Consider the following 93156-nt stretch of genomic DNA (forward strand, 5'->3'; position numbering starts at 1 on the left):
ATTCCCATACTCTCAAGGTTTTGTCATTTGAAGCAGAAACTACTTTTTGTCCGTCGGGTGTCACAGCTATAGCAAATACCCGGCCAGAATGACCAGACAAGGTATGTAGTAATTCACCGCTTTTCAATTCCCATACTCTCAAGGTTTTGTCATTTGAAGCAGAAACTACTTTTTGTCCGTCAGGTGTCACGGCTACAGCACTTACCAAGCTAGTATGACCGGACAAGGTATGTAGTAATTCACCGCTTTTCAACTCCCAAACTTTCAGGGTTTTGTCAGCTGAGGCAGAAATAATTTGTTTTCCGTCACGTGTCACAGCTACAACACCTACCCAGTCTGAATGACCAGACAAGGTGTGTAGTAATTTGCCGCTTTTCAACTCCCAGACTTTCAGGGTTTTGTCAGCTGAGGCAGAAATAATTTGTTTTCCGTCAGGTGTCACAGCTACAGCACTTACCACGTCAGTATGACCTAAGGTGTGTAGTAATTTGCCGTTTTTCAACTCCCAGACTTTCAAGGTTTCGTCAGCTGAAGCAGAAACTACTTGCTTTGCGTCGGGTGTCACAGCTAAAGCAACTACCACGTTAGAATGACTGGACAAGGTGTGTAGTAATTTGCCGTTTTTCAACTCCCAGACTTTTAGGGTATCCCTTGAAGCAGAAACTACTTGCTTTGCGTCGGGTGTTACGGCTACAGCACGTACCCAGCCAGGATGACCCAAGAAAGTGTGCAGTAATTTGCCGCTTTTCAACTCCCAGACTTTCAAGGTTTTGTCATCTGAAGCAGAAATAACCTGCTTTGCGTCGGGTGTCACAGCTACAGCCGTAACCGAGTCAGTATGACTTTGTAAAGTCCAAAGAAGGTAAAATCCACCCAACGCCACCAAAAACAGTGCCAATAACAAAACCGCTGCGGGAGCCATAAGATAAAGATTGCGGTACGCAAAAATACCCCAAGTGGAACGAATTTTACTCAGTCCTCGCAATTGATAGCATTCTGGTGCAGCTTGGTACAGATAGCAATGGAATGCTGTAGGACGAAAGAAAATCCAGTAAGCCAGCAAAAAATAATGGCGAGGATTTAGCGGGTTGAGAGTTTCGGGCAGATAACCTCTATATTTGGGAAAGTTGGGCATAGTGAGGTTTTACCTTCAGCTTTGGGTGAGATGTCGAAATAGTTCGGCTGCGGCTTCTTGCAAACGTTGGGGATGACCTTTGCTGTGTGTAAACAAGTCTTGAATCTGACTTTCCATAAAAACTACGCCAGTTCCTTGCAAGTTGTGCTGAATCAACTTACGTACTGTTTCTAAAGAAAATGGCTTGACATCCAGTTGATTGCAAATACCTGCTAAAGGAGATGTTTCATTAGAGCAATCATCAAACAAATCTTTGAGGGGAGAACGACTGGCAATTACTAATGACAAAGGAGCATCAGAATCTCCAGCCAGTCCTCGCAATTCGCTACGCAAATTCCAAGTAAAATTTTCTTTGCAAGTCATTTTCTCAATTTCATCTATGCAAAGAATGTGGTGTTTGTCTCGTAAATTACGCGCTAATTTATATCCTCGACAGTTATCAATTTTCAATTCCTCACATAACGCTTCAAAAAATTCTAGTTCGTTGTGAATAATTTGCATATCTATATAGATAAATGCCTCAGATGGAAGTTGTAACCGTTCTGTCCCCCACTGACAAATCATCGATAAAATAGAGGACTTACCAATCTGCGTTTCTCCCACCAGCGAAAGGTTAGAGCCTTTGCTTAGTTCTTCAAAAATTCGCCGGATTAACTCTTCACGGTTAAAAAATCTTGTAGGGTCGGTAATGCGTCCGCGAAGTCCAAAGGGATTCTCTTTTTTTAGCAAAGTTTGAATTATAACTTCAGTTTTAAAGGTAGTTGAAGAATCTTTCTTAATAATTGAAGTTTGATATTTCCGAGAATCTTTGTTTATCAAACAAGTTAAATTATAAGCTTCTTCTAATGTATAGCCATTAGCAAGGGAACTATAAAAATTTACAGCAAATTTTATAGCTGTTTCATCTCCAACAGCTTTATTCATACCAATTACGTAGTTAATGTGTTGGCTAATTGCCTGCGCCTGTACCTCTGAATAACAAGCATTCAAAACTACGCACTCTACACCTTTGCTGGCAAACACCTCAAACATATCGGCAAGAACATCTGCCTGCACAAGAGTCATTTGTCCATTGTCATCTTCCAGGACAATACCATCTTCTCCAACACCATGCCCGCAAAAGTGGACTATGTAGGGCTGATGATGTGATATTTCATTAGGGAAGTCCTTCAATTGCACTCCCCTTACCTGCTCTAATTTAAACTGCTCCCGCTCTTTTCCCCGTTGCAACCCTTCATTAATTCCTCGTATTTCTTTATCCAGCAGCAGACGAGCGGTATCTACGGGGTTAGCTGTCAAAATCAAAATTGTTTTGACACGAGTGTTATTACTCATGGGAGAGGCTGAAAGAAGCGGTAGTGTTTAGGTCTTGATACAATCAACAAAATTTGATTCCACAAAATTGTGATGTCAAAAGTTATATCAAGACAACACTTCTAGATTCTCACATAAATGAATATAAGCAAACTTATACCATTGTAGATTTTAAATTGTAACCAGTACCTTGGTTTATACTTATTGTCATAATTAAAACATCCAGAGTTGATTGACTATGATGTTACTAAGTGGTTTAAGTCAGCTGGAGTCAAGTCTGAATGTACTACTTGACCATCGCGGAACCAAACTATGCGCTTGGTTTGTCGAGCAACATCTGGTTCATGAGTAACCATAACTACGGTAATTCCACTGTTATTGAGTTCGCTAAAGATATCCAAGACTTCGCTAGTGGTGCGAGAATCAAGTGCGCCAGTGGGTTCATCGGCTAAGAGGACAACGGGACGGTTGACAATGGCACGAGCGATCGCTACTCTTTGTTGTTGTCCACCTGATAGTTGCGTTGGTTTGTTGTTGAGGCGATTGGCTAAACCTACTCGTTGCAGTGCTTCTGCGGCGCGATCGCGTCTTTCGCTAGGATTAATATCAGCATAGACCATTGGCAGCATCACATTTTCTAATGCTGTCAGTTGGGGTAACAAGTGAAATTGTTGGAACACAAACCCCAGTTTTTTATTACGAATGTGTGCCAACTCTTTATCGTTCATTTGTGCGACATCAACGTTATCTAGATAATAATGTCCGCCTGTGGGACGGTCTAGACAACCGATAATGTTCATGGCTGTGGATTTACCCGAACCAGAAGGCCCCATAATTGAACAATATTCGCCCTGTTCTACAATCAAGTTGACATCATTTAATGCTCGTACTTCTGTTTCGCCGCTACCGTAAATTTTATATATACTTTCTAAGCGAATAATAGTTGATTTTGGTACGGGATTAGGAACTAGAGAATCAGTAATTGAGATAGTCTTTGCCATAAGGATTTGGAGACGCGATTAATCGCGTCTTTACAAAAGTTTTATGATTTCTCTTATCTAGGATAATATTTACGCTTAGTTACTAGCCAACCTACGCCAATAAAAAAGAATGTAGCTAAAACACTCAAAAATTAAAGATGCGAAAAAGGGATGGTGTGGATTGTTAGGAGATATCGCTGTTAAAAGTTGGTTAATTGTGTCGATGTGTTGGACGATTATACTAGAGGCGATCGCACCACCGCCAAAGCCTATACCTAATATTTGGATTTTGTTTTCTAGGGAGCGAAGGGTGCGTTACGCTACGCGATAACACACCCTACTGGCGTGGCAAGAGCTAATTCTTAACTCTTCGCTGGATTATCTTCCAAAGCCCTTACCGCGATTTGTGGAAGGTAAACAAATGCAGTTTTCTAACTGAGTGAGTAAAGTTTCCTTATCCAGATTTTGACCAATTAATACTATCTGGTTTTTTTGTTGACCTTTCCATTCATCATCATCCAAAGTAAAGCGCTTGCCACACAAGTGGAAGATATGACGCTTTGGACTTTCATCAAACCACATAATCCCCTTTGCTCGGAAGATATTTGTAGATAATTGGTTATCTAAGAAATATTGAAACTTCCTAATCGACAAAGGCTTATCAGTTTGGAAAGATATTGAGGTAAAACCATCATTTTCTAAATGATCGGAATGATGGTGATGATGGTGGTCGTGGTCGTGATGATGATGGTCGTGGTCGTGATGGTCGTGACCGCATGTTGAGTGGTCGTGGTCGTGGTGGTCGTGATGGTCATGCTCGTGGTCATGCTCATCAACTGTATCAAAATACTTGTCAGACTCAAACAGCCCCACACTCAAGATTAAAGGCAGCGGTACTTGCGATCGCGTGGTGCGAATAATTCTCGCTCCTTCTTTGACTTCGCCAATTTTTCTTTCCAATTCCTTCAGTGCAGATTCTTCCACCAAATCTGTCTTATTCAGCAGAATAATATCACCATAGGAGATTTGACTGTAAGCTGCTTGTGAGTTGAATAAATCTAGGCTGTAATTTGCCGCATCTACCACGGTGATGATTGAATCTAGACGAGTTAAATCTCGTAATTCTGTACCGAGAAATGTCAACGCAACAGGTAAGGGGTCAGCCAATCCAGTTGTTTCTACTACTAAATAATCTAGATTTTCTTGGCGTTCTAAAACTTTGTAAACGGCATCTACTAAATCATTATTAATAGTGCAGCAAATACAACCGTTATTTAGTTCCACCATGTTCTCGCCAGTGGAAACAACTAACTCGTTGTCGATGCCAATTTCGCCAAATTCATTTACTAATACAGCAGTTTTCAAACCCTGCTGGTTGGTCAGAATATGATTAAGTAAAGTCGTCTTGCCACTACCGAGAAATCCAGTAATAATTGTGACTGGCATTCCTTGTTTGGGCGCATCCATTGCTTGAGATTCGGGGGTAACGGCTGATTGCATAGCGCTGTAATGAAAAAATCAAAAAATTAGGAAAGAATTCAGGAGATGCTTCTGCGCCTTTGTGCAAGGTACAAAAAATTAGCAAAGGTAGCGCAGATAGTCCAGAAAACACTAGCATAGGGATGCTGGACTGTCATCCCAGCTGCTTTACCCTATTATTACGTATCTCTCTATTTCAGCATTACTCTGTTATGACCCTAACCCTCTACAATACTCTCACTCGTCGTCAGGAACCGTTTACAACAGTCGAAGCAGGCAAGGTTAAGATGTATTACTGCGGCGTGACGGTGTACGACTATTGCCATTTGGGTCATGCTAGAGCTTGCATTGTTTGGGATGTAGTCAGGCGATACCTCCAGTTTATCGGCTATGAAGTACGCTACGTCCAAAATTTTACCGATATTGATGACAAGATTCTTAATCGCGCGCGCCAAGAACATTCAACAATGGAATCGGTTGCCGATCGCTTTATCAAAGCATATTTTGAAGATATGGCACGGCTGGGAGTCAAAGAAGCCGATGAATATCCTCGTGCAACCCACACGATGGATGGCATTCAGCGGCTAATTTATGAGTTGGAAAACAAAGGCTTTGCTTACCCCGCCGATGGCGATGTTTATTATGCAGTGCGCCAGTTTTCTGAATATGGGAAGCTTTCCGGACGCAAATTAGAAGATTTACGAGCTGGTGCAAGCGATCGCGTCAACATAGACGATCCAGAATATCAAAAGAAGAAAGACCCGTTTGATTTTGCTTTGTGGAAAGCAGCAAAACTAGGAGAACCCGCTTGGCAATCACCTTGGGGTGAAGGTCGTCCGGGATGGCATATCGAATGTTCCGCGATGGTACGCGACCGCCTTGGCGAAACCATTGACATCCACACTGGCGGTGAAGACTTAGTTTTCCCTCACCATGAAAATGAAATCGCTCAATCAGAAGCAGTCACAGAAAAACCCCTAGCGCGTTACTGGCTGCACAACGGCATGGTAAAAGTCGATGGTGAGAAGATGTCCAAATCTTTGGGCAATTTTACCACTATTCGGGATTTGCTAGATCGGGGAGTTGACCCAATGGCAGTGCGATTGTTCGTGCTGATGGCTCAATATCGCACACCGATTGACTTTACCCATGAAGCGATCGCCGCAGCCACCAACGGCTGGCACACCCTAAAAGCAGGTTTACTCTTTGGCTACCAATACGGGGAAAAACTAGGTTGGAATTTAGGTACTGGCGACTGGGGACTAGGGACTGGGAATATTCTAATACCCAATTCCCAATACCCAGTACCTAATCCCCATATTGAACGCTTTCAAGAAGTTGTGAATGACGACTTTAATTTCCCTGGTGGATTAACAGTGCTGTTTGAATTAGCTAAAAAACTACAACGCGAGGGAAATATCTTGGTGCATCAAGGGAAAACTGAAACACCACCTGATGAATTACAGCGTCAATGGCAAACTCTCGTCACTTTGGCTAGTGTTTTGGGTTTAGAAACTCAGCCAGAAGCAGAAACCCATCAAAGCAACGGTATAAGCGATGCAGAAATTGAGGCGAAAATTGAGCAAAGACAAGCAGCCCGAAAAACTAAGAATTTTGCTGAAAGCGATCGCATTCGGAACGAACTACTAGCACAGGGAATTACCTTAATTGATAGTCGGGATGGCACTCGCTGGCATCGCAATTAGGCTGGGACTGGGGACTGGGTATTGGTGGCTGGGGACTGGTGAGACAGCGCTGCGGGAGGGTTTCCCTCCGCAGCCACTTGCGTGGGCGGGTTTCCCGACTTGAGCAAAGTGGCATCAGGCGACTGCGTTAGCGCAGCGTTAGCGAGCTTGCGAGCGTCACCCGAAGGGGGACTGGGAAAGAAATTTAGTTATAAATGCTTCTAATCCCCGATCCCCAATCCCTAATCGCCAATCACCAATCCCTAGATATGAAGCGTCAAACTATTTCTCTATCTAACCTTTTGCTAATTGTTGCCACTGGTTTTACAGTTATCATCTTGTGGCAATTACGGAGTTTGTTAGTAACTTTAATGGTGGCGGTAGTGTTGGCAGCGGCGATCGCACCCATAGTTACTGCCGCCGAACGATTGCGTCTGCCTCGTTGGCTCGGTGTAATTGTAGTGTATGTTGGTCTAATAGCTGGATTGATTGGCGCGGGTTTGATTATTGGCCCATCTGTTTCTGAGCAAATTCAGCGCTTAGTCAGTAAACTTCCAGCTTATTTAGATAATCTGCGGACAGCTGCTGAAAATTTAGCGGTGCGAATCGGAATTACTCAAATCGAGTCCATAGACCAATTGTTTGATATTCAAGCTCTTACCAATTGGTTGTTTAGTTCTAGTCAACAGTTACTCATTCGTTCGTTTGGCTTTACTCGTGGCATTCTCGGCGGCGTGGTAAATCTGATTTTAGCTTTAGTCATTTCTGGCTATATGGTTGCGGGTAGCGAAAATTTAGTTATAGGACTGATACAGCTATTTCCCCAACCTTGGGAAGAACGCCTCGCCGCCCAAGTTGTACCAATTTCTCGGCGTATGGGTGGTTACGTTCAAGGTCGAGTTGTGGTTTCAGCTATTTTGGGTATTGTCATTACCCTAGGTTTGAGTATTTTAGGGCTATCAGAGTTTGCTCTAGCACTAGGCGTAATTGCTGGATTTACAAATCTAATTCCTTTTGTCGGGCCAATATTGGGAGCAATTCCAGCTTTAATCGTTGCTATACCTCAAGGAGGATTAACTTTTCTTTGGGTACTGCTGTTATTTGTGATTATCCAGAATTTAGAAAGTTACGTTCTCGATCCCTTACTAGTAGGTTCTTCAGTGCGAGTTCATCCCTTATATCAACTTTTAGCAGTCTTAGGAGGCACACAAGTTTTAGGGATTATTGGCGCTGTGATTGTCCCGCCTTGGGTAGCAGATGTAGCCGTGCTTTTAGAAAATCTTTATTTACGTCCAAAATTGTTGGCCGAACAAACCACTATTTACGACATCCCAAGAAATTCAGATAATCATCCATTATCCGATTCAGGTAAACTATCAGCCGATGGATCTAAATTACCAGAAAATTAAGTTAACTTATTTTGCTAAAACAAATATACTCAGCTAGAAGTTAGAGTTTTCAATAAAAAACTTTTTTAACTCCTGTACAGACGCGATGAATCGCGTCTCTCAGCACTTCTTTGTACAGACGCGATTCATCGCGTCTGTCAGCACTCAGCACTCAGCACTCAGCACTCAGCACTCAGCACTAATATATGTGGTCTGAACTCAAAAAAGCGATCGCTACTTTTGATATTCCCGCTGATTGGATCGGGATTAGAGCCGTCAAGGAAAATTCCACTACCCGTTTTGTTCGTGATGGCTTACCGCAAGTCAACGGCAAAACCTCTACTGTGGGAGCCATGCTAGAAGTTTTAGTTAATGGTGGTATTGGTTATGCCGCTACCAATTCTCTAGAATTAACTTCTCTTTTAGCTGCTGCCCAAACAGCATACAAACAGGCACTCTTCTCCAGTGAATGGTGGATATATCCAGTTAGTGAAAGTCAACGCCCCAAAGTTGTGGGTGAATATAACTCTCCGTTTTTGCAACCATTTAATGCTCTTAGTCCTGGAGACATCAACGATTTACTGGTTCGGATCTGCCAGAGGTTAAAAGTCAACGACAAGATTGTACAAACCAGCGCCACCGCCAGCACCAACGAGCGCGAGACTTGGTTTGTCAGCAGTAATGGTTCAGAAGTGTATCAAAAAATTCTATCTTTGGGAACTCATTACGGTGCTACTGCCCAAGATGAGGGAATTGTGCAACAACGCAGTAACAACGGTTGGCAAGCACATTGTTACCAAGGCGGACTAGAACTTTTACAAACAGATAACTTATGGGATCGGGCGCAACAAATTGGCGAACAAGCAATAGAACTATTGACAGCCGAAGAATGCCCAACCACGCGCACCAATTTAGTTTTAGCCTCAGACCAAATGATGCTGCAAATCCACGAAAGTGTGGGGCATCCCCTAGAAATTGACCGTATTTTAGGAGATGAGCGCAATTACGCCGGAGGCAGCTTTGTTAACAAAAGTGATTTTGGCAAACTAGTATATGGTTCGCCATTGATGAACATCACCTTTGACCCTACCGTACCAGGAGAATTTGCCAGCTACGGCTTTGATGATACTGGTGCTGTAGCCACACGCGAGTATTTGATTAAAGAAGGAGTGCTTCAGCGGGGTTTGGGCAGCCTGGAAAGTCAAGCTAGAGCAGGTGTACCGGGAGTAGCTTGTGCCCGTGCTTGCTCGTGGAATCGTCCTGCAATCGATCGCATGGCAAACTTGAACTTAGAGCCAGGGAACGTCAGCTTTGAACAAGCGATCACCGGGATAGAAAATGGTGTTTACATGGAGTCTAATCGGTCTTGGTCAATCGACGATCGCCGTTATAAATTTCAGTTTGGTTGCGAGTATGCCAAATTAATTGAAAACGGTAAACTCACCAAAACCCTCCGCAATCCCAATTATCGAGCCACAACCCCAGAATTTTGGCACAGCTTAATTCAAGTAGGGGATGCCTCCAACTGGCAAATGTACGGTACTGCTTACTGTGGCAAAGGCGAACCAAATCAAGCCATTTCCGTCGGACACGGTTCGCCTGCTTGCGTATTTGCTAACATCGAAGTTTTTGGCGGAGGAAGTTGAGTCAGTTGTCAGTAGTCGTAGAGACGCGATTAATCGCGTCTCTACAAGAGGCAGGTGGCAGAAGTAATTATTATTTCTTCCTCATCCCCTTCATCCCCCTCATCCCCCTCATCTCCCTCATCCCCCTCATCTCCCTCATCCCCTCATCTTTTTCTCTGTGTTAAGTATGAAAATTGACGAATTATCAGCTTTAGAAGTCAGCTTTAATCAACTGATTGAAACTTTGCTGGTTAAAAAAACAGCAAGCGAACAATTCACTGTGAAATTAAGCAGCGAACGCAGTCAATTTACTCGTTTTAATCATGCCAAGGTACGGCAAACTGGTTGTGTCACTGATGGTTGGATTGAACTGACTTTGATGGAAAATCAACGCAGTAGTTTTCGCCAGTTTCCCTTTAGCGGAAATTGGGATTTAGACTGGCAAGAAGGATACAAAGCTTTACAGGAATTGCGTGACGAACTGACTTTGTTACCTATCGATCCATATTTAGTTTTGCCATCAGAAACCAACATTAGTCGAGAAGTACATTCTGGCAAATTGTTGGCAGCAGAAGCAGTTGTACCAACAGTATTAGAGCAAGTTGCAGAATTAGATTTTACTGGCTTATATGCTGGGGGAGTAGTAATTAAAGCTTACGGCGATTCTAATGGACAAAAACACTGGTTTGCCACAGATTCTTTTACCTTAGATTATTCTCTATTTACTATCTCCGGACAAGCTGTGAAAGGTACTTTTGCAGGTAGTAACTGGGACGAAGATGCTTATATATCTAAAATTAGCCAAGCCAAAAAACAATTAGAATTACTTTCTAATTCTGCTAAAGAATTGCCGCGAGGACAATACAAAACTTATTTTGCACCTGCTGCTGTTGCCGATTTATTAATGATGCTTTCTTGGGGAGCTATAAGCGAAGCAGATATCCAACAAGGAAACAGTGCTTTAGCTTCTCTAGCACGTCAAGAAAAACAACTTTCTTCTATAGTGAGTTTGAAAGAAAATTTTAAATTGGGTAGAGTGCCGCGATTTAATGAATTAGGAGAAATGGCAGCCCCAGAGTTACCAATTGTAGAAGAAGGTATTTTAATTAACACTTTAGTGAACTCTCGCACTGCTAAAGAATATCAAAAAATTGCCAATGGTGCTAATAGTTCAGAAACCTTACGCGCGCCAGAGCTGAGTTCTGGAAATTTAGTAACCGAGCAAATTCTGACAACTTTAGATACAGGATTATATGTATCTAATTTGCATTACTTGAATTGGAGCGATCGCCACAGCGGTAGAATTACAGGTATGACCCGCTATGCCTGTTTTTGGGTAGAAAAAGGAGAAATAATTGCTCCTATAGAAAACCTACGTTTTGATGAAAGTCTTTACCGCTTTTGGGGAGAAAACTTAGTAGATTTCACCAATTTTCAAGAATTTATCCCGGAAGTTGGAACTTATGAAAGTCGCCAACTAGGAGGTAGTCTAGTTCCTGGTATGTTAGTGAATGATTTTACATATACTTTGTAATTGCTTTCTTAAGGTAAGAATAAGTTCAATCGCCCTGGAAGAGTTTAAATTGCATATTGACCAAAGTTGACTGTTGACTATCAATAGTCAACACCACTATGAGTATTTCTCAGGACTTACGCACAGGTCACGGAAAAACGAACCGCGAAGGACGCAAAGGACACGAAGGAATGAGAGTTTCAAAGAGTTCTTGCGTAAGTCCTATTTCTGAAAATTAAATGCGCTTTAGCTTATCGAAAGAATCGGGTCTAAAACCTTACCTTTTAAGGCGAAAAGTTTTTGGAGCGGGGTATAAATCCCCGTTACAAAAACGGCCTCCTGCCTTCGTTAACAACTTCTATGTAGCAAAGACCGGACGATGTTGAATCCAAGGTTTAGCGGCTTCTAGTTGGGCTGCTAGGCTGATGAGAGTGGCTTCAGCCGCAGGTTTGCCAACTAGCTGCACGCCGATCGGTAAACCCTGACTATCAAAATCTACGGGAAGTGCGATCGCTGGTAATCCGGTAGCATTAGCTGGCGGACAAGGAGCAACCCAGTTAATAATATTTTGGAATGTCTCTTCTGGACTCAAGGAAGCCCATTCTCCAACACGGATCGGTGAATGGAGATACACAGGCAAAACTAGTACATCCACGGTATTGAAAAACGCTACAATTTCCCGTGCAACTATTTGCATTTGGTAAACTGCTTGAATGTATTCAGTAATCGTACCCGTTCTTGCCAACAACCAGCGATTCAACGGTTGCAATGCCTGTGGGGGAAGTCCTGATGCAGCCACCCCAGATTGCCAGACAATTTGGAAAGGTTCGACTAAGCCGCTAAAATCTGGACATTTTTCTTCAACTATGTGACCGAGTTGTTGTAACAACTGGATTGTTTGCAGCACACCTTGCTGACAGCTAGCATCAGCTTCTCCCAAAGGAGGGATACTGGTGGCAAAGGCAATTCGCAAAGCACCGGGTTTTGTTTGGGTAGCGGCTAGAAATGATGGTTCGGGATCTGGTAGCCAATAAGGATCGCCTGTGACATAGCCAGATATTGCATCTAACAAAGCAGCAGCATCAGCGACGGTACGGGCGATGGGGCCACTGGTGGAAATTCCCGCGAGGCGATCGCCTACAGGTGCTTTACTTACCCTTCCCCGCGATGGTTTAATTCCCACCACACCACAACAAGCCGCAGGCCCGCGAATCGAACCACCACCATCAGAACCTTGAGCGATCGCACACAATCCGGCTGCTACTGATGCCGCTGCGCCACCACTGGAACCGCCAGGGGTGTATTCTAAATTCCAGGGATTTCTGGCTGGGGGTAACCCTGTAGGTTCGGTGTAAGGACACGAACCTAATTCGGAGGTTGCGGTTTTACCGAGAATAATAAACCCAGCTTGCTTGATTCGCGTTACAACTCCATCATCAAATTCAGGAATATTATTCAGTAGTAAGGGATTGCCGAAAGTACAAGGCACACCTGCTACAGCATTGAGGTCTTTAATAGAAATCGGTACGCCAAAAAACGGCGGTAGTTGGGAAGTGGTTGTGAGTAATTCTGTTTTGGCTTTGGCATCTGCGATCGCCAATTCTGCCGTGACCGTAAAATAACTTCCCAATTGGGGATTTAACTGTTGAATCCGTTCTAAATATATTTCTACCAACTCAAAGGGCGACACTTCTCGGCGACGTATTAACTGCGCTAACTGTAATGCTGGAGTAAAAGCTAAATCAATTTCATTCATAAGGTTAGTTATCGAGCAATTTTGTCTTTATCTACAAGTTTCAAACTGGACTTGTTACTTTAGCAAAATTTCCGGGAACTATAAATCTATCGCTCCTAAGATTTGTTAATTGATCGGGATGCTTAACTTCAACAGATATAGTTAAGCTTTTACTTTAGCTATAACCTGACTGCCTAGACATTTTTATTTTTTCGCATAAACTTTCGATAAATCCCCAAGGGATATTTATGGTCGAGCTAGAAACGCTTATTACTGAATTGCCAAAACTTTTTCATCGCCTAAATTTGACTATTGGCAATTCTCATGAAATCATGCAACAAATTCTTGTCATAAATAATATTCAAGAACGACTACGAAACGTTCAACAATTAATTACTCAAGAAATTAGATTTGCACAAGTTAAAAACAAGGCGGTTAATACGCTTCCTCGTCTTGGTACGGTAGCAACTTTATTAAAATCTAGTGTTTATTTATTAGATACAGCTATCAATAGCAGAGTAATATTCGTCACCGAAAAATTTGGTAACCCAGAAACAGAAATATCATTAACAGATTTACAAATTAAAATTGATTGCTGGCTGGAGTGGGGTGATTTACTTCAAGCTCTGGCCGCAGATATTTTAAGTGACTCTCAGTTAGTCCAACAACTTAATTCTGATATAAAATATCCTAGTTTACCAGCTAAGTTTCAAGAAATTGATGAAACTTTGGGAATAAAGTTAGCATTAAGTAATTCTCAAGTTCTGCAAAAGCAAGTATTACGAATTAGTAATTTGCCAGAAGAAATCTTAGAAGTACGGCAAAGAATCAATTATATTATCAATATTATCAAGAATAGCCAGAATTTATTAACAATATTGCTAGGCGTATCATCATTCTGTGGAGAATCTGGTTTTACTTTAGAATGGTTAGAAGACGATCGCGAATTAATTATATCTTGTGATGATAAATTTCAATTACTTACTGATGTTCTAAATGATTGCGAATTATTTCAAGAGAGAATTGATTCTTTATTATTACAGGCTAAATCCTTAATAGACCAAGCAGAACAATGCATAAATAATCTTGAGCAAGAACGTCAACAACAAGATAATAAACATCAAATAGAAGTATTACCTAATGTTTTAGAAAAAAAACCACCTAAGATATTTAAATTAGGACGTTTAACTTTAATTATAGTTTTTAGTTTAGGGGTCTTAGGTTTTGGTGGTTGGCTCGGTAAGGATAAAATTACAAATATTCCACAAAATAGCCTCAGCTTCAATCAAGAAGAAAATGCTGCTGCTAATTTTAAATCTGCACTCAAACTCGGTCTGGAAGCTTCTGCTTTAGTACAAAAACCACCGCATCCTTTAATAGTTTGGCAACAGGCAGAAACTAAATGGCAACAAGCCATAAAGTTATTAGCAAGTATTCCTAAAGGAACATCTGTTTTTGAACAGGCACAGCATAAATTAGTTCGCTATCGTCTGAACTATACTGCTATCAGCAAAAAAGCTTCAAATGAAAAACAAGCATTGGCGAACTGGCAATTAGCACAAAAGCTAGCAACGGAAGCTACTTTTTTTGCACAAAATTCACCTCGTTCGGTAGTAGTTTTGGAGGAAGCAAAATCCAAATGGCAGCAAGCAATCAATTTGTTAGAAACTATTCCAGAAAATACCTTTATCTCTAAACAGGCTAAAGAGATGCTTCCTCGTTATAAAACTAATTATGCAGCAATGCGTACAATCATAGAAAACTAAAAGCTGCAAAAGATTTTATAGATAGCGATCGCCTCTTAAAATACGGGAAAATAGAAATAATCAACTTCCTCAGCACAAGACAACAGGGGGATAAAAACAATGACCGCTACCCAAAACCGCTTGTGGACGGTAGAAGAATATCACCGCATGATTGAGGCTGGCATTCTGACTTCTAACGACAAGGTTGAACTTTTAGACGGTCGTATTATCCAAATGAGTCCACAAACCCCACTTAGTGCAGCAACTACCCAACGTACAGACCGCTATTTGCAAAATTTACTCAAAAATAAGGCAGATATTAGAATTCAGTTGCCTATTACTTTGTCTACCTCAGAACCCGAACCTGATATCGCTGTAGTCTGCATTGATCCGAACGGATATGCTGACCATCATCCTACACCTTCAGAAATATTACTATTAATTGAAGTGGCTTATAGTAGTTTAAATATTGACCGTGACGAAAAAGCTCCTATTTATGCTAGGGCAAATATTCTTGATTACTGGATTTTAGATGTTATTAAATGTCAAGTTTATATTTTCCGTAACCCGTCAGAGTTAGGATACCAAGAAGAAACCGTTCTCGGACAAGATGCAATAATCACACCATTAGCTTTTTCCCAAATCGAAATACCTTTCTCTGAGTTATTTATTCCCTAATTTGTCCCTAGATAAATGATAGAAGTTTACATAAAAAAGTAGAAATGCAGAGAGTAATTAAATATCATCTAACATTTTAAAAAAGAGCATACACCGTGAGTATCAGTGTAGCTTGGTTATAACTATAAGTCATAAATATTTTTTTTAACTGGATTCAAACTGATTGCTTTTATCTTCAAAATGGGAAAGCTATTAAATAACTTGTGACTAAACATACTTGTTTTTCATGTTCAATGCATAAAAGATTACAGGTTTAATAAACCTGCCTAATTATATTTAAGTATTTTTATTTAGAATTATGGTAACTGATTTACTGAAAATGGCTAAACAAGGCAATGCAGATGCGATCGCAAGCCTAATGAATCGTCAACTACAGCCAAAAGGTATAACTGCTAAGGTTACTTTTCGAGATAGTTGTGTATATGTGCTATTAGAATCAGCAACAATCCCTGACCAAAAAGCAGTAGCCCCGTTTGTTGTGCAAGGAATGACGAAGCTAGCAATAGAACTAGCAGATTCCCTTCAAGTTTATGGTAAGCAAACAGGTGAAAAACGCCCTAGTTGGAGCCAAGCTTACTCGTTAAGCAAAGCAGAAAATTTCTTAGCAGATAATTTGGCGAATAATACTCAAAATATAAAGACTGAGGACACATCAGCAGAGCAAACAAACAGTATTGAGGAACTTGCTCCTACCAGCGGTTTAGATGCTATTGCAAGTCATCTTAATCGCATTATAGGAAATGAGAAAATGAATATCAAAGTCATTTCAGAAGATAAACTGCTTAAAGTCATTGCAGAAACAGATCAATTTTTAGATGCAGCTGTTTTTGCAGAAAATATTTATAAAGAGTTAAAAAACTTAGATTTAAGCAAATTTGAAACTGTAGGTATTTATAAGCAAAAACTGAAGAGTGGGCAATGTTTCCAACTTAAATCTTTCTTATTAACTAATTCTGAATTGGAAACTTTGGAACAAAAAAATTCAAAAGTAGCAATGACTCATACACAAGGAGTAATTAGCAAATCGTCAAAAACCAATCAATTTAAACCGCAGGCTCCAAAAAGTAATAAACCACAAATTAAAATTGGTCGTGTTCTTGGTGTTGTAGTAATTTTGATAATTGCAGGATTTATAATCATCGGTCTTGTGAGGCGAATGTTGATACTTGTGTTTTTATCTCCTGCTTTAGGTAGCTTTAGTGTAATACTAGGGATTTTCTTTATATGGCGAAGTTACTCCTTTTTGATGCCTCTTTTTCAAAAGTTACTTAGTTTACTTTCCGAAGAATAGACCTCTTATAAGACAAAAAATATTTATTGCAAAAGAGGCAAGTCGTCCTCTTTGACGCTTTGCCTCTCTCATTAACAGATAATTAAGCAATTACACTTTAGAGCGATCGGTTAAAATCTCATAGCCAGTTTCTGTTACTAAAACTGTATGCTCAAACTGCGCTGACAGAGAATTATCTACAGTAACAGCTGTCCATCGGTCAGATAATGTGCGTGTGTGTCTCGAACCTGCATTCAAAATTGGTTCAATTGCTAATGTCATTCCCGCACGGAGTTTAACATTTGGCATTTCCCTAGTGCGAAAGTTAAATACTGAGGGTTCTTCATGCAGGTTACGACCAACACCGTGTCCAGTGAATTCTTCCACTACACTGAAACCATTAGCTTTCACGTGGTCTTCTATTGCTCCAGCCAAGTCAAGTAAGTATACTCCGGCTTTGACTTGTTCAATGCCTTTGTAAAGGGCTTCTTCAGCTACGCGAATTAATTTAGCAGCATCTGGGGTGACTTCACCCACAGCGATCGTAATGCAGGAATCACCATGAAAGCCTTGGTAATAAGCACCTGTATCTACTTTTAATACATCTCCAGTACGAATCACTTTCTTAGGACTGGGGATACCGTGGACAACTTCATTGTTAATACTGGAACATATAGAACCAGTAAAACCATGATATCCCTTAAAACTAGGTGTTGCGCCCATTTCTCGAATGCGTTTTTCTGCGTAAGCATCCAAGTCAGATGTAGTCATTCCGGGCTTTACCAACTCAGAAATTTCTTTGAGTACGGTTGCCACAATTTTTGCTGATTGCCGCATAATTTCAATTTCTCGCGGCGATTTGATTTCAATACCTCGGCGTTGTTTTGGTGAAGATGTAGTTTTAGGTGTTTGAGAAAGCAAGTTACTGAAAATATTCATGGGAAATTAATAATTACTGGCTTTTTGCTGCTATGGTGACAGTGTTTTTTCTAGGTTAGTTGAAAAAAATATCTATATTTAACGTTAACTTATTTTTCACCCTGCGCTCTGTTACCTAGCGATCGCGGTATCGTTCCCATTAGACATCTGGTGAAATGATATAAAGGCAAACAGCCGTACCCTGCGGGTTTCGCTTTAGCGGTACGCCCCTACTAGGGGTTTCGGGCAATGCAGATAAATCTTTAATTGCTGACTAGAATCTCTCCAGTCATACCGGCTTCTGTATGTCCTGGTATCGAACAGCGTAAACTGTAGTTTCCTGGTTTCAGCGATACAAACATCCATTCCGCCTCAGCACCTGGCTTCAGTTCTAGTTCGTGGATGGCTCCTTTAATTTCTACCTTGCTGGCTTCGACTTTTTGTGTCCAGATGCCATCTGCAAAATCTTTGGCAGTAAAGTAGTGTTTCAGTTGGCTAGGATTATTCAGCCGCAGTTGATAGCGTTTGCCAGCCACTAATTCTAAGTGATTTGGTTCAAACTTGAGTTCATTGGCAGCATTACTTAAACTAACTGTAATTTCTATGGCAGGTTGCTTGAGCAAACCACTAGAAGAATTTGCTGCCATCGCAGGAATAGCACCGATGAAACTCAGACACAGTGTCAAAGACAATATCAAAGATATACGTCTTAGTAGCTGCAACCAACTAATAGAAAATTGATATAAATAATTATAAGTAATCTGAACTAACCAGGTCATTGCTATCTGTAGTTCTACAAAAGTTAAGAGTAAGGTATGAGAGAAAATTTTTTACCTAGCCCATACACCTCTAATTATTCATTATCTAGTTGCATGTGTCTGTGTGGTTCAAAAGTTAATTTTTTGACAACTTAGAGCCGAAAATATTAATAAAAATACATGATAGTTGGAAAGGGCTAGTCCTATAAAAGTTGCCGCAGGTCTAGGCAGTTAGTTTATAGTTACCAATAGCCATCAAAAGTTAATCAGTTTTAATTTGATTGTCAATAACTTGTATTCGGACTTACATTTTATTTTAATACTGATACCTTCTTCAAGGAAGAGCAACCCATCAATTATTACCTTCGTTAGCTAGAAGAAAGAGCGATCGTATTCTTTTAGGATAGCCATACAAATCTAATAGTTTTGCTACATAAAACTTTCGCTTGCAAGACTAGAAAAGATTCTCTGAGTAACAATCAGCGACAAACACAACAGTGGAATCTCTACCAATTTGGATTTGGAGGATATGAGATGACTAACACAATTAACGGCGATCGCAACACTGGAACCAGTGACGACCTCTACGACCTAGTTAGCGTTCTTTACCACACTTTGGAAGGCGCTGCAACCTATGAAATTTACTACCAAGATGCAGAAGAAAACGGAGATACCGAACTTAGTGAGTTTTTCCGCGAAATTCAACAGCAAGAATGCCAATTTGCAGAGCGAGCAAAGGAACTGCTAGCACACCGTCTAGCTTTAACTGTCCGTAGTTAAACAGTAAAGGAAAATTTCTCTCAATATTGAGAGAAATTTATCAATTAAAGAAATTAACTTTTGATTACCTTCTCAGAGAAATAACTTCAAACTCAAAAGCAGCAATGAGACGGCCATCAATGTAAACTTGTGTTGTATAGTTACCACCCGGATCGCCAGGAGTGATTGTCCAAAAATTTTCAATCATGCCATTTGAGGTTGATTCTGTACGGTTGGTTACAGCTTCAATACCATCTTTAGATACTGAGAAGTTTTCACCATCATCTGTAGCCCAGGTTTCTGGACGTTTTGGCAATCGTAAAACTTCTCGCCATGTTACTTCACCCTTGTAATCCTTAAGTTGAATACGCCAGCCGTATTTGCCACCCTGGCTTAGTAGTATTCTGGTAGTGGGGGTAAAATTACTTGTACCATTTAAGCCAACTCTCAATACTCCGAACTCAGCTTTACTGACAGTAATCGCTTTAGTATTGCTTAACTGAGATATTGACTGAGAAGAAGCCATAGCATTGCCATTAAAAGCTAAAGTAGCATTAATTGGCTTAGAAATAGAAGCCATGACCCCAGCTAGTAGCCAAGAAGAAGTTAATACAACTGTCGCAGCCCACATTCTCATTAGCAAAATTTTTGGTCAGTTACTGGTACTTATTCAGGTATTCTGTCTTGACTTCCGGGTTGAAGAATGAGGATGAAATAAAAGACGCGGGGATGTGGCGAAACGGAGACGCGGGGACGCGGCGAAGGGGAGACGCGGAGAGAAGTCGTCAGGAGGGTTTCCTTCCAAGCGAACTTCGGGGGGTTCCCCCCGTTGAGCAAACTTCGGGGGATGCAATTTGAATGATTATTAGCTTACGGCCATAGTTGATGCTCTAGCTTTTATGCTTCATTTTTGATTTGCAAGTTGGCAGTTAAATTTTAAACACAAGGTAAACAAAGTAAAAATAAGTTTCTCGCATGAGAAATTCCATTTGAGCGCGAACACTGCGATAGCGGGTGGTAGGTGTGGGGGATGGATATGCATCCATTCCTAAATCTCGTGCCATTAATACAGCTCGTTTCAAGTGCAATGGATCGCTAACTATAAGAAACTTGGTTAATTTGTCAGTAGATGCTACTGAAAGAGCATTTTTTAGGTTTTGGTGAGTTGTGTGAGATGTAGTTTCTATGAGAATATCGGCTGGTTTTACCTGTCGGGCGATCGCATAGCGTTTACCAACAATCGCTTCGGCGGGTTCATTGGTTTCGCCAACTCCGCCAGTAAAAATAATGGTGTTAACCTGACCATTTTTATATAGATTAATGGCGTGGTTGATGCGTTCTCGGAAAACAGGAGATGGTTCTTCTCCCCAAACTGCTGCCCCTAAAACAATTGCTGCTTCTGCCTTGATATTACGATCGCTGTTGCCGTAAGCATAGATACTCAATGCTGTAGATGCGATCGCCAGCATTAAGGCAGACATTAAAGCCAGTATTGCCAGCACGAGCCATTGTTTTTTAATTTTGTCGTGGGACACGTTCTGCAATAATATGAGCGTTTGGCAACCCAATCCCCAATCCCTTTTACTCTCTTTGTTCGCTATTTAGGGCTAGTTGAATAGCAAAACAGGTACGATTTGACCCGCTTTCAACCTCTATTGTTCCTCCTAAATGTTTTGTAAGTTTTTCTACTAGTGCCAGTCCTAATCCTGTGCCGCCCTGCTTCCAGGGGTCGTTGCTGGGAATACGGTAAAATTTCTCGAAAATCCGCGATAATTCCGAACTAGGAATTTCCACACCAGAATTAATTACTTGAAACTGGATGTTGTGACCTTTTTGTTGAGCGGAAATGGTGATTTCTGCATCTGGAGGGCTAAATTTACAGGCATTGGTAAGCAATTCTATCAAGATGCGTTCTAAACTGTATGGATCGCAGGCGATAGGAGGAAGATTCGGGGCTATGCTGAGGCGTAACTTTTGTTTACAGGAATTGCTATTGCGTGCTTTAAATAACTCTACTACCCGCCACAGCCATTGCTGTACTTGAATTGTTTCCAGCACCCAAGGTTTAGCACTGCTATCTAGTCGTTGCAAATCCAGGAAGTTATTAATTAAGTTGATTTCGCGATCGCACTCTTTGTCTAAAATTTCAAAATAGCGAGCCGTTTTTGAGCGTTCTGCTGCTGGCTTTGCCATTTGGGCTAAAAAGTTCTGCTCTTGATGCAGTGAAATTCCCAGCATCTGAATCGCCATTTTCATATTAGTTAATGGCGTGCGTAGCTCGTGAGAAACCATACTGAGAAATTCTTCTTTGAGGCGATTTAGGCTTTCCATTTCCTCTAATCGCGCTTGTGCTGCTTGTTGACTTTGTTTGAGAGCAACTTCTGCTAATTTACGCTCTGTAATGTCAACACAGCAACCAATATAACCAGCGAATTTGCCACTGGGTGTAAACCTAGGGATGCCAGTATCTAAGAGCCAACGATAATCACCGTTATGTCGCTTGAGGCGATACTCTATCTCAAATTTTACTCGTGCGTGGAAAGCACAATCATAATTTTCTTGGCAGAAATTCCGCTCTTGCGGATGCACTCCTTCCAACCAGCCCCAACCTTGCTGTTCCTCCAAGCTGCGTCCTGTAAAATTTAGCCAAGACTTATTAAAAAAGGTAAATAGTCCGTCACATCCTGCCATCCACAACATTACTGGTGCGCTATTGGCTAGGGTTTGAAAGCGTTGTTCGCTTTCTTCTAAAGCATCTTCCGCCTGTTTGCGAGCCGTAATGTCTTCACATACCATGAGTATGACAGGACTTTTCTGAGAACATTGTGAAGCAGGAGTTTCCGCAGTTGTCAGCGAAACGCTTTCCCGTTCAACAACACAGTCGTTTTCGTACTGCTTTGCGATACCTGAACAATAGGATAGAGTAGCAAGTGTGCGTTGGCTTTCCTCCACTAGAAAAGACTCGTCTTTACTAGGCAAGATCCGCACCAAGACTTTTACCCATGCAATATTACTGGTAGGGCAATCTAAACGAAACTCTCCAACAGCTGCGTGAGGTGAAATTTTTAATAAACTTTTAAATAACTCGCAGAGTCTTTGTTGGTCTGAGCGAGCGAACAAGCTAAAGACAGGCTGTTGGATCAATTGTTCCGATGTGTAACCAAGAAGATTTGCACCAAACTGGTTTACAGACGCAATTATTCCTGTCTCATCTAAGCTGAAATACACAGCGGGAGTGTTTTCATACAGCCTGCGATACCATTGGAGTTCCTCTTGGGTACGACGCAGTTTCTCTGCTGTTGCCAATTCTAAATCGGAGTTTCTTTCGGGCACAAGTTCTAAGCGTGCAGGTTTTGCCAACAAGATGTCCTGTTGTTGGCGCGTTTGATGCCAGAGCGATAGTTGATTGCGGCTCATAAAACTTAAACTTGCACCCAAAGGCTAATGTTGATTGAGCGGTAATAAAAAAAGAGTATTATACTGCTTTTCATTCCCTTTTTGTTAAATAATCAAAATAAAAACTTAAAGGAGTTGGGAATGTTGAATTCTTTCTCCCTAGTCCCCAGTTACAGCAGAAGTTTGAGTTCGGATGGAGTCAGGTCGCGCCACTGACCTAGTTGGAGATTGTCTAAGTCAAGATGGGCTATGCTTGCCCTGATTAATCGTAAAGTTGGAAATCCCACAGCCGCAGTCATTCGCCGCACCTGACGATTCTTGCCTTCAGTCAAGGTCATTTCTAACCATGCTGTAGGGACATTTTTACGAAATCTAATTGGTGGATCGCGATCGCATACAGGTGGTTCTTCTGGCAATAGCCTGACTTGGGCTGGTCGAGTCCGGTAATTTTGAATTTCCACACCTGTTTGCAACTTGTTTATAGCATCTATATTAGGAATCCGCTCTACTTGTACCCAATAAGTTCGTTTATGACCAAAACGCGGATTGGCAAGGCGATGTTGCAATTGTCCATCATTCGTCAACAACAATAATCCTTCACTGTCCCAATCCAAGCGCCCTACAGGATAGACATCGGGTACATCAATATAGTCTTTGAGAGTGCGATGCTTAGGCGTTTCTTGAGTAAATTGACTGAGAACGCCGTAGGGTTTATGAAAAATAATATACCTATTCGTCATTAGTCAGTTGTCAGTGGTCAGTTGTCGTAGAGACGCGATTAATCGCGTCTCTACAAGAGTCCAAAAGCAGGAGGCATGAGTAATTATTAATTATTATTTATTGTCTCCCTCATCCCCCTCATCCCCCTCATCCCTTTTGCTTGCGCCATTTTTAGCCTAAAATACATTTATACTAATCCGTAGCTCAGTTTTTTAATTACGAACTACGAATTACGAATTACGAATTAAAGCCAAAGTTCTATGACTCTTGCTAAATCTTCTGAACTAGGCATTACTCATCTTCCAGACCATACTGAATTACCAGAGTCAGATGGAACCTTTGTCAGCCAGTCGCTTGCGGGGGTTCCCCCCGTTGTGCGAACTGGCGCGAAAAACTTTCAAGAACATCCTCAAAGTCTCCTTCTGACCGACTCTATTACAAGTGCCTTACAGCAACTACATCCCGATAATCAATACTGCATTGGGCAAGATAGCGGTATTTACTGGCGTTTGACTGAACCACCAGAAAGAGGCGCTGAAGCACCTGATTGGTTTTATGTGCCTAATGTACCACCAATGTTAAATGGCACTATTCTATTCTGCCGCTGGGCGTTGAATTAGGTATTTGGCAAGGGCAGTATAACAATCTTGAAGCCCCTTGGTTACGCTGGTGGGATGCACAAGGGAATCTTTTATTGAGTAGTGATGAAAAATCTCAACAATTAGCATCTCAGTTAGAAGAAGTATCATCACAGTTAGAACAAGAACAGCAACGAGCCGAACGCTTGGCAGAACGCTTACGTCAAATGGGAGTTGACCCCGATCGATTGTAAAAGGAGAGCGATCGCAAGACTCAGAAAAAACAGCTTAACACCCACATCCTCAGGAATTGTTAACTACCTTGCTCGCAACCATAACCAAGGTGCTACAATCACATCCATGCTAGGGGTGCCTAAAATTTCAGGCTGAGATCACACCCTTAACACCTGAGTCTGGGTAATACCAGCGGAGGGAAGCTGTTTATTGAGGAATTAAATATGCGGACAGAATGGGTTGCCAAGCGGCGTGGGCAGAGTAATGTTACTCAAATGCATTATGCACGCCAAGGTGTTATCACTGAAGAAATGCACTACGTCGCCCAGCGGGAAAATCTTCCTGCCGATCTCATTCGTGAGGAAGTGGCGCGGGGGCGAATGATTATCCCAGCAAACATTAATCACACTAATTTAGAGCCGATGTGCATTGGCATTGCCTCTAAATGTAAGGTAAATGCTAATATCGGCGCTTCGCCTAACTCCTCTCATCTCCAAGAAGAAGTCGATAAGCTGAAACTGGCGGTGAAGTACGGTGCTGATACTGTGATGGACTTGTCCACAGGTGGCGGTAACTTGGATGAAATTCGCACCGCCATCATTCAGGCTTCGCCAGTTCCCATTGGTACAGTGCCAGTTTACCAAGCTTTAGAAAGTGTCCACGGCACAATTGAGAAGCTAACTGCTGATGATTTTCTCCATGTCATTGAAAAGCACGCGCAGCAAGGGGTAGATTATCAAACTATTCACGCTGGGATTTTGATAGAGCATTTGCCCTTAGTAAGAAGCCGGATTACTGGAATTGTCTCGCGCGGTGGCGGTATCCTAGCGCGATGGATGTTGCATCACCACAAACAAAACCCGCTTTACACCCACTTCCGCGACATTATTGAGATTTTCAAGAAGTACGATGTCTCCTTCAGTTTGGGTGATTCCTTGCGTCCTGGCTGTACTCATGATGCCTCAGATGCCGCACAATTAGCTGAACTCAAAACCCTCGGACAGCTGACTCGCAAAGCTTGGGAAGATAACGTGCAGGTGATGGTAGAAGGCCCCGGACACGTGCCAATGGATCAAATTGAGTTTAACGTCCGCAAGCAGATGGAAGAGTGTTCGGAAGCTCCTTTCTATGTGCTGGGGCCATTGGTGACGGATATTGCTCCTGGTTACGATCACATTACTTCAGCTATTGGGGCTGCGATGGCTGGATGGTATGGTACTGCAATGCTGTGCTATGTAACACCTAAAGAACATTTAGGATTACCCAATGCTGAAGATGTACGCAATGGGTTGATTGCTTACAAGATTGCAGCACATGCGGCGGATATTGCAAGACATCGACCTGGGGCGAGAGACAGAGATGATGAACTCTCTCGCGCTCGTTATAACTTTGACTGGAATCGTCAGTTTGAATTAGCCCTCGACCCGGAAAGAGCTAAGGAATATCACGATGAAACTCTACCAGCAGATATTTATAAAACTGCTGAATTTTGTTCTATGTGCGGGCCAAAGTTCTGTCCGATGCAAACCAAAGTTGACGCTGATGCGCTAACAGAACTAGAGAAGTTCTTGGCGAAGGATAAGGAAGTGGTGACGCAAAGTTAATCAAATAGCCCTAATATCATGTCCAGCTAAATAGTTTGATAGGGTGCGTTACGGATGGCAGTCCTAACGCACCGTAAATCTTTGGTGGTGCGTTACGCTGGCGCGATAGCACACTAGCTAGTTAGGTCTAGGTCGGGTTGAACAAAGTGGAACCCAACCTACCACTAATGCAACATTTTAGTCTTGCTACGCCTAATCCCCAATCCCTAATCCCTTTTACAATTAAGGCTTTGGCTTATGAGTCGAAGCAACGTGCAACTCTTTCAACTGCTTGGCATCTACTCCTGAAGGTGCATCCGTCAACAAACAACGTGCTTGTTGCGTTTTCGGAAAAGCAATCACATCCCGAATAGATTCTTCTTTGGCTAGCAGCATCACCAAGCGATCTAAACCGTAGGCAATGCCACCGTGCGGTGGCGTACCGTATTCAAACGCTTCTAAAAGAAAGCCAAATTTACTCTGTGCTTCTTCGGGTGATAAACCTATAGCTTCAAACACCTGCTGTTGAATTTCCCGTTGATAAATCCGCAGACTGCCGCCGCCAACTTCCACGCCGTTGAATACTAAATCGTAAGCTTGGGCGCGTGCTGTCTTCAAGTCGTCCAAATCGTCAGGATGCGGCGCTGTAAACGGGTGGTGTAGTGCTTCTAGCCGCTTTTCGTCAGCATTCCACTCGAACATGGGGAATTCGGTAATCCACAGCAAGTTAATTTTATCTGGATCGATTAACCCAAACTCTTTGGCAATAACTTGCCGCAGTCTGTCTAAAGTTTTATTCACGGTTGCAGCATCACCAGCCCCAAACAGTAGCAAATGACCAGCTTTTGCACCCGTTCGCCGCAAAATTTCTTGTTTTTGTTCAACGCTGAGGTTGTCTTTAATTGCGCCAATGGTGTCAATTTCCCCATCATCCCGGACGCGGATATAAGCTAAACCTTTAGCGCCGGCTTCACTCGCTTCTTTGAATAAATCGCCGCCTGGTTTAATTCGCACGTTAGAAATGGCATCATTACCGTTAGGAATGGGTAGAATTTTGACAATGCCACCATTGGCCACAGCATCTCGAAAGACTTTGAAACCAGAGTCTTTTAAGATATCTGAAACGTTGACCAGTTCTAAACCATAGCGAGTATCTGGTTTATCGCTACCGTAACGTTCCATCGCCTCGGCATAAGTAAGACGAGGAAAAGGATGGTACAATTCAACGCCTTTAACAATTTTGAAGATATGAGATACTAATTTCTCATTGAGTTTAATGATTTCTTCTTCGGACATGAAGCTCATTTCCATGTCCAACTGAGTAAATTCTGGCTGTCTGTCGGCGCGCAAATCTTCATCGCGGAAGCAACGAGCAATCTGATAATATCTGTCCATACCGGATACCATCAGTATTTGTTTGAATAGCTGTGGCGATTGCGGCAAGGCAAACCACTCACCAGGATTGACACGACTGGGTAAGATATAATCTCTTGCGCCTTCTGGGGTGGAACGAGTTAAAACTGGGGTTTCGACTTCGATAAAACCTTCTACATCTTCTAAATAGCGACGCATGGCTTTGACAATTTGATGCCGTAGTTGTAAGTTACGCGCCATCCGTTCTCGCCGCAAATCTAAATAACGATATTTCAAGCGTGCGTCTTCCCGCACTGTTTCAGTGTCAGCTGTGGAAACTTGGAAAGGTAATTGCTTGCGGACGGCGTTGAGCAATGTAATTTTATCAGCATAAATTTCTACTTCCCCTGTAGGTATGCGGGGATTTAGAGATTCGTCGGGGCGTTGTGTGACTCTACCAGTGATTTCGACAACGTATTCATTGCGTAGAGCGTTTGCCTGCTCGTAAGAGTCTGGGGTGCGTTGCGGATCGCTGACAATTTGGACAATGCCAGAGCGATCGCGTAAATCTAAAAATATCACGCCCCCATGATCGCGGCGACGGTCTACCCATCCATATAAGGTAACAGTTTCTCCAATATGTTCTTTTCGGAGTTCGCCGCAATAATAAGTTCGCATAGTGTATTAATTGTGTTCTTCCGGGCTAGATGGGCAAGAAAAGGTCAAAGCTTTCCCATTATCTAGCATCAATAGTATCTAATTGAAGAGAAGATAACATAATCTCGGTTAATAAATAGAGAAACTTATGATAGTGCAAGGGTAAGTTTTATCTATTTTTACAATAGTTCCCTGAATTCCTCACGGCTGAATTGACAGTCACGGCTATAAATATGAACAAGAAGAAGAAAAGCTATGACACAGACAGCAGCAATTACAGAAGCGATTACCAGCTTAACAGATGCCCAAACCCGATTTAGTTTAGTCCGAATTGAAAACGAGCAGTTTTTCCCAGAGTGGTATGAGGAATTACCTGAAATTACTGAAGCGGAAAAAACCTCTTTGGATGTACTGCGGCGCAGATATCTGTATCACCGTGGCGAAGGTGATTTGTTAGAAGGGACAGTGATGTTGTTGGTGGTATCTCCTTTACTAGCGCTAGCAGGATTTTACGATCCTCCTTTTAAAATTGCGGCAGAATCTTCAGTGGAGTTGGTATTGAATGATGGAGAAGAAGTGCTGCGCGGACGGATTGATGTTTTGGTGTTGCAAAAGCAGTTTTGGGTTGTGGTGTTAGAGTCGAAAAAAACTACACTTTCAGTTTGGTCGGCTTTGCCACAAGCACTAGCTTATTTGATGGCTAACCCCCACCCCGACCGACCTGTATTTGGTATGTTGACGAATGGAGACGATATTCTATTTATCAAATTAACGCAAACACCTACTCCTCAATACGACCTGTCGCGGGTGTTTGCTTTGTTTACATCTACTAGAGAAGTGTATGAAATATTGCAAATTTTGAAACGTATCGGTCAAGCGATCGCACCAAAATAATTTGTCATAACACTTAATGACTCAGTAACGTAAAATACCAATTTATGAGGCAATTCAGCAAAACTAATTTTGTTTTATCGTGAAGATGACACAACCAGTAAATTGAAAGGAGATAAATAATCATACATAAATTTGCTGGGCAAAAGGTGTCGGAAATTCTCAAATACAAAAGGGGAAGTATCAAACAAGCCCCACTTACAGAAGGATCGCCTAATTGGGATGAATTTAGTGAAATGTATTGGGAGGAAATTGAAGCAGGTGTAGAAGCCAATCAACCAGGTTTTAAAGTTGTTCGTAAGTTGTTAAGTGATAAGAGGTTTGACAAATGAAAAGTCATGGATTTGGCAAACTAGTTAACTTTCTCAATCAATTGGAACAAGAACGAATTAATTATACTTTGGCTCATCATCGTGATGAAACTATTATGGTGAGTGTGGCTGTGCCTGGGGAACGGTGGGAAGTTGAATTTTTTGAGGATGGTTTAGTAGAGGTAGAACGATTTACTAGTCGTGGAGAAATTACTGGAGAAGAAGTTTTGAGCGAGTTATTTTCGTTATATTCAGAACCAGAGGGTAATTCGGCTGAATTTAGTCAAAACACTAAGTTGGCAAGCACAACTTGATAGCCTTATTTTCTCTTGCTAGGTAGAGGTAGGGTGCGCGTTACCCTTAAAAAAGTATATTTTATAACAAAATAAACTTATAGGGCAATGCTCACCTTATAGGCTTTTATGACGAGGTAGACCGCTTCCGTCACGAGCGAGACCGCTTCCGTCACGAGCGAGACCGCTTTCATCACGAGTGAGACCGCTTTCATCACGAGTGAGACCGCTTTGGTCACGAGTGAGATCGCTTCTGTCACGAGTGAGATCGCTTTCATCACGAGTAAGACCACTTCCATTACGAGGTAGACCGCTTTCATCACGAGTAAGACCACTTCTGTCACGAGTGAGATCGCTTTGGTCACGAATGAGATCGCTTTCATCGCGAGTGAGACCGCTACAGCTACAACATTAATAACTACAGCTTAAGTAAAATTAGATCAACTTCAATATTGCTGATGATACCTTAAGTATTTAAAGGTAAGAGTGCAGAGTTATGCTCTTATACTGTCTATTGGTTTTTTGTATTTATAGCCGTCGCCAGTAGTGTTAGGACATCAACAGACAATCAAATCTAGACACAAAAAGAGTTTTTACCCAGTCCTCAGTCCCCAGTCCCCAGCTATATTTAGCCAAAATCTGGAGAATTGCCCAGCAAAGTTGTATAAAATCTCTGTAAAAACCTCTTGCTGACGCAATTATGCCGCCAGACTACTCCGGTCAAAATCTCCGAGGTCGCTCTTTTAAAGGTAAAAACCTAACTGGGGCAAACTTTAGCAAGGCAGATATCAGAGGGGCAAACTTTACTAACACTATTCTCAAAGATGCAAACTTCACAGGTGCTAAGGCTGGACTACAAAAGCGTTGGACTGTTGGGTTGCTCATAGTATCATTGCTGCTGTCGGGAGTATCAGGGCTTTTCTCAATTATTGTTGGTGTATTGGTAGCATATGTTTTTGATACTAAAGACACTGCAAATGTAGTTATCGCGATAGTTTCCCTAATTGTACTGCTGGTTTTTTGTATTATTACCATTCGTAAGGGTTTAACAGCAGGTTTAGGATCCATAGCCGGAGCCTTCGCCGTAGCCGTAGCCGTAGCTGTAGCCTTCGCCGTAGCCGGAGCCTTCGCCGCAGCCGCAGCCGTAGCCGCAGTCGCAGCCTTCGCCGTAGCCGGAGCCTTCGCCGTAGCCGGAGCCTTCGCCGTAGCCGGAGCCTTCGCCTTCGCCGTAGCCGGAGCCTTCGCCTTCGCCGGAGCGTTTGTATTATTTAGTGCTTACATTGGCTGGCGTAGTCTAGCAGGGGATGAAAAAGATGCTTGGCTTCGCTCATTTGCTATTGCCTTTGCTGCGACAGGTGGTACAAGTTTTTATAATGCTGATTTAACTGATGCTGATTTCACTGGTGCAATTCTAAAAAATACAGATTTTAGAAAGGCCAACTTAACACGCACTCGTTTTTATGAAGCTAAAAAGTTAGACTTTGCTAGAGTAGACAACTCGATATTAGTTAATCGGGGTGTTCTCAATTTGCTAGTAACTGGCAATGGTAGAGGAAAATCTTATGCTGGTGCTAACCTAAAAGGCGCAAACCTCATCGGTGCAGATTTAAAAGAAGCGAATCTCAAAGATGTTGATATTACAGAAGCCACCTTCCAAGGCGCTTGTTTAGAGTGGGTAAATTTAACTCTAGCTCAGGCTGTTGGTACTAACTTCACCAGCGCCCAAATGACTGGTGCTTGTGTGGAAGCGTGGAATATTGAAAGTACAACTAAATTAGATAATGTAGATTGTCGCTTTATCTATCTTCTCGAAAACCCCAAGCTTGGAACCGATGACCGCGAACGCCGTCCCAGTAGTGGGGAATTTCAACCAGGAGAATTTACCAAACTATTTGAAGAAGTTTTAAATACTGTTGATTTGATTTTCCGCAATGGCATTGATTGGAAAGCTTTTGTTAACGCCTTCCAAAAAGTGCAAGATCAAAATGAAGACACAGAATTATCTTTACAGAGTATTGAGAATAAAGGTGATGGCGTTGTAGTCGTTAAGGTCGCCGTCTCTGATGATGCTGATAAAGAAAAGATTCATAGCGATTTTACACAAAATTATCAACTAGCATTGCAAGCTGTAGAAGAAAAATATAAATCACAATTACAAGCTAAAGATGAGCAGATAATTATCTATCGCCAACAAAGTGGAGAGATGGCAGAGATTGTAAAATTATTAGCTAATAAACCTATTAATGTTCAAGTTGACAATAAAGTAGAGAATAAAAATATGACTAACAGTAGTGATGCCAGCCGCAAAATTGAAATTGGCAGTGTCGGCAGAGACTTTAATGCCAGTGGACAAGCTTTGAATTTGGGCGACATCAGCGGTACGGTAACAAACACCATCAACCAGTTACCAACTTCTCCCGAACCAGATAAACCGGGAATTAAGGAATTATTAACGCAATTGCAAACAGTGATTGAGGATGATACAAACTTAAATCAAGAAGATAAAGCCGAGGCGTTAGAACAAGTAAAAACCCTAGCAGAAGCGGGTAAAAATCCTCAAGAAGGAACAATGCAAAAGACCGCGAAAACAGCAATGAAGATTTTAAAAGGCACGATCGCTAGTTTACCCACTACAGCAACATTGGTTGAAGCTGGTAGCAAACTTTTACCATTGATTTCTAAGTTGCTGGGTTTAGGATAAGCTGTTTTCAATTAAGTTCAAAGCACAAAGGGCGCAAAATATTGCGCCCTTTTTAAATATTTCACTTTTTATCTACTTTGATTGATGGCGCGGGCCGTTGAAGGCTTCCCAGGCGGCTCTAGCAGCATTTTGTAACCGTGCACCGAAGTCTGCTACTTCTTTCATCAACAAGTGCCAGTTTTTTTCAGTTTCGTCCTGAAATACTACCCAAGTATAGTCTAAGCGATCGCCTGTAATTAGTTTTTCTCCTTCTACCGCTTTCCTGGCTCGACGCACGGCATTCAAATAGGTTTCGCGGGTTAATTTACCTGCTGAATTTGCCTCAGTTTGTGCCCGTCTTCTTAGCGCTTCGATTAACGCTTTTGTTTCGCGCTTCACTTCATCAGTTTCGCCAGCCATTTCGGCTTCTACAAGCGCGTCAGTTTGAGAACTTATTTCTACAATTGTTGTAGATTCAACGGATTCAATTATTGTAGTTTCGATTGGTTCGATGTTGTTAGCAGTCATAGTTGAAAAATCCTTAATTGCTATCTTTCTATCGAATCAGAACCGCACCCTATATAGCCATTAATCATTGGTGATTGCATAATGGCTAATAACAAAAACTTAATAAACTCTAGTAGGTAGTTGTTGCTCTAGTTTCAGCAATTGTTCAATTCGCGCCTCTGTAGGAGGATGGCTAGAGAACAAATTGCCTAAAAATTGTCCAGAGATGGGATGAATAATTAATAACGGCTCAAAAGCTGGGTTAGCATTCAAAGGCATTTGTCGTGCTGTCGCTTCTAACCTTTGTAAAGCACGAGCCAAAGCACGAGGATTACCAGTTAATCTCGCAGAACCAGCATCAGCAGAAAATTCCCGCGTGCGCGAGATAGCCAGCTGAATAATTGTGGCAGCTAAGGGTGCAAGTATTACTGTTAACAACACACCTAAAGGATTAGTACCTCTATTGTCATTGCGCGAACCTACACCACCAAACCATAAGCTGTAACTAACCATTTGCGCTAGAAATGATATTGCCCCAGCAACCGTAGCAGCAACAGCTTGCGTTAAGGTGTCACGATTAATAATATGGGTCAATTCGTGAGCAATAACGCCTTCTAATTCGTCTGTTGGCAATATATTCAAAATACCTTCGGTGACAGCAACAGCAGCATGTTCTGGATCGCGTCCCGTAGCAAAAGCGTTAGCAGTTTGACCGGGAACTATATAAACTTTTGGCATCGGGATATTAGCGCGTTGAGATAATTTCTGCACTATTCGATAAAGTTCCGGCGCTTCTACCTCACTCACAGGTTGAGCGCGATACGCTGCCAAGGCAATTTTATCTGATTGATACCAAGAAAATAGGTTTGTTAGTGCTGCTAGACCAATTCCAATAATCAAACCACTACTACCACCAATTACCCAATAACTAATTGCGATTAAAAGTCCACTTAACGCAGCTAGTAAAGCAGCTGTTTTTAATTGATTTCCCATATTTTCGCTCTCCTGCTAATGCTGTATTAATTTTTGTAAGTTTTTCTAGACAACAGCATCACTTAAGCCGCACTTTGATTGTATCTAGCTAAACTTGGATATATAGTGTAGAAAACCTGTCAGATAAGTACGGTTTTCCTACTAAGGAAGTAGTAATATCATCAAATTCACATAATTAAGAATATTTACTATTTGAAATATTAATTAACAATTTAAACATTAGACATAAACAGCAAAATTTCACATCTATCTTTGGCTATATATTTTGAACTATTGAGAGAGTGCGATCGCTTGACTTGTACATACCCAATGGAGTTGAATCGCTCAAGGGGACAGTTTTATTAAAAACAGAATATGCTACAACAAGCAGAAATCCGCATTCCAATCGCTATTAGTTTAGGTGCGATCGCAGGTGCTTTAAGTCGTTATTATCTAACAGTCTGGTTTGCTGAACGATTCGGCACTAGTTTTCCCTATGGCACTTTTTTCATTAATCTCAGCGGTTGTTTAGGTATGGGATTTTTCGCCACATTAGTAGTAGAAAAAATTGAGATTATTTCCCCAGAAATCCGATTTATGGTAGCCACAGGTTTTTTAGGAGCATATACAACTTTCTCTACCTACGGTTTGGATACCATTGTTTTATTGCGTGGTGGCACTTGGTTATCTGCAACTACTTATTGGGCTGGTAGTGCCATACTCGGAATCATTTGCGTTCAATTAGGCATGATTCTCGCCAGATTCTGGAGATAAGCTAATCTGCCTATAAGTTGTCTCTTTGCCCCTCTCCTGCCTGCTTCAAAGAATTACAATAATATTGAGCTTTTTTAACTTTCAATTTCTAAGGTTTGAGCCATGTTTGCTCTAGTTTCACCTGAGAAAATTCAGCTACCTGGGGGAGCGGTTGTTAGGTTGCCTGCAACCTGGGAAGATTATCAGGGTTTGTGTCAGCAACGAGGCGATAGTTCTATTCCCCGTATCAAGTACCGAGATGGAGAAGTCCTGCTCATGTCGGCTCTTCCCAAACATGGACGCGATGCTCATTTAATTGCAAATATTATTACAACCCTACTAGATTATCTTGGACGGGAATACGATGCTTTTACTCCTGTAACTATGGAATTACCAGAAGAGAGTGGAATCGAACCAGACTATTGTTTTTATATAAATAGTTGGGAAGCTGTCTCTGGTAAAGAGCGAATTGACTGGAGTATCGATCCTCCTCCTGATTTAGTATTAGAAATTGATGTCACAAGCTATTCTGATGTGAACGATTACCTTCCTTATCAAGTGCCAGAAGTTTGGCTGTTTCGTAAAAAACAACTATCTGTTTATCAGTTGCAGGGTACAGAATACCTCGCTCAAACTCAAAGCCAATATTTTCCAGATATAGATATTCAAGATATAGTTGCTAAGTGTTTTGAAGTTGCTTATAAGCGAAATACCAGTGCTGCGATTCGGGAATTAAAACAGCGCTTACAGGGTTTATTAAGCAATTAAATCATATTGCCATAGCAAAGTGCTGAGTGCTGAGTTAAGCATTAATTTTTAACGACTTTTAATGTTTTGAAGCTTGGATCTACACAACCACTAATAAATCCACCCATTGCTTGAATTTGTCGCAGATATTCTAAAGCTGTTTTAGTAATTAATTCTCCTGGCATCAAAACAGGAATACCCGGAGGATAAGGACAGACTATTTCAGCACAGATGCGATCGCTTGTGTATTCCAGTGATAAAGTCTCACTAGCAGCAAAAAAAGCCTCACGCGGTGAAAGCCTCGATTCATCATTTTTAGTCTGGGTAGGCAAGCTAAGTTTGTGTAGTGGCAACTTGAGTAGTAAGGAATACTTATCAGCTATTGTGGTAAAACCTTGTATTAATTGCTTAATATCTGCTTGAGTGTTGCCTAAACTAATAATAAAAGTGACATTTTGCAATGAGGAAAATTCAGCAGTAACACCTATTTCTTCTAGAATTTCCTCGGCTTCAAATCCGCTTAAACCCAAGTGATACACATTAACAGTTAACCTTGTTCTATCTAAAGCCACAAAGCCAGGTGAGAATTTTTGTTTTGCAGGTATCTCTAAAACAGCCAATCCGGAAATTTGGCTGATTTTGGTTCTCGCTTCTTCTGCAAGTTGCAAAGTCCGAGACATCAAATCTTTCCCATGCACTGCCATTTGCTGACGCGCAGCATCTAGGGAAGCTAAAAGTAAATAACTAGGGCTAGTAGACTGCACGAGTTGTAAAGCTTTACTCACTCGCTGATAATCTATCCTGTTTCCTTGGACGTGTAGCATTGATGCCTGTGTGATTGCAGCGAGTACCTTGTGGGTGGATTGTACTGTTAAATCTGCACCTGCGGCTAAAGCTGGAGTCGGCAATTCAGGATGAAAAGCAAAGTGTGCGCCGTGGGCCTCGTCTACAAGTAAAGGAATATTGTATTGATGAGTAATGTGAGCGATCGCTGCTAAATCTCCACAAACGCCATAATATGTTGGGTAAACTGTCAACACTGCTTTAGCATCTGGATGCTGTTGCAGAGCAAATTGTACGGCATTGGGCGTGATACTGTGGGCAATATCTAAAACAGAGTCATATTCAGGATTGATAAAAATTGGTACAGCACCGGAGAGAATTAAACCAGCGATCGCAGAAGAATGTACATTCCGAGGCAGAATAATTTTATCGCCCGTGCCACAGGTAGCGAGAATAGCGGCTTCAATGCCACAAGTAGAACCATTAACAAGAAACCATGTTTGGGAAGCACCAAACGCCTCAGCAGCTAATTCTTGTGCTTCTTGAATAACGCCTTGGGGTGCAAAAAGATTATCTAACTCTGCTAACTCCGTCAAATCAGCTTGAAACACAGCTTTCCCTAGTAAATCAGTTAAGGGTTGAGAAATTCCCTTGCCTCGCTTGTGTCCTGGAGTGTAGAAAGGAGCATGGGAAGTTGCCACACAGGCTTTTAAGGCATTTACTAGGGGTGTATGATTTTGATTGAGCATGAAGCAGATAAGACTATTTTAGATTTTGGTAACTAAGCTATCAAGCCTGTTTTATTTCCCAATTCTGAATTCTGACCAAGCCCCGTTGGGGCGGGGTGTGGGGTGTGGGGTATTGGGTGTGAGGAAAGAAATAGCCCCAACAACCCCAGGGATACAAGCCCCGTTTTTTCAAGACGATAGCATTGGACGGGGCTTGAAACCCCGACCAATGCTATTTCCCCTACACCCCACCCCCTACCGCCCACACCCTCTTCGTGACTCCTGAATTCTGCTGTATAAACTTAACATCATCTTAATCTCTACTTGATTCTGAGATAGTAGGTTCCTTTTGTTTGGTTGAGCAAGCTAGACAGTCAATTCAAACCATTGAACCTCTGAAAGTTTGCCAACCACATCGACATCTCAGTAAGGGTGAATATGGAATTTATGGATTGCGGTTTGCTATCAAAGCGTTGCAGACGGCGGAATTTTTTGCTGGGTGCAGGATTTTTCACAGGGTTAACAGTGGCTAGCCAAGGACTGCCAGCATTAGCAAAACCGAGATTTTCTGACTATCCATTTAAACTTGGTGTAGCTTCTGGCGATCCGTTACCCGATGGTATTGTTTTATGGACGCGGCTAGCTCCCGATCCACTTTATGGTGGTGGAATGCCACTCAGAAATGTCGTAGTGCGGTGGCAAATTGCCCTTGACGAAAACATGAGAAAGGTTGTGCAACGCGGGACAGTGCTAGCGACTCCAGCATTAGCACACTCGGTACACGTTGATGTGCGCGGACTAGAACCCGATCGCTGGTACTGGTATCAATTTAAAGTTGGCAGTGAAGATAGCCCCATTGGCCGAACTCGTACAGCTGGAACATTTAATAATGCCATTAAGCAACTTAACTTTGCCTTTGTCTCTTGCCAAGACTGGCAAAACGGGTATTACACAGCTTATCGCCACATAGCTGATGAAGAACTCGACCTTGTTGTGCATCTGGGTGACTACATTTACGAGTACGGGCCGCAATCCGGCGGGCCGCGTCAGCATAACAGTCCCGAAATCGTAACTCTCCAAGACTACCGCGATCGCCACGCACTTTACAAAACCGATCCAAATCTGCAAGCCGCTCATGCTGCCTTTCCTTGGATAGTCACTTGGGACGATCATGAAGTTGACAACAACTATGCCAACTTGACACCCGAAGATAACCAAAGCCAACAAGCATTTGTAACTCGCCGAGCTAATGCTTACCAAGCCTACTACGAACATATGCCGTTGCGTCAGTCTTCGCTACCCAAAGGCCCAAACGCGCAACTGTATCGGCGGTTGACTTTCGGTAACTTAGCTGAGTTCCACGTACTGGACACCCGCCAATACCGCACCGACCAACCTTGTAATGACGGACTCAAACCTCGGTGTAGCCGAGCCTTTGACAAAAATGCTACTATGACAGGCCAAGAGCAAGAACAGTGGTTATTTCAGGGATTAGATAAATCGCGATCGCGCTGGAACGTCATTGCTCAACAAACCATGTTAGCTGAATACGATTTTGATGGTCGTCCAGATATTGGACTATTTAACATGGATCAATGGGACGGTTATGTAGCTGCACGCGATCGCTTGTTGAGTTTTCTCAAGCAAAGGCAACCTACTAACCCAGTTGTAATTAGCGGAGACATCCATTCCAGTTGGGTACATGACTTAAAAGTTGACTTCAATAACCCAGCCTCAGCGACAGTTGGTACTGAGTTTGTCGGAACTTCAATTACCTCCGATTTTCCAACCTCATTCATCGCCCCAGTTCAAGCTGCACTCAGCGATAATCCCCACACCAAATTCTTCGACGGTGCTTTTCGGGGCTACGTCCGCTGCAAACTGACTCCAGAACGTTGGCAAAGTGACTACCGCGCTGTGTCTAGCATCATTGACCCAAATGCCTCTATCAGTACCCTAGCTTCGTTTGTTGTGCAAAACGGGCAAGCAGGCGCACAGCGAGTGTAATTAAATCTCAAAAGTAATAAACCGAACCCTCCAGATTCTATTTGGGGGGTTATTTTTAACTAATGACCACTGATTCTTGTACAGACAAGGGTTAATTGCGTCTCTACGACAACTGACCACTGACCACTGACCACTGGCGATCGCAATAGCGCTAAATTATTAAGCAAAGTGTGGTTGAGTATCGCTACTTAGGGAGATGTCAGCAGTTTTAGTTATCATCTAGCTTGAGAAAGTCAAATAATTCAATCGGGTTTACCATGATTTATCCAAAGGCTATTTCCATACCAGAACCACAGATTCCCAATCCCGAACCAAACCCCCTACCCAGTCCCGAACCTATACCTGGCCCAAGAATTCCCCAACCAGTTCCTGGGCCTGTACCAGAACCAGTACCGGGGCCAATTCCCCAGCCGGTTCCAGGGCCAATTCCCCAGCCAGTACCGGGGCCAATTCCCCAGCCAATTCCCGAACCGATTTAAATTATCTTTGTAGTTGAATCCAAAATCTAAAATCCAAAATGCTAAGAGCCGGAATTGTCGGACTACCCAACGTCGGAAAATCTACTTTATTTAATGCCGTAGTTGCTAACGCCAAAGCAGAAGCAGCTAACTTCCCTTTTTGCACGATTGAACCGAATGTCGGCGTTGTCGCAGTACCGGATGAGCGGTTAAATGTACTTTCGCAAATTTCCGGTTCGGCACAAATTATCCCGGCGCGTGTCGAGTTTGTCGATATCGCCGGCTTGGTTAAAGGTGCAAGTCAGGGTGAGGGATTAGGAAATCAATTTCTATCCCACATCCGGGAAGTTGATGCTATTGTGCATGTGGTGCGTTGTTTTGAAAATGACGATATTATTCATGTTGCCGGTTCTGTTGACCCAGCGCGAGACATTGAAATCATTAATTTAGAGCTAGGTTTAGCAGATTTGGCACAAATTGAGCGGCGAATTGACCGCACTCGCAAACAAGCTCGTACCAGTAAAGATGCACAATTTGAAGTAACAGTATTAGAAAAATTAGCTGCTGCTTTAAATGAAGGTAAATCGGTGCGTCAGGTGAGTTTGACAGAAGAAGAAGCAGAAATTATTAAAGGACTAGGACTGCTTACCAATAAACCAATTATCTATGCTGCCAACGTCTCTGAGGATGAGTTGGCAACAGGTAATGCATTTGTAGAACAAGTTCGGCAAATTGCTTCTCAAGAAAATGCTCAAGTTGTTATCGTTTCTGCCCAAGTCGAAGCTGAATTAGTAGAATTACCTGAAGAAGATAAAGCTGATTTTTTGGCATCGTTGGGTGTAGAAGAAGGCGGTTTGAAATCTTTGATTAGCGCTACCTATACTCTTTTAGGTTTGCGGACATACTTCACCAGTGGGCCTAAAGAAACCCGCGCTTGGACGATTCATGCAGGAATGTCTGCACCTCAAGCAGCAGGTGTAATTCACAGTGACTTTGAACGGGGATTTATTCGCGCTGAAACCGTTGCTTACAATGATTTAGTTGCAAATGGCTCTTTGAATGGTGCGAAAGAGAAAGGGTTAGTTCGCAGTGAAGGTAAAGAGTATGTCGTACAGGAAGGCGATGTAATGTTATTCCGATTTAACGTTTAGGTTTAGTAACCCACAGACGCAGATGAGGGCAGAGGGGCAAAGGAGCGGAGGGGAATAAAAACTATATAGAAATATACTCTTTTCTCCCCCTGCTCCCCCTGCTCCCCCTGCTTTAGCAATGCCATTCATCCTACGATCGCAAATAGCTAGCTCCATTCACATCGACAATTGCACCTGTGAGAAACTCAGCGCCTTCAGAAGCAAGGAAGAGAATTGTATCTGCCACTTCCTCTGGACTGGCTACACGATTTAAAGGACTTTGCTGGCGAATCGCTTCACCCGTAGGACTTTCTAAAACTGCACGCGTCATATCAGTTTCTACCCAACCAGGAGCTACAGCAGTTACAAAAATGTTATGGGGAGCTAGATGAAGTGCTAGAGACTGGCTAAAAGTATTAAGACCAGCTTTACTAGCTCCATAAGCTGTGGCTATTGGCTCTCCTCGAAATGCACCGCGCGAAGTCACATTAATAATTCGTCCGCTACGGCGTTCTATCATGTGTCGAGCAACACAGTAGGAAACATTGACTGCACCTAGCAAATTCACACCAATTGTTTGTTGCCAAGCTGCTTGCCAGTCCTGATAACTAATCTGGTTTAAAGGATGTTCCTGATAGATGCCAGCATTATTCACTAAGATATCTATGTGTCCTAACTGGGCGATCGCTTGGTTTACCATTTGTTCTATGGCAACAGGATTAGCCAAATCGGCCTGCACCAAAACATGACCCTTGCCTGCCAAAGATTCCCAAACCTGTTGAGCTGTTTCTTTTTGCTGATGGTAATGAACTGCCACACGAGCATCGGCTTGGGCGAAAGCAGTGGCTACCGCTTGTCCTATCCCCCGCGAAGCACCAGTAACCAGTACAGTTTTTCCAGGAAAATTGAAGTTGAGCATAAATAAATTTATATACCCTCCGAGGATTCACAGCCAAGGAGGGCGATCGCCAATATGAAATATATAGGCAAATTCTGCGTCAAACTTGCTCCAAAATAGTTGAATCACCTGTGAGAAATTTGTGGTTATTTTTAATTGCCACTTAAAATCGCAAACCGACACCACCTTGCACAGAGATAGCTGTACCACCACTATCACGATAGGCATCAAAAGCAATGATAGCGTTGCCAAAAAGCACAGTATTACTATTGGGAACAACGAAATCAATTCCTGGTTGTAAAGCAAAACTAATTTTGTCACCTACAGGAGAAGAATCACTACCACCAGCCAATACCAATCCCGCTCCCAAATAGGCATCAGTTTGCCAGTTGAGAGGTAAGTCGTAAGAAACCGTTGGCACAACTGCTGTATTATTACCTATCAAGGCTTGAGCGCGAAAAGAAATTGGTGATTGTAGAAGCTTGTAGCGGAAAGCTAAAACTCCGCCAATTTGAACACCATCAGTCAAACCGACAGTCGGCCCGATACCAACATAGCTACCATACGCTACTTGAGCTTGTGCTGGTTGAGTGCTTAGAACCAGGCTCAAGACCGAGCCAATCCCCAGCACTGACACCAAATATGGAATATACTTCATTACCCGATTCCTCACACCATTATGGGTTTTAAAGGTTCGTTTGAATACCTATGTTATCGCTGTTACTGGTCATCGGTAACGGGTAATAGCAAAATAAATTACAAGAGGTGGTAGGGGGAGTAGGGGGAGATGAGGGGAATGAGGGAGACAAGGGAGTGAAGGAGAATAACTTGCGACTTGCGACTTCTGCCTCCTGCTCCTCTGCCTCATTGCTTCAAATAACTTTTAGGATCTTTCGCAACCCAACCCAAGTCTGAGCTAGTACGCATTTCAAAATGAAGATGTGGTTGTTTGGAAGTGGGTTGTCCGGTAGTGCCAACTGTTCCTACTTCGTCTCCTTTATTCACTTGCTGACCAACGGTAACTTTGATACTGTCAAGTTGGGCATAACGGCTTTGGAGTCCGCCGCTGTGGTTAATGATGACCAATTTGCCATAACTACCTTGGTCATTGGCAAATACTACAGTACCTGGTGCGATCGCTTCTACAGGAGTTCCTACTGCTGCTAACAAATCTATACCACTATGAAAAAAAACTTCACCATTAATCGGGTTGATCTGCCAGCCATAGGCTAACGCTACATTTGTCGCTTGCGGCAAGGGATATCCAGATATGGGCGCACCGCTGCTTGCTTGTTCGTTAGCAGATGCAGGAGATGCGCTAACGGGGCGATTTGGCGCTCCATTTACCCACGGAACAAAAACAATTTTTGGGTCTTGTTGACAGCCATTCACCTCAAACAGTGTATCTGCGCGGATTTTAAACTGTGCCGCCACTTGTCGCCAAGTTTTGCCGCGAGGCACTTCGACAACGATTCCATTGTAGGGAGGAATCTGAAGCTCGCTGCCAACAGGAATGCTGCCATTTCTCAAACCTGGATTCATGTTAATAATCGTTGCTGGCATGAGATTGTAGCGCTGGGCTATACTCTCCAAAGTTTCACCACGAGCAACTTTATGACGCTGGAAGCGAGATAACGCTGGAGTCGGACAACCCGGCACGGCAGCATTAGCACTTTTCAGGTTTGGAAGTATGGGTATTATCCCAACAGCGCTAACCAAGCTACAGAGTAAAAGTAGACGATATGGAAAAGTCATATATACACTTCAAGAGAGCGCTAATTTTAGATGGAGAGTCTAAGGATTGGGGACTGGTGAGACAGCGCTGCGGGAGGGTTTCCCTCCGGAGCCACTGCGGTCTTGGGGTCTCCCCAAGTAGAGCAAGTGGCATCAGGCGACTGCGAACCCAAAGGGTGACTGGGGATTGAGGATAAGGGGGACAAAGAGAAATGATTGAAAAAGTCTCTTTCTTGTTTCCTCTTCTAGCTTGAATGAAGATGTAAGGATATAGGGCATAAGAAATAATCGCTCTCTTTTACATACAATTTTCACCTAGTCCCCAATCCCTAGTTATGTAAATTGTTCTGTCCACTTGCAGTTAGCTTGACTACACTTAGAAATTAGCAACTGCACTGCTGTCCTTTAACGTGATGATTATGAATTTATCCTTAAAGCAACTAGCTATTTATTTATCTTTATTGACGATTGGTGGCGGTGCAGGTTGGTTAGGCAGTCGCCATTTCTTGCCACAAAATCGCTCGTTTCAACAGCTAAAAAATGTCACAGCGGCTTCGCCTCCACAATCTGTAGTTCCTAATTCTGTCAGCGGAACCAATGGAATTAACGGAGGGGATAATGTAAATTTTATTGCTACGGCTGTGCAAAAGGTCGGCCCGGCAGTGGTACGAATTAATGCCACTCGCAAAGTCCCTAATCCGATCTCTGATGCTTTGAAAAATCCCTTCTTCCGCCGATTTTTTGGGGAAGATGAGCAACCAATTCCCCAAGAACGGATTGAGCGCGGTACTGGTTCGGGATTTATTTTGAGCCAAGATGGAGAATTGCTGACCAATGCTCATGTGGTCGCAGATACCGACACAGTACAAGTAACCCTCAAAGATGGTCGGACTTTTGAGGGGAAAGTTGTGGGAGTCGATACCATAACAGATGTGGCAGTAGTGAAAATTCCCGAAAATAAATTGCCCACTGTGAAGCTAGGCAATTCGCAAAATTTAATTCCTGGACAATGGGCGATCGCTATTGGCAATCCTTTGGGTTTAGATAATACTGTCACCATTGGTATTATCAGCGCTACCGATCGCACCAGCGCTCAAGTTGGTGTCCCAGATAAGCGAGTTAGCTTTATTCAAACAGATGCCGCAATTAATCCTGGTAACTCTGGCGGGCCTTTATTAAATGCCCAAGGCGAGGTTATTGGTGTGAATACCGCCATTCGTGCCGATGCTCAAGGACTCGGTTTTGCTATTCCCATTGAAACCGCAGCTCGCATTGCCAAGGAACTGTTTACCAAAGGGCGTGCGGATCATCCTTTCTTGGGAATTGAAATGGCAGACCTGTCTCCCACTAAAAAACAGCAGATTAATCAAGAAAACAATTTAAACATCAAGCAGGACACTGGTGTTGTAATTAGGGGAGTTATAGAAGACTCGCCAGCAAAACAGGCAGGATTGCTTCCTGGAGACGTAATTCAAAAAATTAACGGCAGACCAGTTAAAATAGCAGCCCAAGTGCAAAAGTTGGTAGAGTCCAGTTCAGTAGGAGATGTGCTGCTAATTGAGGTCAACCGCAATGAAAAAATTCAGACTTTCAAAGTGCAGTCAGGAACTTATCCCAAAAGATAGTTAAAAGTAGTGAGGAGTAAGGAGTTAAAAACAAAAAATTCAAGTTTGAAGTATCGAATAAGGAGTTTGCAGTTAAAAGACTTCCTTAACTCATAACTCCAAATACTTAACTCCTAACTCATCACTTATGGGAACTCCAAAAAATAAATTATTCCGCTTAAAGTTGTTGACTGTTAACTGTTCGCAGTCAACCGTCAACAACAATGGAATATTTTTTACTTGGAAGTCCTTATAACTTTTGTTCTAGCTGCATTCTTTGTTCCATCTGACGCAGAAAATACCCTGTCATCATCGCCGATGCTAATAATCCCGCTAGGTTATCCCTATCTGTTGTAATTTGTACGTTGAAATTTTCAGCGGGAAGCATTCCTACCAGCCCTTGGACATTTTGCGAAATAATTTGTTTAATTTCGGGGCTGACAGACTGAGCGACACGAGCTAAGACATCAGGGGACTGATGTTGTAAATATTTGAGCAACTGATTGGGATGTTCCTCAAAGTGGTCGTTAAGAAGCTGGTTAGGGTGTTCCTCAGAGTTGTCGTTCAAAAAGTTAGGATCAAACACCATTGGCAGTTTTTTTTAGCTTAGTTGCTAGTTCTACTCTAAACCATAGTACAAGGTTAGCGCATTCTCCACGGGTATAGCCTTTTTCTCTACCCTAAGAAAGCAGGGGGAGCAGGGGAGCAGGGGAGCAAGAAGAATAACTACTGACAACTGACAACTGGCTCCTTAGCACTCAGCACTCGTTACCGCTTCTGGTTTTTCTTTGAGTGTGAGGTCTAGTTCTAATTGCTCTTCTTTAGGACTATTGGAAAATGTCTGAGGAAGCTGCTCGATTTGAAAGTATTGGTGAAATTTTGGTGTAATTTGTAACGAGTACGAACGCGAATCGTTATCTCGGCGTTTGCGTACAAAACCAAGTTCGACTAGTTCCGGAACATGTTGATATACTCCAGAACCGCGCAGGTCAATCAAATCGCTTTGAAGTATGGGACTATTAAGGGCGATCGCAGCTAAAGTCCGCAATGCGCCTAAACCCAATTCTACGGGAATTAGCGTTTGTACTAAGTCATGAAAGTCAGACCGCAGTTGCAGACTGTAACCAGCTGGAGTTTCTACAACTTCTAAGGCACTATCTCGACGGGCATAATTGTCAATTAGCTCAATCATGCCTTCTTCAACGGTAGCGCGATCGCACGCGGCATACTCGGCAATTTCGCCGAGCGACAAGGGCTTACCCTTTAAGTAGAGAATCGCTTCTATCTTAGTCGCTGTGGCTGTAATCATTACTCGATAGTCAATAGTTAATAGTCAACCGCCAATAGTCATAAAAAACTGACAACTGACAAGGGACAATTAACAGGTGTGCGAGATTATACTAGATTTTTTTGCAAAAGTCAAGCTATAGCTTGCTAGGATTGAATTTTTGTAACTTAATTGACCAAGGAGGCTCTGTGCGGAGGGGCGGAAGGGCAGAGGGGCGGAGGGGAATAAAGACTACCATATAGAAATTAATTACTCTTTTCTCCCCCAGCTCTTCTTAAGGACTTCCAGAAATTAAATTATCCAATCTTCAGAGCGAAGATGATAATCCGATTCTTTCTCCCCCAGCTTCCCCAGCCACCCCAGCTCCCCCAGCTTCAAAAGCGACTGGACATTTATTTATTTGGAATTCCCTTTATCTCTCACAAGCCTCGACTGCTGAGGATAAATTCTGCGATCGCTAAATCTTGGGGAGTGGTCACTTTTAAATTTGTCTCCTCACCTTCGATAATTCGGACTTCAATGCCGCACCTTTCAAATAAAGCAGCATCGTCAGTTACTTCCCAACCTTGACGAAGACCCTCGGCGTGGCACTGTTTCAACAACTTGACATGAAATCCTTGGGGAGTTTGGGCAGCCCACAGTCGTTGTCGGTCGGGTGTACTTTGAATTATGCCATTTTCATCAACAACTTTGATCGTGTCTTTCACAGGCACGGCGGCAATCAAACCAAGGCATTGGCGGATAGCTTGGGCACAAGAGTTGAGTAAATCTGGCGTGACCAAACATCTGGCTCCGTCGTGAATCAACACTTGTTCTGCGGCAGCTGGCAAAGCCTGCAAGCCATTGTAAACAGATTCTTGACGAGTGGAGCCGCCGACAATCAATTCTACTCGTTTATTCAGCTTCAGGTCAGCGAGAATTGTTTTGAAGTCTGCCCAATCAGTGGGTTGGGAAATAATTCCGATCCACTCAATGGAACTCGCCGCCGCCGCCTTGAGAGTCCAGGCAATAATTGGTTGCGATCGCACTTCAAGCAGGAGTTTATTGCGGTTACTCCCCATCCTTTTTCCTATTCCCGCAGCTGGAATTAGTAAATACACAGAATTCCTCAATCATGAAATCGGGGACAGGGGATTGGGAATTAGGGACTAGGAAATTTTTTTGATACCTAATCCTAATTTTTCTTAATCTTTAATTCCCAATACCCGATACCCAATACCCAATCCCTAATACCTATATTCCCCTAAAATAGGGAGCGAGTACGCGTCAATAAATATTATGCGAGTAGTAGCCCTTGTACCTGGCGGAATTGGCGATCAAATCCTCTTCTTTCCGACTCTAGATGACCTGAAGCGCTATTACCCGAACGCTCAGATAGATGTCGTTGTTGAACCCCGATCAAAGGCTGCCTACCGGGTGAGCAAGTCGGTTCACGAGGTACTGACCTTCGATTTCAAAGACCGTAATAGTATGGCTGATTGGGGCAACTTAGTCGGCTCGATTCGCGATCGCGAGTATGATGTCGCCATTATTGTTGGGCAAAGCTGGTTGCTGGGTCTTTTACTCTGGTTGACAGGAATTCCCAAACGCATTGGTTACGAAGGCAAAGGAGCGATGTTTCTCACCGATCCCGTGCCATTCAAACCATCCCAGAATGCAGCGGCAGCATACCACGACTTGCTGCAACCACTAAATATTAAGACTCCTTCCCCAGAGTTAACACTGAATGTACCAAAACCAGATATTGAATGGGCACAAACAGAACAAAAACGGTTAGGGGTGAACGAAACAGGCTATATCTTAATTCAGGACGGTTCTAACAATGCGTCCCTGACTAAAAGTCTGGATACAATCTATCCCGTGAAGAATTGGCAGCAAATTCTTCAGGACTTTCAATACAAGCAACCAGATTTGCCTGTAGTAATCGTTAAAGAAGCTGACAACGAGCAGTTTGTGCGATCGCTTTTGGAGTTTTCTCCAGAACTCAAAGTAACTGCTCCAGATGATATCGGTAAGTTGGCTGCTTTTATAGCTGGGGCAAATTTGATGTTGTCTACAGACAGTGCGCCTCTGTATCTAAGTGTAGCTGTGCAAACCTATACCATTGCTTTATTTGGCCCCACAGAACCAGCAAAATTGTTGCCCAAAAACGATAGATTCCTTGCCATTCAATCCCCCACAGGTAAAGTGGCAGATATTCCACCCATAACAGTTTTGGAGAAAATCTGGGGTAGCTAAACTAGCTGGGTAAGTGTGTTTGTAGTCAAGACATTAAGTCCTCAAATATTCAATCACTAAAATGCTTACCCTTGGAGTGACACTCCTATAGATTGAGCCACAATTACAGCTCTAATCTAAAAGTGAATAACTTTGAATCTTGGTGCTATTACCACCTTAAATCCGCTAACCTTGGCGGATTTTGGCTTTTTCATAAAAAATTAACTAAGCCCTTAATCAGTAATCTCGTGTCCTATTAAAGAGCGATCGTTAAGATCCAGAGGCAAACAATTTTCGGAGTTTCTGCATATATTTCGTTTAATTATCACTAAAATTAGTCGAACTTAATATTACTAATTCGCAAAATGATTGCGACAACTCGAACTCGCAAAAGTCGATGCAAGTAAATTTTTCATACTTATGCCACTTGCTACTCCGCAAGTAGTAAATCAATATTTATTGTACAGATGTTAGTTTCTCCAAATTTGTGGGAAGAATACAGCTTGGATTACTTAGCTGATGTGCGTTTAATCTAGTCTGTTGAAATGAAAGCCAGAACAAGAGTAGACTCCTTGCAAAAGTTGATTTTGCACTTTTGTAGAGAAAGGGGCACAAAATACTAGTGTTTCGTGCTTTCTAATTTAGGAAATCATCACCTGATGAGATATCAAAAGGAAGAACAAATGGTGATTTATTTACATAACTTTATTATCAGTCGAAAACGTTATATACAGATTGAAAGTCAGCCTCATCATATCACTGGTATCTTTAAAACGCTTCTCAACTCCAAGAATAAGCATGGCTGTGAATTAACCAATATTCACAGTGCTTATTATAAATGTGAAGAAGAAGGAACAGTAACTTTTTATCAAGCATACAAAACTGAGACAGATAATCCAGGAATTTGGACTTATGTTGTATATGAATGTCCAGCAGGCAAGGAACAAGTTTTCTGGGATTTCAAAATTGCGACTGACATAAAGCCACTAAAAAAACTCATAAGTGGCCAGAAACTTACTCAACTAACCGTAAATATCAAAGATTATTTGAATTGGAAATCTCAAGAAGATGAATATCTTGATATTAAACTACCTTCTGAGTGGAATACACGAGCGGGAAGAGAAATTGCTAGCTTAATTTTAGAAGAATTAAAGGCTTTAAAAGCGTCATCTGTTTTTGCAGAAGAGGTAGGAAAAGAATATATAAAAGCAGTTATTAACGACTTTATTCAAGCTGCACAAGAAGTTTTGCAAACAAAAGGTACAGCAAAAGACTTTGAAACAGTTCAATACAACGTATTGAAGAAAATTAAAAGTGATGAAATAGCTAATTTAATCATTAAATATAATAACTACCGGATATGGCAAGCTGCTTTACCCAGTAAATCAAAAGCAGTTGAACATGCATTCAATACTGCATTAAGTCTGATCTGCCGCATGAAGTCGTAGAGACGCGATTAACCCTTGTCTGTACAAGAGTCAGTTCTCGTAGAGATGCGATTATACTCTTACGAGCCTCTACGCGTCTCTACAAGAGTCATCTGCGTTACTATTTCAAAATATCTCAAACAGCGCATCATCTAATTCGTAACCCAGCATTTGTGCCATAGATTTCAGCCGCGATGAACTGGGGATATCTTGTTGTTTGAGCCAATCACTTAAAACAAAAATTTTGTGCATCAAAAAGATTTCTAAAGCTTCGGGATTGTACTGAATACCTTCTTTGGAACTAAATTGGTGCGGTACAAGCATGGCAGTGTAACGAGCCAATTCTCCAGTTTTCCAATCGAGTAAAAATGGCAACCAGGGATATTTGGCATCCAAACGGACGAACCACAGCCGCAATTCTGGAATTTCTGAAAGTTCGCGGGGATCGCCAGGTTCTAGTGGATAGTCGATATCAAAGCGCAACTGCTGTTCGTAGGAAACGATTCCCTGTTGCAACAGTTGCTCAATTACCGTTAATGCAGGCGAAAGATCCAGATTATTAATGGAGTCAGTATTGAGTGCGATCGCGATTGTCATTGACTCAGCAGCCACTTTCTTTATGCTCAACAGTAGGATTGAGAATCAACAGTACCAGCTTTCAGCAATAGATGCCACATTTACGGACAGCAAAATAGAAGCAGATGTTCTCACGCCTTAATATATTTACCAAAATGTCGTAAAACAGCAGTCACCGTCTACTTTCGAGTGGTATCGCCATTAATTACAAAACGTTAACGCGACTACAAACTTAACTTAACATTCAATTTGTGGGTGTTCCCTCTAGTCAAGACAACACCCGCCCTAAGGTGGACATTTTTAACGATTTTAAGTTAAAGTTGTAATGAGTTTGTTTTAGATTAGGGTGTGGCAAAAAACCGCCAACAAGCTACCACAATCGCTACCTTAGACTATGAATTTTGCCGCGATCGCTAGCAACAACGCAGTTAGAAGTGGCATGGCGGCATGTAATGTCCTTGCAGATTAAAGAATTGATAAACATTAAAACGGGAAAATTCTCCCAATAGTTAAAAAAGTTAACTATGCAAAAACCAGCAATATCTACAAAACCAATTCGTTCTTTAGAAGATGCCCTTGAGCGGTGTCAAATGCTGGGTATGCGCGTCAGTCGCCAGCGCCGCTTTATCCTAGAACTGTTGTGGCAAGCTAACGAACACCTTTCTGCCAGAGAAATTTACGATCGCCTGAACCATCAAGGTAAAGACATTGGTCACACCTCTGTTTATCAGAACCTAGAAGCCTTATCCAGTCAAGGCATAATCGAGTGTATCGAACGCTGCAACGGTCGTTTATACGGCAATATCAGTGATTCTCACAGCCATGTCAATTGTATTGATACCGATCAAATCCTTGACGTGCATGTAGAACTACCAGAAGAGTTTATTCGTCAAGTTGAAGAACAAACTGGAGTACGGATTACTGAATATACTATTAACTTTTATGGCTATCGCAATTCACCAGAAAAGCCATAACTGTTGTTTGTCAGTTGTCAGTTGTCAGTGGCAAATGGCTATTACAATTGACAACTAGCAACCAACAATTATTCACCGCCATAATCGCCAGGATGAACGCCAAAAACTGTCTCATCTTCAGGCTCATCATCGTATAAATCTATTGGCGAAATCGGTTCGCCTTCTAAACTTTCAATTAGCTTCATCTTAGAAGTATTGTTAATCCAAAGGTCTGTACTGGTTGTAGCATTATTGACACTGAGGAGAGATTGCTGCGATAGCAAACTTTTTAGCGTTTGAAATTGCTCTAAAGAGAACAAAGCACCATTAAGGGTAGCAATTTCTCTATCAGCGTCAGAGAGGATAGCATCAAATAAACAGGCGTTGGTAAGATTGGCGCTTTGAAGATTCACTTTCGTGAGGTTAGCGCCAGTAAGGTTAGCACCGATGAGATTCGCATCACTGAGGTTAGCGCCAGTGAGGTTAGCATTAGTGAGGTTAGCACCGATGAGATTAGCACCACTGAGGTTAGCGCCTGCTAAGTTTGCCTCCATTAACGCTGCATCTGCTAAATTGGTTTGTCCTAGATTAGCCCCAGTTAATATGACTTGCGACAAAAATGCTTTTGAGAGGTTAAGTCCCGCTAGAGAGCGCGAGTGTATTCGCTTTGTAAAAGTGCTACTAGATAAGACAGCTGCTTTAGAAATTATTACCAGCACAGCTTCTGGATAAAACTCTCCCAAGTTGCTTGGATTACCGCAAGGGGAAAATGGAACTTTTATTTCTCGGTAGCAAGCACTCAGTAATAAAAATACATTCACTCCGACATTGACATTTACCTGCTCAACATTCACAGGATTTTGCAATTTGTGAAAATTAGTTAAGGCTTTGTGTGCTATTCCCTCATCTAACCAACGACCTTGACAATACGCACGCCAGAAAGACTCAAGACGTTGCAATAAAACTTCCCAGGAATCGCTGCTTTGCTTGCGCCATAACGTTGCGATCGCTAATTCTTCAATTTCCTGACTGAGAATGCCATAACCGAGTAAATTGTAGAGGTGTTGGGCAACACTATGACAATCAAGGATAAAAGTTAGCGTTCCGTAAGCATCTTCTTGACGTTGAGCCAGAATTTGCAATTGATTAGCAATAGCTTCAGCACAGAGATATTCTCCCAATTTGGGGTGAGAGAATTCTATCTTGGTTGTCATCTGTTGCATTTGACAACTAACCACTGCCGACTGACTACTGACAAAAGAGCGAAAATAGAACGCTGGTAAAGTATTTGATTCTTGAGGCAAAATAACTTGATGGCGATCGCTTTGCAAAATTTGTAAGGCGATTGTTTGCATGTGCTCGATTAAATCTTGGGGATGGCGACCAGAAAGTAGGTTTGCGATCGCTTCTTGAGTATGATGGATATGAGCCGACCCCGACCGCAGTAACATTGCCTTGATGCCGTCCGTTAAGGGATAGCCCAACAACCAGCGACTCAGACGATAATAAATTTCCCACATTAAAGCAGAACTATTTTTTTGTTGACTATCAGCAGCTAATTGCAAGATTTCCTCATCTAGTAATCCGTCACGATGTAAAACACCCAACAAATAAAGCATCAGGGGTTGACGGACAAGTGCAGAAAGTTGCGGGAAATTAGGTTTGCTAGCAAATAGCCCTGCCTGTTTTAAAAATGTAAAGAAATTTTGAGCAATGGGCAATGATTGCACTGTCGCCCACTGTTGAAACCATTGCTTTAGCTGTTCCGCCTCTAATGGCTGGATAACGATTCGTCGCAATTGCAGCGGTATCTCTGGGACAATTTCTTGTAAAGTCGTAGTTTGACTGGTCAATACAATCTTGTGTCGGCGTTCGGATTGAAATTTAAGTAACTGCTGAATAAAAACTGCTTTTGCCCTTTTGCCTTGACTAGAAGAAGGTAATTCGTCCAAACCATCAAGTAACAACAGACACCGAGGACGATCTTGCTCCAGCCAATTACCCAAGTTGATGTCAAAATTCCTAGGAAAAGCAGAATTCAAGGTTTCTATAAAAGTGCTGCCATACTTAATATCCCGTAGTCGAATGATGATTGGCATCCAATTAGGGTAAAGTTCTCGCGCCAACTGTGCAGCCCAGATTTGGCAGAAACTCGTTTTGCCACCACCAGATTCTGACTCAACGACAGCAATCGTTTCCAAATCAGTTAATTGTTGCTGCGCCCATGTCCCTAAATCCATAGGTGAGGCAGTTTTTTTCTCTGTCTTGGCACTACTTTCTACTATCGGCAACCCAGTAAGAGGAACATAGATATCCTTGAGAGCAAATGATTCCATCAGCAACGGCGTACTGAGATTTTGCAGCAAACTAGCTCGATAATTTTGCCGATACAAGTCAATTTTGTCGCCCACTTTCTCAGTAACAGATATCCCTAGCAGTCCGGGTTCTGGGCTATAGCTATTACTCGCGGCGAAGTTGGTAGGCAATAAACTCCCTACCCGGAAAAATTTTTGCAGTTGAGCTAAAGGCGGAGCATTCTGGGCAATAACTAACAGTACATATCCGGGAAGTGCGTGTGTCAAACGCTGCGTTAGCAGTTTAGCTTCCAGTTCCTCAGCACCATTAGCAACAAACCAAGCTACAGCAGCATTATTCATCTGTTGCACTAGTAAAGAATCTGCGACCAATGTCAGTGCTTGTTCAGCTTGAGTGTCAGTTAGTTTACCTGGACTGAGGGTTTTCAATAACCCGTGCAGTTGAGCATCTTGGAGAATCAGTTTGCCGACTCCCTCTTTGACTATTTTTGGTTGCGAGGGTATCATCGCTCGGTTGAGCCAAGGTCTTTGCAGGCGTTCTTCACAATCTATAACTTGCCGCAGTGCTTGCAGATAGGCAATTTGAAACGCTAGCCACGTACCTTCGTTGCGTTTTAAGGCTTTTTTTTGGCTGAGACTACGTAATAAACTTTCAGTCAGTGAAGCAATTAAAGGAATTTCTTCTCCAACAACACTTAAAGGTAGTTCTAAAACTTCTGCTAGGGTACAGATGTCGAGCGGCATGAGGCTTTTGACTTCCATATCTTGAGCAATACGGTAGGCAATACCTGCCAATTGCCCAGATGAAAACCCACTAGTTTGATTAATTTCGATATGGCGTTCTGTCAACCAATGCCGAATATTCAAGTTCATTTAATTACATGGTGAATACCTGCTTATGGCAATTATCTTCCATTTATCAGTTTGCGAAAACAGGTAACAATAGGGAGGACTATGCCTAGGACTTGCAAATAAAAAACATCTTTTTGTCATTATTGGCTGCAAACAACTGCAAGCGGGATACTCATTTATTGAAGCTAACTATGAGCGATCGCCCTTTAAAATTATTGTTAATCGACCAAGACCCCATTTTCCGGCTAGGACTACGGGTAAGCTTAGAAGAAAATCCTAATTTGCAAGTTGTCTCAGAAGCACAAACAGATACTGCCGCTTTGCAAATACTCGCAGAACTCGCTCAACAAGACGACCGAGTAAATTTAGTGGTTTTGGAATTAGGTAATAGTCGCTCTAATTATAGTCAGCAGCAAGGTTTACAACTCTGTCGGCAACAGAAAGCTTTGTACCCCAAACTACCTATTCTTCTCCTCAGTTCTGTTCAAGAGCCAGAAGTGCTTTTAGCAGCAAAATTTATTGGTGTAGATGGCTACTGTCCTAAAGGCACTCCCGTTTCCGAACTAGTAGCCGCTATTGAAGAAGTAGCAGCTGGTGGTTTCCATTGGCCTAGCGAAAGCGAAGTAGAAGAGCAGAGGAGCAGGGGAGCAGAGGGGCAGAGGGGCAGAGGGGCAGAGGAGCAAAGAGAGAACTCAGCACTCAGCACTCAGCACTCAGCACTCAGCACTAAGAAGCACTCACCTCTCCCATTCGCTAGGTTGCGACAAAATTGGCGTTTGTCGGGAATTAGTCAGATTGACGCTGCCCTAAAGTCGGTAACTGCCCAACTCAAAATATCCGGACTACCACTACTAGATCGAGCAGTTTTGGCTGGACAGCGACGAGAATTGCTGGCTACTCGTTGGTTGCTCAATCATTTGTTGTTATTACCACAAGAAAGACAACAACAACAGCAATTTATCTCCTCTAGTCAGCAACTTCCTATTGTTCCTCCATTGAGTAGTACTGTTGACAGGCCACCTTCATCGTCTCTACTTAGCCCAAGAGCGCTGCAAGCTGCTTTGTTTTCAACTTGTGTGAAGAAACTGCAATTTTCTTTACAAAATCTGACAGATGAACCCTTAGAAATTGATATTTTTAGTGAAGAAAAAAGAAGAGAACTCCTTTATTTAATTCTGCAAAAACTAGCTCAACAGTTAGACGAATTACGTCTTGCTCAAATCGCGATAAATCAATTAGAAGATTTAAAATTCACTATATTACTTGATTTATGGCAAGAAACAATTATAGATTTTTTTGGTAAATTTTTTCGGGTGCGTTTGGGCAAACAAGATATAGAAGTAGTCAAGATATTGCTGCAAAATCCTGAGGTTGTGCAAAAAGAAATTTTAAACAAAATTCCTCTATCTCTTGAGTTATTGTCTTATCTCCTATTCCAAACAGATTTGTATATTGATAATACTTTCTACTCATCTGGGAGTACTGAAGCTAGATTGCAAGCAGAAAATCTACTAGAAAATTTGTTAATTCAAGTAGCGAATGGTGTTGTGCAACCACTACTCAATTATTTAGCAGATGTAGAAGCAATTAAGCAAAAATTTTACGATCGCAAGTTAATTTCCACACGAGAAATCGAACGTTTTAGAAACAATTTGTCATGGAAATACCGTTTGAATAATTCTGTAAAAGAAGCCCAAAGAATTTTTGAAAGCCGCTATGAATTATGTGTATTAGCAACTCGCGGCATTGCTAAAATTTCAATTTATGCCCCTCGCAGTCAGGAATTAGCACAGCTTTCGGGAATTCCTCTATTAATAACACTGATAATCGAATTTCGAGATGCGATCGCTCCGCGTCTGCGATCGCTATTATCTTTTTTAGGAAGTGGTATTGTCTTCGTTCTCACCCAAATAATTGGTAGAGGTCTGGGTTTAATTGGTCGTGGTATTTTACAAGGGATTGGCAGTGTATCCTTACAAGAAAAAAACTTCAAACGCAACGACGAACGACCAAAATAAGCACAGACAAAGTCGAGGACACAAATATACAGATCGCATTCAACTCAGCATTTACCTGCAACTTAATATAAATATACTTTTTTGTCCAAGTTCAACTTTATCAAAATTAGGGCTTTTGACTTTAGTCCGCACAGGCTGACTTTGTTTATTTAGCCGCGATTTCTAGTCGCCTTAGTTAGTTTAAACCCCTCTTGCTAACTAGAAGAGGGGTAATGTTTATCAATGCAAAGTGTCGCAGAGCGGAAAATGATAACTTTGTCACTCAAGCAGTTTACATCTTCTGCTTTTGTAAGTTGTGAGATTTAGTAAATAAATCTGTTTTCACTCCTCACCTACTCAAATAATCTGAAATAGGGGTAGCGCACAGGAACTCCAGGCTCTTTTTCCAAATCAAAATTAATCACTTCCCAGCAGGGATCTTCTGAGGGTTCAGGGCTAAATTCCACAGGTAAGCCGTACAGTCGTGCAGATGTAGCTTCTGGCTGTCCAGAACGCCAAGGTGTACTCCGTTCTAAATAGCCGCTCATCAATTCCTGATAACGTCTAGCAATGATTACCCGTGTTGCTCGATAGCCTTGAGTGTACAGCTTATCTAGTGCTTCGTGAATTTCAAACCGAATACCATCGGGATGAGTGTGCTGTCTATACCATTCACTATTCCACCTGCGCCAATGTCGCCCCGACTGAAGATGAATTAGTTCTCCAGTTTTGGGATTAGCTTCAAACGCGCCATGACGCGGACACAGATAAGTATCTGTCAGTGTCAATGCTGGGATAGTCTGGCGACAGTGAGGGCACTGAATTTCGGGGCCAAATATGGGGTACTGCAAGCCTGGATTCATCATGAAGTGCGTACAAGCATAGTTTCGTCTTCACCAGCACCAGTGGGTTGGATTTTACACTTCGGCTCCACCACTTTAAGGACTTGCTCGCTACTGCAAGGGCACAAAGTTGCAGCAAGAACAATTTTCACTAGTTTCTTCCTCAGAGTAGAGGCTTGACGACGTGATATTCTGGTTGTGCTACCAGCCTCAAGGGTTGGAGTTTCTCCAGTGTTCCTGGGTACCATAATCCTATTCTATCGTGTCTACTGCTTCTTACTGGTCATCTCCCGATTTTTCTCAAGCAGCCTTCGTTGCAGCCAACGCTGTTGTTATCGGTTCAGTCAAAATAGCAGCAGGGGTGAGCATTTGGTATGGAGCCGTAGTTAGGGCAGATGTAGAACGCATTGACATCGGCGAATGCACAAATATTCAAGATGGAGCAATTCTACATGGCGATCCTGGTACGCCAACTATTTTAGAAGATCGTGTTACTGTCGGCCATCGTGCTGTGATACATTCCGCTTACATCGAACGTGGTAGCTTGATTGGGATTGGCGCAGTAATTTTAGACGGAGTACGAGTAGGTGCTGGTAGCATTATTGGCGCAGGCGCAGTCGTAACCAAAGATGTACCCCCCTTATCCCTTGTTGTTGGCATTCCTGGCAAAGTATTACGTAAAGTTACAGATGCTGAAGCCGCAGAACTACTAGAACATGCTGAACGTTACCAAAAGTTAGCTTTAGTTCATGCTGGCAAGGGTACTGATATTGGCTTTAGTCCGCCATAGTGAAGATGAGGAATAAGGAAAATAGGGGACTGACAAATAAAAAAATAATCAATCACTTTGGGGAGCAGGGGGAGATGAGGGAGACAAATCAATTCAAAATTCACGGGGAAGAATCCATACTTCTACCTCCTGCCTCCTGCCTCTTGTACAGACGCGATTAATCGCGTCTGTACGACAACTGACTAATACTTTATATTTCTTTACACGTAGGTCTGGAAAAATTGTCCACTTCAGCTAAAAATAAAAATGAGAACAGTTGACAAAACTTTAATTTCTTCTTTGAAGAGGGGTTTATAGATATGGATGGTATTGATTTTCGTGTGGTAATCGTTTTAGCACCAGTTGCTATTGCTGCCGGCTGGGCTGTGTTTAATATTGGTGCTGCTGCTTTAAGACAAATTCAAGGCTTTTTGGACAGAGAAGCCTAAACTCGATTTAATCTCATCACTTGTTAACCGACTCTCTTTACAGGGCAGTCGGTTTTATTGATACAGCCTATGGGACATAGGATAGTAAAAAAATTCCTAGCCCCTATTTCCAATTAATCTCCAGTTCTTAATCCTCAATCTCCCTTTTGTGGATATCGAATCTTTACTACAATCATTTCAACACTTTGGCGTTCATCTGGGACTTTCACGCATTGTCAAACTGCTGGTAAATCTTGGCAACCCCCATCACCAAGTCCCGATAATTCACGTTGCTGGCACTAATGGTAAAGGTTCAGTCTGTGCTTATCTTTCCTCAGTACTAACAGAAGCAGGTTATCGTATAGGACGCTACACTTCACCCCATTTAGTTGATTGGACAGAACGCATCTGCTGCAACGAACAGCCAATCTCCTCAGAGGAATTAAGTGAATTGTTGCAACAAGTCCAAGCGGCTATAAGCCCCGATGATGAGTACCCAACTCAGTTTGAAGTAATAACCGCAGCCGCTTGGTTGTATTTTGCTCAACAGCAAGTTGATGTGGCAGTGGTAGAAGTAGGATTGGGAGGGCGTTTGGATGCCACTAATGTTTGTTCGCAGCCTTTAGTTAGTATTATTACTTCCATCAGCCGCGAACACTGGCAACAACTTGGCCCTACTGTTGCTGATATTGCTAGAGAAAAAGCTGGTATTCTTAAATACAGATGTCCTGCTGTAGTTGGCCCATTACCAGCGGATGCCCAAAAAGTTGTGCGATCGCGCGTTCAAGAATTAGAATGCCCAATCTTTACCCCTCAGCCTGCACGTCAAATCCAAACAGGATGGGCTGAATATCAAACACTTGAAAACTCAAAATCAATTAAATATCCTTTGCCATTACAAGGACAAATTCAGTTAACTAATTCAGCTTTGGCATTAGCTGCTTTAGAAATTCTCCAAAAACAAGGTTGGCAAATTTCTGAAACAGCAATTATCAACGGCATTGCAAAAACCAAATGGCCAGGACGAATGCAATGGATTACTTGGAGAAATCAGAAACTATTAATTGATGGCGCTCATAATCCAGCTGCTGCTCAAGTTCTGCGTGACTATGTAGATAGTCTAAATCCTAATCTAAATCCTATTATTTTAAATAATGAATCTGATTCCTTTACGAACTCAAATTCAGTACAGGCGCAAAGCATAGCTTCTCTCCAAAATCAGCATGTTACTTGGGTGATAGGAATGCTTTCTACTAAAGAACATGCAGATATTTTCAAAGCTTTACTACAACCAAAAGAGCGATTGTATTTAGTGCCAGTACCAGATTCCAGTTCGGCCAATCCACTGGAATTAGCAAAGATAGCTGTTGATGTTTGCCCAAAATTAAGCTTTTGCGAGACTTATCCAGACTTATTCTCAGCACTAGAATCAGCCTTTGTCTCACCAGAAAATTTAGTAGTCTTGTGTGGTTCTCTCTATTTATTAGGACATTTTTTAGCAACCAGCAATACAATTCGTAATTCATAACTATTTATTTTCAATTACGAATTACGAATTACAAATTACGAATTATCTATTGTTCCACTGTTGTGCTGCATCTTCTACAGCTTTGTCTACAGTTTTTTGCCCTAACATTGCTGCTTGCAAGTTTTCATAAACTGCTTTTTGTAGTTTGTTGAAATCTTTCAAAGTTGGGGTTAATATTTCTGCTTTTTGCAGTTGTGCAGCGCTAATAAATCGTGCCTTTTCTATTGTTGAAGCAGTCGCTGGAACATTTTTGAAATAGTTATCAGACAGTGCTTTGATAGTAGATGGTAAGACATTAGCAGCTTTAGCAAAAGCTAGCTGATTTTCATCATTGGTGACAAATAAAGCAAATTTAACAGCTGCATCTGGTTGCTTTGTTTCACGCGGGATAACTATGTTCATCACCGCAACGTTTTTCTTCCCTGTATCACCTGTAAGTTGAGGTGCTATAGCTGAAGCTTCAGCTATCTTTGGGGCATTATTGGCAATTGTTTTGAGAAACTCCGGCCCAGAAGCTAGGAATACAGTTTCTCCAGCTTGGTATAAATCAATCGCATGACGATGCCCTTGCGTCAACACTTCCTTCGGTAGTAGACCTTTTTTATATAGGTCTACCCAATACTGAAACGCTGCTTTACCTTGTGGTGAGTTAAAAGCTGCTTTTCCCTCACTATCTACTAAAGTGACTCCCATTTGTACTAAAGATTCCATTACTTCACCGGAATCTTGGGGTACAAAGGTAACAAAAAAAGCATATTTGCCAGTCTTATCTTTAATTTGTTGCGCTAATTGTGCTAATTCTCCGTAGGTACTAGGTGTTTTAGTGATACCTGCCTGTTTTAATAAATCAGTGTTATAAATGGTTAGCCTTGTGGTGAGATACCAGGGAATTCCAAAACTCTTGCCATTTAGCGTACTTGCTTTCCAGATATTCGGTAGATAGGAGGAACGTACTTCATTTGGAACTTTTGTATCCAAATCCAACCAAGCATTTCGTCCAGCAAGTTGGGAAGCAAAATCTGGATTTAGGTTAACTACATCAGGTGGCGTATTTGCTGAGACAGCTGTTAAAATTTTGTTCTCCATCGCAGCCCAAGGTATATCGACCCAGTTAATCTTTATACCTGAATTTTGCGATTCAAAAGTCGCAATTAGACTTTGGAAGTAATTAGTAAATTGAGGTTGGAGTTGCATTGTCCAAAACTCAATAGTTGTTGCTGTCGGTTTTGGGCCTGAACCGCAACTTACCATCCAACTGGTGAATAAGCCAATTAGTGCCAAAGCAGCCAATTTTTTAAATTTTTGCAATTGAATCATTTTCCCAGTGTTTTTACGCTTGCTCGAAGTAAAAAGCTTATGCAGAATTATCGAAATTATAGGCTAAATAAATTACCAGTAATAGAGATACAAAATATTGTGTCTCTACAGTATAAATTTTCAATTTAGCAGTCCGGCGGGCACAACTGTGGTGAAAAGTTTCAATAGTCTGTTTGGTAAATCTAATAAAGGGGTGGGCATTGAACTAGCACCAGAACGGGTGAATATAGTTCAGCTACGCAAGCAACGCCAAGGCTTGAAATTAGAATCCTTAACATCGGTAGCAGTTCCGGAAGGCGTTGTTACTGATGGTCAAATTGCCGACCCCCCAACAATGGCCCAATTAATCCAGCAGGGACTGGCTGAAAGTAAAATCAAAGCCTCTCGTGTTGCTACTGGCGTACCGGGACGAGATTCAATTGTCCGTTTAATACCTGTGCCGGCTGAGTTAGATGATAAAGAATTGCGGGACATGGTGTTAAACCATGAAGCAGGTTTGTATTTGCCTTATCCTCGTGAAGAAGCTGATGTAGATTATCAGAAACTTGGGTACTTTCAAGATGAAGATGGCATCGAAAAAGTACAGGTGCTATTAGTTGCTACCCGTAAGGAGGTAACAGATACATATATTAGTACGTTTGAGCAGGCAGGATTACAAATCGACGTATTAGAGATTAGCAGTTTTGCGTTGATTCGGACAATACGCGATCAACTGCGGCAATTTAGCCCTCAAGAAGCAGCAGTATTAGTTGACATCGAGTTCGATAGTACAGAAATAGCGATCGTCGTTAACGGAGTACCTCAATTTTCGCGCACCGTACCTTTGGGCACATATCAACTGGAAGCAGCTCTAGCAAGGGCAATGAGCTTACCCACCTCACGCGATATGGAACTGTTGCAAGAACTGGTAATTACCCCAAATCCCTTAGATGGTGGAAAAACAGGGGTTACTGAAATTAATCCTGGTATGGCAGCCGTGTTGAGGGTTTTAGGAGAACTCACAGACGAGCTGCGTCGCTCCATCGATTTTTACCTGAATCAAAGTGAAAACTTAGAAGTAGCGCAGATTTTTTTAGCCGGGCCAGGAGGTGGACTACAACAGCTAGACGAGTTTTTTACTCAACGATTAAGCTTACCAACCACCCAAGTAGATCCAATAGGGTCTTTGTCCTTAGAAGTCGATGCAGAAAAGTACCCAATGGTAAGACGTTCTGGCTTGGGGATAGTACTTGGTTTAGGTATGAGGGAGGTGTAACAGAATGTACAGTTTAGATATTAACTTTCTTAAAGACCGCCCAATTTTCCAGAACAAGCCAAACAAAAGAGGAGGATTTAAACTTCCAGTCGGAGATTTAACACCCATCTATATAGGAGTTGCCTTGGGTGTGTGTCTTCCAATTTTTGCGGCAACTGGTTGGTGGTTTTTGCAAGCGAAAAATAGTGAATTAGAGCAGAATATAGCACAATTAGATGGAGAGAACAAGAAGTTAGATGCAGAAATAGGAAATATTAACAAAATCCGAGAAGATATAGCCCAAGTTAAAGCCCAAACACAAAGTTTAGTTAGTGTATTTGACCAAATTCGTCCTTGGTCAGCGATGTTACAAGATTTGCGCGATCGCATTCCCGCAACAGTACAAATTGATAATGTTAAGCAAATTCCACCCACTCCCGCAGCAGAAGGTAAACCGCCGAATAATCCTGCTGGAGGAATACAAATTAATGGATTGGCTCGCTCATACAATGATGTCAACGATTTCTTGCTGACTCTACAACAATCCCCGTTTTTGAAATCCTCAGACAGCAAAATTATTTCAGCAAACTTAGTAGATGCACCAATACCACCAAGTGCTGGGACAACAACTAATGTACCCATCAAACCACCACAAATAGTTAGATATACTATTCAATCAAGTCTGAGTGATATTCCAGCTTCTGAGTTAATGCGGGAGTTAGAGCAAAAAGGCACAGTGGGTCTAGTGACTCGTATTCGCAGTATGCAACAAATAGGAGTCATTACAAAATGACGCTGAGTGATGATTTAAATTTTGCAGAACAAGCTGGGGAATTAGATTCCGGAGCACCAGGCTACCCCATTGTTTTTGGCATTACTTTTACACCTAAAATCATCGGTATTTTAGTAGGAGTATTGGGAATTGCTGGAACGTTGTTTATGGTAGTAAATCTAGTGATGCCAGCTTGGGAAAACTATCAGCAACAACAAGCAAAAAGTAACGAGCTGCAAGGACAACTCGACCAAAAAAGAGCCACGATCAAACAAGCTGCTAAAGTAAAAGAAGAACTAGACCAAGCAAAGCAACAAAGAATTCAGGTTTTAGGTTTATTTGCTAATGAGAAAACCTTAGATACTTTATTGTTAGATTTGAATCGTTTAGTTGAATCTGGCAATAGTCCAACAACTTTCAATGCTGTGAAAGCAAAACTACAGAAGTTTGTACCAGTTTCACAGCAACCAGAAATCATTACCGATAGCTCTTTTGGAGCTTTGGTCAACGGTCAACTGAAACGCAGCAACGTCAATCTTGAAATTGTTGGAAGTTACGAACAAACTCAATCGATTATTCGTAATATAGAGCGTTTACAGCCTTTGTTAATAGTAAAAGACTATCAATCAACATTGGCTCCACCAGATCCGCGGCGGATAGGGCCTGCACAGATTACTACATCCTTCCAACTACAGGCATTAATGCCACTTACCCCAGAGGAAGCTGCTGCTGCTAAAGCAGTACCTAAGAAGTAAAGACGAGAGTGAAAAGTTAGGAGTAGAAGAAAAAATACTCAGCACTCAGGAGAAATTGCAAGGATGAGCCACTGCGTCGGAGAGGCAGTGCAAAAGAGGGAGTGTTCATGCCTGTTCTTACAAGGAACAGCTACTGCTTTGTGCGGCTTTACCGACTTGTAAACGCTTCTGCGTCTTCTCGTATGGTAGCAAGTGGTGTGGAAACTCCCGTAACGGACTAGCTTCTGATGAGGAACTGCTGAAAGAGTTCCCCGATAACTTTACAAGTAGCGTGGTTTCCCTCCTTTGCAACTTTGATTATTCAGCACTCAATGAGAGTGCAAATACTCAAAAATTTTTGATTAACAAGGTCTTAATAAGGTGAGGAATGAACTGTGAAACAGCTTCACGGTAATAGTTTAATTTTTGGTGCTGCCGCTTTGACATTTTTGGCAGCTCAACCAGTGTGGGCACAGACTACTCAAATTAATGATGTAAAGCTAAATCCAAGTAATAACGGAATTAGCGTTGTTTTGAAAACTTCTACAGGTGGTCGTCCGCAAGTTTTCACTACAAAAAGAGGTAAAGCTTTAGTTGCAGATATTATTAATAGTCAACTACGTTTACCAAAAGGTAATAATTTCCGCCAAGAGAACCCAGCTCCCGGAATTGCTTCTGTTGAAATCGTTCAGCTTGATGCCAATAGTATTCGAGTGATGGTGACTGGTAGTAATGATGCACCTAATAGTCAGCCTGTGGTGCGAGAGCAAAATGGAATTACCCTTGGCTTTATTCCATCAGCAGGTACTACGGCCTCAGCACCAACGCCTTCAACTTCCCCAACTCCTCCAACATCAACAACGCCACCTGCTTCTACCCCAGTTTCACCCGGTCAAAAGCCAGATGTTCTGGTTCCTAACCCAGAAGTCACAATTGATGGCAAGCCTGCCCAGGCAGCAGGCCCAGGTCAACCTCTTAGCCAAGCTCCTCCTTTCTTGCCTAGAGCTGTTGCCCCACCAGTAGGAGATATTGCCATTTCTACTGCTGATGCATCTCCTAGCACCATTGACTTGGGTACTCAAGAACGCGTTCCTCGCTTGGTTCTGCGAGATGCACCAGTGCGTGAAGTTTTATCACTGCTTGCCCGTGCTGCTAATTTAAATCTGGCTTATATAGGAAGCGCAGCCGGGCAAGGAGGTCAGCAAGGTGCTCCCGCAGGTGATGTACAGACAATTTCCCTAGATATAGAAAACGAGCCAGTGCAAGATGTTTTTAACTACGTCTTGCGAATGAGCGGTTTAGAAGCTAACCGCAATGGACGGACAATTTTTGTTGGGCCGAAACTACCTAATGCGACGCGCGATGTGGTTGTGCGTAGTTTGCGGCTTAATCAGGTAACGGTAGGGGTCGCTTTGAACTATTTAGTTGGTTTGGGAGCAGAAAGTGCAATCAGCCGCGAACGACTTGTAACTAGCGTTAATGCTGTGCCGGTAGGTAGTGGAGCTGCGCCTATTACCCAAACACAGACGACCACAGAAACCAGACTGGAAACTCAAAGAGCTGAGTTTCAAGACTCAAGACCTTTACTGAGAGGTTTACAAGCATTAGGAGATGAGCGTACCAATTCTCTCACCCTGATTGGTTCTGCTAGGCTAATTGATATTGCCATAGGGCAACTAACTCAACTTGATATCCGTCGTCGTCAGGTGGCAGTTAACGTCAAAGTAATTGATGTCAACCTCTTAAACACTCAGGACTACAACACTAGCTTATCTTTTGGGGTTGGTAATAACTTCTTTACCAGTGATGGCGGTGCGGCATCTTTTAATTTTGGCGGTTCGAGACCAGCTACTAGTGCTGAAGCAGCAAATAGTGTGACTAGTACACCTACTATTACTAATCCAATTACAGGAACGCCTTTTTTAAATCCTAACCAGTCTACGACAATCCAAGGTGGTGGACCAGGTACTACAATAATTAACCAATCTGCAACCACACGAACTATAAATGGAGTTACAGTCCCACCTGGGGGCGTTGTGACAACAGCTAACACAAATGCGACAGCGTTTCAACCAATTTCGCCAGCGTCGTCTAACCCATTACAACCGGGTTTCACAAACATTAGCCAGCCAACGAATAACATTCTAACTATAAATGCAGATGGCACTACAAGTGTAACTCAAGGCACTACTGCAACCGTAACCTCTGCTCTCCCTTCTTTATACCAATTCCCCAAACGTCTGCTTGCTAGTTTGCAGGCTCAGGTACAAAGTGGTAATGCCAAGATTTTGACTGACCCCACATTAATTGTGCAAGAAGGTCAACAAGCTCTTGTCAACCTAACGCAAGAAGTAGTAGGAAACATAACCCTCCAAACAACTGATAACTCTGGTGGTTCTAGGACAGAGAAAACATTTGAGAAACAAAAAGTTGGCTTAACCTTGAATGTGAAAATTGAACGGATTGACGATAATGGTTTCGTTTCTTTGTCAGTTGCTCCTACTGTCAGCGCTCCATCGGGTTCAAGTGATACAGGAAGTGGACAAATTATTTTGGTCTCCGAACGCTCTTTGACTTCTGGCTTAATTCGCCTACGAGATGGTCAGACGCTAATTCTTTCAGGTATTATTCAAGACCAAGACCGAACAAGTGTCTCCAAGATACCTATTTTGGGCGACCTTCCGCTTATTGGTTCGCTATTTAGAAAAACAAACAGGTCTAATCAGCGTAATGAGGTAATTGTGCTTTTGACACCTCAAATTATGGATGATTCTGAAAACTCCTCCTACGGCTATAATTACACCCCTAGCCCAGAAGTGCGGCAAATCCTGGAGCGTCGTGGGTTAAGCACACCTAAACGATAAACTGCTAGGCAGGCAAACGCATCAAGTTTCCTGCTTGACGAGCATAATACTAGAGTTGTAACTATCAAAAAACCACTAGCTCAAGAGCTTTGTGGTACTTTTTTTTAATAATTGCTACACAACAAAATAATCTGACGAGGTAACAGTGAGGCGAATTTGCCGTGATTTACGGTCATTGAAGAGCGAAGGAGTTCAGCAATTGCTCGTGGGTAAAACCCGCTACGTACCCGTCACTGCTTCACCTTTTGCCTCAAAATCTGCCTAAGAAATATAGTGGCTTTTCTTCATATCCACTAAGAGAATAATTTTTTCACCGCCTTCGATCGCAAACTGTTGCTAACTCTTCGCGATCGCACTTTCGGTAGACTATGCAAGAGTCTGGTATGCTATATACTAATAGCAATTTTAACTTTTAGCAAAATTCCTAGAGTTTGAGACGCAGTAATACAGCTAAAATCAGAGCTTTTCAACTTGGGGAACAGTCTAAAAGTGCATTTTATTGTTTGGCTAGTCTGCGATCGCTCATGAAAATTTTTGGTGTGGAGTCATCAATCAATTCATATCAACTTAATATTCAACTGCGATTGATTCTGAATTAATATTGCAATCCCAAATAGGCAATTGTCTGACCAATCCCATAGATACCCGTTTTTTTGTTAGTATTCAAAAAAACCAATGCATACAGTTGCCATTCAATAGTTGTTTGTAAGTAACTGTAAAAAACTGTAACAAAAGGGATAAAGCACCTGAGGTTGAATGTCTGATTTTTTCCAAGGAAATTTCCCATTAAAATCTGTCTCAGTGACAAAGAGTGCGCTCAGAAACCCAGAAGCTGAAAATGAGGTGAGTGGAAATTTAGCTGTAACTATAGCTGAGGCTGCATCAGACCGCAAGGCGGGCGATATCTTAGTGCTGAAGGTAGGCGATGTCTCTTACCTAGCAGATTACTTTGTAATGATGACTGGCTATTCTAGAGTACAAGTCAGGGCGATCGCCGAAGCAATTGAAGCACAAGTAGAAAAAGAGTGGCAGCGCCGTCCTTTGCGGACAGAAGGAAAGGCTGAAGGAAGTTGGGTGTTACAAGACTACGGCGAAGTTATAGTTCACATCATGATGCCGAAGGAAAGGGAGTTTTATAATTTAGAAGCATTCTGGATTCATGCAGAACGCATTCCCTTTCCAAAATCTGATGAGGGTGGGAGTAAGCCAACATGATTAGGTCTTCGGTTTCTAATTGCCCAGTTCCAAAAGACCAACAACCGCTCAATGAGTACGAAGAGTTAAAAACTTCTTGGCTGTTTCGTGATTGCACCTTAAATTGGCGGCAGTACATCACGAAAATGCTTTGGATTTGGGGTTTATCCTGGCTAGTAGCAGGGCCTGTAGCAGCAGCCAGTTTTCCCATTCATAAAAATATCGCCCATTTTATTCTCTGTGGTGCAGCAGGAGCAAGTGTAGGGTTAGTCCTTACCCTAGTGCGGTTATATTTAGGCTGGCAGTATGTGCGCGATCGCCTCTATAGTATGACTGTATTTTATGAAGAATCAGGCTGGTATGACGGTCAAACTTGGACAAAGCCCCAGGAAGTTCTCACACGCGATCGCTTAATTGTGGCATACGATATCAAACCAATTATCCGACGACTGCAATTTACCTTTGCTGGCTTGGCTGGATTGTTACTTACTGGTACTATAGTTTGGCATTTGTTTTAAATAGTTAGTGTCAGTTGTCAGTCGTTTGTACTACTGGCAATTGACAACTAACAAATGACAATTAATAAAAAAGTAATAAATTTTAACCCATGACAATGGGAAAACGAACTCAAGCCACAGCACTGGAAGTCCGGTTGCTGCGAGAAGGTGTTATTGAATCGAGGCATATAGTCCAGGCTGTTGTCTGCGATGAGCGGGGAAGGGTTCTGACTGTTGCCGGAAACTCTGAAACTGCTACATTTGTCCGTTCAGCGCTCAAACCATTCCAGGCACTGGCAGTCACCACTACAGGCACACTGGAACGCTATGACCTTAGCGATCGCGACTTAGCAATTATTACAAGTTCTCATCAGGGAACAATCGAGCAAGTACGACAAGTATTTAATATTCTCTGGCGGGCCGATCTCGACCCGACTATACTCCAGTGTCCAATTCCTCAGGGGAAACGCAGTCCTCTGGAGTATAATTGCTCTGGGAAACATGCGGGAATGTTGGCCGTGTGTCAACAGCGACATTGGCCCTTAAATAATTACTTGGATCGCAAGCACCCTGTACAACAATTAATATTGGGTAAAGTCGCTGAGTTGCTACGAATGCCAGCGGAAGAATTTATTAACGCTCATGATGACTGCGGCGCACCAACTTATCTGATGCAACTCGGCCAAATGGCATCTTTGTACGCACTACTGGCCTCCAGTAACAATTTAGATATGGAACGCATAGTCCGTGCCATGACTCATCACCCAGCTATGGTAGCAGGAGATGGAGAATTCGATACAGAACTGATGCGCTTAACTCCTGGGGAATTGGTAAGTAAAGCTGGTGCTGAAGGAGTACAGTGCATTGGCAGACTTGGTGAGGGTATGGGATTAGCAATTAAAGTTCTGGATGGAGCAAAGCGGGCAAAACATGCCGTTGCTATCCATTTACTCCAGCAAATGGGTTGGATTAGTCCTAGCGTGGCAGAAAGCTTGGCAGAAAAGTTTATGACTTTGGGTAAATACAAGCGTTTAGAAGTGGTTGGAGAATTATCGCTGTTATAGTTGCCAAACTTCTAAGTTTGAGTTACACTTGAAAAGTCAACAAGCGACGCGGGATAGAGCAGCCTGGTAGCTCGTCGGGCTCATAACCCGAAGGTCAGTGGTTCAAATCCACTTCCCGCCACCAAGTAGAAGATAATGCAAATCCCTGCAATCTGTAAAGGTTGCGGGGTTTTGTTTTATTTTTGATCTATTCTGGAGTAGAAACCTTCCAAAAAGCGCGGAGAATCATGGTTGTGAAGTTGCAGCGACCGATTTTAGTGGGAGGATTGGGACTGTCCTTTTCCCTATGGATATTACAAAGTTGGCATCATTCAATAGTGCAGCTAAGTGAATTTGGTTTATTGAGTGCCTTGGCTGTGGGTGGTGGTTTGTGGTTATTCCAGCAAAATCGCCCGAAACGCAGTTTAGACAAGCTAGATGGTATGCCTACAGATCGGGCAACAGTGGAGAGTGCGATCGCCAAAGCTGAAACTGTTATTAACCAACTGGCACAAGAGGCAGAAAACCATGTAGCCTTGGCAGCACTACGAGAACAAGTTGCTCAATTGGTTTTAGAGTTAGATAGGCAAGAAATTAAGCTGGCTGTTACAGGCGGGAAATTCGTGGGTAAAAGCACTTTGATTAAAGTGCTATCTAACTGGCAGCAAGGAATACAGCAAAAAGTTAGCTTCTATGAAACAGCACCTTTATTCACAGAAGTAGACGAGCGATCGCATACAGCTGCTTTAGTAGAAATGAATCATTCTGATTTTGTTCTATTTCTGACAAATGGCGATCTGACAGACTCAGAATTTCAAACCTTACAGCAGCTAAAGTCCGCAAATCAGCCAACAATCTTGGTTTTCAACAAACAAGACCAGTATTTAGCAGATGAACGTGCTAGCGTATTGCTGTCATTAAAACAGCGGATGGAGAACAATGTAGTTGCGACTGCTGCCTCTCCCGTTCCTATCAAAGTACGGAAGCATGAGGCTGATGGTTCCGTACAAGAGTGGATGGAACAACCAGCATCAGACATTCAGCAGTTAACACAGCAGTTGAGTGAAGTCTTGCTACAGCAGGGACAATACCTAGTGTGGGCAACTACTTTCAGGAAGGCGAGGTTGCTAAAAGCTGAAGCAAAAAATCTGTTGAATGGAACCAGACGCGATCGCGCCACCCCAGTTATCGAACAATATCAGTGGATAGCTGCGGCGGCTGCCTTTGCCAACCCAGTACCAGCGCTTGATATCCTCGCAACTGCGGCAATTAACGCCCAGATGGTAATGGATTTGGGTAATACTTATCAGCAGAAATTTTCCCTAGAACAGGCGCAAACAGTAGCCGGAACAATGGGAAGTTTGATGGTGAAGCTAGGTTTAGTAGAACTTTCTACAAAAGCTGTTAGCACTGTCCTCAAAAGTAATGCCATCACCTTTGTAGCTGGCGGCGTTGTACAGGGAGTTAGTGCAGCTTATCTCACCAGAGTAGCAGGGTTAAGTTTAATTGAGTATTTTGAGCAGCAGGAAATAGCGATCGCTTCTGATAGCAATTTGAATTTGGACAAGTTGCCGCAAACTTTGCACAAGGTGTTTCAGCAAAATCAGCAGATTGCTTTTTTGCAAGGTTTTGTTAAACAAGGTGTGAAGCGTTTGTTACCAGAAGCGCAGCAGGTTGAACTTGTTGGTGCTCAAAAGGCTATAGGATAATCTCGTGTAAAGGCGCTAAGTATTTTCTAGCGTCTTTGCATCTTTGTATGAGGCTGAAAAAGTAGTTTGGTAGAAAACTAGGATAATTTTGCACAAAGACGCAAAAATCCTAAGAGTTTATTAAGGTAGGCAATACCAATCATAATGTTATAAACATTCTTATACTTCTTTAAGTATATTTGCTATTTCTTCGTTTATTTCATCTGAAGAAAATTGTGTTCTACCTGTTCTTTGTTGAAGCTGTTTTTGTGCTTCGTCTAATGGATACTGTGTTACTACCATTTTTCCATCCATGCCACTAACTCCATTAAGTTGGTCAGTGAATGCAGCAATAGCGTGACTCGGTTGTGTTTTATTTGAACTAAAATGAACAACAAAATCCGTATCTGTTGAATTATAATCTATTTTTAATAAATTGATTTTTTCAGTTTTGGCTATTTTAATTGCGCCTGCTTGAAAGCCAGTGCTAGTTATAAAAATACCACCTTTTGCGTTTAAATCTTGAAGTGTATAAGCAAATGCACCCATTAAACTTTGCTTAATATTATTTTTATAATGTTTGCATTCAATTACTATGAGATGATTATTAATATCATGTCCATAGGCATCTACTTTCCATTTAGTTTTAGTCTTTTTACCTAGAAGTTGCTCTTCAGGTTTTATTCTTAATTCATATAAATTAAAGTATTTTTCAAGATATTTTCGGATTCTATTATCATTAAGAATTTGCCTAGTATAATATTCGTATTTTTTAGCTGAAGGTTGATTTTCTTGCATGTCTTGTATTAAAAATAATTAAAAATAAATAGGATTATTTAATAATCCTATTTATTTAAAAAAATGCCTACTGCAAAAATTGTTATTTGGGGGAAACTTTATCAAGTATTATTGTAGAGGTTAGTTGATCGGTTGAGATAAATTATGCATTTCATTATTGGTATAAATATCAAAACATATAAATTAATAGTAAACAAATGGCTATTTCTCCTTGTATTTTCTCTTTTTTTGCTGGCTCTGGTTTCCTTGATTTAGGTTTTGAAACTAGCGGTTTTAACATTGTTTATGTCAATGAAATTTTTTCTCCATTCATGGCAGCATACCGCTATTCACGAGAAGTTCTCAACTTCCCATCGCCAGAATACGGATATCATGAAGGGGAAGCAGCAGATGTAACTAAACTTACCGAAGGTTCAGAAGTACAACGCCTTTGGGAGTTAATACAAGACTGTCGTAAATCTCATAATATTATTGGTTTTATTGGCGGGCCTCCCTGTCCTGATTTTTCTATTGGTGGGAAAAATAGAGGACATTTAGGTGACAACGGGAAACTTTCAGGTGCTTATATAGAATTAATTTGTCATAATCTTCCAGATTTTTTTTTATTTGAGAATGTTAAAGGTTTGTGGAAAACAACCAAACATCGTTTATTTTTTGAATCACTGAAACAAAAACTACAGCAAGCAGGCTATATATTAATAGAACGGTTAATTAATACTCTTGAATATGGTGTCCCTCAAAATAGAGAAAGAATTATTCTTGTTGGTTTCCGAAGTAATATTATCAAGGACATAAATAGAAAAATTGGTAACGACAAGCTAATATCTAAAAGTTTTTTTGATTGGAATAGCCGGATTTTATATCCTCAAGAAAAAGTGTTTGCTTATCCTTGGCAAAAGTCCGAACCATTTCAAGAAGATTCTATACTGCCTTGTCCTAATGGTATTCCTCAAGAACTCACAGTTGAATACTGGTTTAGAAAAAATGATGTACTAAATCACTCCAATGCTAAACATTATTTTCAACCAAGGGCAGGTATCACAAGATTTGCCACTGTTGATGAAGGAGATGATTCTAAAAAGTCCTTCAAACGTTTGCATAGATGGCGTTACTCTCCAACAGCTTGCTATGGCAATAATGAAGTACATTTACATCCCTACAAAATCCGCCGAATTTCTGTAGCCGAGGCTTTAGCTATACAATCTTTGCCTAAAAATTTTGTACTTCCAGAGAATATTTCACTCACCAATATGTTTAAAACTATTGGTAATGGCGTACCCTATTTGGCATCAAAGACCTTAGCTCAAACTATTCTTGATTTTTTAGTAACCAGTCAGAACAATACTGCTGAGTTGTCTAAAGTACCAGTAATTAAAGTCAAATTAAATACCTAATTAAACCGGAATACCAGCAAAATTGTTTTGTAGACTAAACTAGCTAGCTTGTTTTCAAGATAAACTCGTAATAAATGTGGTTTAATATATATATAAGAAATGTCTTAATTTTTTATAAAGATTAATAATCAATCACTGGTAAAAGAAACGATGGCAGCAGACTATCCAGACATTGATATTGCGCCATTCATCGATCACGCCTTACTAACGCCAACAGCTACTCCAGAGCAGGTTGAGCAATGGTGTGAAGAAGCAGACAGATATAATTTTGCGGCAGTTTGTTTATATCCCGCTCATGTCAAGCAAGCAGCAGAACTTCTCCACGGTAAGAATCCAAAAGTCTGTACGGTCATTGGTTTTCCTAGTGGGGCAACAACTTCAGCAGTCAAGCTATATGAGGCTCAAGAAGCGGTGGAAAATGGAGCCACTGAGTTGGATGTAGTCATCAATTTAGGCTTATTAAAAGTTGGTAAAACCGAACAAGTGCATCGAGAGATTGCTGAAATTTGTGAAGAGACTGGGCAAACAGTCAAGGTAATTTTAGAAACTAATCTGCTGACAGATGCGGAAAAAAAAATAGCAGCAGAAATATCTATGGATGCAGGGGCGGCATTCTTAAAAACCAGTACGGGTTGGAATGGCGGTGCTACTGTGGCAGACGTGCGACTGTTGAAAGAAGTAGCACGAGAAAGGGTAGGAATTAAAGCATCGGGAGGTATTCGCACTCTTAATCAAGCTTTAGATTTAATTCTGGCAGGTGCTACTAGATTGGGTACGTCTCGCAGTATCGACCTGATTCGCCAACGCGATAACCTGGAAAAAGGTGAATAGTCATTTGTCAGTTGTCAGTTGTTTGTGTCTGATTACTGAGCACTGGCTACTGACAAGATAGCTAATGACTTAATGACTAATGAGTAGAACTTATAAAGCAACTGGAATTAATCTCAAAACTCAAGCGCTGGGAGAATCGGACAGGATAGTGACAATTTTAACAAGAGAATTCGGTTTGATTCGAGCAGTTGCGCCGGGGTCACGCAAGCACAACTCCAGTCTAGGCGGTAGAAGTGGCATGTTTGTTGTCAATGAACTGCTGATTGCCAAAGGGCGATCGCTTGATAAAATTACTCAAGCACAAACACTAAAAACTTATCCAGGTTTAGCTAAAAATTTAGCAAAACTCTCTGCAAGTCAGTATTTAGCCGAAATAGTACTGTGTCAGGCTTTGAGCGAACAACCTCAAGAAGAACTATACGAATTACTAAACGAACATCTTCATCGCTTAGAGATATTACCTAAGACAGATAAATTTAGTATTTATGCATACTTAGCCCATGCAGTGTTTCACCTTTTAGCATTGGCAGGACTGACACCTGAGGTGCAAGTCTGTTGCCTAACCCAACAACCCCTACGGCCAGATGTTACAGATCGCAACTGGCAGGTAGGATTTAGTATATCTGCGGGTGGAACGGTTTCTTTAGATGCTTGGGAACGGTTGCGAACAGAAGGGAAAATTGGAGGAGATAGGGAGAATTCAAAACCCATTCTCTCAGCCAATCACCCCATCAACCAATTACCCCAAATATCTAGTTACCAAATAGTTGCCCATAGGCAAGAAATACCAGCGATTTCTAGCCGCCTGAATGCTACAGAACTGGCCATGTTCCAACAACTGTCACAACCAGAGATAATGCAAATTAGTGCAGCCAAAGACGATGGCTGGTTATCTGTTGAGCAGATTTTGCGCCAGTATGCTCAGTATCATTTAGGTCGTCCTATTCGCTCCGCTACCTTGATCGACTCTTATTTTGCTGCCAACCATGATGCAACCGTCTGATTTGGATACAAAAATCCTACCTTTGTCACCAAGCTACGCCAAAAAACAGAATCGGGCATCAGCGCCTACAGTTACAAATCACTTAAGTGCTGTTACCAAATCTACACATAGTCAGATCGATGGTCACGAAATGTCCCCACGAGATGTTTCGACAAACAATAAACATCGAACATCGGAAACCCCAAAAAGCGATGTTTCCACCGAATGTGAAAAACAATCCAACGATCTGCCAACTACTGCTGAAGCAGATAGCAATGGGAATTTGCCAGTAGCTGCTATTGCAAACAAAGAACCATCGACATTAGATGTATCTAGTTCCAGTAAAAAAGCAATATCAGAAAATGCCAAACAACAGGGGTTTTTACCTGTATTAAAAAACCCGAATTTTCTAGCTCTTTGGGGTGGTCAAGTTTTTTGCCAACTGGCAGATAAAGTTTATTTGGTGCTAATGATTGCCTTAATTAACAGTCAGTTTCAGACAGGCAATCAAAGTATTAGTGGTTGGGTATCAGCATTGATGATGTCTTTCACCATTCCAGCTGTACTATTCGGTTCTGTAGCTGGTGTGTTTGTAGATCGTTGGTCGAAAAAAGCTGTGCTGGTAGCATCGAATGCTTGGCGCGGCATTTTGGTTTTAGCAATTCCCTTTTTGTTGTGGTTGACTCATGATTGGAAACCTATGGGATTGTTGCCAGTTGGTTTTGCGATCATTTTGGGTGTGACTTTTTTGGTTTCCACACTGACGCAGTTTTTTGCACCCGCAGAACAAGCAGCAATTCCTTTAGTGGTGGAAGAACAGCACTTACTTTCGGCTAATTCCCTGTACACGACAACGATGATGGCATCGGTGATTGTAGGGTTTGCTGTTGGAGAACCGTTGTTGGCAATGGCTGATACAATTTGGCTGCAACTTGGTGGTAATAATGCACTGGGCAAGGAAATTTTAGTGGGTGGCAGTTATGCGATCGCTGGAATCGTTTTATTACTCTTAAGGACTAACGAAAAACGCCACGACGAAAAAACAGAATTTCCTCACGTTTTTTCTGACTTACGCGATGGTTTTGGCTACCTCAAAGCAAATCCTCACATCCGCAATGCCTTATTGCAACTGATTATCTTGTTTTCTGTCTTTGCAGCATTAACTGTTCTTGCCGTTCGGATGGCAGAAATAATTCCTAACTTAAAAGCTTCCCAATTTGGCTTTTTATTAGCATGTGGTGGTGTTGGTATTGCTGCTGGGGCAACAATTCTCGGTCAATTCGGTCAGCGCTTCTCCTATAGGCAACTCAGCTTATACGGTTGTATAGGTATGGCAGCATCTTTAGTTGGTCTTTCTATCTTTACTACACAGTTATGGATAATCCTGTTGTTAGTAACGCTACTAGGTATCTTTGGGGCACTAGTGGGTATTCCCATGCAGACAGCAATCCAAACAGAAACCCCACCAGAAATGCGGGGTAAGGTCTTCGGTTTGCAAAACAATGTAATTAATATTGCTCTATCTTTGCCCCTAGCATTGGCAGGTGTAGCAGAAACCTTTGTGGGATTACAAGCGGTATTTTTAGGATTAGCTGCGATCGTGTTTTCAGGAGTAATCTTAACTTGGTATAACTCCCGTGATTAGTAACACAAAATTTACTATTCACTATTTGGAGATACTTCTTAATTGAAGTTATTACTTTCGTGGTAAACTGATGCCAGCAAAAATATATCGCAGACTTGCTGGTTAGACATTGATATTAACTAGAAAAAGTTTTATCAATGGCTAACCAGAAGCTAGTTATTAGATAGACGAAATTAGCTCTAAATTTGCTAATTTAAGCAGCACAAAGTTTGCTAATAGATTGGTTTTGTGTAATTTTATAGTAAATAAAAAGCCATGAGTGCAACAGGATAAAAACAAGAATAATCAAGGATACGAAACTGTATAAATAAAATCAAAATTTGCTTTTTGAATAGCCAATAAAGAATGCGTATAGCCTGGATTGGAAAAAAATCACCCTTTTGTGGCAATGTCACCTATAGTCGGGAAATTACTAATGCCTTACTAGACCGGGGACACCAAGTTAGCTTTCTTCACTTTGCTCAAGAAGAATCTGAACCTGATAACTGGCCAAATTGTCAAGAAGTTCCCCTACCTTTTATTTATAAATCTCAAGTCTACACAATTCCTACTTTCAAAGCGACCAAAGTGTTAGCGCAATCCCTGCGCCGTATCAAGCCAGATGTAGTCCATGCATCCTTAACACTTTCTCCTCTGGACTTTGTTCTACCGGAAATTTGTGAAGAACTAAACTTACCTTTAATTGCCACTTTCCATACACCATTTGCAGGGAAAGGGGCAAAGCTAATATCGGGAACACAACTTTTGGCTTATCAACTCTACGCACCTTTTTTGGGTAACTACGATCGCGTCATTGTATTTTCCCAAATTCAGAGAGAATTATTGGCACGTATGGGTGTAAAAGAAGAAAATATAGCTGTGATTCCCAACGGCGTGGATACTGTCAAATACTCTCCTGGGCTTTCTACAGTCAAAGCAGAATTCAAAGCCGAACGCTTGTTTGTCTACCAAGGTCGAATAGCCCCAGAAAAAAACATTGAACCCCTCCTACGTGCTTGGAAGCAGTCAAATATGGGGGTTGACAGCAAATTGCTGATTGTCGGTGATGGGCCTTTAAAGCCGTCTTTAGAGCAATTTTATGGATGGGAAGAAGGCGTTATTTGGTTGGGATTTGTAGCTGATGAAAACCGACGTATCGAAATTTTACGGGGTGCAGATGTATTTATTTTACCTTCATTAGTTGAGGGTTTATCTCTGTCTCTGTTAGAAGCAATGGCATGTGGACTAGCTTGTTTAGCAACTGATGTAGGTGCAGATGGAGAAGTATTAGAAAAAAGCGCAGGGGTAGTTCTGAATCCGAAGACAGTGCGATCGCAATTAAGAACTCTTTTGCCATTATTCCAAGACCATCCAGAATTAACAATTCTGTTAGGACAAAAAGCCAGAAAGCGCGTACTAGAGAGTTATACCCTGAGTAAGAATATTACTCACTTAGAAGAACTGTATAGGCAAGTTTTAGTACAGCGACAACCCGTACCGCTAATTTGGGGAGCGTAGCAAATTTAGAATGTTAGTGCGATCGCCCCTTTGATTTCACCCTAGAATAGGTTTGCCCACATCTTAGGCAGAGCGATCGCAAATTCTAGTAGAAATTTTACAATTGGTAACTTATCTAAAAGCTAATCTTCCAGTGATTTTGCTGGTACTTCAATTGCTGTTACATCAATTGTGCCATCTGGTGTGAAGCGCTGAAAATGACCTTTTTGTACTAAAATTCGCTCTCCACAATTAGGACATTGTAACTGACTGTTATTTAAACCTGTAAATTCATATCGGCAGACAGGACATGCATCGCTAACCAAGTTTTTTTGCAGCCACCAGCGAAACCCGAAGAAGGCGATCGCAGGTGCTAACAGCAGCAATGCAAAAATAATTAACAGTGAATTTACTAACCAGCCCAAGCCTAACGATGCCAGCAACCAGAAAACTGCTAACACAGTGAGCAAAGGGCGAAGATTCTCAAGGTTTAACTGCAAAGATTTAAGGCTCATTTTTTAAATATTGTCTTGCTCTCCTTCTAGGATAGCGAGTTTAAGGAATAGTCAATAGTCCATGCTCAATAAGTTAACAGTGAAAAACCTTGGAACTATAAACTCTTGACTAGAGACAAAAGTTGCTGTTGGAAAGCATCTATACCAAAATTGGCGATCGCTTGCTCTCGCAGCCATTGACCATTACAACGTTGGTCATCACCTTTGAGGATTTCTATACAAGCTGCTGCTACTGCATCTGGATTGCGGTGCGGCACTCGCCATCCCAGCTTCCCATCCTGCAAAGGATCGGCTGAACCATCGTTGTCACCAGATAGCACCGGCACACCACAAGCCATTGCTTCTAAATAAACAATGCCAAAACCTTCTTGAGAAGGCATGATATAGGCATCAGCAAGGCGGTAGTGTGCCATTAGTTCTTCTGTGGGTACGAAACCAGCAAAAACAACGCGATCTCTTACACCTAAATCTGTTGCTAGCTGGGCTAATCGCGGTTGGTCGTCGCCACGGCCAATGACTAAGTATTTCACCTCTGGGAAAACTTCAGCTATTTGAGGTAGTGCCCGAATAGTCACATCCACGCCTTTATAAATATCTCCTGACCACAGTCGCGCTACGGTCATTAGCACCTTAGCATCTGTTAAGTTATACTTTTCGACCAACTCTGGCAGCAAAGACCCAGGAGTAAATTTATCTCCATCAATTGCACAAGCAAGCATTTTAACCTTGTTGGGGTCTAGATGATTGGCAGCACAAGCGCGATCGCGGCTGTAGCGACTAATTGTCCAAATTCCTGCCGCTGATGCTAAAGCACGGCGTTCTTGATATTTGAGCGGTTCCCAAACTTCTTTACCATAAGTTAAGACGGTGTAGGGAATCCCTAAAGGCTGACAAAGAGTTTGGATTAATACTGCTAGATTAATGTGACCGCAGAAAACATGCTGGGGGCGTTTTTGCAAGAGATACTTAAGTAGAACTCCTGCCATTTTCACTCTCCCTAGTTGAGAGGACTGATTTTGAAAGTAATGAAATTTTAAATTCTCAGACTCAAAAGGATTTGAACAGCCAGAACTATCTCGTAGCAAAAAGACTTCCGCTTTATAGCTTCCGCTCAACCCCAAGTATCCGCGAAAAATATCCTTGACATAGGATTGAATACCACCTTCACGGGCAAAAATCTCTAGGAATACGAACACATGGTTGGCTTTTTTGTTCGGATTAGGGCTGGAATTGAGGGTTTCTCCCACTGTACCAATTAGCATTGATGTTTTTTATACTCCTAGAGAGGATGCAGCGACGGGCGCGACCATACCATTTTGCAACCGCTCCACATCTGTTTGTACCATTTTCTCTAAAAGTTCCTCAAAGCTGACTTGAGGTTCCCAACCCAGATTCTTTTTAGCTTTCGTTGGATTGGCGACTAATTGAAAATGTTCGTCTGCTCTGAGAAATTTAGTATTAATTACTACATATTTTTGCCAGTCCAATCCTACACACTCGAAAGCCGTAGAAACTAACTCTTTAACACTGCGTAGTTTACCCGTACCGATTGCGTATTCTTCTGGTTCATCAACTTGCAGCATTCGCCACATAGCTCTAACATAATCACCAGCAAAACCCCAATCTCGTTTAGCATCTAAATTGCCCATTTCTAAAGTGTCAGTGAAACCCAATTTAATGGCTGCGGCTGCTAAAGAAACTTTGCGGGTGACAAACTGAGGCGATCGTAAAGGAGACTCATGATTGAAGAGAATTCCACTACAGGCAAATAAACCATAGCGCTGTCGGTGATGCACCATTGTCCAATGAGCTTGTAACTTCGCTGCTGCATAGGGGTTTTTGGGACGAAAGGGGGTTTCTTCATCTTGAGGCGAACAGGATACATCCCCGAACATTTCTGAACTGCTAGCTTGATAAAAGCGTGTAGATAAACCAGTTTGCCGTACTGCCTCTAATAACCGAGTAGCAGTACCTGCGATTAAATCTAAAGTTCCTAAGGGGTCTTTCCAGGAATCAGGTACAAAACTGGGAGCAGCCAAATTGTAAATTTCATGGGGGTGCAGTTGTTCAACTGCTGTCAAAAGCGCTTCGCTATCTCTTAAATCAACTGTGTAAATTTCTACTTTAGTTGCTAAATCTCCCAGTTTTGCTAAATTCGGTTGTCGATACGGCGATATTAAACCTACAACCCGGTAACCTTGATTGAGGAGTAGATGGCTGAGATAGTAGCCATCTTGACCAGTAATTCCTGTAATTAGAGCTGTTTTAGTCATATCTTGTCTGCTATCTCCTCTGTTTGCGTCAGCACAAAACGACTCTTATTGAAGAACACAAAATTGCTTTGAGTAATTCAGGCCTCTGGAAATGCTAGTTTTATTCCCCAACACCATCACTAAGTTTAGTCAGGCGTGCCTCAACAAAAGTTAATATTACCTGCTGCCAAATCTAGCAAAGGATCGACTGCAACTCGTATGCTGACTTTACTGGATTGGGTATATATTTTTTATACAAAAAAAGTAGCTTTCACGGACGAAATAAATAAGTATATTTCCGTATAAATATGCAAAAATAATTAGTTTTATGCCTGCTTTCTGATTTTGACCAAATAATTACTAATTCTTAATTAAAAAACGGGTACAAGCCACCACTAAATTTTTTAATGAGCTTGGTTTCCAATCATTGGACAGTTCAAGCCGCCACTGATTTTAATTATGAATTATTTTGACTTTCTTGAGCATATTTGACAATTAGCAGACAATTGCGATCGTCATCACTGCGTTCGTAAACAACACGATCTGCCAAGCGCCGCAATAGAAACCAGCCATAACCCCCTACTTGTAGAGTACCTGGCTCCGGCTCCGCGATCGCATTGGGATTGAAAGGTTTTCCATAATCCCAAATTTTGATCTCTAGCCGATCTATCCACAGGCTAACTTCAATTTCTATAGTTGTTTCCGGTGGTAAAGCACGATGAGCGTGACGGACTGCATTAGTAAAGCCTTCTGCTAATGCTAAGTTGAGGCGATAAAGTTGTCCTTCTGACCAACCAAATTGAGATAAATATTTCAGACAAAATTGCTCAAACCATTGCTGTACTTGGTTTAGAAGCTTAAGTTCGCTCTTCACCGTTAGATGGTCTTGCTGCACTATGCTAAGCATTGACCGTGTTTTGAATATAAGTAAACCCAAGTTGCTATTTATAGAATTTTGCACTCTTAGCAAAATTTCTCTGACAGTTAAAAAACTTAATTTGGCATATTTTTTCTACCAAAATACAAAACATAGTCGATTTTGGCATTCCTAAGATTATAACTAGTGCGCGACGGAAATCATGACACCATTTCTAAAGCTGATAAAGCCTTAAAATAGGTAATTTGAATTTTGCGTAGCGTTACTAGCAAATTACATTAAGCTACAGTGAAAAATCTGATATTTTTGTCTTTTGATAATTATAGATTTTGCAATCGCTTTCCATCCAAAACTTTAAATTTTAAAAATCCGATGCACTATTAAAATTGACACCTGTTGATTGCTTTCAAAAGCACATCTTGAATATGCTCTTGAAACACAGGTGTCAAAACTCTTTGTGGTGACTAATTTAGAAAAGTCCCAAGGTCAAAGATTTGTCTAATGGGAAAGCAGCACCAATACCTAACCAGAGAGTGACGAGAGTGCCAAATAGGAACACTGTAGTCGCTACCGGACGGCGGAAGGGGTTTTGGAACTTATTAACGTTCTCAATAAAGGGAACGAGGATCAATCCCAGAGGCACAGAGGCCATTGCTAACACCCCTAAAAGTTTGTTAGGAAGCGATCGCAAAATCTGGAATACAGGATACAAGTACCATTCTGGTAAAATTTCCAATGGCGTAGCGAAAGGATTAGCTGGTTCGCCTGTCATCGCCGGGTCTAGCACAGCTAGAGCCACTATACAAGCGAACGAACCCATAATTACCACAGGAAATACGTACAATAGGTCATTAGGCCAAGCCGGTTCGCCATAATAGTTATGGCCCATACCTTTGGCAAGTTTGGCTCTTAGTGTAGGATCGCTCAGATCGGGTTTTTTCTGTGTTGCCATTTTTAAATGCGCTCTCCTGCTTAAATTCAGTTAAAGCATTTGTAAAGCTATCAGCTATTAGGCGACCCTAAAGAGCGACTAGCACAGCTGTTAGGTCTGTTTGGCAGCCGCCCTAGGGTGTCTACAGCTTTCAGCTAACACTATGAGTGTTTGTTTTATTGGTAACTTAATTAAGTCATTTATGACTAATTTCCCTAAGTTTAAAACAAACAACTCAATCTTGGAACTGACTGCTGTTGCCTTTTCGCTTTTGAGCTGATTAGATTACAAAGGCCCGGAAATTCCTTGTTTGCGGATCATCAAGAAGTGGAACAGCATGAAGACTGCAATTAGCCAAGGTAGCACAAATGTGTGGGCGCTATAGTAGCGAGTTAGCGTTGCTTGACCAACACTAGAACCACCACGTAGAAGGTCGGAAATCAAAACGCCTACTACAGGAATTGCTTCGGGTACGCCGCTAACAATTTTCACCGCCCAGTAGCCAACTTGATCCCAAGGTAGGGAGTAGCCTGTTACACCAAAGGAAACAGTGATTACAGCTAAGATAACGCCACTTACCCAAGTCAATTCGCGGGGCTTTTTGAAACCACCTGTGAGGTATACCCGGAAGACGTGCAAAATCATCATTAGCACCATCATGCTGGCAGACCAGCGATGAATGGAGCGAATTAACCAACCAAAGCTCACTTCATTCATGATGTATTGCACAGAAGAGTAAGCTTCGGCAACTGTTGGTTTGTAGTAAAACGTCATGGCAAATCCAGTGGCGAACTGGATGAGAAAGCAAGTTAGGGTAATTCCACCCAGGCAGTAAAAAATGTTGACGTGGGGAGGGACGTACTTGCTGGTTACGTCTTCAGCGAGCGCCTGAATTTCCAAGCGTTCCTCAAACCAGTCGTAAACGTTGGCCATACAATCTCAAATTCCTAAAAATCGGATGCGGTTGTTCGAGCTCCCAATTGGCAATTTTGGGATTTTCATAAAGATGAGTTGGTTCGTCTGCTTTTAAGCTTTCAAAGTGATAAAAGTTTAAAAAAACTTAACACTCTGCCAATATGAAATATATTGCGTTACTTTGCAACCCAACACAAAAAATGGTGGACACAAGGTAGATCTTATCGTTTGTTGAACGCGATGCATTAGCATCAATTGCCTTCGCAAGTTGATGAGAACAATGCACCACTTCTATAAAAAAAGTAACATAATCGAGAGATAGATTTCATCAACAACAAGCTAATTGAGCAGTTATAGGCAATTTCGGTTGAGGTGGACTTGAAAATGGGGTTCATGGACAAACAAATATTCCGGCTAGGATTTTCACTACTAATAGCTTTTTGCTTGGCGCTGGGCGGATTGATGGAACCCGCAGCAGCTTTGACGCAGGAACAAAAGCTCGTTTCAGAGGTTTGGCGAATTGTTAATCGTACTTATCTAGATGGGACGTTTAATCATCAAAATTGGGCACAAGTAAGGCAAAAAGCTCTAGAAAAGCCGCTTAACGACCAAAAAGCGACTTACGGGGCAATTCAGAAGATGCTTAAAAGCCTCGACGACCCTTTTACCCGCTTTTTAGATCCCGAACAGTACCGCAGTTTGCAGGTGAATACCTCTGGAGAATTGACTGGAGTGGGCTTACAAATAGCCCTTAATCCCCAGACAGGAAGGTTGGAAGTTGTGTCTCCCATAGTGGGTTCGCCAGCCGATAAAGCTGGAATTAGACCGCGCGATCGCATTATCAAAATTGAAGGCATCTCTACAGAAAATCTCACTCTCGACGAAGCAGCAGCCAGAATGCGCGGCCCTATTGGTAGTCTGATTACGCTATTAATAGAACGAGACGGAGAGGGAGAAACAGAAGTTAGAGTTGTACGCGATCGCATTGCTCTTAACCCTGTTGTGGCAGAATTACGCGTATCTCCACAAGGTACGCCTGTTGGCTATCTACGCCTCAGTCAATTTAATGCCAATGCCTCAATGGAATTGGCACATGCTATTTCTAGTTTAGAAAAAAAAGGCGCTGCTGCCTATATTCTAGATTTGCGAAATAATCCTGGCGGACTATTGCAATCAGGAATTGAAATTGCTCGTCTGTGGCTAGATTCCGGTACTATAGTCTACACAGTAAATCGGCAAGGTATTCAAGGTAGCTTTGAATCATTCGGCCCAGCCTTGACAGACGATCCTTTAGTCATTTTGGTCAATCAAGGAACTGCTAGTGCCAGTGAAATTCTTGCTGGCGCGCTACAAGATAATGGTCGTGCTCATTTGGTAGGTGAAACCACCTTCGGCAAAGGCTTAATTCAGTCCTTGTTTGAATTATCTGATGGTTCTGGCTTGGCAGTCACAATTGCTAAATATGAAACTCCGAAGCACCGAGATATTAATAAATTAGGTATTAAGCCAGATACAGCAATCGCCCAAGAACCTATAACCCGCGAACAGATTGCTACAGAAGCGGATTTACAGTATCAAGCAGCGTTGGAACAGTTAAAGACTAACTCGGTAATGGCGAAAAAATTGTAAAAACTTCAGAATGTCAACAGCGAGAAGTTAGGAATTAAGAATAAAAACTCCTAACTTCTAACTTTTAACTCAGCACTCAGCACTCAGCACTCACAAAAGAGGCTGTATCCGCAGCAAAGCTGGTAAATCCAGAGAGGCAAGGCGCTGATAAGCATTATCTATGACGCGTTCGCCCCTGAGAAAACCAGTATTCGCACCCGGACAAATGTATTGGAGAGTTTCTGGTGTAAAGCGTTTTAGCAGAGACTGAAGACTATGAATCTGTCTTGGCCAATGGAATGTTTTTGCTGTCCGTAACGGCATTGGTTCGCCTTGCTGGTTGGGAACTAAATGTCGTCCGGAAAACAGTACACCTCCAAAATCACTGTAATATAGGCAAGATGAACCAGGAGAATGACCAGGTGTCCAAATTACTTGTGCAGTTGAAGTAAAATTGAAATCCTGGGTAAAACTGGTTACGGTTAATCCTGGTAATAAATAGGCTTCTTGCTCTTGAATGAGAATTTCGCACCCCATAGCTTGCTGAATTTCTGCTGTTTTACCAATAGCACCTCTATGGGTAAGAAATAACCAACGCACGCCCCCATGCGATCGCAAAAAATCCTGATAGGTTTGGTCTAAAGCCGGGCAATCTATGAGGATATTGCCTTCATTTCTTACAATGAAGTAAGACGTTCCTCCTAATGTGTCCCGATTTGGTGGAAAGGCAAAGATGCTGTTTAGTGTGGAATCTGATTGGAGGTTTCCTTGGCTCGGAACTTTGGAAAAGAGTACAGTCCGTGGTGGCTTGGCTGTCTGACTTGGCTGTTGAGGTAGGGGACACATGAGGAAAAACCCGAAACTGAGGAGTTGCGAACAATTTGGTTACAGAGTTTGACTTCTGAAGAATTTATAATTGAGAGTTAACAAGTGCTGTTAACCGTTCGGGGAAAAGTGGGTTTAAAGTCTGCCTTGTAGTGAGAGCTGTGGTGCTGTCACTAAGAGTAGGACGTTTTTTCAAAATCATTGAAGATCATGACATTTTGGTTTCTTCTCCTACTGGGACTAGCTACTTATTTAATGGTGCAGCGTAGCGTCGCTAACATCACCCGGACTCCAGTCTGGTTGTTGTGGTTGGTATTGATGACACCAGCATTACTATTGAGCGGATGGACGCTAATGTATGGGGCAAAACAACCTCCACCACCATCACTGATCGTTTGGCCGTCCATTTTCTGTCTTTTGTTATACTGGCTGTTATTTCAATTGGGGCGTAAAGCGCCAAGAGATACACAAACTGAACCCCAAGCTATTGAATCACAATCGGCTATCCATCCTACCGCAGAACCAGTAACCGTGCGCCCCATCGAACCAACGGAAGAAACCCAATTGCGAAATTGTTTTCCCTGGTCTGTTTACTACATCCAAAATATAGAGTACAGACCCCAAGCCGTAGTGTGTCGGGGTCAGTTGAGAACCACACCAACTAGAGCTTATCAACAGATTAAAGCAAATGTTGAAAAAGAATTTGGCGATCGCTTTTTGGTGATTTTTCAAGAAGGTCTTAATGGCAAACCTTTTTTTGTACTTGTTCCCAACACCCAAGCGGCTAAAGCAGCAAACACAGGTAAACCAGAAAAGTTAACGCGACCAGGATTAGCATTACTACTAGTATTCGCCACCTTACTAACCACTACGATGGTTGGGGCAAGAATAGCTGGTATCGATCCGACAAAACTACAATCTAACCCAACTGTGCTTTTGCAAGGACTGCCCTATGCTCTAGGACTAATGACTATCTTAGGCATCCACGAACTCGGTCATTATTTGACAGCTAGGTTCTATAAAATTCGCTCTACACTGCCATACTTTATCCCCATGCCTTTTTTCTTGGGAACTTTTGGTGCATTTATTCAGATGCGTAGTCCCGTTCCCAACCGCAAAGCTTTATTTGATGTGAGTATTGCCGGGCCAATTGCTGGTTTTGTCGCTACATTACCCTTGTTAATATGGGGTTTGGCTAATTCTCATGTGGTTCCTTTAACTGAAAAAACTGGGCTGTTGAACCCTGATGCTCTCAATCCTAAGTATTCAATCTTACTAGCGCTACTCTCAAAGTTAGCATTAGGCAGTCAGTTAACAACAACATCAGCTATTGATTTACACCCAGTAGCAGTAGCTGGTTTTCTGGGACTAATCGTTACAGCCTTAAATTTGATGCCTGTAGGACAATTAGACGGCGGTCACATTGTTCATGCGATGTTTGGGCAACGAACCGCTATTGCAATTGGGCAAATTTCCCGCTTGTTGCTGCTACTACTTTCTTTAGTTCAGCCAGAGTTTTTTGTGTGGGCGATTATCTTATTGTTCATCCCCTTAATTGACGAACCTGCCTTGAATGACGTTACTGAATTGAATAACGGACGTGACATTTTAGGCTTGATGGCGATGGCTTTGTTGGTGATGATTGTACTACCATTACCGCAAGCGATCGCCCACTTCTTGCAAATTTAATGTAACAAGGCAGTCCCGATAAAAAAACTTTCATCGCTATGCATGAAAATGGGACTGGAGACTAGATATTAGTCTTTTTACTCAGCACTCAGCACTCAGCACTTTCAAGTTAGGGGTAAGGAGGAAAGGCAATGAAATTGCCCCTTCCCAGGCGATGCCTTCCTCTCACTCTCTTTTCTACCTTCTTTGTCACACTAACTTGCAGCTGAATTAGCTGTCTCTGAAACTTTTTTGGTTGATGGAATGCCACCCATACGAATTTCAGAAGTGAAGGAAGCGGTACTAAAGCCATCAGAACGTTTCAATACACGCACGCGCATACGTAAATTGGGGCTAGCAAACCATAAACGCTCTTCAGCCGACACATTTTCGTACTCTGTAGTTAGAGTTAATGCGCCATCACTGCCTATTTTGTAACGTCCAATGATAGAGGTTTCCTTGGTAGAACCTATTTCCTGAAGAAATTTGCCTTCATTGGGATTATCCACATCAGGTATTGAAACTAGCACGGAAGAACCACTGTCTTTTTTTTGATTTCCTTCCATTATCTCGTTCCAGGTTACTTTGGCACTACAAGCAGCGGAACTAGGAGAAATTTCGTATCGTTGACATAGCTTGATTACCTCTGGACGATCTGTTGCTAGTATCTCAACAACGATGTCTGACTTACCATCTTCAAATTGCTGAAAAGCTAAATGGTGACTAGTACGATGGGAAAACCATTTACCAGCACTCAAATCAAAAAACTCTTTTATATTCATAAATGAAATTATCCTGCATTTAAATGCTAAAAATCCTACTAAATTATTTCTTAAAAAATAGCAGGAGATACTGAGTTAAGCTCGATCGCTTTTTTCTTCTAGCCTCTTGAGGGAAATCCTTGCTGCTTCAGCGACGTTGGGATGAACGTCTTTTTCCAGATATTTCAAAGCTGATACGCTTTTGGGGGTAGGAAGATGTCCTAAAGCTTCTGCAAGACGTTGCCGCACTAACCAATCATCTGATTCGGCAAAGCGCAGGATATTATCTACAGACTCAACGTCTTCAATTTCTCCTAGCGCGGAGATTGCAGCTTGTTGCAACACTACTTCCTGACTATCTAAAGCCTGAATGAGAATTTGGCGAGCGCGCGGATCTTTAAGATTACCTAGGGACACAGCTGCACTAAAGCGTACTAGCCAATCAGTATCTTCGTAAAATGCCCGTGCTAGCACTTCAAAGGCTCTAACATCGCCCAAATATCCTAAAGCACCGGCAGCATCAGCGCGGATACCATAGTCTGGGTCTGTTTCTAGAATTTTCATTAAAATTGGATAACTTTCTGCCGTTGGCTTAACTCCTAAGGCAAATATTGCCATAGAGCGCAGTTGCAGAGATTCATCATCCAACACCTTTTTAATTAAAGGTACTGCATCTTCAGGGGCTACATCACGCAGACTGGCAAGAGCTACCATGCGATCGCGTAAATTCGGACTTTCTAACTGAACAGATATTTCCTCTAAGGGTAGAGCAGCCATTTTGGTTCAAAGCATCTTCTTTACTGATCTTTACTTTACCTGATTCGCTCATAAGGCTGTTGTTGTAATGTCGTAAGAGTTGGGTGGCATTCCCGAACAGCATATATATGTATAAACAAGTACTATTAAATTATTTGAGAATGCTTATGTATTTTATTTAGCAGACAGAATTAACACTCAGCTGTGCCTCAGGTATGAAGAGATGACTTAGGTGGCGAACGTAGGTTAAAGGTGCAACTCTCAAATACAGCTTGAAACCTTGAGGAGAATAAAAATGGTTCAACTCAGCGAACGTCCGGGTACAAAAAAAATCACAAACTTGCAAGATAAGTTCCTCTACAAAATTGGAACTATGCTTGATGCTGAAATTCGCTTCTTGGAAGCACAACAGTTGATGTGTCAGTGTTGTCGAGATAACCAGTTAAAATCCTTGATTGAAACCCATGTTCGGGAAACCGAGCAGCAAATTAAGAATCTAGAGCAGGTTTTTAGCACTTTGGGGCAGCAACCACAGCGGGTTAATTGCGATGCAGCAGCTGGTCTTGTCAGTGATGGTCAAAAATTAATGCTATTGGCTAGCGATAATCCGACAATTGTAGACTTGGCACTAGCAGCAGAGCAGGCTAAGGTCGAACAGTTAGAGATTATCAGCTATCGTGGGTTGATAATGAATGCTGAGGTGTTGGGGCACAATCAAGTAGTGCAACTGCTACGGCAAAATTTACAGCAAGAAGAGCAGACTGCTCAAAAACTTGAGCAATCTATGCCACAGTTACTTAAACAGGCACAGTCGGCAGGAGGTTCTGCTACTAGTAAGTCTCGCTAAAAGCTAAATATTTATTTGAATCAATAAAGCCACAGATGTAATGCTGTGGCTTTTCTACTCTTGAGATAACCTCTACGTGCCTTTGTATTGAAAAAAGCTAGGATTTGGCGCAGCTTTACAAAGAAACGGTATTGAGACTATTGATAGACAACCATATACATAGTAAGAGAGAAAGAATACTTCAATAAACAAGTTAAGATTTGCTTGAATCCTGATAATTGCTGTGTTCTTAAGGATTTCATGCAGTGGGATAACCACAACATTGTCGCAAATCTCACCCCGATTTTTGAGCGGGGTTTTCTTTTAGTAGTGTGGTAAATTCTGCGATCGCTTTATTGTTGTCTACTACTAGTGGTATTTATTTAGACAGGACAAAGGCTATATCTATATAAATTGGCTAAAAATATAGACATGAAAAGCTTGAAAAAACTGTAAGCACAACAAAATATTTTATTTAATTTACTGAATTTTTTAGTTAATACTATAGTGCTTATTTTAACAATTCAAGATGTCGATCTATGTATAAAGGTATTTCAAAATTTAATTAATTACGTAGGATTACGGTTATTTTTGCTCATATAACTTTGTTAAGCCTACCCAACAAATAACATCTCAGGTTAGTTTGGATGAATATTGCACTAAACTCAATCTTTTAAATAAGTAATGACGAAACTATCTTAAGCGGTTAGACTATAGTTCCAAAGAGATTACCGACAGGTAAAAAGCTGAAGTTGTAAGACACTAGTTTTTCATAGAAGATAAGAGTTCAGTATTCGACTCAAATCAACCGTAGTAGTCCAACTACGGTTTTTTTGTTTGGCGTTCAGAGTTAATATCATGTCCGGTTAAAGACTTACTGTTTAGACTGACGCAAAGACACGGGGACGCAGGGACAAAGGAGAGATTGTAATCATAAGTGATTAGGCGGACACGATATAACACAGTATTTTTCTCTCCTAGTAGCAATAAAAGCGTCTGCGGAAAGCGATGTCTGACGACAAGCCGCTTTGGGTCTACACATTCCTAATAAATGTAAATTTTGTGAAATTTAAATAGTTATATTGGCTAAAACTATTTTGAAGTATGTAAAAAAATGCATTGCATAAATGCAGGATGAATTGGGGTTGAAATCGTTAAAAAACCGTTATAAATTGGCAAACTCATCCACTAATGCAGCAAGGTTTAAAAAATACTATAGCATTCATTGTAGCTTTAAAAATGAGTTTTCTAGACATAATTACTAATTTTATTAGTTTCTCTTGTATCTCTAATAAAGTAAATTTTAGTAGTTTTACCGCACCAATAATTAAGTTTTTATGAATAAAAAGAGTATATAGTTTTTCAGTTTTAAGTTTATGTTTTTCAAGAGATTTGGTGGTGTAGTAGCAACGATAATCCTTTCATTTAGCAGCACAGCAAGCGCCCAAACAATTAATAACAATCTTTATATTCAAGTAGGCTCTGGTAGTAATGGCGAACCAGTCATACTAGATTTGGCATCAATTAAAGGAACAGAATATGTCATTATACAGAAGCATGGTGACGGGATGACACAAACAAATCTTCGTGCTTCCTGCGGTCAGCATAAATTAATTTCAACAAGATTATCTTTTTACAACTCGACTGGGCAGTTGACGCGCGATGATAAAACTAAGCGAGAGATGTCCCTCAAGCTTGGTACTCCTGAAGCTAATTCTATGGAAATTGTCTGTCGGGGGGCAGAAGTTCCTAATCATAAGTAATCGATAACTTGAAAAAGAGAATGGACGAGCATTTTCTGGTGCGGGAAGTGCTGAATGTAGCCCATCCGATTCCGGAGTATCTAGTGATTATAAAACCTGAAGACTTAAGTAGTATACTCTGCGTTAATCTTCACGTAGTCATAACTCAAGTCGCAACCCCAAGCTTTACTAGAACCATAGCCATTACCAACACTAACTGCAATGATAACTGGATTGTCTAGTCGTTGAGTCTTGATGGCGCTGCGGACATCGCCTGACAAATCATTACTGTTATTAGTAGCAACAAAATCCTCAGGTAAGGGATAATTAACCGCAGCTTGTTTTAAATATGCACTCGCTGCTGCACGGTCGAATGGCAAAGGTTGACCGTTCTCGATCATTAAAAAATCTCCTAGCTGAATACGCAGGTTTTCTTGTTCAAAAGGTACACCTGCACGACCAGCAGCAGCAGCGATACGTCCCCAGTTGGGATCGCGTCCAAAGATTGCAGACTTGACTAAAGACGAACCAGCGATGGTTTTGGCTATTTGACGAGCTGAAAGTTCATCATGGGTTCCTGTGACTTGTACTTCAATTAGACAGGTTGCACCTTCACCATCGCGCGCGATCGCTTTTGCTAAATGCTGGCAAACTGCTGTTAGCATTGCTTCTAATTTTTCTGCTTCTGCGCCTACCTCGGTAATTGCTGGGGTACGAGATTGACCGTTGGCGAGAGCGATTAAGCTGTCGTTTGTGCTGGTATCGCCATCGACGGTGATAGAATTGAAACTTCGATCGGCCGCCCTTGCTAACATTTGCTGCCAAAGACCTGGTGAAACAGCTGCATCGCAGGTAACAAATGCCAGCATGGTTGCCATGTTGGGATGAATCATCCCAGAGCCTTTAGCTATACCACCCATCCGCACGGGGCGATCGCCTATAATTGTCTCTAGGGCAATGGATTTTGTGACTAAATCTGTGGTGATAATCGCTCCTGCTGCTGCATCTGAGCCTGTTTCAGAAAGTGCTGCCACTAGTTTAGGAATTCCATTCCGCAAGGCATCCATTTTAATACGTTGACCAATTACGCCAGTAGAAGCGAGCAGAATTAATTCCGGCGAAATATTTAACTCACGCGCCAATAACTTTGCACTTTCTTGTGCATCTTGAATGCCCTGATTCCCTGTAGCGGCGTTTGCTTGTCCGGCATTGCAAAGAATTGCCTGAGCGCTATGTTTAGCTTGTAAGCGTTGGCGGCAATAATCCACGCAGGCGGCTTTAACTTGGCTCGTAGTGAATACACCAGCTGCGATCGCCTCTACATCCGACCAAATTAAGGCCAAATCGGGTAATCCTGAAGGTTTCAGTCCTGCGGTTATTCCTGCCGCCCGATACCCCCTTGGGGCTGCTATCCCACCACTAATTTCCTGCCAGTCTGCCATTTTTCTTTCCTTAAAACTATTTAGCCGCTAGACTGGCGATTATACCAAGTCTTATTCATCTAATTATTGATTTGTTAGCTAATTACCCCTCTTCTGTCACTTTCCGAGTATTCTGAATAAAAGGAATAGAAGAAAAAGCTCTGGAAGGTAAGTAGAGCAATGGATGTAGAATTACAAATCCTCAAACATTTGGCAAGAGATCCTCACCCAACAGTTACGATCATAGATGAATATTGTGCAGAGTATAAAGAGCTATTTAAAGAAGTAAGGAATTATGAGTGCTTCAAATATTTACACCTAGGGATAATGTCAGCAATTAAAAGAAAATCATTACCAGAGATAGCAAAAGCTGTAAGTATAAACTCAGCTCAATCATTA

At 41.9% G+C, this 93156-nt stretch carries 83 protein-coding genes, 1 tRNA gene, 2 pseudogenes and 1 riboswitch; of the genes and pseudogenes, 48 read left to right on the top strand and 38 right to left on the bottom strand.

What is annotated here, in order from left to right; translation table 11 throughout:
* The 3 genes from I8752_RS23335 to I8752_RS23345 all read right to left on the bottom strand — a co-directional run.
* A partial coding sequence (locus tag I8752_RS23335) for a WD40 repeat domain-containing protein (RefSeq protein ID WP_214434636.1) occupies window positions 1-1135 on the bottom strand: 1135 nt, incomplete at its 3' end.
* 15 nt (window positions 1136-1150) lie between these two features.
* On the bottom strand, window positions 1151-2470 hold the full coding sequence (locus I8752_RS23340; protein ID WP_214434637.1) for a CHAT domain-containing protein: 1320 nt from the start codon (window positions 2468-2470) through the stop codon (window positions 1151-1153).
* Window positions 2471-2685: 215 nt separating this feature from the next.
* Entirely contained in the window at window positions 2686-3450 is a 765-nt protein-coding gene (locus tag I8752_RS23345; RefSeq protein ID WP_225895857.1) for an ABC transporter ATP-binding protein, read from the bottom strand.
* A 160-nt stretch (window positions 3451-3610) separates the two neighbouring features.
* Here I8752_RS23345 and I8752_RS23350 point away from each other — a divergent pair, with 160 nt between their 5' ends.
* Window positions 3611-3760 carry a hypothetical protein gene (locus I8752_RS23350; protein ID WP_214434638.1) on the top strand — a complete coding sequence of 50 codons (150 nt, stop codon included), beginning with the start codon at window positions 3611-3613 and terminating at the stop codon, window positions 3758-3760.
* 47 nt (window positions 3761-3807) lie between these two features.
* Here the strand turns inward: I8752_RS23350 and I8752_RS23355 are convergent, their stop codons facing one another.
* Window positions 3808-4929: a CobW family GTP-binding protein gene (locus tag I8752_RS23355; RefSeq protein WP_214434639.1), complete on the bottom strand. Its 1122-nt coding sequence runs from the start codon at window positions 4927-4929 to the stop codon at window positions 3808-3810.
* A 191-nt stretch (window positions 4930-5120) separates the two neighbouring features.
* Between I8752_RS23355 and cysS the strand changes: the two genes are divergently transcribed.
* The 4 genes from cysS (at window position 5121) to I8752_RS23375 (ending at window position 11140) form a co-directional block, all read left to right on the top strand.
* Window positions 5121-6614 carry a cysteine--tRNA ligase gene (gene cysS / locus I8752_RS23360; protein WP_214434640.1) on the top strand — a complete coding sequence of 498 codons (1494 nt, stop codon included), beginning with the start codon at window positions 5121-5123 and terminating at the stop codon, window positions 6612-6614.
* A gap of 248 nt (window positions 6615-6862) precedes the next feature.
* A complete protein-coding gene (locus I8752_RS23365) occupies window positions 6863-8002 on the top strand; it encodes an AI-2E family transporter (protein ID WP_214434641.1) in 1140 nt (379 codons plus the stop codon).
* Window positions 8003-8187: 185 nt separating this feature from the next.
* Entirely contained in the window at window positions 8188-9627 is a 1440-nt protein-coding gene (locus tag I8752_RS23370; protein WP_214434642.1) for a TldD/PmbA family protein, read from the top strand.
* 166 nt (window positions 9628-9793) lie between these two features.
* A complete protein-coding gene (locus I8752_RS23375) occupies window positions 9794-11140 on the top strand; it encodes a TldD/PmbA family protein (protein WP_214434643.1) in 1347 nt (448 codons plus the stop codon).
* A 337-nt stretch (window positions 11141-11477) separates the two neighbouring features.
* Here the strand turns inward: I8752_RS23375 and I8752_RS23380 are convergent, their stop codons facing one another.
* Window positions 11478-12875, bottom strand: a complete 1398-nt coding sequence (locus I8752_RS23380) for an amidase (protein WP_214434644.1) — start codon at window positions 12873-12875, stop codon at window positions 11478-11480.
* Between the two features lie 227 nt (window positions 12876-13102).
* Between I8752_RS23380 and I8752_RS23385 the strand changes: the two genes are divergently transcribed.
* The 3 genes from I8752_RS23385 (at window position 13103) to I8752_RS23395 (ending at window position 16568) form a co-directional block, all read left to right on the top strand.
* Window positions 13103-14620, top strand: coding sequence for a hypothetical protein (locus I8752_RS23385; protein ID WP_214434645.1), 1518 nt, complete (start codon window positions 13103-13105; stop codon window positions 14618-14620).
* Between the two features lie 99 nt (window positions 14621-14719).
* The gene (locus I8752_RS23390; protein WP_214434646.1) at window positions 14720-15277 is read left to right on the top strand and encodes a Uma2 family endonuclease; all 558 of its coding nucleotides are present in this window, start codon (window positions 14720-14722) and stop codon (window positions 15275-15277) included.
* A 298-nt stretch (window positions 15278-15575) separates the two neighbouring features.
* Window positions 15576-16568, top strand: a complete 993-nt coding sequence (locus I8752_RS23395; protein WP_214434647.1) for a hypothetical protein — start codon at window positions 15576-15578, stop codon at window positions 16566-16568.
* 90 nt (window positions 16569-16658) lie between these two features.
* Here the strand turns inward: I8752_RS23395 and map are convergent, their stop codons facing one another.
* Together map and I8752_RS23405 are read right to left on the bottom strand one after the other, a co-directional pair.
* Window positions 16659-17486 carry a type I methionyl aminopeptidase gene (gene map / locus I8752_RS23400; protein ID WP_214434648.1) on the bottom strand — a complete coding sequence of 276 codons (828 nt, stop codon included), beginning with the start codon at window positions 17484-17486 and terminating at the stop codon, window positions 16659-16661.
* Between the two features lie 242 nt (window positions 17487-17728).
* Window positions 17729-18244: a cupredoxin domain-containing protein gene (locus I8752_RS23405; protein WP_214434649.1), complete on the bottom strand. Its 516-nt coding sequence runs from the start codon at window positions 18242-18244 to the stop codon at window positions 17729-17731.
* Window positions 18245-18757: 513 nt separating this feature from the next.
* Between I8752_RS23405 and I8752_RS23410 the strand changes: the two genes are divergently transcribed.
* Window positions 18758-19003 (top strand): hypothetical protein, encoded by a 246-nt coding sequence (locus tag I8752_RS23410; protein ID WP_225895858.1) that lies wholly within the window; start codon window positions 18758-18760, stop codon window positions 19001-19003.
* A gap of 64 nt (window positions 19004-19067) precedes the next feature.
* Here the strand turns inward: I8752_RS23410 and I8752_RS23415 are convergent, their stop codons facing one another.
* Window positions 19068-19619, bottom strand: coding sequence for a hypothetical protein (locus I8752_RS23415; protein ID WP_214434650.1), 552 nt, complete (start codon window positions 19617-19619; stop codon window positions 19068-19070).
* Here I8752_RS23415 and I8752_RS38150 point away from each other — a divergent pair.
* Window positions 19561-19689 carry a hypothetical protein gene (locus tag I8752_RS38150; protein WP_263985991.1) on the top strand — a complete coding sequence of 43 codons (129 nt, stop codon included), beginning with the start codon at window positions 19561-19563 and terminating at the stop codon, window positions 19687-19689. The genes I8752_RS23415 and I8752_RS38150 overlap by 59 nt on opposite strands.
* A gap of 222 nt (window positions 19690-19911) precedes the next feature.
* On the opposite strand, the gene I8752_RS23420 is transcribed toward I8752_RS38150, so the two are convergent.
* The 3 genes from I8752_RS23420 to I8752_RS23435 all read right to left on the bottom strand — a co-directional run bounded on the left by I8752_RS23420 (window position 19912) and on the right by I8752_RS23435 (window position 23118).
* Window positions 19912-20463: a YdcF family protein gene (locus tag I8752_RS23420; RefSeq protein ID WP_214434713.1), complete on the bottom strand. Its 552-nt coding sequence runs from the start codon at window positions 20461-20463 to the stop codon at window positions 19912-19914.
* 100 nt (window positions 20464-20563) lie between these two features.
* Window positions 20564-22399 (bottom strand): sensor histidine kinase, encoded by a 1836-nt coding sequence (locus I8752_RS23425; RefSeq protein ID WP_225895859.1) that lies wholly within the window; start codon window positions 22397-22399, stop codon window positions 20564-20566.
* Between the two features lie 149 nt (window positions 22400-22548).
* On the bottom strand, window positions 22549-23118 hold the full coding sequence (locus tag I8752_RS23435) for an rRNA large subunit pseudouridine synthase E (RefSeq protein ID WP_214434651.1): 570 nt from the start codon (window positions 23116-23118) through the stop codon (window positions 22549-22551).
* 240 nt (window positions 23119-23358) lie between these two features.
* On the opposite strand from I8752_RS23435, the pseudogene I8752_RS23440 reads away from it, so the two are divergent.
* Together I8752_RS23440 and thiC are read left to right on the top strand one after the other, a co-directional pair.
* A pseudogene (locus I8752_RS23440) lies at window positions 23359-23930 on the top strand (hypothetical protein).
* 101 nt (window positions 23931-24031) lie between these two features.
* Window positions 24032-24128, top strand: a riboswitch (TPP riboswitch).
* 6 nt (window positions 24129-24134) lie between these two features.
* Window positions 24135-25514, top strand: coding sequence for a phosphomethylpyrimidine synthase (gene thiC / locus I8752_RS23445; RefSeq protein WP_214434652.1), 1380 nt, complete (start codon window positions 24135-24137; stop codon window positions 25512-25514).
* 222 nt (window positions 25515-25736) lie between these two features.
* Here the strand turns inward: thiC and aspS are convergent, their stop codons facing one another.
* Entirely contained in the window at window positions 25737-27524 is a 1788-nt protein-coding gene (gene aspS, locus I8752_RS23450) for an aspartate--tRNA ligase (RefSeq protein ID WP_214434653.1), read from the bottom strand.
* A 234-nt stretch (window positions 27525-27758) separates the two neighbouring features.
* Between aspS and I8752_RS23455 the strand changes: the two genes are divergently transcribed.
* The 3 genes from I8752_RS23455 to I8752_RS23465 all read left to right on the top strand — a co-directional run bounded on the left by I8752_RS23455 (window position 27759) and on the right by I8752_RS23465 (window position 29019).
* Window positions 27759-28397, top strand: a complete 639-nt coding sequence (locus tag I8752_RS23455) for a type I restriction endonuclease (RefSeq protein ID WP_214434654.1) — start codon at window positions 27759-27761, stop codon at window positions 28395-28397.
* Window positions 28398-28543: 146 nt separating this feature from the next.
* Window positions 28544-28726, top strand: a complete 183-nt coding sequence (locus I8752_RS23460; protein WP_214434655.1) for a hypothetical protein — start codon at window positions 28544-28546, stop codon at window positions 28724-28726.
* Window positions 28723-29019: a hypothetical protein gene (locus I8752_RS23465; RefSeq protein ID WP_214434656.1), complete on the top strand. Its 297-nt coding sequence runs from the start codon at window positions 28723-28725 to the stop codon at window positions 29017-29019. Before I8752_RS23460 ends, I8752_RS23465 begins: the two co-directional genes overlap by 4 nt.
* Window positions 29020-29096: 77 nt before the next feature.
* Here I8752_RS23465 and I8752_RS23470 read toward each other — a convergent pair whose 3' ends face one another.
* The gene (locus tag I8752_RS23470; RefSeq protein ID WP_214434657.1) at window positions 29097-29363 is read right to left on the bottom strand and encodes a hypothetical protein; all 267 of its coding nucleotides are present in this window, start codon (window positions 29361-29363) and stop codon (window positions 29097-29099) included.
* 335 nt (window positions 29364-29698) lie between these two features.
* Here I8752_RS23470 and I8752_RS23475 point away from each other — a divergent pair, with 335 nt between their 5' ends.
* Window positions 29699-31699: a pentapeptide repeat-containing protein gene (locus I8752_RS23475; RefSeq protein ID WP_214434658.1), complete on the top strand. Its 2001-nt coding sequence runs from the start codon at window positions 29699-29701 to the stop codon at window positions 31697-31699.
* A gap of 72 nt (window positions 31700-31771) precedes the next feature.
* Here the strand turns inward: I8752_RS23475 and I8752_RS23480 are convergent, their stop codons facing one another.
* Both I8752_RS23480 and I8752_RS23485 read right to left on the bottom strand, forming a co-directional pair.
* Window positions 31772-32206 carry a hypothetical protein gene (locus I8752_RS23480; protein ID WP_214434659.1) on the bottom strand — a complete coding sequence of 145 codons (435 nt, stop codon included), beginning with the start codon at window positions 32204-32206 and terminating at the stop codon, window positions 31772-31774.
* Between the two features lie 99 nt (window positions 32207-32305).
* Window positions 32306-33178, bottom strand: coding sequence for a zinc metalloprotease HtpX (locus tag I8752_RS23485; protein WP_214434660.1), 873 nt, complete (start codon window positions 33176-33178; stop codon window positions 32306-32308).
* A 354-nt stretch (window positions 33179-33532) separates the two neighbouring features.
* Between I8752_RS23485 and crcB the strand changes: the two genes are divergently transcribed.
* Together crcB and I8752_RS23495 are read left to right on the top strand one after the other, a co-directional pair.
* A complete protein-coding gene (crcB, locus tag I8752_RS23490) occupies window positions 33533-33931 on the top strand; it encodes a fluoride efflux transporter CrcB (protein WP_214434661.1) in 399 nt (132 codons plus the stop codon).
* 102 nt (window positions 33932-34033) lie between these two features.
* On the top strand, window positions 34034-34678 hold the full coding sequence (locus I8752_RS23495) for a Uma2 family endonuclease (RefSeq protein ID WP_214434662.1): 645 nt from the start codon (window positions 34034-34036) through the stop codon (window positions 34676-34678).
* Window positions 34679-34719: 41 nt separating this feature from the next.
* Here I8752_RS23495 and I8752_RS23500 read toward each other — a convergent pair whose 3' ends face one another.
* A complete protein-coding gene (locus tag I8752_RS23500; protein WP_214434663.1) occupies window positions 34720-36189 on the bottom strand; it encodes an aminotransferase class I/II-fold pyridoxal phosphate-dependent enzyme in 1470 nt (489 codons plus the stop codon).
* 417 nt (window positions 36190-36606) lie between these two features.
* Here I8752_RS23500 and I8752_RS23505 point away from each other — a divergent pair, with 417 nt between their 5' ends.
* The 3 genes from I8752_RS23505 (at window position 36607) to ychF (ending at window position 39784) form a co-directional block, all read left to right on the top strand.
* Entirely contained in the window at window positions 36607-38175 is a 1569-nt protein-coding gene (locus I8752_RS23505) for an alkaline phosphatase D family protein (RefSeq protein ID WP_214434664.1), read from the top strand.
* Between the two features lie 257 nt (window positions 38176-38432).
* Window positions 38433-38654, top strand: a complete 222-nt coding sequence (locus I8752_RS23510; RefSeq protein ID WP_214434665.1) for a hypothetical protein — start codon at window positions 38433-38435, stop codon at window positions 38652-38654.
* Between the two features lie 38 nt (window positions 38655-38692).
* A complete protein-coding gene (gene ychF, locus I8752_RS23515) occupies window positions 38693-39784 on the top strand; it encodes a redox-regulated ATPase YchF (RefSeq protein ID WP_214434666.1) in 1092 nt (363 codons plus the stop codon).
* Between the two features lie 130 nt (window positions 39785-39914).
* Here the strand turns inward: ychF and I8752_RS23520 are convergent, their stop codons facing one another.
* The 3 genes from I8752_RS23520 to I8752_RS23530 form a co-directional block, all read right to left on the bottom strand.
* The gene (locus I8752_RS23520) at window positions 39915-40682 is read right to left on the bottom strand and encodes an SDR family NAD(P)-dependent oxidoreductase (RefSeq protein ID WP_214434667.1); all 768 of its coding nucleotides are present in this window, start codon (window positions 40680-40682) and stop codon (window positions 39915-39917) included.
* Window positions 40683-40824: 142 nt separating this feature from the next.
* Window positions 40825-41319, bottom strand: a complete 495-nt coding sequence (locus I8752_RS23525) for a hypothetical protein (RefSeq protein WP_214434668.1) — start codon at window positions 41317-41319, stop codon at window positions 40825-40827.
* Window positions 41320-41525: 206 nt separating this feature from the next.
* Complete coding sequence (locus tag I8752_RS23530) at window positions 41526-42416, bottom strand: LysM peptidoglycan-binding domain-containing M23 family metallopeptidase (protein WP_214434669.1); 891 nt, start codon at window positions 42414-42416, stop codon at window positions 41526-41528.
* A gap of 398 nt (window positions 42417-42814) precedes the next feature.
* Here I8752_RS23530 and I8752_RS23535 point away from each other — a divergent pair, with 398 nt between their 5' ends.
* The gene (locus I8752_RS23535; RefSeq protein ID WP_214434670.1) at window positions 42815-44020 is read left to right on the top strand and encodes an HhoA/HhoB/HtrA family serine endopeptidase; all 1206 of its coding nucleotides are present in this window, start codon (window positions 42815-42817) and stop codon (window positions 44018-44020) included.
* 229 nt (window positions 44021-44249) lie between these two features.
* On the opposite strand, the gene I8752_RS23540 is transcribed toward I8752_RS23535, so the two are convergent.
* The 3 genes from I8752_RS23540 to ispD form a co-directional block, all read right to left on the bottom strand.
* A complete protein-coding gene (locus I8752_RS23540) occupies window positions 44250-44588 on the bottom strand; it encodes a DUF760 domain-containing protein (protein ID WP_214434671.1) in 339 nt (112 codons plus the stop codon).
* A 162-nt stretch (window positions 44589-44750) separates the two neighbouring features.
* Entirely contained in the window at window positions 44751-45308 is a 558-nt protein-coding gene (scpB, locus tag I8752_RS23545; protein WP_214434672.1) for an SMC-Scp complex subunit ScpB, read from the bottom strand.
* Between the two features lie 398 nt (window positions 45309-45706).
* Complete coding sequence (gene ispD / locus I8752_RS23550) at window positions 45707-46387, bottom strand: 2-C-methyl-D-erythritol 4-phosphate cytidylyltransferase (RefSeq protein WP_214434673.1); 681 nt, start codon at window positions 46385-46387, stop codon at window positions 45707-45709.
* Between the two features lie 178 nt (window positions 46388-46565).
* Here ispD and I8752_RS23555 point away from each other — a divergent pair, with 178 nt between their 5' ends.
* Together I8752_RS23555 and I8752_RS23560 are read left to right on the top strand one after the other, a co-directional pair.
* Complete coding sequence (locus tag I8752_RS23555; RefSeq protein ID WP_214434674.1) at window positions 46566-47525, top strand: glycosyltransferase family 9 protein; 960 nt, start codon at window positions 46566-46568, stop codon at window positions 47523-47525.
* A gap of 608 nt (window positions 47526-48133) precedes the next feature.
* Entirely contained in the window at window positions 48134-48952 is an 819-nt protein-coding gene (locus I8752_RS23560) for a hypothetical protein (RefSeq protein WP_318780887.1), read from the top strand.
* A gap of 105 nt (window positions 48953-49057) precedes the next feature.
* On the opposite strand, the gene I8752_RS23565 is transcribed toward I8752_RS23560, so the two are convergent.
* A complete protein-coding gene (locus tag I8752_RS23565; protein WP_214434715.1) occupies window positions 49058-49528 on the bottom strand; it encodes a CRR6 family NdhI maturation factor in 471 nt (156 codons plus the stop codon).
* Window positions 49529-50031: 503 nt separating this feature from the next.
* On the opposite strand from I8752_RS23565, the gene I8752_RS23570 reads away from it, so the two are divergent.
* Window positions 50032-50481, top strand: coding sequence for a Fur family transcriptional regulator (locus I8752_RS23570; RefSeq protein WP_214434675.1), 450 nt, complete (start codon window positions 50032-50034; stop codon window positions 50479-50481).
* Window positions 50482-50549: 68 nt separating this feature from the next.
* Here the strand turns inward: I8752_RS23570 and I8752_RS23575 are convergent, their stop codons facing one another.
* Window positions 50550-53648: a pentapeptide repeat-containing protein gene (locus I8752_RS23575; protein ID WP_214434676.1), complete on the bottom strand. Its 3099-nt coding sequence runs from the start codon at window positions 53646-53648 to the stop codon at window positions 50550-50552.
* Window positions 53649-53818: 170 nt separating this feature from the next.
* On the opposite strand from I8752_RS23575, the gene I8752_RS23580 reads away from it, so the two are divergent.
* Window positions 53819-55645: a DUF3685 domain-containing protein gene (locus I8752_RS23580; protein ID WP_214434677.1), complete on the top strand. Its 1827-nt coding sequence runs from the start codon at window positions 53819-53821 to the stop codon at window positions 55643-55645.
* 332 nt (window positions 55646-55977) lie between these two features.
* Here the strand turns inward: I8752_RS23580 and I8752_RS23585 are convergent, their stop codons facing one another.
* Window positions 55978-56487 (bottom strand): TIGR02652 family protein, encoded by a 510-nt coding sequence (locus tag I8752_RS23585; protein ID WP_449757752.1) that lies wholly within the window; start codon window positions 56485-56487, stop codon window positions 55978-55980.
* Entirely contained in the window at window positions 56487-56714 is a 228-nt protein-coding gene (locus I8752_RS23590) for a hypothetical protein (RefSeq protein ID WP_214434679.1), read from the bottom strand. The genes I8752_RS23585 and I8752_RS23590 overlap by 1 nt, the downstream gene beginning before the upstream one ends.
* 14 nt (window positions 56715-56728) lie before the next feature.
* On the opposite strand from I8752_RS23590, the gene I8752_RS23595 reads away from it, so the two are divergent.
* The 3 genes from I8752_RS23595 (at window position 56729) to I8752_RS23605 (ending at window position 59191) form a co-directional block, all read left to right on the top strand.
* A complete protein-coding gene (locus I8752_RS23595) occupies window positions 56729-57256 on the top strand; it encodes a gamma carbonic anhydrase family protein (RefSeq protein ID WP_214434680.1) in 528 nt (175 codons plus the stop codon).
* A 299-nt stretch (window positions 57257-57555) separates the two neighbouring features.
* Window positions 57556-57684 carry a photosystem II protein Y gene (locus I8752_RS23600; protein ID WP_214434681.1) on the top strand — a complete coding sequence of 43 codons (129 nt, stop codon included), beginning with the start codon at window positions 57556-57558 and terminating at the stop codon, window positions 57682-57684.
* Window positions 57685-57832: 148 nt separating this feature from the next.
* Window positions 57833-59191 carry a bifunctional folylpolyglutamate synthase/dihydrofolate synthase gene (locus tag I8752_RS23605; protein WP_214434682.1) on the top strand — a complete coding sequence of 453 codons (1359 nt, stop codon included), beginning with the start codon at window positions 57833-57835 and terminating at the stop codon, window positions 59189-59191.
* 42 nt (window positions 59192-59233) lie between these two features.
* Here I8752_RS23605 and I8752_RS23610 read toward each other — a convergent pair whose 3' ends face one another.
* A complete protein-coding gene (locus tag I8752_RS23610; protein ID WP_214434683.1) occupies window positions 59234-60508 on the bottom strand; it encodes an ABC transporter substrate-binding protein in 1275 nt (424 codons plus the stop codon).
* A gap of 148 nt (window positions 60509-60656) precedes the next feature.
* Between I8752_RS23610 and pilM the strand changes: the two genes are divergently transcribed.
* The 9 genes from pilM to I8752_RS23655 all read left to right on the top strand — a co-directional run bounded on the left by pilM (window position 60657) and on the right by I8752_RS23655 (window position 70555).
* Entirely contained in the window at window positions 60657-61763 is a 1107-nt protein-coding gene (gene pilM, locus I8752_RS23615; protein ID WP_214434684.1) for a type IV pilus assembly protein PilM, read from the top strand.
* 4 nt (window positions 61764-61767) lie between these two features.
* Window positions 61768-62535, top strand: coding sequence for a PilN domain-containing protein (locus I8752_RS23620; RefSeq protein ID WP_214434685.1), 768 nt, complete (start codon window positions 61768-61770; stop codon window positions 62533-62535).
* A complete protein-coding gene (locus tag I8752_RS23625) occupies window positions 62532-63269 on the top strand; it encodes a pilus assembly protein PilO (protein WP_214434686.1) in 738 nt (245 codons plus the stop codon). The genes I8752_RS23620 and I8752_RS23625 overlap by 4 nt, the downstream gene beginning before the upstream one ends.
* 374 nt (window positions 63270-63643) lie before the next feature.
* Entirely contained in the window at window positions 63644-66112 is a 2469-nt protein-coding gene (locus tag I8752_RS23630) for an AMIN domain-containing protein (RefSeq protein WP_214434687.1), read from the top strand.
* Between the two features lie 756 nt (window positions 66113-66868).
* Window positions 66869-67327 carry a ribosome silencing factor gene (rsfS, locus tag I8752_RS23635; protein ID WP_214434688.1) on the top strand — a complete coding sequence of 153 codons (459 nt, stop codon included), beginning with the start codon at window positions 66869-66871 and terminating at the stop codon, window positions 67325-67327.
* Window positions 67324-67824, top strand: a complete 501-nt coding sequence (locus I8752_RS23640; protein ID WP_214434689.1) for a CGLD27 family protein — start codon at window positions 67324-67326, stop codon at window positions 67822-67824. Before rsfS ends, I8752_RS23640 begins: the two co-directional genes overlap by 4 nt.
* 89 nt (window positions 67825-67913) lie before the next feature.
* Complete coding sequence (locus I8752_RS23645) at window positions 67914-68867, top strand: asparaginase (protein ID WP_214434690.1); 954 nt, start codon at window positions 67914-67916, stop codon at window positions 68865-68867.
* 47 nt (window positions 68868-68914) lie between these two features.
* Window positions 68915-68991, top strand: a tRNA-Met gene (locus tag I8752_RS23650).
* Window positions 68992-69094: 103 nt separating this feature from the next.
* A complete protein-coding gene (locus tag I8752_RS23655; RefSeq protein WP_214434691.1) occupies window positions 69095-70555 on the top strand; it encodes a YcjF family protein in 1461 nt (486 codons plus the stop codon).
* 159 nt (window positions 70556-70714) lie between these two features.
* Here I8752_RS23655 and I8752_RS23660 read toward each other — a convergent pair whose 3' ends face one another.
* Window positions 70715-71332, bottom strand: coding sequence for a restriction endonuclease (locus tag I8752_RS23660; protein WP_214434692.1), 618 nt, complete (start codon window positions 71330-71332; stop codon window positions 70715-70717).
* A 197-nt stretch (window positions 71333-71529) separates the two neighbouring features.
* On the opposite strand from I8752_RS23660, the gene I8752_RS23665 reads away from it, so the two are divergent.
* The 5 genes from I8752_RS23665 to I8752_RS23685 all read left to right on the top strand — a co-directional run bounded on the left by I8752_RS23665 (window position 71530) and on the right by I8752_RS23685 (window position 77681).
* Window positions 71530-72726, top strand: coding sequence for a DNA cytosine methyltransferase (locus I8752_RS23665; protein WP_214434693.1), 1197 nt, complete (start codon window positions 71530-71532; stop codon window positions 72724-72726).
* A gap of 150 nt (window positions 72727-72876) precedes the next feature.
* Window positions 72877-73557, top strand: a complete 681-nt coding sequence (deoC, locus tag I8752_RS23670) for a deoxyribose-phosphate aldolase (protein ID WP_214434694.1) — start codon at window positions 72877-72879, stop codon at window positions 73555-73557.
* Between the two features lie 79 nt (window positions 73558-73636).
* Window positions 73637-74560, top strand: coding sequence for a DNA repair protein RecO (gene recO / locus I8752_RS23675; RefSeq protein WP_214434695.1), 924 nt, complete (start codon window positions 73637-73639; stop codon window positions 74558-74560).
* Window positions 74547-76184: an MFS transporter gene (locus I8752_RS23680; protein WP_214434716.1), complete on the top strand. Its 1638-nt coding sequence runs from the start codon at window positions 74547-74549 to the stop codon at window positions 76182-76184. The genes recO and I8752_RS23680 overlap by 14 nt, the downstream gene beginning before the upstream one ends.
* Window positions 76185-76529: 345 nt before the next feature.
* A complete protein-coding gene (locus tag I8752_RS23685) occupies window positions 76530-77681 on the top strand; it encodes a glycosyltransferase family 4 protein (RefSeq protein WP_214434696.1) in 1152 nt (383 codons plus the stop codon).
* 122 nt (window positions 77682-77803) lie between these two features.
* Here the strand turns inward: I8752_RS23685 and I8752_RS23690 are convergent, their stop codons facing one another.
* The 6 genes from I8752_RS23690 to petB all read right to left on the bottom strand — a co-directional run bounded on the left by I8752_RS23690 (window position 77804) and on the right by petB (window position 83168).
* Window positions 77804-78175 carry a hypothetical protein gene (locus I8752_RS23690; protein ID WP_214434697.1) on the bottom strand — a complete coding sequence of 124 codons (372 nt, stop codon included), beginning with the start codon at window positions 78173-78175 and terminating at the stop codon, window positions 77804-77806.
* A gap of 95 nt (window positions 78176-78270) precedes the next feature.
* Window positions 78271-79437 carry a glycosyltransferase family 4 protein gene (locus tag I8752_RS23695; RefSeq protein ID WP_214434698.1) on the bottom strand — a complete coding sequence of 389 codons (1167 nt, stop codon included), beginning with the start codon at window positions 79435-79437 and terminating at the stop codon, window positions 78271-78273.
* 9 nt (window positions 79438-79446) lie between these two features.
* Complete coding sequence (locus I8752_RS23700) at window positions 79447-80448, bottom strand: GDP-mannose 4,6-dehydratase (RefSeq protein WP_214434699.1); 1002 nt, start codon at window positions 80446-80448, stop codon at window positions 79447-79449.
* Between the two features lie 436 nt (window positions 80449-80884).
* Complete coding sequence (locus tag I8752_RS23705) at window positions 80885-81334, bottom strand: ATP-binding protein (RefSeq protein WP_214434700.1); 450 nt, start codon at window positions 81332-81334, stop codon at window positions 80885-80887.
* A gap of 439 nt (window positions 81335-81773) precedes the next feature.
* Window positions 81774-82256, bottom strand: coding sequence for a cytochrome b6-f complex subunit IV (gene petD, locus I8752_RS23710; protein WP_214434701.1), 483 nt, complete (start codon window positions 82254-82256; stop codon window positions 81774-81776).
* Between the two features lie 264 nt (window positions 82257-82520).
* Window positions 82521-83168 (bottom strand): cytochrome b6, encoded by a 648-nt coding sequence (gene petB, locus I8752_RS23715; RefSeq protein WP_214434702.1) that lies wholly within the window; start codon window positions 83166-83168, stop codon window positions 82521-82523.
* A gap of 366 nt (window positions 83169-83534) precedes the next feature.
* On the opposite strand from petB, the gene ctpA reads away from it, so the two are divergent.
* The gene (gene ctpA, locus I8752_RS23720) at window positions 83535-84779 is read left to right on the top strand and encodes a carboxyl-terminal processing protease CtpA (protein WP_214434703.1); all 1245 of its coding nucleotides are present in this window, start codon (window positions 83535-83537) and stop codon (window positions 84777-84779) included.
* Window positions 84780-84869: 90 nt separating this feature from the next.
* On the opposite strand, the gene I8752_RS23725 is transcribed toward ctpA, so the two are convergent.
* Window positions 84870-85604 carry an MBL fold metallo-hydrolase gene (locus I8752_RS23725; RefSeq protein ID WP_214434704.1) on the bottom strand — a complete coding sequence of 245 codons (735 nt, stop codon included), beginning with the start codon at window positions 85602-85604 and terminating at the stop codon, window positions 84870-84872.
* A gap of 189 nt (window positions 85605-85793) precedes the next feature.
* On the opposite strand from I8752_RS23725, the gene I8752_RS23730 reads away from it, so the two are divergent.
* Window positions 85794-87272, top strand: coding sequence for a site-2 protease family protein (locus I8752_RS23730; protein WP_214434705.1), 1479 nt, complete (start codon window positions 85794-85796; stop codon window positions 87270-87272).
* Window positions 87273-87466: 194 nt separating this feature from the next.
* On the opposite strand, the gene I8752_RS23735 is transcribed toward I8752_RS23730, so the two are convergent.
* Window positions 87467-88033, bottom strand: coding sequence for a phycobiliprotein lyase (locus tag I8752_RS23735; protein ID WP_214434706.1), 567 nt, complete (start codon window positions 88031-88033; stop codon window positions 87467-87469).
* A gap of 75 nt (window positions 88034-88108) precedes the next feature.
* Window positions 88109-88789 carry a HEAT repeat domain-containing protein gene (locus I8752_RS23740; RefSeq protein WP_214434707.1) on the bottom strand — a complete coding sequence of 227 codons (681 nt, stop codon included), beginning with the start codon at window positions 88787-88789 and terminating at the stop codon, window positions 88109-88111.
* A gap of 274 nt (window positions 88790-89063) precedes the next feature.
* Here I8752_RS23740 and I8752_RS23745 point away from each other — a divergent pair, with 274 nt between their 5' ends.
* A complete protein-coding gene (locus tag I8752_RS23745; protein ID WP_214434708.1) occupies window positions 89064-89615 on the top strand; it encodes a YciE/YciF ferroxidase family protein in 552 nt (183 codons plus the stop codon).
* Between the two features lie 1355 nt (window positions 89616-90970).
* Complete coding sequence (locus I8752_RS23750) at window positions 90971-91357, top strand: hypothetical protein (RefSeq protein ID WP_214434709.1); 387 nt, start codon at window positions 90971-90973, stop codon at window positions 91355-91357.
* 104 nt (window positions 91358-91461) lie between these two features.
* Here I8752_RS23750 and argJ read toward each other — a convergent pair whose 3' ends face one another.
* Complete coding sequence (argJ, locus tag I8752_RS23755) at window positions 91462-92778, bottom strand: bifunctional ornithine acetyltransferase/N-acetylglutamate synthase (RefSeq protein WP_214434710.1); 1317 nt, start codon at window positions 92776-92778, stop codon at window positions 91462-91464.
* A 159-nt stretch (window positions 92779-92937) separates the two neighbouring features.
* Between argJ and I8752_RS23760 the strand changes: the two are divergent.
* Window positions 92938-93156, top strand: a pseudogene (locus I8752_RS23760) (IS701 family transposase); the annotation flags it as partial.

The organism is Dendronalium phyllosphericum CENA369 (genome assembly GCF_016056275.1).
Taxonomy (GTDB): domain Bacteria; phylum Cyanobacteriota; class Cyanobacteriia; order Cyanobacteriales; family Nostocaceae; genus Dendronalium; species Dendronalium phyllosphericum.

Bases quoted from the DNA above. Each gene is read 5' to 3' on its own strand.
- I8752_RS23340 (WP_214434637.1), bottom strand. From the start codon at position 2,470: ATGAGTAATAACACTCGTGTCAAAACAATTTTGATTTTGACAGCTAAC.
- I8752_RS23345 (WP_225895857.1), bottom strand. From the start codon at position 3,450: ATGGCAAAGACTATCTCAATTACTGATTCTCTAGTTCCTAATCCCGTA.
- I8752_RS23355 (WP_214434639.1), bottom strand. From the start codon at position 4,929: ATGCAATCAGCCGTTACCCCCGAATCTCAAGCAATGGATGCGCCCAAA.
- cysS (WP_214434640.1), top strand. From the start codon at position 5,121: ATGACCCTAACCCTCTACAATACTCTCACTCGTCGTCAGGAACCGTTT.
- I8752_RS23365 (WP_214434641.1), top strand. From the start codon at position 6,863: ATGAAGCGTCAAACTATTTCTCTATCTAACCTTTTGCTAATTGTTGCC.
- I8752_RS23370 (WP_214434642.1), top strand. From the start codon at position 8,188: ATGTGGTCTGAACTCAAAAAAGCGATCGCTACTTTTGATATTCCCGCT.
- I8752_RS23375 (WP_214434643.1), top strand. From the start codon at position 9,794: ATGAAAATTGACGAATTATCAGCTTTAGAAGTCAGCTTTAATCAACTG.
- I8752_RS23380 (WP_214434644.1), bottom strand. From the start codon at position 12,875: ATGAATGAAATTGATTTAGCTTTTACTCCAGCATTACAGTTAGCGCAG.
- I8752_RS23385 (WP_214434645.1), top strand. From the start codon at position 13,103: ATGGTCGAGCTAGAAACGCTTATTACTGAATTGCCAAAACTTTTTCAT.
- I8752_RS23390 (WP_214434646.1), top strand. From the start codon at position 14,720: ATGACCGCTACCCAAAACCGCTTGTGGACGGTAGAAGAATATCACCGC.
- I8752_RS23395 (WP_214434647.1), top strand. From the start codon at position 15,576: ATGGTAACTGATTTACTGAAAATGGCTAAACAAGGCAATGCAGATGCG.
- map (WP_214434648.1), bottom strand. From the start codon at position 17,486: ATGAATATTTTCAGTAACTTGCTTTCTCAAACACCTAAAACTACATCT.
- I8752_RS23405 (WP_214434649.1), bottom strand. From the start codon at position 18,244: ATGACCTGGTTAGTTCAGATTACTTATAATTATTTATATCAATTTTCT.
- I8752_RS23410 (WP_225895858.1), top strand. From the start codon at position 18,758: ATGACTAACACAATTAACGGCGATCGCAACACTGGAACCAGTGACGAC.
- I8752_RS38150 (WP_263985991.1), top strand. From the start codon at position 19,561: ATGACCCCAGCTAGTAGCCAAGAAGAAGTTAATACAACTGTCGCAGCC.
- I8752_RS23415 (WP_214434650.1), bottom strand. From the start codon at position 19,619: ATGAGAATGTGGGCTGCGACAGTTGTATTAACTTCTTCTTGGCTACTA.
- I8752_RS23420 (WP_214434713.1), bottom strand. From the start codon at position 20,463: ATGTCTGCCTTAATGCTGGCGATCGCATCTACAGCATTGAGTATCTAT.
- I8752_RS23425 (WP_225895859.1), bottom strand. From the start codon at position 22,399: ATGAGCCGCAATCAACTATCGCTCTGGCATCAAACGCGCCAACAACAG.
- I8752_RS23435 (WP_214434651.1), bottom strand. From the start codon at position 23,118: ATGACGAATAGGTATATTATTTTTCATAAACCCTACGGCGTTCTCAGT.
- thiC (WP_214434652.1), top strand. From the start codon at position 24,135: ATGCGGACAGAATGGGTTGCCAAGCGGCGTGGGCAGAGTAATGTTACT.
- aspS (WP_214434653.1), bottom strand. From the start codon at position 27,524: ATGCGAACTTATTATTGCGGCGAACTCCGAAAAGAACATATTGGAGAA.
- I8752_RS23455 (WP_214434654.1), top strand. From the start codon at position 27,759: ATGACACAGACAGCAGCAATTACAGAAGCGATTACCAGCTTAACAGAT.
- I8752_RS23465 (WP_214434656.1), top strand. From the start codon at position 28,723: ATGAAAAGTCATGGATTTGGCAAACTAGTTAACTTTCTCAATCAATTG.
- I8752_RS23475 (WP_214434658.1), top strand. From the start codon at position 29,699: ATGCCGCCAGACTACTCCGGTCAAAATCTCCGAGGTCGCTCTTTTAAA.
- I8752_RS23480 (WP_214434659.1), bottom strand. From the start codon at position 32,206: ATGACTGCTAACAACATCGAACCAATCGAAACTACAATAATTGAATCC.
- I8752_RS23485 (WP_214434660.1), bottom strand. From the start codon at position 33,178: ATGGGAAATCAATTAAAAACAGCTGCTTTACTAGCTGCGTTAAGTGGA.
- crcB (WP_214434661.1), top strand. From the start codon at position 33,533: ATGCTACAACAAGCAGAAATCCGCATTCCAATCGCTATTAGTTTAGGT.
- I8752_RS23495 (WP_214434662.1), top strand. From the start codon at position 34,034: ATGTTTGCTCTAGTTTCACCTGAGAAAATTCAGCTACCTGGGGGAGCG.
- I8752_RS23500 (WP_214434663.1), bottom strand. From the start codon at position 36,189: ATGCTCAATCAAAATCATACACCCCTAGTAAATGCCTTAAAAGCCTGT.
- I8752_RS23505 (WP_214434664.1), top strand. From the start codon at position 36,607: ATGGAATTTATGGATTGCGGTTTGCTATCAAAGCGTTGCAGACGGCGG.
- I8752_RS23510 (WP_214434665.1), top strand. From the start codon at position 38,433: ATGATTTATCCAAAGGCTATTTCCATACCAGAACCACAGATTCCCAAT.
- ychF (WP_214434666.1), top strand. From the start codon at position 38,693: ATGCTAAGAGCCGGAATTGTCGGACTACCCAACGTCGGAAAATCTACT.
- I8752_RS23520 (WP_214434667.1), bottom strand. From the start codon at position 40,682: ATGCTCAACTTCAATTTTCCTGGAAAAACTGTACTGGTTACTGGTGCT.
- I8752_RS23525 (WP_214434668.1), bottom strand. From the start codon at position 41,319: ATGAAGTATATTCCATATTTGGTGTCAGTGCTGGGGATTGGCTCGGTC.
- I8752_RS23530 (WP_214434669.1), bottom strand. From the start codon at position 42,416: ATGACTTTTCCATATCGTCTACTTTTACTCTGTAGCTTGGTTAGCGCT.
- I8752_RS23535 (WP_214434670.1), top strand. From the start codon at position 42,815: ATGAATTTATCCTTAAAGCAACTAGCTATTTATTTATCTTTATTGACG.
- I8752_RS23540 (WP_214434671.1), bottom strand. From the start codon at position 44,588: ATGGTGTTTGATCCTAACTTTTTGAACGACAACTCTGAGGAACACCCT.
- scpB (WP_214434672.1), bottom strand. From the start codon at position 45,308: ATGATTACAGCCACAGCGACTAAGATAGAAGCGATTCTCTACTTAAAG.
- I8752_RS23555 (WP_214434674.1), top strand. From the start codon at position 46,566: ATGCGAGTAGTAGCCCTTGTACCTGGCGGAATTGGCGATCAAATCCTC.
- I8752_RS23565 (WP_214434715.1), bottom strand. From the start codon at position 49,528: ATGACAATCGCGATCGCACTCAATACTGACTCCATTAATAATCTGGAT.
- I8752_RS23570 (WP_214434675.1), top strand. From the start codon at position 50,032: ATGCAAAAACCAGCAATATCTACAAAACCAATTCGTTCTTTAGAAGAT.
- I8752_RS23575 (WP_214434676.1), bottom strand. From the start codon at position 53,648: ATGAACTTGAATATTCGGCATTGGTTGACAGAACGCCATATCGAAATT.
- I8752_RS23580 (WP_214434677.1), top strand. From the start codon at position 53,819: ATGAGCGATCGCCCTTTAAAATTATTGTTAATCGACCAAGACCCCATT.
- I8752_RS23585 (WP_449757752.1), bottom strand. From the start codon at position 56,487: ATGAATCCAGGCTTGCAGTACCCCATATTTGGCCCCGAAATTCAGTGC.
- I8752_RS23590 (WP_214434679.1), bottom strand. From the start codon at position 56,714: ATGGTACCCAGGAACACTGGAGAAACTCCAACCCTTGAGGCTGGTAGC.
- I8752_RS23600 (WP_214434681.1), top strand. From the start codon at position 57,556: ATGGATGGTATTGATTTTCGTGTGGTAATCGTTTTAGCACCAGTTGCT.
- I8752_RS23610 (WP_214434683.1), bottom strand. From the start codon at position 60,508: ATGATTCAATTGCAAAAATTTAAAAAATTGGCTGCTTTGGCACTAATT.
- I8752_RS23620 (WP_214434685.1), top strand. From the start codon at position 61,768: ATGTACAGTTTAGATATTAACTTTCTTAAAGACCGCCCAATTTTCCAG.
- I8752_RS23625 (WP_214434686.1), top strand. From the start codon at position 62,532: ATGACGCTGAGTGATGATTTAAATTTTGCAGAACAAGCTGGGGAATTA.
- rsfS (WP_214434688.1), top strand. From the start codon at position 66,869: ATGTCTGATTTTTTCCAAGGAAATTTCCCATTAAAATCTGTCTCAGTG.
- I8752_RS23640 (WP_214434689.1), top strand. From the start codon at position 67,324: ATGATTAGGTCTTCGGTTTCTAATTGCCCAGTTCCAAAAGACCAACAA.
- I8752_RS23645 (WP_214434690.1), top strand. From the start codon at position 67,914: ATGACAATGGGAAAACGAACTCAAGCCACAGCACTGGAAGTCCGGTTG.
- I8752_RS23655 (WP_214434691.1), top strand. From the start codon at position 69,095: ATGGTTGTGAAGTTGCAGCGACCGATTTTAGTGGGAGGATTGGGACTG.
- I8752_RS23660 (WP_214434692.1), bottom strand. From the start codon at position 71,332: ATGCAAGAAAATCAACCTTCAGCTAAAAAATACGAATATTATACTAGG.
- I8752_RS23665 (WP_214434693.1), top strand. From the start codon at position 71,530: ATGGCTATTTCTCCTTGTATTTTCTCTTTTTTTGCTGGCTCTGGTTTC.
- deoC (WP_214434694.1), top strand. From the start codon at position 72,877: ATGGCAGCAGACTATCCAGACATTGATATTGCGCCATTCATCGATCAC.
- recO (WP_214434695.1), top strand. From the start codon at position 73,637: ATGAGTAGAACTTATAAAGCAACTGGAATTAATCTCAAAACTCAAGCG.
- I8752_RS23680 (WP_214434716.1), top strand. From the start codon at position 74,547: ATGCAACCGTCTGATTTGGATACAAAAATCCTACCTTTGTCACCAAGC.
- I8752_RS23685 (WP_214434696.1), top strand. From the start codon at position 76,530: ATGCGTATAGCCTGGATTGGAAAAAAATCACCCTTTTGTGGCAATGTC.
- I8752_RS23690 (WP_214434697.1), bottom strand. From the start codon at position 78,175: ATGAGCCTTAAATCTTTGCAGTTAAACCTTGAGAATCTTCGCCCTTTG.
- I8752_RS23695 (WP_214434698.1), bottom strand. From the start codon at position 79,437: ATGCTAATTGGTACAGTGGGAGAAACCCTCAATTCCAGCCCTAATCCG.
- I8752_RS23700 (WP_214434699.1), bottom strand. From the start codon at position 80,448: ATGACTAAAACAGCTCTAATTACAGGAATTACTGGTCAAGATGGCTAC.
- I8752_RS23705 (WP_214434700.1), bottom strand. From the start codon at position 81,334: ATGCTTAGCATAGTGCAGCAAGACCATCTAACGGTGAAGAGCGAACTT.
- petD (WP_214434701.1), bottom strand. From the start codon at position 82,256: ATGGCAACACAGAAAAAACCCGATCTGAGCGATCCTACACTAAGAGCC.
- petB (WP_214434702.1), bottom strand. From the start codon at position 83,168: ATGGCCAACGTTTACGACTGGTTTGAGGAACGCTTGGAAATTCAGGCG.
- ctpA (WP_214434703.1), top strand. From the start codon at position 83,535: ATGGGGTTCATGGACAAACAAATATTCCGGCTAGGATTTTCACTACTA.
- I8752_RS23725 (WP_214434704.1), bottom strand. From the start codon at position 85,604: ATGTGTCCCCTACCTCAACAGCCAAGTCAGACAGCCAAGCCACCACGG.
- I8752_RS23730 (WP_214434705.1), top strand. From the start codon at position 85,794: ATGACATTTTGGTTTCTTCTCCTACTGGGACTAGCTACTTATTTAATG.
- I8752_RS23735 (WP_214434706.1), bottom strand. From the start codon at position 88,033: ATGAATATAAAAGAGTTTTTTGATTTGAGTGCTGGTAAATGGTTTTCC.
- I8752_RS23740 (WP_214434707.1), bottom strand. From the start codon at position 88,789: ATGGCTGCTCTACCCTTAGAGGAAATATCTGTTCAGTTAGAAAGTCCG.
- I8752_RS23745 (WP_214434708.1), top strand. From the start codon at position 89,064: ATGGTTCAACTCAGCGAACGTCCGGGTACAAAAAAAATCACAAACTTG.
- I8752_RS23750 (WP_214434709.1), top strand. From the start codon at position 90,971: ATGTTTTTCAAGAGATTTGGTGGTGTAGTAGCAACGATAATCCTTTCA.
- argJ (WP_214434710.1), bottom strand. From the start codon at position 92,778: ATGGCAGACTGGCAGGAAATTAGTGGTGGGATAGCAGCCCCAAGGGGG.